Source organism: Janthinobacterium sp. GMG2 (assembly GCF_033949445.1).
In the GTDB taxonomy this organism is placed as follows: domain Bacteria; phylum Pseudomonadota; class Gammaproteobacteria; order Burkholderiales; family Burkholderiaceae_D; genus Janthinobacterium; species Janthinobacterium aestuarii.
In genome coordinates this window covers 57,164-167,347 of sequence record NZ_JAXAWA010000008.1, presented here as the reverse complement: position 1 = coordinate 167,347, position 110,184 = coordinate 57,164, and the positions used below count along the sequence as shown (strand labels likewise).

Genomic DNA, 110,184 nt, shown 5'->3' with positions numbered 1-110,184 from the left:
CTGCAGCGCATCCCCCTGTCCGTGCACGACCTGGTCGGCATCTGCATCACCCACGTGCATGGCGACCACAGCTACGGTCTGCCGGGCCTGCTGGCCAGCGCCTCGATGACGGGACGCAAGAGGCCCCTGCTGCTGATCGCCCCGGCCGCCATCAAGGCCTGGATCGATGCCACCTTGCTGCACACGGAACTGTTTTTGACGTACCCGCTGATCCATATCGACGTGGACAGCGCGCAAGTCGTGCATGAAGCAGCGGGCTTGACCATCGAGCGCCACGCGCTGTCGCACCGGGCGCCAAGCGTTGGCTACCGTTTTGCGCTGGAAACAAGCAGGTGGAAGCTGGACAAGCCGGCCCTGCTGGCGGCCGGCGTACCGCCCGGTCCCGCCTGGGGACTCTTGCAGGCGGGCCAGGATGCGACACTCGACGATGGTACGGTACTAGCGGCCGGCGCTTTCCGCCAGACGGAAACGCAGCGCGCCACGGTGGTGATCGGCGGCGACAACGACACGCCGTCGTTGCTGACGGACGCCTGCGCCGGCGCGCAACTGCTCGTGCATGAAGCCACCTACACGGAAGCGATGCTGCAGAAAGTGGGTCCCGGCCCCACGCACAGTTCCGTGCAGCGCGTGGCGCAGTTCGCCGAAGCGGTGCGCTTGCCAAACCTGATCCTCACCCACTTCAGCGCCCGCTATCACCATGCGGACGGCATGGCCGAGCTGGAAGCGGAAGCGCGGCTGCACTATTCAGGCAAGCTGTTCCTGGCGCGCGATTTCGACAGCTATGAGCTCGATGCGGCCGGCGAGCTGATCAAACTGCCGTTAAAACCAAATTAACAACGCCTGACAAAACCGTAGCGAGCGGAAGGAAGTTGTGGTCGAGAAGCGCAACTGTACGAAGGTACAGTGAGCATCGCAGACCGCAAATTACGACGCGCAGTAGGTTTTGTCAGGTGTTATTTTAGTGGGGATTGACGCCATATTGCGCCGCATACTCGGCCGCCAGCGCGCGCGCCGCCTGCTGCTGTGAGGGCGTAAGAATTTCCAGCAACTGGTCGCGGTTCTTGATCGATTGCGTGCTGCCCGCCTCGGCCGGCATGGCGATCCATGCATACGCTTGCACGTAATCGAGTTCCACGCCCTGCCCTTGCGCGTACAGCAAGCCGTATTCATTCTGCGCCGACAGGGAACCGGCTTCGGCCGCCTGCTTGTACCAGAACGCCGCCTCGGCAAAGTCTTGCGGTACGCCATCGCCCTTGCGGTACGCCTGCGCCAGGTTGAATTGCGACTGCCCATCGCCCGCCTCGGCCGCCTGGCGCCCGTAAGCCAGCGATTGCGCCATGTCTTGCGCGACGCCATCGCCGCTCGCATACATCAGGGCCAGGTTGGCCAGCGACGGCGGAAAGCCCGCCTGCGCTGCCGCCGTGAACAGTTCCACCGCTTTCGGCAAGTCTTGCGCCACACCATGGCCCTGGTAATACAGGCTGGCCAATAAATGCTGGCCGGCCGGATCGCCGGTGCGCGCGGCCGCGTCGAATTGCCTGAACGCCTCGGCGTGGTTATCGTCGTTATAAGCGAGGATGCCCGCTTCATTCAAAGATTCGGGAGAGGATGTCATCAGAATTCCTTATTCGGGGATTTTTTGGCATTGTACACAGCACTGTTCCGCGCAGAATGCACGATAGGGAATGGTGTGGCGCGTTGCCCAAATCATGCGTTATGATCATTCTCCGCATGATGCAATCTAGCCATTGCGCCCAATTGCCTGCCCAAGAATATCGCCATGAAACTGATTGCTCTGCTTTTATCCCTGATTTCCACCTCGGCTTATTGCGGCACCTTGCACCTGGACAAAGCCGCGACAGGCAAAGTACGGCAAGCCACGGATATCCGCTATGCGAATCACGATGAAAAACAGACTTACCAGCTGAAAATCGGCAAGCAGTGGATCAATGGCAGTTGCAGCAGCAGTGGCACGGGCAATTTGCACGCGCTGCTACTGGACATGAATTTCGACGGCCAGGCCGACCTGTGGGTCACCGGCTACACGGATAGCCAGGGGCGCATCCGATGTTCCGATGTGTGGCTGTGGGATGCGCCGGCGAAGCAATACCGTTTCAACAAACCACTATCAGCCATTCCGAATCTGGATATCAGCATGGCCGATCGAGCAATCAAAGGCGGCATCCCCAATTGCGGCTGCGCGGCACAATGTTTTTACGAAGACAGCTATAAGTGGCGGGCTGAAAAATTAATCGCCACCGCCCGGCGCGAACAGGATTGCGAACGCTACCGTGAATATCGCTTGAATGAAAAAAACGACTTGATCATCGTCAAGGATGAAATCATCGATAGCGGTAATCCTGGCCAGCAAGCCATCGAAAAGAAAAATATAGTTGACTGGCAACGCCATGCGCACATCATGCGCAAATCCTGGGAGTGATATTTACCCCCAATCCGACACCATCGAACAACACATATGACGACACATCCAGCATCGATTACTTTTCATGCCGCCAAAGCTGAAGACACGCCCGCGTTCATCGAATTGCGCGGCAAGACGCGGCAAAATGCCATCCCAAAAGAACGTCTGGCGGAAGTCGGTATCACGGCCGATTCCTGGGCGGAAATGATGCGTTCGGGCAGCCTGCCTGGCCAGGTCTGCCATCACGACGGCCAACTGGTCGGCTACTGCTTTGGCGAGCGCGACACGGGCGAAATCATCGTCCTGGCCCTGCTGCCGGAATTCGAAGGTTTAGGCATCGGCAAGACCTTGCTGGAACTGGTAATGGCGGAACTGCGGGCCCAAGGCCATCAGCGGCTGTTCCTCGGCTGCTCCAGCGATCCCGCCTCGCGCTCCTTCGGCTTTTACCGCTACCTGGGCTGGACGGCGACGGGCGAGACGGACAAGTATGGCGACGATGTGCTGGAGTTTCGCTTTACGGCCTAGGCGGTCAAGCGGTTGGCATCCCACACGCACATCAACTGCGTGATGGCAACGTCAAACACGGCGTAGCCAACGCCATCGCGGGCCTGAATCGACACGCCCGATAAAAAGCTGTCGAAGACGGATGCCAGCGCCGTTGCATCCGTATCTGCGGGCAATTCGCCGCTGGCCATGCCCCGCTCCACGCAGCGCACAAAGCCGGCGCGCGTGCGGGCGCGCGAAGCCGTCAGCGGTGCAGCCACGGCCGCATGCTCGGCCGTCGGCGCGCTCATGCAGCCAAGCGCCACCATGCAGCCGGGCGGATGTCCCGCATCGGACTGCATGCGGGACGACTGGCGCAAGGCCTGCTCGATGGCCGCGCGCGGCGCCAGGCCATCGTCCCACAGGCATTCCGTCACGCGGGCAAACGTGTCCAGATAGCATTGCGCCGCCTCGCGGAACAGCGCTTCCTTCGAACCGAACGCCGCATAAAAGCTGGGCGCGGAAATGCCGCCGCCCAGGCTCGCCTTGAGCTGGCTCAAGGACGTCGATTCATACCCCTGTTGCCAGAATAAAAACATGGCCTGTTCCACCGCTGCCTGCCGGTCGAACGTGCGCGGCCGTCCCATTTGCGCCATCCATCGCTCCTTCTCATCTGCTTATACGCTACTTACATACTACTCGATACAGAAGTCGTTGACAACGCGGCGCGCCATCGCCTATATTTATACTGATCGATACATATATACCGCTATAACGGTCGTGGGATTTCTGCGCCCGATTACTTTACAAGGATGTTTGCCGTGAATCACGCCACTATCACTACCGGAACCAGCCCAGTGCTGGCCGACCGCCTCCCCGTTGCCGGCCTGCTGGCCCTGGCCATGACGGGTTTTATCTGCATCGTTACTGAAACCTTGCCCGCCGGCTTGCTGCCGCAGATCAGCGCGGGGCTCGACATCAGCGCCGCGCTGGCCGGGCAAATGGTCACGGCCTACGCGCTCGGCTCCCTGCTGGCGGCCATTCCGCTCACCATCGCCACGCGCGGCTGGCGCCGCCGCAACGTGCTGCTGCTGACCATCATCGGCTTTCTCGTGTTCAATACCGTCACGGCCTTGTCGTCGCACTACTGGCTGACTCTGGCGGCCCGCTTCTTTGCCGGCATGGCGGCCGGGCTGGCGTGGAGCTTGCTCGCCGGCTACGCGCGTCGCATGGTGGCGCCGCATCAGCAAGGCCGTGCCCTGGCGCTGGCCATGGTGGGCGCCCCCGTCGCCCTGTCCCTGGGCGTGCCGCTGGGCACTTTGCTCGGCTCGCTCGTCGGCTGGCGCGCCGCGTTCTGGATCATTTCTGCACTGACATTGATCCTGATCGCCTGGGTGCTGGCGAAGGTGCCCGACTACCCGGGCCAGTCCGTCCATGAACGCCTGCCCCTGCGCCGCGTCTTCACGACGCCGGGCGTGCGCCCCGTGCTGGCCGTCGTCATCGCCTGGATGCTGGCCCACAACATTCTCTACACCTACATCGCCCCGTTCGTCGCGCCGGCCGGATTGACGCGGCGAATCGACCTGGTGCTGCTCGTCTTCGGCGCCGCCGCCATGGCCGGCATCTGGATCACGGGCAAGCTGGTCGAGCGCCACCTGCGCGCCACCGTGCTGGCCAGCCTGGCCGTGTTCGCCGCGACAGCCCTCGTGCTGGGTGTCGCGTCGCACATCCCCTTTGTAATCTACCTGGGCATGGCCGTCTGGGGCCTGAGCTTTGGCGGCGCGGCCACCCTGCTGCAAACGGCACTGGCCGACACGGCCGGCAGCGGTGCCGACGTGGCCTTGTCGATGAATGTCGTGGCGTGGAATGGCGCGATTGCGGCCGCGGGCGTGGTGGGCGGCGCCCTGCTGGAAACCTGGGGCGCGGACGCTTTCCCATGGGCGATGGTAAGCTTGCTGCTGCTGGCATTCGTGATCGCCTGGTCGGCCCGCGCGCACGGCTTCCGGCCGGGACGGCGCAGCGGCGGCGCGCCCGTGACCGGGCATTGAAAGACCCTATTTAAATAGCTGCCGGTACGTTCAGAATGCGGGGCACGTGGCCTGTATGCGCAAGGAAATCGACGAAGGCGGCATGCGACAGCGCCACCGTGGCCGTGTTGCGCAGCGGGTGGGCTTGCACTGAATCAGCGTCCCACACGGCCTGGTCCAGCAGCAGTTCCACCGCCTGCGCGCTGTCGTGGATCAGCGCAAACAGACTGACGGCCCCAGGCGTGATGCCCAGGTGCTGCAGCAGGCGTTCGGGCGAAGCCATGCTCAGCTTGCTCGACGGCAGCAAACGTCCCAGCGCCGCCAGGCCGATGCGCTTGTCGAAAGGCACGATGACGAGAAAATGCCGGCGCCCTTTCTCGTCGCGCACGAACAGGTTCTTCACCATCAGGCCGGACATGGCCGGCACATGAATCAGTGCTTCATCGATGGTGTGCACGGCCGGGTGCTCGACGAATGGGCAATCGCCGGCATTGCTTTCCAGCCAGCGGGACAGGGTTTCTTGCATGGTGATTCCTCAGCTCGGATGCGATGAGGAATTGTAGCGGGTCAATGCGTGGCGGGGATTGCCATCACGGCTTATTCTCTTGCTCTTTGTCGGCCTTGTCGGCAGCCGCCAGCCCCCAGTCATTCCAGCCTTCCCCAAACAGTTCGATCGGGTGCTGCGTGCGCTCGGAACCATTGCCACAACGCATGGCGTCCGGCGGACAATACTTGTCGCAGCCCCAGCAGATGCGTTCGGGGTTCTTGGGGTTCAGGGGAAAGGGCTTGGCCATGGGGGGGACGCAGTCGGTTGAAGTCTCCTTGTTGACTCTAGACCTGGCGCGTGAGGCGGTCAAACGAATTCCAGTGAGGAATTTGTCCAAGGTCAATTCTATGCAGATGGCTCGTGTGGCTGAAAGACACAATACCCTTCCAGCACGATACGCGCCACATTGACACTGCCGTCAGCGGCCGGCTGCTCCTTGAGTTCGTCCAGCGCATACACCATCGTCACCATGGCGCCAGGCACGAACAGCTTGGTATCCTGCTTGCGGTGCGTGTAGATGCTCTCGTCGAATGTCGAGCCATCCGCCAGGCGCAAGGTAAAACTGTTGACTTGATCGCCACGCCGGCTATCCTGGCCCGCGAAATACGTGCGCTCGATCCTGCCCGTCACCGTTTGCGTCTGGATGCGCCCGGCTTTGATGCTTTCCCACCATTCGTCCGAAGCGAACAGGCCTTGGCTGCCTTTCAGGCCCATGCGGGGCCTGGAACTGTCGAGAGTGAGAGATCGGGTCTTGGCGATACGGGCCGGGTCTTGTGCCAGGGCTTCGGCGAGGGTGTAGACAGGTTTCATCAGGGCGCAGGAATGGCTTGAAGCGCTCACTCAATGTTTGCGCCGAATGACGAAAGCATTGCCGGCAGGCTCAAAACCAAGTGTCGGATAATAGGACATGGCATCGGGGGCGGACAGCAATATCAAGGACACTTCCTCGCCGATGATGGCCTGGGTGCGTTTGACAAGTTCTTTGCCGATACCGAGGCCCTGGTACTGCTTGTCTACGGCCAAGTCCGAGAGATAGCAGCAATACGCATGGTCGGTCAGCGAACGGGCCAGCCCCACAAGCTCGCCATCCACCCATGCCGACAGCACCAGGCAAGGCGCGGCAAACATGCGCGCGATTCGCGGAAGGTTGCTGGTGGGCCGCTTGATGCCGGATTGCTCGAACACACGAACAACGTCCAGCGGATCAAGGGGAAAGTTATGACGATATTCGATAGTGGTGTTTTTCATTGGTTCACGGGGGTAAGAAGATTGCGCATGGGAGACCTTTGCCATGGGGATAGTATCACCAGCGATGATTGAGGCATATGGACGCTAGGGCATCAGTGAACAGCCTGGGGGCCTCTTGGCCTTGCGCTGATGCTTGGCCGCCTGTACTGCGGGCGGAGGCGGCACCGCATCGCCGGGATGTCCATTCAGTTATTAGGGCGCCTCCAATCTGTTAAAATAGTTGAAAATTTTAATGATCAAATCATGAATAACCTGAACTTTTCAAATACAAAGAATGTGCTGAGCAAATGAAAGCCATTATATTCTGCACCAGCTTTATAAAAGATGCCCCATCATGGGGAAGTCGGTATCAGCGGTGGCTCGATTATTACAAAGATGTTCCTATCAATGCGGTAAAGAAGATAATGATCGATGACGGATCGCCATTTCTTCCACCTGCCGAAATCATCAATACAGTTTCCCATAGCGCTCCGCTGGCGTCGAATGGCGATAAAAATCTCATCATTCGCTTCGATAACAATCTGGGACGACAAAGCGGGGCCGACTACCCTGGCTGGTGGCGCAGCTTTCTCCACTCGGTCAAGGTGGCAAATGAATTAGGCGTGGATAAGATCATCCATATCGAGTCGGACGCCTATATCATGACGCCGCGCCTGGTGAATTTCATCAATGAAATCGAATCAGGCTGGAATGTCCTGTGGTCGCCGCGCTATCGCTTTCCGGAAACTGCCATTCAAGTTATCTGCAGAGATCAATTTGAAATTTTTGAGAAATTCAAGGAAAACCATCCCGATTATTCATTTCCGGATATTGCGGAAAGGTTGCTTCCTTTCACTACTGTGCACAAGCAGTTCAAAGGCGACCGCTACAGCGATTTCACGAAAAACAGATGGATATTCCGCTCGAAAAAATTCAACAAAATCCCCATTTTTAAACATGTGTTTTTCTGGGAAACCATACCGCCGGATGCGGACTTTGTTACGCAGGGTATTGACCGTCAGGAGTTTGTTTATAGACGCGGTGAAGTACCTTGATTTTGTGAGTGGGGCGAAGTTGCCGATTTTGATAGTAAATATGTTGCTACCGTTACGATTGAATAAACGCGTGTGCACCGCCCTTGTCGGCGTTCTTGCCGCCGGTGCCGCATCGGCATTCGCTGCTACGCTTGACGAGGATCGGACACGCGGTGACATACATGGATTGTTTGAAATCAGGGATGCAGCAGTAAAATTCATGGCTGCCGAGAATTCCAAAAATGGAACAAGCTGGCAGGTATTGGAGCCGAACCGGAAGATTCTGGTGGCAAAATGTGCAGTAGCTTTACGGGTGAGATGGGCTCCGAAGAGCCATGGCCTGTCTGGACCGAATGTTGCTGTGAATTGCGGCAAGACCGTAAAGCCCACGATACAACATAAATGGGAAGTGTTTGTGCCGGTCGATAAGGGGCCGGTCGCGCGTAAATGATCAGGTGAGGATTGAAGAAACGAACTGATGCGTTGGGTGCTGTGAAAGCTGGCTCAATCGAAATCTGATTAGATAATCGAACGCGCGCCCACAGCGCGCGGAGCTGCCGCGCGGCGGCAACGGCTTGGCCACGTTCAGCATTACCAGAGCGAAGCTCCGCCAAGGACGAGGCTACAGTACTTGGGCGGCACTACTCCGCCGTAGTCGGATCAATGACCGAGATGACCTCCGACACGCGGCTTGCAGGGAAGCCGCCTAGCTGGGCATGTTCGCGAACCAGCTCTTCATTTGCAGCAATGTAAACACAGTAGATTTTATCGCCGGTCACATAACTTTGGAGCCATTGAATTTGTGGTCCCATCTTGTTTAGTACACCGCATGACTTCTGCGAAATGGCTTGAAGCTCTTGCTCTGATAACTTTCCAGCCCCGGGAATATCACGCTCAATAACATACTTTGGCATAGCGCTCTCCTTATGAGGTTTCCTGGCGAGTACAGCACTCGCCGGTGCCATGCGTCACACATGCCGTGACGTCTATTCGTTATACACCACGCTGGCTGGTTAGTATTATTTGAATTACCACAAAATGCCGATACGCGTCCATGCGGCGCGCGGGGCTAGCCACTAGCGCATCGGGGAATGGCTGCCGCATCACTCGATATCGGCCGCCTATTCTTTGCCATCATGGGAGGGTCATGTCCAAACCGACCATCCTGACAACGACGAAGGTGACGAGTCCCAGGCCCATGAGCAATAGCACGAAACCTGCGACCACCTTCCCACTCGCGCGCAGCACAGCGCGATTCTGCTTCGCCTTGTCCTTATCCTTCTTCCCTTGATCGTAATGCCACTTGATGGCGAAGAACATGCCCGTGCCGAGCACGAGAGCCTTGAAGGTAACGAAAACTATAGGGGTCCAATCCAGCATTTTAAGTATTTCCAGTCTATTACTTGACACTATCTATCGTGAGGAGCACTGCCTCAAAACGCTGCTTCAGCAGCTTCTGCTCCAACCATCCCCCAGGCATCCTGTTTGACTCTTTCATTATAGCTAGCTATGAAATAACCATGGCATCAAGCGCAGCGACGTGCCGAATGCAGATGAGAGAGGAGAAACGTCAGCGACTGCCATGCAAGATTGGTGTTGCTGCACGTTATGATGCATACTACCTTAAAACAATCTCCATACATTGAGACAAAATGTCCCAGTTGAAAACCATACAAGATGAGCATTTGACTACCTGGTTGCCGCGATTGCTGGCGCACGGGGGGCCACGTTTTTTGCAGATTGCCGACGCCTTGCAGGCGGCGGTGGCAGATGGATCGTTGACACCGGGCGACCGTCTGCCTCCACAGCGCCACCTGGCAGCACAGCTGGACGTCGACCTGACGACGATCACGCGTGCCTACGACGAAGCCAGGCGACGTAACTTGCTGGAGGGCCGCGGCGCTCGCGGCACGTATGTCGCGGCGCCGAAAGTCGAATTGACCGCTATCCTCGACCTCTCCATGAATACCCCGCCACCGCCCGATGGCGTGGACTTCGACGACATGCTGAAACAAGGTTTGTCGCAAGTATTGATGCGAGCAGACAATGAGTTACTGATGACTTACCACTTGGGCGGAGGAAGCGACTCCGACCGTCAGGCTGGCGCCAAATGGCTGGCACCGATGTTTGGACATCTGGATTCTCGACAGGTTGTCGTCTGTCCCGGTGCGCAAGCGGCAATCGCCGCACTGATCCTTGCGCTGACGGAACCTGGCGATGTCATCCTGGCAGAACCGACGAGTTATCCCGGCTTGCGTGCCGCAGCGACCCAATTCGGCCGGTACGTCATTGCCGTGGAAGCGGACAAGCACGGGATGCTGCCCGAGATGCTTGAGCAAGCATGCAGCCAGCGCAAGCCCCGGCTGGTCTACCTCAATCCGACATTACAGAATCCGACCGCCATTACCATGCCGGAACGCCGGCGCAAGGAGCTCGCCAGCATCGCGCAGCGCTGCAATGTACGCATCGTCGAGGACGATCCCTATTGGCTGCTTGCCGATGCCCCGCCGCCGCCTGTCGCCACGTTTGCCCCGGAACAGGTGGTCTACATCTCCACCCTGTCAAAATGCCTGACGCCCGGCTTGCGTGTCGCCTTCGTGCTGATACGCGACCCATACGAACGCGAACGCTTCCTGGTCGCGCTCAGATCATTTGCGCTGATGGTCGCCCCTTTGACAGCCGCACTGGCCACGCAGTGGATACTCGACGGTTCGGCTGACGGATTGCTGGCAGGCGTACGCAAGGAGGCGCGCCTGCGCCACCGGATGGCCCGCGATATTCTGGCGGGGCGCTACAGCGGCGCTGGAGATGGCCTGCATGTATGGCTCGAGTTGCCGGCATATTGGAACTCATCACAACTTGCGCATGCAGCCGCCAGCTACGGCATCGCAGTCACGCCGGCGGAGGCATTCGCCACTGGCAGCGGATCCGTGAATGCCATTCGTATCTCTTTGGGCAGCATCAAGGACCGTGGACGCTTGCAGGCGGGTCTGCAACGGCTGTCTCATCTGCTTGCGCGGCGACCCGAGTCATTTAGTGCTGCTGTGGTTTAAGTGTTTGCGGGCAGGTGTCAGTTCTTGGTCAGTTTGAGCTAGTCCGGCTTTCAGACACGGACTAATGCATTGGGCGCTGTGGAAGCTGGCGCAGCCGAAAAGCTGATTAGAACCACGAACGCGCGCCCACGGCGCGCGGGGCTGCCGCGCAGCGGCAGCAGGTGGAGGATTCGGCGCGGGCTGGGCAGGTAGGCCCAGCCCTTCGAATCTCACACGCAGGGCGCGCAGGCGCCCTGCTCGCTTCCGCCAGGCAATAAAAAACCGCCCGAAGGCGGTTTCTTTATTCCTGGCGGAAGCGGTGTAATGCGAATATCTAGGTTTTATGCAGCTTTCAAGACGCCATACTCCAACCGTACCTACCATACTACCTACACATAAAGATCGCTACAAAAAGACGTGTATACCTGCACCAATCATCATCACCGGGGCGACATGCTGCAGCTCAACTACGGCGGCGTGGCCGCCGGCTGCCAGGTCACCGTGCTGATCGATCAATCACAGCTGGCTGACTGGGCATCATCAGGCACCCACTACTTCCGTACCAAGGCGGATGAAGAACCATCAGTAATAATCTCCCCAACCGCCGACTCGGAAAGAGACTGATATACATTAATCAACATTTCGCAATCTAGCATGCAATAAACCGAAACGGCATGCCATTGCATAATTTCTTTCCAAATAGCAATTAGGTACCTATGCAACAGTATTTTCAGTACAAAAAAATATTCTTTTTTTGTGCAATATTAATAATAAGTGTTTTTATTTTAGCAACCATTCGAAATTTATGCCCGTATAGTAGAAACGGGCTATCTAAGTGAAAGTAGCGATATAAAAATATAACATTGATAACTGTTAGTATTAGTGATAATTTGTCATCGCAACATGGTTTTTTGAAACATTAATCGCTTTTCAGGGGAGATCAAGATGAAACTAAAGTCACTCATCGCAGTGGCAGTACTGAGCGCTGCTTCCATCGGTAGCGCCAACGCTACCGCCTACACCGTCAACCTCGTTAACACCACCGGCAATCTGTGGACCAGCGGCTTCAGCGCCGTGCCCAGCCCGCTCGGCGACTTCACCGATACCTTCACGTTCACACCGAACGCGACCTTCGGTTCCACCGCGCAAGCCTTCCTGGCTAACCTCTCCGTCACGGGTTCGGACAGTTCCTCCATCCAGTTCACCAGCGCCGACCTGAACGGCATTGGACTGACCGGCTTTGGCGGCCCCACCGTCTTTGGCTATGCCCAGGGTGAGATACTCGCACCAACGAGCATCCTGTTCAATGGCCCGCTGGTCTTGACCGTGATGGGGAATACCAAGGGCGGCAGCTATGGCGGCGTCTTCAACCTGAACCTGGCTCCTGTTCCTGAACCGGAAACCTATGGCATGCTCTTGGCTGGCCTGGGCATACTGGGCTTCCTGGCACGGCGTCGGAAACAATCTTGAGTGCTCCTCCAAAAAGACGCCGCGGCGTCTTTTTTGTTCAGATCGACCAAATTGGTTTCCAAGTTGCTGGATTTACGTCCAACACCAATACAGAAAATAAAAAAAAGCCCCAAAGTTGGGGACTTTGGAGCTTTAACATAGTATTACGCACGAGCTATTATTACTTTATAGGTCACACGATGGATGATGTCAAGAAAGTCAGATGCCGGCTCACGGACTGATGCGTTGGGTCTATGGAAGCTGGATCAGTTGAAAAGCTGATTAGAACCACGACTACCAATCTAGTTACACACGATCATCGGTACATAAAAGTCTTTACGTACCCGTGCCCTCAGCACAACGCGTACAAGGAATAACGTTCGCCTTTCCTATCCGATATCATCGGTGCGGTGAAGTAAATTCATTCGCTGACGCTCCAAGATGACCCTCAACACAACTGTCAGCATGGCGCCGATGTGCGCAGGTGCATTTTCTCTTTGAAATTTGCTACCAATCAAAAGTAATCGGCTTTGTACCTCAACCAAGTCAACACTGGCAACGTTAGCGACAATCAGGTCACCCAACTCAAGGCCAAGCAAGTTGTAAAACTCACGCTCTTGGTCAAACTGTTCCGAGTGTCCGTCAGAGACAAGGATATCTGAATTCATTCTTACCTCCTGGAAAACCCCGGGGGAAATGCAAATTCAATAACAAAATGACGAGCCAATACTACAATGCTAACGTAAATGCCGACTTGCTCCGGTCGAGACATAGCCTTGTGGCATACAAAGCTATTGATCTAGATCAATACTATCGGGTATTTCTGACTTCTTGCAAGCTCGTCAGAACATACTGAGGCGGTCTTCTTAAGAAGGAAAATCTCATGCAGTTCTCGCATAAGCATTGTATGGGTGAGTATGAGTACTATTTAACAACAGAACTCTGCACGAATGACCTACATCGAGGAGTCATCGTGTTTATGAAAATTGGGGTGCCATGTGCTTTGCTGGATCAATCTGTGACGATCAGCACACCCAGCGCTTTCAGGTCGATCAGAACCGCTGAAATTGAAGCATCCGCCTACGCGCATGAACTGATCGCAAGTCAGGCGATTAAGGAATTTTTCCGCTCTAAGGCCATGCAACTGACACGTTTGCCGCTGTGACACCAGACTTCGTGGAACTTTGCGCAGCCAGAGGAATCTAATTTCTGACTACTCTGTGAGCTTGCAAAATGTATGAAGTCTACTTATCCGTTGCAGACAAGCATATTTATGAATGGGCCAAGACCAAGACACCCGACGAGAGTGTCGCAAAGGCTGCATTTCGAGAACTAGTCGACTACGAATTTCTCAACCAGCAGCCTTATCAGGTCACAATGTTTTGCAATGACAAGATAATCGCCCAGCACCGTTTTGACAGTCCAGCCGGCAGCTCTTTCGACTGGAGAGGGCAAACCCTCCCCATACATACTGAATGCCCTGAGAACGGCTAATGTAGAAATGTTTAAACCATTAGTGAGCAAAGAGTCAGTTCGTTGATACCAGGCCATACGATTCCGACACTCAGGCGCCGACACTCAACAGGCCGAGTATGTCGCCCAAGTCTGCCGGCTTGACCAAATGATGATCGAAGCCCACGGCCTTAGTCTGCATCCGAGTGGCGTTATCACTCCAGGCAGTGAGGGCAATCATTTTGATGTGCTGGAAGCGAGACGCCTGCCGGAGGGTGGAGGCAACCTCCAAGCCGTTCACGCCAGGCATTCCCAAATCAAGGAAGACCACATCAGGGACAAAGCTATCGGCCGTCTGCAGTGCCTCGGCCCCGCCATATACGGGGACAGCCTCATGACCACACATCACAAGAAATTCCGCGACAAGATCGGCGGCATCACGATTGTCATCAACAATCATGATTCGCAAGGGGGAAAGTTGGTTTGCCATACAGCACCTGCCGTTCATGAAATGCATCCACATGTAGGGACACATATTGAGCCGGCAAGTTCAAGGCGGCTGAAATTTTGAACAGTCAGGGGCGAGGACTGAAGTTAAGGTTGCTTGATGGGAATTATACATAACTTTCAGAAAAACATGCATAAAATGAAATAATGTCATTGGTTTCCACTGGATCAAAATGCACATTAGTTGCTGACTATACTGTGCTTTTCAATTTCTAAAAATGCTCTAAAATGTAAATCCGAAATTGAATACCTAACATCTTTCTTGACTGAGGCATCAATGGGAAATGACCAAAAATTGCAACATGGTGACTATGAATACCAGATAGTCACCTACAAGAAAGTGAACGGCATGTATCAAGCTATGGTTCTCCTTACCGCTCATTCAGGAATACAGTATTCCCCTATTATTGAAATCCCAACGCCAAGCGTATTTAAGTCAGAGCGTGCGGCACGGATCGAAGCTTCTGCGTTAGCATGTCAGCTCATAGAAACAGGCGGAGTGGTTGCACTTGTGCCACAAGATGGCAAATCCACTTCCTGGCCGAAGGAGTCTTAAACGACTCTTTAACGTCAGTTTCTAGTATGTTCAGTATCACATAGACATGACTCGTGAGGCTGCTATACAGCCCCATCAGTGCGAAAATTCTTCCTTCCCACGGGGAAGCATACAAGTCAGACGAAAACCGCTCAAAGTGCGTCAAAATGCGTCAAATCGCACCCCCCCCTCTTCGCCCCGCCGCGCCAGTCTTCATGCGCCTTCGGCCATGATGCAAATTTGAGTCAAATGAGCCCTATATAGCGGGCAGGTGTGGAGGGGGGACAACTGCGCGCGCCGGGCCGAAACAGGCCTTTTTCTTGCTTCTAGAGCAATATCATTCGTCAGGACGTGAAAAAGCCGCCTCATGGGCGGCTTGTGCGGTGGCTGAGGCGCACCGGCGCGACTGGGCTATCGCGGCCCTACCGGCTATCGCGGCGTGGCGGTCATCCTGTGCGCCCGGCGCGGGCCTTGGCCGCCAGCTCCTTGTCGTAATCGTCGCGGCAGTCCACGTCGCAGAACAGCAGCGCAGGCGCCAGCGCCTCGTCGCAATAGTGGCAGCCGCCGTGCGGCGCCAGGGCGGGACGGCCGCGCACGGCAGCCAGGCCGCGCGCCACCTCGGCGAAGATGATCTTGTCGGTGTTGTCTACGTGGTCGCTCATTGCGTTGTCTCCTTGCCCAGGCCCAGGTCATACGGCGCGAACTTCACCACTTCCACGTCGGCCCACTCGTTGATCGCTTCGAACTGCGCCTGCAGCGGCACCAGCTCGTTACGCGCGAAGACGCGCGCGGCAGGTTCCACGGCGCCGAAGCCGCCGGCATTGTTCGGCAGGATGCCCATCAGCTGCGGCGGCACGCGGTGCGCGGCCAGCTGGTCGTCGCGCGTGACGCTCTTGATGTTGAAAAACTCGTCCTTCGCGGCCACGTCCGACACGGGCAGGATCTGGATGCCGTCCTTCTTGCCGTTCGGCGCATACATGAACAGGTTGCGAAAGTTGCCCGGCCCCTTGCTGTCGCGCATGGCCTGGCGCAGGTTGTCCACGTCCTGGGTGTTGGCGGCCGCGTCCGTCATGTAGAAGACAAAGCCCGCGTGCGAGCCGTTCTTGTAGTACTTGCGGCGGAACAGGGTCGCCGCCTCGTTGAGCCAGGCCGATTGCAGCGCGCTCAGGTACTGCGGCACGCCATACAGCTCTTGGTTCACGTCCGGTTCCATCAGGTGGAAGACCCGGCCCTTGTCGAACTGGTGCACGGCCTGGTAGCCGTTCACGAAGAAATACGTGTCCAGGTCGACGCCGCGCCGCATGTACTTGGCCAGCGCATGCTGATAGCTTAGCGCCTTGCCGCTGCGGCTGGGCCGGTCTTCCAGGTAGGCATTGCCGAACGTCAGGAAGTCCAAGGCCATGCGTTTAAAAGCGTCGCGCGACAGGTACTTGCTGGGGATCAGGGTGGAGGCCAGCACGTTAGCCTTGAAGTGGATCGCGCTGCTGTGGTGCACGCCGGCATTGAAAGACTTGGCCAGGCCTGCCAAGTTGACGGGCGGCTCATACCAGTGCCCGTTCTTCCAGCATTCGAAGCAATCGAGAATATCGGCGTGCTCGAGCACGGGCGTGGGGTCGCCGAAGGAAAACGCCTCGATGCCGGCGGCGGCCGTGGCCGCTGTTGATGGTGCGCCCTGGGCCTGCCGGCCGCGCGCGCGCATGTGTCGTGCTTTGCTCAAGAATAAATCTCCATGAAAGAGTGGTGGTTGTCGGTTGTGCCTTCGAATGGCTCGTGATCGAGGGCGTGCATGCAGGCCCACGCCAGATCGGCGTGGCCGGTTTCATCGCTGCGGCCGGCGACATACGTCACGTGTCGCCCGCTTGGGGTGAGGGTCTTGTGGATGGCCATGAAGGACTGCGCGATGTCGGTCCAGCCGGCGTCAAACTCCAGCCGGCCCTTACTGATGATGTTTTTTGCCTTCAAGACCATGCGGGTTTTGACTTCGGGCGAGTAATTCAGGGCCGTCACAGCAGGGAAGAAGCCGCGCACGATGGGCAGCACGCCGATGCCCATGCCCGTGGTATCGATGCCGATGTATTCGACGTTGTAGCGCTGCGTCATCTGGCGGATGGCGTCGGCGTGGTCTTCGAAGCTCTGCCCGCGCCACTGGTGGCGCTCCAGGATGCGGAACTTGCCGCCGGCCGTCATGGGCGGCGCCAGCACGACGCAGCCGGCGCTGTCGCCGTTCAAGGCCGGGTCGTAGCCGATCCACACGGGCCGGTTGCCGAACGGGCGCAGGCCCAGCAACGGCTTGTAGTCGTCCCACTCGACCCAGGAATCGACCATGCAGCGCTGCAGCTCAGCCAGCGGGAAGACCGAGGCCGAGTCGTCGATAAAGTTGCACATCAGCAGGTTGTCGAACTGGTCGGGGCTGTATTCGAAGTTGCGCAGCTCGTCGATGTCGAACAGGTTGCAGCCGCCGCGCTCGGCATCCAGGATGGTGACGATCTGGCGCCAGATTTTGTCCTCGCCCGTGTAGCCTGACGACAGGCGGCCATGGCTGACGTCGATGTTGACTTGATCCGCCTTGGCGCGGCGCTTGTTGAACAGCTCGCCCGTCCAGAACGGATACGCCTGGTGTGTAGTCGAAGATGGCGTGGAAAAATACGTCTTGCGCCACTTCTTGTGGATGGCCATGCCCGAGGCCACCTTGTTCAGCTCCTGGAAGTTCTGTGTCCAAAAGAATTCATCGAAGTAGAAATTGCCGTGGTAGCCCTGCGCCGTGCGCGCATTGGTGCCCAGGAAGTACAGGTGTGCGCCGTTCGGCAGCACGATGGGGTCGCCCGTCAGCTCGATGCCGGCCGCCTCGCGCGCGAATTGCACGATGTATTGCTTGAAGACGTGGGCCTGCGACTTGGACGCGGACAGGAAGATTTGATTGCGGCCCGTTTCCATCGCATCGGCCAGCGCCTCGCGCGCAAAGTACCAGGTAGCGCCGATCTGGCGGGACTTGAGGATGGCGCGCGTACGCTGGTCGCCGTTGCGATACCAGACCTTTTGATAGTCGAACAGCGAATCCTGGAAGGCGTCGAGCAGCTGGATTTTCTGTTCTTCGCTGAAGTCGTTGCGCGTCGGCTTCTTCTTCGGCCCCGCATTGCGGTTCGCCAGCTTGGGGTTGAGATCGACCTCGTTGCCGCCCGGCTGCTCATAGCGGCGCACGCGCGCCATCTGCACGATGGTGCGGGCCAGTAAATCGATTTCCTTGTAGTCGCTGCCGCTCTTGACCTCTTTTTCGATCAGTTTCACCAGGCGCAGCTCGGCCGACGCTTCCACGTGCTCGATGGCCTGCGCCTTGTCCCACTCGTCGCGCAGCTTCCAGCTATTGATGGTGCTGCGCTTTATCCCTAAGTGTCGGGCGATGGACGAAATGCGCCAGCCCTTCCAGTACAGGGCGCGCGCGGCGCGGCGTGGCTCGGACTCGGGCACGGCCAGTTCGGCGATTTTTTCTTCAGGGGTTTGATGGATTCCTAACATGCCGCCAGCGTAGGCCGCGCGCGCGCGGAGCGGGGAAAGGCAAAAGTCGCTATGGCCCATAGCAACCCGCACCGCATTGAATCGCAGCGCCAAGACGTTGACCATGGCGTTATCCGATCAACCGAGACACGCCACCATGCCTAAATCCCAATTCTTCCGCGTCGCCACCGAAGGCGCCACCACCGACGGGCGCAACATCGACCGCGCCACCATCGAGCAGATCGCCGCCACCTACAATCCGAAAACCTACGGCGCGCGCATCTGGCTAGAGCACATTCGCGGCATCCTGCCCGACAGCCAGTTCAAAGCCTACGGCGACGTGATCGCGGTGAAAACCGAAGAGGTGGACACCGACAGCGGCAAGAAACTGGCCCTGTTCGCGCAGATCGAACCCACGCCGGAACTGGTGGCCATCAACAAGGCGAAACAAAAGCTGTACACCAGCCTGGAAATCCAGCCCGACTTCGCCGACTCGGCGCAACCCTACCTGGTCGGCCTGGGCGTCACCGACAGCCCGGCCAGCCTGGGCACGGATGCACTGAAATTTTCCGCCAGCCGCAAGCAGCAAAGCGCCAACCTGTTCACCTCCGCCATCGAGGTGACGCTGGAATTTGAAGAGCCGCAGGGCACCAAGCTGGCCGATGCCGTGAAAAACCTGCTGTCGCGCTTTTCCAATAAATCCGGCGCCGACGCCGCGCAGTTCGCAGACATCAGCGAAGCCGTGCAGGCGCTGGCCGGCCACGTCGTCACCGCCAACGACAACTACGCGGATGCCGTGACGCGCCTGGAGAAAGCCGAAACGGCATTGAAAGCCACGCAGGACGAACTGGCCGCTTTCAAGGCGCAAATGGACGCAGCGCCCGGCAACGGCCCGCGCCGCCCGGCCGCCACCGGCAACGACGGCGCCGTGCAGACCGAGTTTTAAGCGCACGCGCCTTTCCACCAACACCCCATTCAACAACGGAGCACTGATTTATGAAAAAGCAAACGCGCCAGGTCTTTGGCCAATATGAAACCCGCCTGGGTCAACTGAACGACACGGACAACGTGGCCAAGACCTTCAGCGTCACGCCCAGCGTGCAGCAAAAGCTGGAAAACAAGATGCAGGAATCGAGCGAGTTTCTGTCGAAAGTGAACATCATCGGCGTGGGCGAGCAGGAAGGCGAAAAACTGGGCCTGGGCGTCTCCGGCCCGATTGCCGGCCGCACCAACACGAAGGACAAGGAGCGCGAAACGCGCGACCTGTCCACCATGGACAGCACCAAGTACCGCTGCGAGCAAACCAACTTCGACACGCATTTGAGCTATGCCAAGCTCGACGCCTGGGCCAAGTTTCAGGACTTTCAATCCCGCGTGGCCAATGCCATCCTGACGCGCCAGGCGTTAGATCGCATCGTCATCGGTTTCAATGGCGTGAAAGTCATGGCCACCACCGATCTAGCCGCCAATCCGCTGCTGCAGGACGTCAATAAAGGCTGGCTGCAGCACCTGCGCGAGCAGGCGCCCGAGCGCGTGTTGGGCCTGGTGGCCGCTGGCATGCCGGGCAAGGTCATCATCGGCGACGTGGACGGCGCCGACTATGCCAACCTGGACGCGGCCGTCACCGATGCCGTCAACCTGCTGGACCCGTGGTATCAGGAAGACACCAACCTGGTGGCCATCGTCGGGCGCAAGCTGCTGAACGACAAGTACTTCCCGCTGGTCAACACCAAGCAAACGCCGACGGAAACCTTGGCGGCCGACATCATCATCAGCCAAAAACGCATCGGCGGCTTGCCGGCGGCGCGCGTGCCCTACTTCCCGGACAACGCGATCCTCATCACGCGCTTCGACAATCTGTCGATCTATTTCCAGGACGGCGCGCGCCGCCGCCGCGTGTTCGACGAACCCAAGCGCGACCGCATCGAAAATTACGAGTCGTCCAACGACGCCTACGTGATCGAGGACCTGGGCCTGGCCGCGCTGGTGGAAAACATCGAGCTGAAAGATAAATAATGGCGAACCAATCCCCCGCCCTGCGCCACCGCGCGCGCATGCTGGCCGAGCGCGCGGCCGGCACCGCCGCGCCGCAAGGCGTGACCACCGGCACGGCCTACGAGCTGATGCTCTACAAGCTGTCCGACGACCGGCGCCGACTGAAGGCTATCCAGTCGGTCGAGCGCAAGATCGAGGTCAAGGCCACCTTGCTGCCGGATTACGCGCAATGGATCGACGGCGTGCTGGCCGGCGGCAAGGGCGCGCAGGATGACGTATTTGCCACCCTGCTGGTGTGGCACATCGACACGGGCGAATATGACCGCGCCCTGGTCATGGCCGAATACGCGCTGGCGCACAAATTCACCCTGCCGGAGACCTACAGCCGCGACATCGCCACTCTGATGCTGGACGAGTTCGCGGAAGCCTATTTGCACGGCAAGCTGGCCAGCGATCCGCAGCACGCGGCCCAGGTGCTGGGCACCGTCGAGCAATTGACGGCCGCCAGCGACGCGCCAGACCAGGCGCGCGCCAAGCTGCACAAGGCCCTCGGCCTGGCCATGATCGCCGTGCTCGATCAGGCCGACGACACGGACATCGCCCCGGCGCTGGTCGCGCAGGCGGAAACGGCCATGGCCCAGCTGAAACGCGCCCGCGCCCTATCGGAGTCGTGCGGCGTCAAGAAAGATATGGAACGGCTGGAGCGGCGCCTCAAGCGCGCGACCGGTTCCACGTAAAGAGCATCCCCCGCAGCACGGCGGCACGGGGTGATTCTGGCTAATCCATCAGCCTGATGAACCCCGTCCACCGCCCACTTTTGAAAGCGCCCCGTATGTCCTTCATGGCCCTGCCCCCGTCCATCCCGCCCGGCACGACGCCCGCGCCGCCAGCGCAGGCCGCCGGCATCATCGAGAACGACGGCTGGTTTCCCGACATCCTGCTCACCGATATGCGCGACGCCATGCGCCTGGACGGCACCGTCACCGACGCCCGTCTGGTGCAAGCCGTGGTCGACGCCATCCTGCAGGTCAACCGCGAGCTGGCCGACTGGCAGGGCAAGCAGGCCGCTGCCGGTATCAGCGCCCTGGTGGACGTGCCGGCAACGCGCATCAACCGCGAGTCCCGCCTGCTGGCGCAGTACCGGCGCGCCGTCTACAGCATGGCAAAAGCCGACCTGATCGAGCGCTACCGCGATTACGACAGCACGGCCACGTCCGTCAGCGACAAGAAAAGCATGGAATGGCTGGACGAGGCACCAGGTGCGCAGCGGCGCAATGCGCAATGGGCCATCGCCGATATGGTCGGGCGCACGCATCTGACCGTGGAATTGATCTGATGCAGGTACGCACGCAGCAGCACGACACGGTGGACGCCCTGGTGTGGCGCTACCTGGGCGACGGCGCGGGATACGTCGAGCGCACCTTGGAAATGAATCCTGCGCTGGCGCGCCACGGCGCCGTGCTGCCGGCCGGCCTGGTCGTCACTCTGCCAGAGCCAGCGCCCAGCACTGGCCAGGTGGCCGCAGCCGATCTTGTGCAGCTATGGGATTGATCCTGGCATTCACCCTTTTATCCATCATGAAAAATCTATCACCCCTCTCACCGGAGAATCAAACAATGTCCGCAGAATCATTTGGTGGTTTCGCCACCCTGGTCAAACTGTACGGCTTCAAGGCGGCGCTGGGCATGGTCGGCGCCGCCATGCTGTATATCGTCCTGCCGCCCCTGAACAGCGACGGCACTTTCAACAAGGGCGAATTCGTCGCCCGCCTGGCCTGCGCGGGCGTGTTCTCGTGCCTGCTGGGCGGCACCGTGTACCAGCTGCTGTGCGCCCAGCTCCCCGCCATCGGCGCCATGGTCAACGCCTCCGCCATCGATCTGATCGTCGGCGCGCCCGGCTGGTGGGTATCGCGCGCCGTAGCCCTGTGGTTCCAGCGCCGCAGCGACAAAGACATCGCCGAGCTGGTTAAAGACGCAAAGGAACACTGATGGCCACCACCGACAACCCACTGATCGCGCGCGTCATCGACGCCATCCTGCGCGCCGAAGGCGGCTACGTGAACGACCCGCAAGACAAAGGCGGCGAAACCAACTTCGGCATCACCGTGGCCGTGGCGCGCGCCAACGGCTACACGGGGCCGATGCGCGATCTGCCCGAGTCCGTGGCGCGCGCCATCTACACGGCCCGCTACATCACGGAACCCAAGTTCGACCAGGTGCTGGCCCTGCATGCCAGCATCGGCGCCGAAGTGATCGACACGGGCGTGAACATGGGGCCGCACCGCGCGGCCGAGTTCCTGCAGCGCTGGCTGAACGGTTTCAACGACACGGGCGCGCGCTATCCCGCCCTGTTCGTCGACGGCCGCCTGGGCGCGCAGTCGCTGGGTGCGCTGGCCGATTTTCTCAAATGGCGCGGCCAGGATGGTGCCGCCGTGCTGCTGCGCGCCCTGAACGGTCTGCAGGCGGCGCGCTATCTGGAAATCACCGAGGCCAACAAGACCCAGCGCCGTTTTCTGTTCGGCTGGATCAAGGAACGGGTGGCCATGTGACCGCAACCACCTGGCGCCCGCTGGCCGCTGTTCTCCTGTGCGGCGCCCTGATCGGCTGGACGGCGCAGGGCTGGCGCAAGGACGCCAGTATCGCCGCCCTGCAGCGGGCGGCGGCAACCCAGGCGGCCACCGCCGCCACCGCACTGGCCCAGGCCACGGCCCGCGTGCTCACCTTGGAGCGCGCCGCCGGCGCCGCCCTAATGCTGCGCGCCGCCCACCTCACCCAGGAGCAAACCCATGCAAAAACTGAGCGTGACCGTTTTAACGATGACGTGCGCAGCGGCGCTGTGCGCCTGTCAATCCCCGTCGCCAGCGGCCAGTGCGCCGCACCTGCAGATACCGGCCCTGCCGCAGGCCATCGGCACCAAGCGCGCGCCGAACTTGACCCAGCGACTGCGGCAGCTCTTGACGCCATTGCCGGCGACGGCGACGACGCCACCCGCCAGCTGAACGCCTGCATCGACGCCTACAACCTGATCCGCGACACCTACCATGTACAAACCGAATAGCCTGCGCCAGCACCTGGCCGCCGCCATCCCCGACCTGCAGCGCGATCCCGACCGCCTGCTGGTATTCGCCGACGAGGGCAACGTAGTGGCCACCTCCACCGCCTCCCTCTCCTTCGAATACCGCTTCAAGCTCAACCTGATCGTCACCGATTACGCGGGCGACGCCGATGCCATCATGGTGGCCCTGATCGCCTGGCTGAAAGTCCACCAGCTCGACCTGATGGCCAACGAGGAAACGCGCAAGCACGGCATCGCCTTCGAGGTGGATTTTAATAACCATGAAACGGTCGACATTTCCATCAAGCTGGACCTGACCGAGCGTGTAGCCGTCAGGACCGGCGAAGCGGGCCGCCTCGACATCAAGCACCTGGCCGAGATACAGCACATGCCGGCTTACAAGGACGAGTTCTGGAAGCTGTATGACGGCGAGACATTGCTGGCCGAATGGCGCACGCCCGAAGCCGCGCCATGAGCGACAACCTGCACGCACTGGAAGCCTGGGCCGGCGCCCTGCTGGCCAAGCTGCAGCCGGCCCAGCGCCGCGCCATCAATCACAAGGTCGCCATCGACCTGCGCCGCAACCAGGCGCAGCGCATCAAGGCGCAGCAGGGGCCGGACGGCTCGGCCTACCCGGCGCGCAAGCGACGCAAGGAATTCAAGGGAAAGAACGGGCGCATCAAACGGCAGAAGGCGGCGATGTTTGCCAAGATCCGCATCGCCAAACACCTGAAAGTAAAGGCGACCGGCGACCAGATCGAGGTCGGCTTCTTTGGCTGGGTGGCGCGCGTCGCGCGTGTGCATCAGTTTGGCCAGCAAGACCGCCTTTCTAAGAAAGGAGCCATCTACAGGTATCAGGAACGTCCATTACTTGGACTTAGTCAAAACAACCGGACATTACTCCGCGAATCAATACTACGACATCTAGCGTCAAACCAAATCGAAAATTAAAAGACGCTTGACTGGCAAATACAACAACATTCCCGAAATTTTCAAATTAAAATTTTTCAAAATAAATCAACAAAATCTTTGCTTTTCATAACTTTCACATGTAAAAGAACGCGCCTGTATAATGATATAAATTGGGATATTATTCCAAGCTTTGGATTAGCGGGAGAGTTTGACAGCAAAATAGCAATACACCAAAGCAATGTTCTATACGTAGAATCGAAATTTTCTTTTAACAACCCAACAACGTCATCTCCGCCAGTAATAAATCCCCCATCTTCCGCATAAAGCAATTTATTACGAAATTCCGCACGCAGCGATACAAATTCTCTCAAAGATACACCATGCACTTCTTGAACCTTTTCAACAAGATCATTAAATAGCTCTTCAATAACATCAATATTTGAATCTCCCTCTCGTGTTAGGAAAATATCCAATGGATTCATTGAAATTAATTCCTTTTCGTTGCAGTCAAAAAAAACCATCTTTGCGCCATTTTGAGACATAGTTAATCTTGCATTGAACAGCTTATCACTAGAACGCGACATAACCCCTTCGCCGAATATCCAAGAAATATTGTAACGCATCAAAGAAATAATTGGATAGAACATTAATTTAGCATGATGATTTTTGTACATCCTTACGACATCACGATGTTCAGGCATTTTTGCCTCATTAATTTTCAGCCATTCGAAAATAGCAACTACCAATTCTTCCTCAGCAGCAATTAATCTAATAGTCCCCATCTCATCATCTAGGCCTGCCAGTTTTATCGCCTTTTCGGTGTGATCAATTGCTTTATAAATGCGAGATATAATTTTCGTAGGCGCATTTTCTTGTATGAATCCAAATACATCCTCCCCCACCAATCCATCGAAATACTTGCTATTAATTTCTCGAGTAACGAAATTCATATCACACTCCGAGCATAGTCAAAAAATATTTTTTACGCACCAAAATTTGCGACAGCAATAATCCAGGCTACCATATTTACTTCTGCGACCCAGTCTTTTCCGCCAACTCTCTTGCCTGTTAAATTCAAGATAGGAACCCTATAATCATGATTAAACTTCACCCCATTTAACTTATATATCTCAGAATACAGTGGATGATCTTTAGTTATCAAAAAATCCAAACCAGATGTCTCTGAGTGAATGATTTTATTACATGCATCACGAGCTTTTAATACTTTCTTATTTCCATCCTCAGTTAAAAATCCAACTCCCTTAGGATTTTGCTCATGATGAATGGCAAGCCCGTTTCTAGCATCATCATTTGCACGAGAAAGTGCAGCCAAAGCCATAATATTTTTACTAAGTTCTTTTTCCTCCATCTCCAAAAGCCCATTTATTGCATCTGGCGCCCCTGGATAATATGCAAGCTTCTCAAAATCATGCATTGACAAAAGTTGGCACATTAAAATATAGGCATGATGCCGAAGTGTCTCTTCCCATGCGTAAAAACCTTGCTCTTTCATAATTTAGTCTCCTTTTATAAAGTAGTGATTTCGTTTGCGGTTTACATCATGGCATATGAAAGTTTTATAGTCACTAAACCGCTTATCAACCCTCCTCCGCGTGCATCCGCACGCGGACTTCGGCAACATGCACTGCATGAACGCCGACCTGTCCGACCTCCTCCGCTTGCTGCAAAACCTGATCCGCCTGGGCACCATCGCCGAGGTCAACGGGGCCAAGGCGCGCGTGCGGCTCGGGCCGACACTCTCCACCGAATGGCTGAAATGGACGACGCCACGCGCCGGCAGCACGCGCACTTGGTCGGTGCCAACCGTGGGCGAACAGGTCATCGTCATTTCCCCGGGCGGCGACCTGACGCGTGGCATCATCCTGCCAGCACTGTACTCGCAGGCGTTTGACGCGCCCGAAGATAGCGACAGCATCCACACTACGCACTACCCCGACGGCGCCGTGGTGCAGTACGACCATGCGGCCCACGCCCTGACGGCACTTCTCCCCGGCGGCACCGCCACCATTACCGCGGACAAGGTCACGTCGAACGCGCCCAGCACCATCTGCACGGGCGACCTGACCGTCATGAAAAACCTGATCGTCATGCAATCGGCCACCGTCAACGGCGCCACCGCCCTGAACGGCGGCGTGAACGCCAAGGCCGGCGCCGCTGGCGGCGTGGCCATGGCCGTGCAAGGAACAATTAAAGCGACCGAGGACGTGCTGGCCGGCGCCATCAGCCTGGCCAAGCATTTGCACGGCGGCGTCAGGGCCGGCGGCGACCAGTCGGGCGGGCCGCAATCATGATGGGCATGCACGCCACCACGGGGCGCAGCCTGACGGGCCTGGGCCACCTGCGCCAGTCCGTGACCGACATTTTGACCACGCCGATGGGTTCGCGCATCCGGCGCCGCCGCTATGGCTCCGAGGTGCCCGAGCTGATCGACCAGCCCCTGAACAGCGCCACGCAGTTGCGCATCTACGCCGCCACCGCCTTTGCCCTGCGCCGCTGGGAACCGCGTTTGCAGCTCGCCAGCGTACAGCTCACGCGCGACACGGACGGCGCCATCGCCCTGCTGCTCGATGGCACGGCGAATGGCCAGGCCATCACCATGGCCGTGCCCGTCAAGCAAGGGGGCGCCGTATGAGCACGCCCATCGACCTGACCCAGTTGCCCGCGCCCAGCGTGGTCGAAGTGCTGGACTTCGAAGCCATCCTTGCCGGCCGCAAAGCCCACCTGGTGAGCCTGCTGCCGGAAGCCGAGCGCTCCGCCGTCACGGCCCTCTTGGCCCTGGAATCGGAACCGGCCACCAAGCTGCTGGAAGAGAACGCGTATCAGGAAACCATCCTGCGCAACCGCGTCAACGAAGCGGGCAAGGCCGTCATGCTGGCGTTTGCGCTCGATGGCGATCTGGACCAGCTGGGCGCCAACGTCAACGTGGCGCGCCTGGTCATCACGCCGGCCAATCCCAACGCCCTGCCACCCGTGGCCGCCGTCATGGAAGACAACGACGCCTACCGCCTGCGCATCCAGGAAGCGCCGGACGGCCTGTCCGTGGCCGGCCCGAAAGCGTCATACGAATTCCACGCCCGCAGCAGCGATGGCCGCGTCAAGGACGCAAGCGCCACCAGCCCGGCGCCGGCGCATGTCACCGTCACGGTGCTGGCCAACAACGCCACCGGCATCGCCAGCGCCGAACTCTTGGGCACCGTGGCGCGCGCGCTCAACGCCGAGGACGTGCGCCCCCTGGGCGACCGCTTGACGGTGCAGGCCGCCCAGGTCATCGATTATCAGATCGAGGCCACCTTGTTTATCGGCGTCGGCCCGGAAGTGCCGATTTTGCTGGACGCAGCGCGCGCCAACGCCGCGCGCGTCTCGCAGCCACGCCGCCCGCTGGGGCACAGCATCTACCGGTCCGCCTGCAGCGCCGCCGTCCACGTCGAAGGTGTGCGCAAGGTCGTCTTGACCAGCCCGGCGGCGGACATCGAATTGAATGCCACCCAGGCCGCGCGCTGCACGGCCATCCAGCTCAATGTCGTGGTGCTCGATGAATAAGACCGTGCCGACCCTGCCGCCCAACACCACGGCGCTGGAGCGCGCCATTGCCGTGGCTTGCGCCGAACTGGTCAACGTGCCCGTGCCGCTGCGCGACCTGTGGAACGCCGACCGCTGCCCCGTCAATCTGCTGCCGTTTCTGGCCTGGGCCTGTTCCGTGGACCGCTGGGATGATGCCTGGCCCGAGTCGACCAAGCGCGGCACCATCAAGGCGTCCTATTTCATCCACAAGCACAAGGGCACGATTGCCGCCGTGCGCCGCGTGGTGGAATCTTTGGGCTACCTGATCCGCATCACCGAGTGGTGGCAAACCACGCCGGCCGGCGTGCCGGGCACTTTCCGCCTCGATGTCGGCGTGCTGGACTCGGGCATCACGGACGCCATGTTTCAGGAAATGGAACGCCTGATCGCCGACGCCAAGCCCGTCAGCCGTCACATGACGGGCCTGGCCATTTATCTGGAAAGTCGCGGCAGCATCTACGCGGGCGCTTGCGCGTACCACGGCGACGCCATGACCGTGTATCCCTGGATCGCGGAAACCATCGAAGTGCGCGGCACGCTCTTGCAAGCCGGCGCATCCCATACCATCGACACCCTGACCATCTATCCATGAGCACATACTTTGCCATCCTGACTGAAGTGGGCGAGGCCAAGCTGGCCAACGCCATCGCCCTAGGTCAAACCCTGAAACTGAAAAACCTGGCCGTGGGCGACGGCAATGGCAATCTGCCCATGCCCGTGCGCACGCAAAAAGCGCTGGTGCGCGAAGTGCGCCGCGCGGGCCTGAACCAGCTGACCATCGACCCGGCCAACGCCAGCCAGATCATCGTCGAGCAAGTCTTGCCCGAGGATGTGGGCGGCTGGTGGATACGCGAAATCGGCATCTTTGACGAGGCCGGCGACCTGTGCGCCGTGGCCAACTGCCCGCCCAGCTACAAGCCCCTGATGGCCGAGGGCAGCGGGCGCACGCAAGTGGTGCGCATCGTGCTGATCGTCGCCAGCACGGCCGCCATCGAACTGAAAATCGATCCGTCCGTCATCCTGGCCACCCGTAAATATGTCGATGACCAGGACATCCTTGTCCGCGCCTACAGCGACGCGCAACTGGCCAAACACTTGGCCTCTCTTGATCCGCATCCGCTGCTGGCCAAGGTCGCCTATGTCGATCAGCAGGACGCCAGCGCACGGGCCTATGGCGACCAGCAACTGGGCAAGCACCAGGCAGCTCTTGACCCGCACCCGCTGCTGGCGAAGATCGCCTACGTCGATCAGCAAGACAGAAATGTCACTGCCGACGCGGCGCAACGTCTGGCCGGGCACATGGCCGCTCTTGATCCGCACCCGCTGCTGGCGAAGATCGCCTACGTCGATCAGCAGGACAAAAATGTGACCGCCAACGCGGAACAACGCCTGGCCGGTCACATGGCTGCGCTTGACCCGCATCCGCTCCTGGCAAAAGTCGCCTACGTCGATCAGCAAAACACCAGCGCGCGCGCCTATGGCGACCAGCAAGACGCCAAGCACTTGGCCGCTCTTGACCCGCATCCGCAATACAGCATGAAGGAAGTACAGGCGCTGCCGAAAGCTGACGCATCAAAAAAACTGGCCAGTGCCGGCTTTGTGCAGCAGGAACTGGGCAATCTCGCCGGCATTGCGGATTTTCCTGTTTCCCGTGCGCTCAGCGCCGCCGATTTTGGTAAGGCTTACTACTTCAGCAATGGCTCTGTGACGGCAACCCTGCCTCGTCCTGATAGTCTCGCCAGCGGCCAGATTATCGGGCGCCAGGTCAAGTTTTTTGGTTTCAATAAGATTGCCGGGACCATCACACCGGCTGCCAATGCCTTTCTTCGTTGCGACTCAGCCAATGTCGCAACGATGGTCGTCAAGGCCGGCCAGTCGCTATCGTTGGTGGCAGTCACGGCCGATACATGGCAAGTCATCGACTCGACCGCCGAAATGTGGCGCAACGCTGATTTTGCCGACTACTTCAACAACACGGCCCCGACGCAGCCCCAACGCGACAGCAGCAAGAAAATTGCCACCACCGAGTTTGTGCGACGCGCGCAGGGCAGCATGACGGGTTACACCCGCGTGGAGGCAGACCGTTCGTTGACCGCCGAGGACGCCGGGTCTGTGCTCTTGCTGGGCAATGCCACATCGGTCCTCACCCTCCCCCCTCCGTTATCGCTGGGTATTCCTATCAATATAGGCGTCTGCGTGCGCGTCCATTGCACCGGCCCCCAAAGCGGACGGCTTGTACCTGCGAAAGACGCCTTTCTCATGGCGCCCGATGAAACGACCAGCATCACGATCAAAAAAGGGCAATCGCTCACGTTGATGGCGACCACGGATCAGGTATGGCGCGTGATCGACTCCACCGCAGAACTGAGCCGCAATGCCGCGTTTACCGGCGTGCTCGCGGGTAGCGGCCACAAATGCCTGCCGGACGACTTCATCATGCAATGGCAAACCGTCGATGTGCCCGTCGCCACCACCGGCATCGCAACGAAGAATTTTTCCTTTCCGATTGCGTTCAAGGAATTTGTATTCGGCTGCACGGCCACCGTCCTGGGCATCGGTGCGGCACCCAATTCGAATGCGTTTGTCGCCGCCATGCCTTCGTCCATCAATGGCGGCGTGGCACAGAACAACTACGTCAACAGCAACGTTTCTGTTTTCATTATTTCCATAGGCAAATGACATGACCATTCGCTACTCTTACTCAACCGGCAATTTTTATCCCCACTACATTGAGTATCCACACCTGCCTGACGACTTGATCAAGGTGGATGAGGATGACTACGCGGCGGCAATGAGCCGCCCCGCAGGCCATACCTTTCAATTTGAAAACGGCCAGCTGGTCATTACCGCGCCGACGCCAACGCCGGTCCTTGTGCTGTGCGACACCTTCCTGGTCGGCGTCAGAAAAACGCGCGACGGCATCCTCAACCGTCTGGCCGGCATCGGCTTTGCCGCCGTGGCCAGCGGCGATGCGGATACCGTGCAAGCGATTATCCAGGCGCGCACCTACATGCTCGATATCACCATCTGCCCGACTGTCACCGCCGCGCGGGATTTGGACGAACTGCAGGCGGCCGTCAGCAGCGAATTCCAACGCATCGCCGACACCTTGCCGCAAGAGGCCCGACGCGCCTTTGAAGATGCCGGCATCACGCTTGCGCCAAGCACGACGCCACCCGGCACCCTGTAACACCCGACATTCACCATTTACCAGGAGAACAACATGGCCACCGACTACCACCATGGCGTGCGCGTCATTGAAATCAACGAGGGTTCGCGCCCCATCCGCACCGTGTCCACCGCCGTGCTGGGCCTGATCGCCACAGCTGACGATGCCGACCCGGCGGCCTTCCCGCTCGACACGCCCGTGCTCGTCACCAACGTGCTGGCCGCCATGGGCAAGGCCGGCAAGACCGGCACCTTGTATCGCTGCTTGGCGGCCATTGCCGCGCAGACCAAGCCCCTGACGGTCGTGGTGCGCGTGGCCGAAGGCGAAACGGAAGCGGAAACCACCACCAATGCCGTGGGCGGCGTGTCGCCGGACGGCAAATACCTGGGCGCCAAGGCGCTGCTGGCCGCGCAAAGCAAGCTGGGCGTGAAGCCGCGCATCCTGGGCGCGCCGGGGCTGGACACCCAGGCCGTCACCAATGCCCTGGCCAGCGTGGCGCAGCGCCTGCGCGGTTTCGTGTATGCGTCGGCCTATGGCTGCGCCACCGTCACGGCGGCCACCGCCTATCGCGGCCAGTTCGGCCAGCGCGAAGTCATGATGATCTGGCCGGATTTTATCAACTGGGATACCTCCACGGACGCCGAGGCCAGCATGTCGGCTGTCGCCTACGCCATGGGCCTGCGTGCCAAGATCGACGAGGAAACGGGCTGGCACAAGACGCTGTCCAACGTCGTCATCAACGGCCCGACCGGCATCACCAAGGACGTGTTTTTCGACCTGCAAGACCCGGCCACCGATGCCGGCGTGCTCAACGCCAAGGAAGTGACCACCCTGATTAACATGGGCGGCTACCGCTTCTGGGGTTCGCGCACTTGCGAGGAACCGGGCGGCTTCTTCTATTTCGAAAGCTACACGCGCACGGCCCAGGTGCTGGCCGACACCATCGCCGAGGCGCATTTCGCTTATGTCGATGTGCCTTTACACCCGTCGCTGGTGCGCGATCTGCTGGAAAGCATCAATGCCAAGTTCCGCGACTTGAAACTGCAGGGCTACATCATCGACGGCCACGCCTGGTATGACGAGCAATACAACGACAAGACGGCACTGAAAGACGGCAAGCTGGCCATCGATTACGACTACACGCCCGTGCCGCCGCTGGAAAACCTGAAATTCCAGCAGCGCATTACCGACCGCTACCTGGCCGACTTCGCCTCGCGCATCGCGGCGTAATCGCCATGACCACCCAGCCCGCGCCCGCGCGGGCGCATTGAACTACTGGAGAAATTATGGGCCTGCCCCGCAAACTGAAAAATTTTAACTTGTTCCAAGACGGTATGTCCTTCATGGGCATGGTGCCCGAAGTTACCTTGCCCAAGCTGAGCCGCAAGATGGAAGAATACCGCGCCGGCGGCATGAGCGGCCCCGTGTCCGTGGACTTCGGCAACGAGGCGCTGTCGCTGGAATGGAGCGCTGGTGGCCTGATCGTGGAAGCCTTGAAGCGATACGGCGTGCACGCGCACGGCGCCGTGCAACTGCGCTTTGCCGGCGCCTACCAGGAAGACGATGACGGCACGGTCGCCGCCGTCGAGGTCGTCGTGCGCGGCCGTTACAAGGAAATCGATATGGGCGGCGCCAAGATGGGCGACGACACCACGCACAAATACACCATGGCGTGCAGCTACTACAAGCTGATGATCGACGGCGCCACCGTCATCGAACTGGACTTCATGAGCGGCACCGAGAACTTCGGCGGCGGCGACACGAATGCGGCCATCCGCAAGGCCATCGGCCTGTAACCCCTTTTTATTCACCACTACCCTACAAGGACAACACCATGAACAACGATACCCAAAACAGCGCCGTCATCGAGCTGGACGACCCGATCAAACGCGGCGATACCTTCATCACCTCGCTGACGGTGCGCAAGCCCAAGGCCGGCGCCCTGCGCGGCATTTCCCTGATCGAGCTGGCCAACCTGAACGTGTCGGCCCTGCAGATCGTGCTGCCGCGCATTACCGAGCCGACCCTGACCGCGCACGACATCGCCAACATGGACCCGGCCGACCTGCTGGCCGTGGGCGCCGAGGTCGCCGGTTTTTTGGCGAGCAAAGCAGATCGCCTTTCGGTATCCCCGGCGAAGTAGAAGACGCCATGGCCGACATTGCCGGCGTCTTCCACTGGACGCCGGCAGCGATGGACGGTTTTACGATTGATGAACTGATGGCCTGGCGCGAACGTGCCAGGCAGCGAAGCGGAGCGGAATAGATGGCTGGTCGGGATTTGAAGTTACAGGTGGTATTTGCGGCGCTGGACAAAATCACCGGCCCGCTGAAAAAAATCATGGGCGGTTCCAGCGATACGGCCAAGGCACTGAAGGCCACCAGCGACCGCTTGCGCGACCTGAACGCGCAGCAAAAGAACATCAGCAAATTCCGCGAGCTGCACGGTGGCCTGGAGGCCACGCGCACCAAGCTGGAAGCGGCGCAGCAGAAGGTGGCCAGCCTGGCCGCCAAGATGAAACAGACGGAGGCACCCACGCGCGCCATGACGCGCGAGTTTAACGCCGCCGTCAAAGCAGCTGGCGCCTTGAAGACGGCCGGCCAGCAGCAGGCCCAGCAACTGCAGATCATGCGCGAGCGCCTGGCGGGCGCCGGCATCGGTACCAAAGACCTGGCCAACCACGAGCGCACCTTGCGCCGCGAAATCGAGGCCACCAACAAAACCATGACCTTGCAGCAGCAGAAGCTGGCCAATGCAAACGCCAAGCAACAGCGCGTCACCAACGCCACCCAGCACGCCGACAAGCTGCGCAACAAGGCGGGCAATATGGCCATGGCCGGCGCTGGCGCGACGGCGACCGGCGCGGTTATGGCCATGCCCGTGGCCAAGGGTCTGCACGAGGCGAAGCATTACCAGTTGGAAAAGGCCCGCGTCAATGCCTTGGGCCTTGGGCCGAAAACCAGCCAGCAGGCGATCCAGTTCGCCCAGAACATGAAGACCTACGGCACCAGCCAAAACGAAAACCTGGAACTAGTGCGCGACGCGATGTCGATCTTTGGCGATCTGCACCACGCGGAAATGGTCGCACCCACGTTGGCCAAGATGAAGTTTGCCAACAAGGCGTTCTTTGGCGCAGAGTCTGGCGAAGAGAACGAACGCGTCTTCATGGACTTGCTCAAAGTGATCGAGCAGCGCGGCGGCACGGCCAGTTCGGAGAAATTCCACGACCAGGCCAACATGATGCAAAAGGTCATCACGGCCACGGGCGGGCGCGTCGGGCCGACAGAGTGGCTGAACTTCATCAAGACGGGCGGCATCGCTGCCAAGATCATGGACGACAAGCAGTTCTATTACCAGATGGAACCACTGGTGCAGGAAGTCGGCGGCCACCGCGCCGGCACGGCCCTGATGTCCGGCTATTCGAACTTGTACCAGGGGCGCACCACCAAGCGCGCCGTCAGCAACATGGAAAAACTGGGGCTGATTAAAGATCGTCGTCAGGTCAAGCATGACAAAGTTGCGCAAAGCGCCACCCTTGGCCCAGGGGCCCTGCTGGGCAGTGACATTTTCCGACGCAGCCAATTTGAGTGGCTGGAAACCGTCTTGCTGCCACAACTGGAAAAGAAAGGCATCACGGATCCTAAGCAAATTGAGGACACCATCGGCAGTTTGTTTTCAAACCGCACGGCAGGTAATCAGTTTTTGGATATGTTCCGGCAGCGCATCCAGATGCACAAAAATGCCAAGCTGAACGAAGGTGCGTATGACATCGAGCAGATTTATGACTTGGGCAAGCAGCAGGCCGGCGGCGCCGAATTGGAAGCGACGGCCAGGCTGGCCAACTTGAAACTCACCATGGGCGAGAAAATCCTGCCGCTGTATGCGCAGGGACTGGAAATGGCCATCAGTGCCATCACGCGCCTAAACGGCTTCATGGAACGCAATCCGACCGTAGCCAAGGTCATGATTACCGCCTTTGCCGTGCTAGCCAGCCTGCTGCTGGTGCTCGGCCCGCTGATGCTGGGCATTGCCGCCATGATCGGCCCGTATGCCATGCTGCACGTCATGTTCGCCAAGATGGGTGTGACGGGCGGCGTGCTCACGCCGATCCTGCGCGGCCTGGGCGGCGCCTTCATGTGGGCGGGCCGCGCCGTGCTGTGGCTGGGCCGCGCGCTGATGCTCAACCCGATTGGTATTGCCATCACGGTCATTGCCGGTGCCGCCTTCCTGATTTACAAATACTGGGAGCCGATCAAGGCATTCTTTGGCGGCCTGTGGTCCAGCGTCAAGGCGGCGTTTGCCGGCGGATTCGTCGGCATCAATAGCCTGATCGCCGACTGGTCACCACTGGGCCTGTTCTATCGCGCCTTCGCGGGCGTGCTGGGCTGGTTCGGCGTTGCGCTGCCGGCCAGGTTCAGCGACTTTGCCGCCGGCATCCGAGGCCGCCTCGCCAAGGGGCTGGCGCCGCTGGCCGGCTTCTTTGCCGGCATCTGGTCGCAGATCAAGACCGCCTTTGTCGGCGGCATCGGCGGCGTCAGCGCCCTGGTCGCCAACTGGACACCGCTCGCCCTTTTCTATCGCGCCTTCGCGGGCGTGCTGGGCTGGTTCGGCATTGCGCTGCCGGCCAAGTTCACCGACTTCGGCGCCAACATCCTGCAGCGCATCAACGCATCCTGGCAACCTATCGGCGTCTTCTTCGCCGATATCTGGTCGCGCCTGCGCACCGTCTGCGCGGGCGGCATGGGCAGCATCACCGCCCTGATTATCAACTGGTCGCCGGTCGGCGTGTTCTATCAGGCGTTCGCGGGCGTATTGAACTGGTTCGGCATCAAGCTGCCGGCCCAGTTCACCGAGTTCGGCGCCAACATCCTGCGCGGCCTGGTCAACGGCATCACTGGTTCCATGGGCGCAGTCAAGGACGCCATCAGCAATGCCGGTTCCAGCACCATTGCCTGGTTTAAGGAAAAGCTGGGCATCCACAGCCCAAGCCGCGTGTTTGCCCAGCTGGGAGACTACACCATGCAAGGCCTGGCCGTGGGCCTGGACCGCAGCGAGGGCGCGCCGATTGCCAAGGTATCGGGCCTGGCGCAGCGCCTGACGCAATTGGGCGCAGGCATCGCCATCGGCACGGCCACGGCGTTACCCGCCAGCGCCTTCGACACGCGCGCCCCGCTATCGCAGGGCGGGTTCGGCGCCGGATTGAGCATCCAGGGCGACAAGATCGAAATCACGATCCAGGCGCAAGCCGGTTCCGATCCCCAGGCCATCGCCCGCGCCGTGTACGCGGCGATGGAACAGCGCGACCGCGAAAAGGCGGCACGCATCCGCTCGTCCCTGCGCGACCACGATTAAGAAGGAATAAGCAACATGATGATGATTTTAGGAATGTTCGTGTTCAGCCTGCCGACCTTGGCCTATCACGAGCTGCAGCGGCAAACGGAATGGAAGCACGCCAGCACGGCCCGCGTGGGCCTGCGCGATGCGCACCAGTATGTAGGGCCAGGTGACGACACGATTACCCTGTCGGGCTGGGTGGCGCCGGAACTAACCGGCTCCCTGTATTCGCTCGATGCGCTGCGCATGATGGCCGACACGGGTAAGTCTTGGATTCTGATCCAGGGCACGGGCCGCATTCTCGGCTCGTACCGCATCACCAGCATGACGGAGGGGCGCAGCATCCTCGACGGCAGCGGCGGCGCGCGCCGCGTCGAGTTCTCGATTGCGCTCAAGCGCGATGACGACGGCGTGCTGGCCATGCTTGGCCTGGGCGACATCGGCGACCTGAAAAACATGCTCAGCATCGACGGCATGACCAGCAGCATCGCGGGCGCGGCCAAGAATGCCGTGGGCAGCGTGGTCGGCAATGTGGTCGGCGGCATCACGTCGAAATACGGCGGCGTGGTCAGCGAGATGAAAGACAAGATCGGCGGCAGCATCAGCGGCGCCATCGGCAGCGCGGCGGACAAGTTCAAATGAGCGAGCATATCCCCGCCTTCAAGGTCAGCATCGAGGACAAGGATTTGACGGCCATCGTTTCACCGCGGCTCATCAATCTGACCTTGACCCTGTGCCGTGGCGACGAGAGCGACCAGCTCGATATTGCGCTCGATGACAGCGACGGCAAGCTGGCCCTGCCGCCGCGCGGCGCGCAGATCGCCCTGGCCCTGGGCTGGCAATCATCCGGCCTGGTGGACATGGGCAAGTTCACCGTCGACGAAGTGGAGCACAGCGGCGCGCCCGACACCATTACCCTGCGCGCCAGGTCGGCCAACCTGATCGACACGTTCAAGCAGCAACAGGAACACAGCTTTCACAAGACCACCCTGGGCGCCATCATCGAGGCGATTGCCTTCCGCAACGAGCTGGCGTCGGGCGTGTCGACGCGTCTGCGCGATACCGCCATCGAGCACGTCGACCAGACCCACGAAAGCGATGCAGCCTTCCTGCGCCGGCTGGGCAGGAAATACGACGCCGTGGCCACCGTCAAGAATGACACCCTGCTCTTCATCCCCATCAACCAGAGCCGCACGGCCAGCGGCAAGGCGCTGCCAGTCATCCCCATCACGCGCGCCCTGGGCGACGGCCACCGCTACCACAGCGCCGAAAGCGACGCCTACACGGGCGTACGCGCCTTCTGGCACGACGAACGCTACGCGCGGCGCCGCAGCGTCGTGGCCGGCGTGCCCGGCAACAGCAAGCGCCTGCGCACCACCTTTGCCAACGAAACCGACGCGCGCGCGGCGGCCGTGGCGGAATGGCAGCGCATCCTGCGCGGCCTGGCCACCTTTGAAATGAGCCTGGCCCTGGGCAACCCGGCCGTGTTCCCGCAATCGCCCGTCACCGTGACAGGCTTCAAGCCCGAGATCGACGCCACCGAATGGCTATCGGTCAAGGTCACGCACAGCCTTGGCGGCAACGGCTTTACCACGCGCGTGGAGTTCGAAACGAAGACGGAAGCGGTCGAGGCAGAACGCGAGGACGAGAAAGACCCGGACGAAGGCATCACGGGCGTGGTGGCCAGGTGGAAGGACGTGGCGGCGAAGAAGAAAAAGGCGGGGCAGGAGCAGGCAGGCGCCACAGGCATGCTCAAGACGCTGGAGCATCTTTACAAGAACAAGAGCAGCGCCAAGCGAGCGGCAAAAACAGCATGGAACAACATAAAGGAAGTGCGCGAGATCATTAATGAAAACAGCGAGGAACCTTGAAAACCGGAAGCGACGATTTCTAGTGTATAGATGCGGAGGCGCATTGCATGAACCAAACACTGGCCCCCACACACATTAGTGGAAATTCACAATCCTAGGAAATGAGCATTCTAGAGCGGTTAATGAGGCAGCAAGAGACTTATGCACGATGTGACTTCAGACCGTTGAAAAAGGCACTTCGAACAGCCCATCGCACAGCGTCATCAGTTCTGACGCTTTTCCAATGGTCGGGATGACGCATCACATCTCGCACTTCATATCGATCATCTTCTGGGTAGCGCACCTCTAAAAACCCAATTCGATATAAGAATCGTGCAAGAGCAATATCTGATTCGCCGTACGAGACACCCTTTTGAAGTCTGACTTGGCCATTCCCAATTAGACCTCTAAGATGTTTGTATAAATCCGAAGCAATCCATTCAAGAGATTTCCCGGTAAAGGACTGCAGACAAATATCCAATCCTATACATAGACCACCAAATTCCGTTTTCAAGAACTCAAGTTGATCAGTCGAATAGCTCCATTCTGCATCTTGGATCACTTCATCGGAAACAGGAAGCCTATCTGCACCATCGAGTGCAAACTTAATCATGGCGCGCAGGCTACGAGGCGTGTACATTGACCTTCTAACAAAATAACTAAAAGAATCACTCTTGGATTTATTCTTTAAAGTCACCTCTTTAGTGAAGAAAACATGCCACATGTCATCAAACGGCACTCTAATCATTTTATATTCAATGTTTAGCGCCATCGCAATTGCAAGTCGAAGTCTTTGAGCTGTCCAAAGCCTTAAATCATTGATATTCCAATTTAGATGCACCACTCCACTTACTTTGTCTGAATAATGCCAACCAGGATTAATATTGAGCCACAAATCTTGCCGCATAAATAAATGAACTTCGGCGTTTTTATTGTGATGTGTTATCCTATCAGCGGCTTCGATCGCGTCGCGAATTAAACGAATATTTGTCGCGCCGCCATCTTCTTGAATATTATCGAAATCATCAACATAAAGTGCAAAATTTGTGGCTTGCGAAACCCGAGCTATTCGCTCTACGCTACCTTTTTCTTGTTCTGCGTTTTCGGCGGCCATGGCTTTAGCCCAAGGTACGAGTGTCTTCAGAACGTCGACTATGCGTTCGCCAAAATCTCGCTCCGTAATTCCCTTAGTCTTTGCCCAAGCCCGAACTGCAATTTCATCGTCATTGGTGAGTAGATGGCCGCTCATCTCATGGGCGAGCCTTCTGCAAATCAGATCTGCGTAAATTTGCATCCAGTCGGAAACAGCGCCGTATCCACGCTCTGCGGCTTTCACTAAACGTTCCGCGTGCAGCGAGGCAAGTTCGTCCGCCGAAGCTTCCACTATTAGCGTTTTGGAATCTTGTTTGCGACGTTCAATGCTAGTCAATCTTACCGCTGACTTCCCGGCCCCCTTACGAGCTACAGCGACCGTCACCATTTTAGATATCGCGTTCAAAAACCAATCTGGTTGCACTAGAAGATTATCGAACCAACTGTCTTGAACTGTGTCACGCTCCGCATCAGGAAATCCCACGAAGCTAGAATCGTCTTGCCAACGCGTGCGAATGATTTGCACTTGTTCCACTGTTAATAATTTAACATGTTCAGATTTCATTTTTTCCTTAGCATAGTATTTCGATGCTCTTCAAATTTCGATCTTACAATAACAGCAATAACTATTCATAACGAAGACTCACAACCAATGACGTTATCTATTCTCAAATAAAATATACTGTCAAGATGTCGTCCGTGTTAGATCGCGTTGCTTGACAAGTGATTATCCTCCAACGATTTTATTGAAGTCGATTGCATACCCAGCTGCCTTCATTTCCTTTGCCACCTCGATCTGCCAATTAGCGTCATCCACATAAACCATACCGCTTATATCGCCTGGAAGTTCCATGTTCCCGCTAACCAATGGAACAACATGAGATCGAGTGAGCTTGGCCACAAGATAGCCGTGTTCAAACACAACATTCTGGCGAGCACGAGCGTTCAATTCACCTTTTCCTGCTGCTGCTTCAGTATTACCTCTGTCATCCCCAGTATATAAAACGATAGCAAAGCCAACATCTGTATTTGCCTCAATTTTCTCGATAATCGTCATGCCTTTGCTTGCCTGCTCGTGCAGGATCACGGCTTCAAATCCAAGCTTCTCGACAAATCGTGCAGTCTTTGTCTTTAAGAGGTCATCATGACCATGGACAATAAAAATTCGTTTATTTTTCAAGGATGGCTTCTTGCTGACAGAGGATTGAACTTCCTGAGGAGGCGAAGGGGGCGAAAAATCGAACTCATCATTCTCAATATCAAGCCTAAGTGAGTCGATAAAGGAAAAACATGACTCACCATCCTCACGCAAAAATACGCCTACATCTGACTCACCCCTTCCAATAACAAATACAGACCTCTGTAACTTTGCGTTTAGTTTTGACGAAGCACCGGGAAGGTTTTGATCCAAAAACTTAGAAAATTGATTTCTCCATGCTGCAAAGCGCTCTCTACCATAAGAAGAGCCGCGTTGCCCATATGCGTTTACAACGTCACTCTGCAGGCGATCTCGAAAATCCTGTAATTTTTGCAACACTTCGGTCTTATTCATAATTCTGTGGATCCAATCAGTACTTACATGGCTTGAGCGGAAGCTATTGGCCGTTATCGGCAACTGAGGATAACGATTTTCCAGGCAGAAATACTCACACATTGTCACACTACAGAGAATTTCTGCTTTTGCGGAATGCCTCTGTTCTCTTATAGACCACAGGACTTTTAGCAAGGAAAATAATTACGCTTGCCGTCTGCTTAGCGGTGTAAAAGTCGCTCATAGGACACGTTTCGGCTTATTTCTTGGACCATGCGAGTACCTAAAAATCACCTTTAACAGTCGAACTCATCTCTCAAATATCGGATGAAATATCCCAGCTCGTCAGACTGCACTGCCTGAAGTCGAGCCGTGCTGAACCTTGCTACGATCTTTTATTGCTGGATGCCTCGTAAGGCAGAGCGATATCACTCAAAACCCTCAAACACTCGTCTGCGATGATTTAGCCAATGAAAATTATGTAGAGCACGCATGCAGGAATTACAATCAACATAAGAAGATCAATCATTTGCAGACTATTTTTCCTTTTTTCGTCCGCTGCCGGCCACATTAAAAGTCTGCGGTCCAATGATATTCCCCACGAAGTTTTGCCCAATCTTGCCGTGGTTTTCAACGTGCGGGGCATTCCCTGCGGGAGATGCCGGGGGCGCTGGCAGGCGCATGCCGCCAATCATTCCAAGAACGCCAGCTCGTCCACGCGCATCCAGATTCCGGAAACCAGAAACTAGTTCACTTTCATCCGCGCTGAGCACCGCAGCTGAGACGCTGCCAGTCATCACATACCAAACGTCTACTCCAATTTCTAACAGCGCACATAGGTAGATAGCATCCGGAGATCGCTCATCTTTCTCGTACGAAATTTGGGCGCGTTTTTTGACCCCACCAACTGCGGCGAAATCATCTTGATTCATGCCCAAACGTTGACGCTCTTGCTTTAATCTTTCACCAAACATGCTCATACTCACATCTTTTTGTTGACTAGTGCGCTTTTGGACACTATAGTTACGCCATCCTGTAGCGATTACACATCATAACATTATGAAAAACGTATCCAATGCCAGACGTACTGCCAAGGGCGTCACGACTAAACCCCTCGGCGTTCGACTGGCTCCTGACGAAGTAAGAGAAATAGAAGCCTTCGCAGCCGAGCAAGAGCGTTCTCGCGCTTGGTTCCTCCGCTTCCTAATCCTGCGCGGCCTCGCCGACTATAAGCGCGAACTTGCATCCAAACCCACCCACTAAGGACCACGTCATGTACCCCGATGCAAAACGTATCCGCAGCCACCGCGTCATGCTGCGCCTCGATGACTATGAGCACCAGCTTGTTTCCTCGATCGCCAACTACCAGGGCGAAGAGCTTGCGGTGCTGGTGCGCCAGATCGTGATGCGTGAAGCCCTGGCCGTGATCGCCTTGGATGACGCCACCATCGACAGCGTACAGCGTCGCAGCGCTTAAACCGAGTCACTTTTGAGCAACTCTAAAGTTACAGAAAATGCCAGACCATCAAATTAACCTCAATGACGAAGAGCGCGCGTTGCTGGAACTCGTGCGTCAACGCCAGGGGCTGGCAAGTATCGATCAGGCGGCTGAATGGCTCGTCAAATCGCGCTTACGCAAGCAGTCAAAAAACATGACAGGTCGCGGTCGCGCCCTGTACCAAGTGGAAAGAACGCTGAAATGAGAGTCATCGGCCTGCCCTGCCCGCATTGCGAATACACCGTCCGCGCCGTCAAGAGCCGCACGATGTCCGCCATGTTCAAGGAAATCACCTACATGTGCCAGAACCCAGAATGCGGGCACTCCTTCGTGGCAGGCCTGGAAGTACTGCGCACCCTCTCGCTGTCCGCCATGCCCAAGCCGGATATCCGCATCCCGATGTCCCAGCATGCGCGCGCGGCAGCCACCAACCAGCTGGCCTTGGACCTGACGGCGGGCTGCTGATGACTATCACGATCCTCGCGCCGCCGTAGCCCGGCTACCGTAACTCCCCCTCTTTTGCTGTGCCCTGCTGCGCTCCCTTTTGAGCGTGCGGGATTCGTTCAACCTGAAATAAGGAAAACCGATGGAAAACACGCTGCACGCCACCCGTCATGCCGACCAATCCATGGCATCAAGCACGATTCGCCCGACCTTGCAAAATTGTATCGTCCCCGTGGCGCCAACGTGTTTTCTGCTGCAAGCTGGCGCGGGCATCGGCATCGCGGCGCTGACCGCCCATATCCATGAGATTGCCAAGACCTATCACGCCTACGGCGCTGCCAATCTGACCTTCATCGTCAGCGATGCGCAAGCACTGGAGCGTGAGGGCTTTTTCGCGCCAGCCAAGCAACGCGCCTTGGTCGGCAAGCTGTCCATCGAGGTGAACTACCTTTTCGCCACTGAAGCGGGTTCCCGGCACTGCTGCGGCGCATCGCACACGCTCCCATACTGGGCAGAACATTTTCTCAAGCCAGGGGCACGCTGATGCTGCGCCTGGCCAAAACCTGCGGCATCTGGCTGCTGTCACTCCTGATCCTGATTACCCCAGCGCTGCTGCGGGCCATCGGCGCCATCAAGGACTGAACCATGCCGGCGTCCCTTATCGACAACCACCTGTCCTTCCAGCCTGCCGCCGAAATTCTGGCCGCGCGCGACAAGGACATGCCGACGCCACCAGGCGCCGGGCATGCGCTGGCCGCCATCGCCGAAGCCAAGGCCCAGCTGCGCAGCATCAAGCCGCGCAACCTGGCTCCCTTCATGGCCCAGGCCTGGGGCTTGTCGCCGCGTGGCGCGCGCCGTTCCGTGCTGATCGCCGCCGGCCTGGACGCCGACCGCTGGGAATCGCCCATCCATTCATTTACCGAGGAAGAGCGCATCGCGCTGCGCGCCGCCACCTCCGCCGCTATCCGTGTGTACGAAAGACTGTTGAATGCAATCTAAACAAATCCTGCTGCCGGCCCCACAACGCCACGAAGCCTTTTTGCGCTCCGCCCAGTTCGCGCCCGAGCTGGCCCGCATCCCCTACAAGTGGCGCAACCGCGTCATCACGGCGGCCATGGCCAAGATGGCCTGGTCGTCCTGGTACAAAGTCTATGAATCCGTCGCCACCAGCTTTGTGCGCGAGTTTGCCGAACAGTACGTGCCGGCCGGCGTAGACCTGTCGCAAAGCGACGCCGACATCGTGGCCACCGCCGAGCGCGCTGCCGATGGCGTGACCAAAATGCTGTGGATGGCCGTGTCCGACACGCACGCCCTGCAAATCATGGAAGACGAATGCGCCTCGTATGGCATCGAGCTGCCGGAGTTCGACGCGCTGCCCGACACCATCGCCCGCCTGGTGGACGCCCGCTGGTGGCGCCGCCAGTTGCGCAAGCGCGTCAAGCGCGCCTTTGAAGCGGGCAATATTCGCCTGGGCTATGTGAAATACAGCGGCGAACCCTACGCCAGCAACGATGCAGTGCTGTCGCGCCTGGCGCAGAACCGCCGCAATGCGGCGGCGCTGGCCGCCACAATGGTGCAGAACGAGAACGGCCAGCAATTCAGCATCGCCGAGCTGGCCGAGAAAACCACCGCCAATAAGGCGATCCGGCGCGGCGAACTGATGCTGCGCATCAACGGCTTTGAACAGATCGCCCGCGAGTGCGGCGACCAGGGCATTTTCATCACCTGGACGTGCCCATCGCGCTTCCACGCCATGCAGCACAGCGGCAAGCCAAACGACAAGTTCGACGGCTCCACGCCGCGCGAGGCGAATGCCTATCTGGGCAAGATGACTTCCCTGTGCCGCTCCGCGCTGGCGCGCCGTGGCATCGGCCTGTACGGCTTTCGCATCGCCGAGCCGCACCACGACGGCTGCCCGCATTGGCATCTGCTGCTGTTCGTGCGCCCCACCGCGAAATACAAAACGGCCCACCTGCAGGATGTGGCCGGCCGCGCCATCCGCATCATGAAGCGCTACGCCTGGCGCGTGGACCGTGGCGAACCGGGTGCCTTTGCGCGCCGCCTGGACGTCAAGCGCATCGACTGGGCCAAAGGCAGCGCCGCCGGCTACATCGCCAAGTACGTGGCCAAGAACATCGACGGCGTGGCCGACCACAAGACGAAAGAAGGCTACGTCGTCACAGCCGACACCGACGGCGATGTCGAGCTGACGCCCTCGGCGCGCGTCGAGTCCTGGGCCGCGTGCTGGGGCATCCGCCAATTCCAGCAATGGGGCGGCGCGCCCGTCACCGTGTGGCGCGAACTGCGCCGCATCGAGGAAAGCATGGTCAATGAAGCGCCGGCCGCCATGCGCCGCGCCTGGAATGCCGTGCAGAAGATCGACGGCGAAAAGCGCGCCTGCTGGGCCGAATACCTGCGCGCCCAGGGCGGCGCCCTGGTGCCGCGCAAAGAGCTGGTCGTCACGCTGGCCAAGGACGAAAAGACCGTCATCGGCCGCTACGGAGAAACGCAACGCATCACGCCCTACGGCGTGCGCTGCAGCGATCTGATCGGCGTGGTCTTCAAGTCCGTGCGCCATACGTGGACGCCGGTACAGGCCACAGGCAGGCGCGGGGTGGCTGTTGGGGTTGCCGTTCCTCGGACTCGTGTAAATAACTGTACGCACCCCGACCGCCCTGCCCCGGCCACGCCGCCGGCGGCGCCCGTGCCTGACCTGTCCGACGAGGCCAAAACAGCACTGATTGCCGCCTGGGCAGCCGTCAACGCCTGCCCGTATCCCAGATTGATCGTTCCCGACAACCCACCGCAAGAAGGAAATGGCACATGAGCACCTATGCCGTGATCGTTCGCACGCAAACCGAACGCTTTGAATTTTTTGAGGTTGCCGCTTCCAGCGGCGACGTGATCGACGCCGCCATCGACCGCTACGGCGTGTGTGGCGTTACCGCCAAACTGAAAGGAGCACCGCAATGCTGACCACCCTGACCGATTCACCGCGGCAAATCGCCCTGGGCGACCGCGTAACGTTCGATACCGACGAAGGCTACCAGGCCGGCACCGTCAACGACCTGCGCCGCGACGTGGGCAATGGCGAGCTGCATGCCTGGGTGGAGCTGGACCACCAGTGGCCGGGCATGTTCCGGGCCGTGCCGCTGGGCGCGCTGCAGTCTGCAAGCGCCGCCGCGCCGGTTGCGGAACTCGCAAGCTGAGGCTAGCCAAGTGAACGCTTTTTACAACGAAATTGACCCATACGCAGCCGCATGGCTGCGCAACCTGATAGAGGCCGGCCACATAGCGCCGGGAATTGTGGATGAACGATCGATCGAAGATATTTGTCCCGATGAGCTCGTCGGCTACACGCAATGCCACTTTTTCGCTGGCGTTGGAGTTTGGTCCTATGCTCTTCGTCGCGCAGGATGGGACGACACGCGACCAGTCTGGACAGGTAGTTGCCCGTGCCAGCCTTTCAGCACGGCAGGCAAAGGAACTGGGTTTGATGACCAGCGGCACCTGTGGCCAGCGTTCCAGCACCTTATCAGCGAGTCGCGCCCTGCAGCAGTCTTTGGAGAGCAGGTTGCGGGCAAGGACGTCGATGCTTGGATCGACCTTGTACAAGATGACTTGGAAGCCTTGGGTTACACCTTCGGGGCGGTCGCGTTCCCGTCTGCGGGCATCGGCGCGCCGCACATCCGGGACCGCACCTACTGGATGGGTTACGCCAACGACACGGGATCACAAGGATACACCCGGCATGGTGGCCCAGCGCGATGGCAAGGACCGGGTCGACCAGCTGCCACGCCAAGCCTACCTTGCGGGCTGGCCGACGCCACAGGCCAGCGATTCGACGGGTGGAGGACAGATCTGCCGGGCGATGGGAGAGACACGGCACGGCTCCAATCTGAACGACTTTGCAATGCTGGCAGCGGACTCCCCGGCCCGGTTAACGGCCTCTGGCAATCTGCTGACTGGCTCACATGCCGGGATGGAAAGTGGCGGCCAGTTGAACCCGGCACATTCCCGCTGGCTCATGGGGCTCCCGCCCGAGTGGGACGCCTGCGCGCCTACGGCAACGCGATCAACGCGGAGCAGGCACGCATCTTTATCGAGTCGGTAATGGAGGTGACATGAACCACATGAGTGCCGGTAATGCGGATCGCACTAGCGGAGGAGTAATGCAATCAAGCGACTTACAAAGTACCCAAATGGATCAATACAAAGAATTCTGCCGGCTACGCGACTACCGCAAGCCTGGCGTCGAAGTACCGCACCACACCGAGGCCGAAGCATTCGCCTTGGCGGTGCAAAGCAAGGCCCGCCATACAGAACCAGCCCAGCGCAAGAAAAACCCCACCACGAAAGGAATCAAATAATGAACGAAGACCGAATTATTTACCGCCAGGACTTATACAAAATGCTGGGCGTCACTTCGGAGACGCTGCGCAGATGGGTGAAGGAGAACAAGCTGCCGCCGGCGGACGTTTCCATAACCCAGCGTACGCTGGGATGGCGCCTTTCAACGCTCCAAGCCGCTGGGATCAGGCTGCTTTAACAGCCAATCAGCGAATGCCTGAAGCATCACCCGGCGCTGCTTCAGGTATTCCGCCGAGTTGTACACTCCACGCACGCCGCCGTCCTTGTGCGCGAGCTGCACCTCGACATGATCCGAGTTGTACTCGTGCTCGTTGGCCCAGGTGGAACCGACCTTGCGCCAGCCGTGGCCCGTCATCTTGCCTTTGAAGCCGATTCGGTGAATGAGGTAAAGAATCGCGTTTTCACTCATGGGGCGGCTGCCGCCCCGGTCGTTCGGGAAAACATAGATGCTGCCCCGCGAACGCAGCTTCATTTCAGCCAGCAGTTCCAGCGCCTGGGAAGACAGCGGCACCAAGTGCTCGCGGCCCTTCTTCATGCGCTTGCCCGGTATCCGCCAGACATCGCCCTCCACTTCCGCCCAGGTCATGCGCCGCAGCTCGTCCGTGCGCGTCCACGTCAACGCCAGCAGCTTGCAGGCCAGCACAGACTGAATTTCATCTTCCAGGTCCAGGCGCTCCATGAATGGATGCACCTCGGCCAATGCCAGGGCGGCGAACCCTTCGCGCGGCTTGCGGGAAAAGGCGACCTTCGAATTGATGTTCGATGCAGGGTTCTCCTCGCAGTGGCCATGCTGGATGGCCCAGTCAAGAACCTGGCCCACCCACATGCGCACCCGCCGGACATACACGGAAAGGCCGGCGGCATCCATCGGGCGCAGCGCGGCCATCAAGTCTTCCTTGGTAATTTCACGAACCGTTTTCGCGCCCAGCGTCGGCGACACGTACATGGCCAGCGCGCGCAGTGCATTTGCCTTGTAGCCGGCGCTGATGTCCGTGCGCCCGGCCCAGTAGGTATCGATGGCGGCATCAAGCGCAATGGATGGGCTGCTTGTCTTGCGCTTGGGCTTGAGGTCTTCCCCGTCGATCAGTTTCAACCGCAAAACGTCCCGGCGCTCGCGGGCTTCCTTGAGGCCAATCAGGGGATACGGGCCAATCACGGCAGTTTGCTGCTTGCCCTCGTCGTTACGATAGGCCATGCGCCAAACCTTATTTCCGCTTGGCAGGACTGCCAGCATCAGGCCGTGGCCATCGAAGAGCTTGCGCAGCTTGCCATCGTTTGGCGTTGCGCGGCGGCAGTCTGCGTCGGTAAGGGTATTGATGGCCATGCGATATCCTGTAGGTACGGTTTTGAGAAAAACCGCATCATACCTACAATTTAGCCTACGCATCATTCTGCGAGAGCGTTTTTGGATATCACCGAATCTGTGACTCGGCGGGACAAAAATCAAGCTAAGTCGTTGATTTTCAATGAAATTCGGTGGAATATAGGTTGTGTATACTCACGAATTTTTTATGTACTTGGCGGAAGCGGTGAGATTCGAACTCACGAACAGTTTAACCCGTCGCTAGTTTTCAAGACTAGTGCCTTCAACCACTCGGCCACGCTTCCAGATGGCAGCATTATACATAAAGGTCCGTGGCTTACCAATGGCTAGCACAGTTTGCCTGACAGGAAAGAGCGGGCACGCTTGCCTTACACGCCCCAGTTTTCCCGCAGCGCCTTCTCGAACTCCCCTGCCGGCAACGGGCGCGAGAACAGGTAGCCCTGCACTTCGTCGCAACCTGAGCTCTTCAGGAAGGCCAGTTGCTCGGCCGTTTCCACGCCTTCGGCGATCACTTTATGGTGCAGTTGCTGGGCGATGCTGATGATGGTGCTGGCGATGGCGCAGTCGCTGGCGTCGGTGGGGATGCCGGTGGTGAAGGAACGGTCGATCTTTAACGTATCGATGGGGAAGCGTTTCAGATAGGACAGGCTTGAGTAGCCGGTACCGAAGTCGTCCAGGGACAGGGCCACACCCAAGGCCGTGATGCGGTCCATGATGCCGATGACTCTCTCGATGTTGTGCATCAGGGTGCTTTCCGTGATTTCCAGTTCCAGCCAGGCCGCTTCCAGGCCGTAGCGGGCCAGGGTCGCCGCCACTCTGGCGGGCAGCGCTGCCGTGAATTCGCGGGCGGAGACGTTGACGGCCAGGCGGATCGGCGGCAGGCCGGCAAGTTTCCACGCTTGCGCCTGGGCGCAGGCCGCCTCCAGTACCCATTCGCCCACTTGCACCACCAGGCCAGTCGATTCGGCCAAAGGAATAAACTCGGCGGGCGGGATCATGCCGTGCTGCGGGTGGTGCCAGCGCACCAGCGCTTCGGCGCCGATGATGCGGCCGCTGCCCAGGGCGTATTTCGGTTGGTAGTGCAGCAGCAGTTGCTGTTCCGACAGGGCCTGGCGCAAGCCTGTTTCCAGGCGCATGCGCGCCTGCATGCCCAGGTTCATGTCCTGGCTGTAGAACGCCACGCTTTCCGCTTCGCCGCCGCTGTCCTGCTTGGCGCGGTACATGGCGATGTCGGCCAGGCGCAGCAGGGTTTCCGCGTCCTGCGCGTCTTGCGGATACACGCTGATGCCGATGCTGGCACCCACGCGCAGGTCGTGGCCTTCGATCAGGAACGGCTCCACCAGCGAGGCCAGCAGCTTTTGCGCCACCATGCTCGCTTCGAAATGCTGGCCGATGTCGAACAGGCCGACGGCGAACTCGTCGCCGCCCAGGCGCGCCACCAGGTCCTGGTCGCGCAATACCTGGCGGAAACGCAGGGAGACCTGGCGCAGCAGTTCGTCGCCGATGCGCCGGCCCAGAGTGTCGTTGATCAGCTTAAAACGGTTCAGGTCGATGAACAGCACGCAGCCGAGCATCTTGCTGCGCTGCGCCACGGAGAGGGCCTGGTCGACCAGCTTGGCCAGCAAGGTGCGGTTGGGCAGGCTGGTCAGCGGGTCGTAATACGCCAGGTGGTGCAGCCGCTCTTCGGCCAGCTTGCGTTCCGTGATGTCCGTCAGATAGGCGATGAGTCCGATCGGCTTGTCATCCAGGTCTTGCAGCGGAGACAGGGACAGGCTGGCCCAGAAGACCTCGCCCGACTTCTTTCGGCGGCGCACCTCCATCAGGCGCCCCCCCTGCTCCAGGAAGGCATCGTGGAAACCCGTGTCTTCGTCATCGTACAGGAACAAAATGTTGCGCCCCACGGCTTCCACCGAGGTGTAGCCGAACAGGCGTTCGGCGCCCTTGTTCCAGCTGGTGATGTAGCCCGTCAAGTCCATCGTCAGCACGGATTCGTGCAACTGGTCGAGGATTTGCGTCTGCTGCGCCAGCAAGGCTTCGACTTGCGCGTAGGCATGGGTCGAGCGTTGCGCCAGCGAATGCACTTGCAGGACGCCGGCCGTCAACGATGCCAGGCTGGCCAGGTGGCGGCGGTCGGCGTCGTTATACAGCGGACGGCCGGCCACGCTGTAATGGCCGAAACAGTGGCCGTCGAAACTGACTTCCTGCAGCAAGGCGGGCGTATCGCGGGGAAACAGCACGGCCGGCACAGCGGCGTCCGTGCCGGCCGCAGGCAGGAATTGGCCATGCGGGCTGGCCATCACCGTACTGGCGATACGGCCCAGCTCAGCGACCAGCGCAGGGCCGCGCAAACGCACGACGGCGTCGCACAGGGCGGCGCTGTCACCGAGGAAATCCGACACCGGAAACAGGGCCATGCTAGAGGTTCCGGCTGACCTGGATGGCCCATTGGTAGGCCTGCAGCAGGCTGCGCCAATAGGTTTCTCCATCGATACCGGCGCGGCGCAAGCCGTCGGGCGGCGGCGTGGCGCTTTCGACCAGCGCCAGCAAAGTGCCCAGCTCCCCATTGCGTTCCAGCAAGGCGGCGCTGACTTCGGGCGCCAGGTTCAGGGTGGCGATGATCTCTGCCATCGGCATGCCCAGCAGGACGTCAAGCAGCGAAAATACGCCTGCCATGAAGGCTAGGTCTTGCGCGTCGCGGTCGCCGCCGCGCAACTGGCACAGCGCTTCCATCTGCGCCGCGCGCACGGCCGCCAGCGGCAGCAGCGCGTGGATCTTGCCATCGTCCTGTTGCCGCGCATACAGCAGCAGTTGCAGCCAGCGCTGCAGCTGGCGCCGGCCCAGCAGGGTGATGGCCTGGCTGAAGCTGGTAATCGGCGCCGTGAAACCGAAGGCGGCTGAATTGACCAGTTTCAATAAATGATAGCTGAGGGCCGGGTCTTGCTTGAGCGGCACTTCCAGCTCGTGCGCGTCGGCATCGCGGGCCAGCAGGCCCAGCAGCGACATCAGCCGGCGCCGCGATGTCGCGTCTTCCGGCTCGCCTTGCTGGCGCGCATGCTGCAAGGCGTAATCGCCGGCAAACCAGCTGACGCCAAGTTCTTGCAATGCGGCAATCTGCCCCGCGTCGGCGATGTTGTAGGCCAGGTGCGGCCCCGGCAAGGGCAGCAGCTGATGCAGGGCCGGTTGTGCGCCTGCCGCGTCAAAGCTCAGCGCGCGCGCGTCGACTTGCGCCGCCACCACGGGATTGGCGTCGGCGCCATCGAGAAGGATGCGGTAGCCGGCATCGCGCCATTGCCGGCATTTTTTCTGGAGTTGCTTGTCGCCGGCAAGCTGGGCCGGCAAACGGAAGATGGTGCGTTGCGGCGCCAGTTGCGCCAGCACGGCCTCGTCCACGCCATGCGGGTCGGTCAGGGGAATGATGCAATCGAGCGGCGCCAGGAAGGCATACGCATCGGCAGCGGCCAGCGCCGCCAGCAGCGGCGCCGTCGAGGCCTGCGGTACATGCAAGGTGACAGCGACCCACTCGTTATGAGCATTGGCCACTGCTTGTAATCCCACCAACGGAAACAGGTTTGATTCAGACGCTGACATCGGTATCTCAGTGTGGGTAGGGCGCCATAGTAAATAAACTGACCAGCATTGGCAACCCTGGCCCGACAGAGATGCCCTCGACAGCGAGAATCATTCTATCTGAATCTCACCCACGAAACAGTTTAATTTTGGCAATAGATGTTCAAAAAGAACATTCCCCCGCGAGACCCGCCTGCCATGCGGGTCAGCCAAAAACCCGGTACCGCGCACGCATGCTCAGGCGCTGCCGCCATGCGCGTGCTCGACCGCATATTTGATCAATTCAGCCTGCCCTTCGATGCCGAGCTTGCGCTTGATGTTCAGCCGGTGCGTCTCCACCGTGCGCACGCTCAGGTCGAGCGCGCGGGCGATCTGCTTGTTCGACTGGCCCGCCGCGATGTGCTGCAGCACCTGCTGCTCGCGCGTGGTGAGGAAGGAATCGTGGACTTGCGGCCGGGACAGTTGCCGCGCCAGCGCTGCGCTGTAATAAATGCCGCCGGACATCACCGTCTCGATGGCAAACACAATATCTTTACCAGGAGCATCTTTGAGCACATAACCGCGCGCCCCGGCGGCGATGGCTTGCGACACGTATTCGAGCTTGTCGTGCATGGACAGGATCAGCACGGCAATTTGCGGAAACGCCTGCTTGAACAGGGCCGTCGCTTCAATGCCATTCGTGCCGCGCATATTGATATCCATCAGCACGAGGTCCACCTGGTGCGTGCGCGCCTGACTCAACGCTTCGTCGGCGCCGCCCGCTTCGGCCACGACGTCGAAATGCGCGACCGCTTCCAGGCGCGCGCGCAAGCCGTCGCGCACGAGGGGGTGGTCGTCCACCAGCAGGATGTTGATCTTCTCGGTCATGGTTCTCTATTTTAATGTGGAGGAAAGCTCGAGCCGCGCCAGCACCACGGTGCCGGCCAGGGACGAGGTGATGTGCAGGCTGCCGCCGATGGCTTCCATGCGTTCCGTCATGTTGCGCAGGCCGATGCCGCGCTGCGGGTGCAAGGCGATGCCGTCGAAATCGAAGCCGCCGCCATTATCCCGGATGCGCAGTTCCACGGCCTTGCCCGTCTCGTGCAGGCTCACTTCCACGCCGCGGGCGTGGGCATGGCGCTCGCAATTGGTCAGCGCTTCCTGGGCGATGCGGAACAGCACGGTATTGACCATATCGGGCAAGCCCTCGCCCGCCGCCGCGGGGCTGGCCGTGAAACTGGCTTGCGCGCTGCTGCTGTCGTTGAATTCATGCACGAGGTGGTCGAGCGCGGCGGCCAGGCCCAGGTCATCCAGAATGGCCGGGCGCAGGTTGTGCGAAATGCGCCGCACCTCGCCCAGCACCTTGTTCAGCTGTTCGGCGGCCCGCTCGAACGTGGCGGGCGCCTTGTCTTTCTGTTCCGCATTGCCGCCCAGGCGCGCGATGCCCGCCTCGATCTGCAGCTTGATCGACACGAGCCACTGGCTGATGCCGTCATGCAAGTCACGCGACAGCCGCGCCCGCTCTTCCTCCTGCGATTCGACCACGCGCTGCGCCAGCACTTTCAGCTTGGCGTCGGCCACGCGCAATTCGCGCAAGTTCAGCACGAGGCCGCAGGCGGCCACCAGCAGGGAACCGAGGATGGCGATGGCGGCGATCAGCTCCATGGTCGAGCGGATATTGCGCGACTGCTGGGCGTCGACCTTGGCCAGCGCCTGGTCCACGTCATCCATATAAATACCGGTACCCATCATCCAGCCCCATTCCGGCATCAGGATCACATAGCCGAGCTTGGGCGCGGACTTGTTCGTCGACGGCTTGATCCAGTTGTAGCGCTCGAAACCGCCGCCGCTCTGGGCCCGCTGCATCAGGCGCTGGATGGTCAGATTGCCTTCGGCGTCGCGCAATTGCCACAGGTTCTGCCCCACCAGTTCAGGCTGGCGTGGATGCATCAGCGACTTGCCCTGCAAATCATAGATGAAGAAATAGCCATCGTCGCCATAGCTGAGGGCCGACAGGATGCGCTTGGCCTCCTCTTGCGTGGCGTCATCCTTGCGCCCCGACTGATACAGCGAGGCGATGGAATGGCTGGCCAGGGTCACGTAATGCTTGAGCTCGGCTTCCTTGCTGGCCAGATACGCTTGCTGAATGGTGGCGCGCTGCTGCTCGGCCAGGGTAATCGCCTGGTGCCGCACGGCAAATGCGATGGCGCACAGGGCGAGGATGAGCGGCGTGATGGCCAGGAAGATGACTTTCTGTCTGAGTTTCATGGCCTTGCGCGCTCCGGCGGCGTCGATGCTGGTGGGAATGCGTGATTTTACGTCGCGGCGTGGCGATCGGTCTGCGTAGTAATACTGAGCGTTACTGCGTAGTGCTGCGCTTGCGGCAATTATACGATTCCTGAATACTCGCCATAAGCTGCAGATACCACGAATTCACACCCAAACTGGCGACGACCAGGCTCGGCAGCACACATCATCGCACGGCACAGCGCCCGTCACATCTCTGGAGGAAGCATGAACCGCATTTTCAAACAGCTCGGCTGGGCAGCGCTTGCGCTGGCAGGCGCCGGGTCCCTGGGCGTCGTCGCCCTGCAACGCGGCGAATCGATCAGCGCGATCTGGATCGTCATCGCCGCCGTCTGCGTCTATCTGATCGCCTACCGTTTCTACAGCCTGTTCATCGCCGACAAGGTGCTGGGCCTGGACTCGCGTCGCATGACGCCGGCCTTCAAGCACAACGATGGCCTCGACCACGTGCCGACCAACAAATATGTGCTGTTCGGCCACCATTTCGCGGCGATCGCCGGCGCCGGTCCCCTCGTCGGTCCCGTGCTGGCCGCGCAGATGGGCTATCTGCCCGGCATGCTGTGGATTCTGGCTGGCGTCGTATTTGCCGGCGCCGTGCAGGATTTCATCGTGCTGTTCATTTCCATGCGCCGCGACGGCCGCTCGCTCGGCGACCTGATCAAGGCTGAACTGGGCGAGATTCCCGGCATGATCGCCTTGCTCGGCTGCTTCATGATCATGGTCATCATCCTGGCCGTGCTGGCATTGATCGTCGTCAAGGCGCTGACTGGCTCCCCATGGGGCAGCTTCACCGTGATGGCGACGATCCCCATCGCCCTGTTCATGGGCGTGTACTCGCGCTTCATCCGCGTGGGCCGCATTGGCGAAATTTCCATCATCGGCTTCGTCTTGCTGATGCTGGCCATCATCGGCGGCCAGTACGTGCAGGAACACGCGGTATTGGGCCCGATGTTCACGTTTACCGGCACGGAACTGACGTGGATGCTGATCGGCTACGGCTTCATCGCCTCGGTCCTGCCCGTGTGGCTGCTGCTGGCGCCGCGCGACTACCTGTCCACTTTCCTGAAGATCGGCACGATCCTGGGCCTGGCCATCGGCATCATCGTCGTCGCCCCTTACCTGAAAATGCCGGCCATGACCAAGTTCATCGATGGCTCCGGCCCTGTCTGGTCGGGCAATCTGTTCCCCTTCCTGTTCATCACCATCGCCTGCGGCGCGGTCTCCGGCTTCCACGCGCTGATTTCCTCGGGCACCACGCCGAAGATGATTGAAAACGAAAGCCACGCCCGCTTCATCGGCTATGGCGCCATGCTGATGGAATCGTTCGTCGCCATCATGGCCCTGGTGGCCGCCTCGACCATCGAACCAGGCATCTATTTCGCCATGAACAGCCCGGCCGCCCTGATCGGCACCACGGCAGAGTCCGCCGCACAGGCGATCTCGCAGTGGGGCTTTTATGTGACGCCGGAAATGCTGACGCAAACGGCCAAGGACGTGGGCGAGCACAGCATCATCTCGCGCGCCGGCGGCGCACCGACCCTGGCCGTCGGCATGGCCCAGATTCTCTCGGGTGCCATCGGCGGCAAGGCCATGATGGCCTTCTGGTACCACTTCGCGATTTTGTTCGAAGCGCTGTTCATCCTGACGGCCGTCGATGCGGGCACGCGTGCCGGCCGCTTCATGCTGCAAGATTTGCTGGGCAGCTTCGTGCCAGCGCTGAAACAGACGGAAAACGTCATCGCCAACCTGCTGGCCACGGGCCTGTGCGTGGCGGCCTGGGGCTACTTCCTGTACCAGGGCGTGGTCGATCCATTGGGCGGCATCAACACTTTGTGGCCGCTGTTCGGCATCGCCAACCAGATGCTGGCGGCCATCGCGCTGATCCTCGGTACCTGCGTGCTGTTCAAGATGAAACGTGGCCAGTATGCATGGGTCACCATCACGCCAACGATCTGGCTGCTGCTGTGCACCTTGACGGCGGGCTGGCAAAAGATTTTCGACGCCAATCCGCGCGTCGGCTTCCTCGCGCATGCCAAGAAATACTCGGCGGCACTCGATGAAGGCACCCTGCTGGCACCGGCCAAGTCGGTGGCGCAGATGCAGCAGATCATCTTCAACGATTACCTGGACGCGGGCCTGGCAGCCTTCTTCGTGGTGGTCGTCGTCAGCGTGCTGTTCTTCGGCATCCGCACCATCATGAAGGCGCGCGCCGACAGCAAGCCGAGCACCAAGGAAACGCCGTTCCAGGCCTTGCCCACGGTGCAATGATGATCGACGAAATCATCAAGGCTGGACGGTATCTGGGACAAAGCATGCGGCTCATGTGCGGCTTGCCCGAGTACGACACCTATGTGGCGCACCGGGAAGTCACCCATCCCGGCGAGCCGATGATGACGTATGAAGAGTTCTTCCGCGAACGGCAGGAAGCCCGCTACGGTGGCGCCGGCAAGCGTGGTGGTTGTTGTTAGCGGACACCTGCCCCAGCCTACTGCGCGTCGGTATAGGTGGCCTGCGATGCTCACCGTACTTTAGTACGGTTGCGCTTCTCGGCCACCTCTCCCTTCCGCTCGCTACGGCTGGATCAGGTGTTGTAGCTCAGCAATAATTTGAGGGCGGTCTTGCGAGACCGCCCTATTTGTTTCATCTCGTATAAGTTTCCCTCCCCTCTCCTTCCTTAGACCCACATCAATATCATGGTGTGTCTTCGCGTCTATATTTTTCCAATAGGAAATTAAAAAACAGTCAACAGGCCGACCGGAGAAGCGCCGCAACCATGTTCAATTTCCAACGCTCCAGCATCAGCCAGAAGCTGACCATGATTTCGGTATTGTCGTCGGGCTGCGCGCTGCTGCTGGTGTTCGTGGCGTTTGCGCTGACGTCCGTGCTCAGCCACAAGGACGATGAAGGCAAGCAGCTGCTGTCCCTGGCGGGCGTGATCGGCGCGGCCGGCGCGGGGCCCTTGCTGGCAGGCAAATCGGCGCAGCCGCAGGCGGAACAGGTGCTGGCCGCGCTGGCCGCGCGCGACGAGGTCGCCCAGGCGGCCCTGTTCGACCGGAACGGGCGCCTGTTCGCCCTGTACCGCGCGCAGCAGCATGCCGATGGCCTGGCCGCGCCGGAAGACCTGGACCCGGCCCTGCTGGCCGACATGGCCGTGCAGCCCGTCACGCAAGGCACGGGCACGGCGCTGGCGCCCGCCATGCGCCTGTACCGTCCCGTCTACCGGCCTGGCCAGCCGCAGCAGCTGATCGGTGCCGTGCTGATCGAGGCGGACCTGAACCACATGTGGCGCGACATCGGCCGCCACGTGGGCGCCATCGGCGGCGCCACCGTGCTGTCCTTCCTGATCGCCGTGTTCCTCGCGCGGCGTTTCAAAAGCGTGATCGCCGAACCGATTACCAAGCTGATCGATACTGCACAGAAAGTGTCGAGCAGCCAGACCTACAGCCACCGCATCGCGCACCAGCGCAGCGACGAGCTGGGCGTGCTGATCGACAGTTTCAACGACATGCTGGCGCAGATCGACAGCCGCGACAGCACCCTGGCCAATTACCGCGACCAGCTCGAGCGCCAGGTGGGCGTGCGCACGGCGCAGCTGGAAAAGGCCAAGGATGCGGCCGAGGCCGCCAGCCAGGCGAAGAGCGCGTTTCTTGCCACCATGAGCCATGAAATCCGCACGCCGATGAATGGCGTGCTGGGCATGACGGAGCTGCTGCTGGCCAGCCCTTTGAGCCCGCAGCAGCGCCACTACACGAGCATGGTGCAGCGCTCGGGGCAGAATTTGCTGGTCATCATCAACGACATACTCGACTTTTCCAAGATCGAGGCGGGCAAGCTGAGCGTGGAATACATCCGCTTCAATTTCCGCGAATTGCTCGACGATATAGAACACGTGTTCGCGCCGCAGGCGCAAGCGAAAAACATCAGCCTGGAATTCAACATCGCGTTTGACATTCCCATCGCCATCTGCGGCGACCCGAACCGTTTGCGCCAGATCATCGTCAATCTGCTGGGCAACGCCATCAAGTTTACGGAAACGGGCAAGGTCACCGTGAAAGTGACCGTCTGCAGCGAAGACGCGCCCAGCGTGGGCTTGCGTTTCGAGGTGCACGACACGGGCATCGGCGTGTCGAGCGAGGCGCAGACGCGCATCTTCGAATCGTTCTCGCAGGCGGACGGCTCGACCACGCGCAAGCACGGCGGCACGGGCCTGGGATTGACAATTTCGAAACAGCTGGTGGAGCTGATGGGCGGCACTATCGGCGTTGATAATGCTTTAACGCAAGGATCGATCTTCTGGTTCGAAGTAAATTTCGATAAGCGGCGAGTCGACAGCGACGACCCGTCCTTCAACCTGAAAACCACGCGAGGGTTACGCGCCTTGATCGTCGACCACACACCGGCCACGCGCGCCGTGCTGGAGCGGCAACTGGCCAGCTGGCACATCGTCAGCGACAGCGCCGGCACGGCCAGCGACTGCCTGGCCAAGCTGCACACGGCCGCGCAGGCGGGCACGCCGTATGGCGTGGCGCTGCTCGACATGGAATTGCCGCGCACCAGCGGCCTGGCCCTGGCCGCCACCATCAAGAGCGACCCGCTGCTGGCCGACCTCAAATTACTGCTGCTGAGTACCGAACAGGCGGCAGCCGACCCGGTGCAGCGGCGCGAGGCGGGCGTGGCCTTCCAGCTGATCAAGCCGGCCCGCGAATGCGACCTGTTCGACTGCATCGTCACGCCGCCGCGCGCCAGCGAGGGCATGCGCATCCATCCGCCGCATGCGGCGCGGCAAGTGGGCCGGCGCCAGCGCCGCCGCGTACTGCTGGCCGAGGACAATCCCGTCAACGTGGAAGTGGCGCTGGCCATGCTCGACAGCCTGGGCCTGGACGTGGTCTGCGCGCGCAACGGCGAACAGGCCTTGCAGGCGGCGCAGGCCGAGGATTTCGATTTGATCCTGATGGATTGCCAGATGCCCGTAATGGATGGCTTTGCCGCCACGGCGGAAATCCGCCGCCACGAACAGCAGTGCGGCCACGCGCGCGTGCTGCCCATCGTCGCCATCACGGCCAATGCGCTGCAGGGCGACCGCGAAGCGTGCCTGGCGGCCAGCATGGACGATTACCTGAGCAAGCCGTTCACGCAGCAGGACCTGGGCCACACGATCGCCCGCTGGATCACGCTGCCGCGCGCGGCCACCGTGCATCACAGCGAAGCGCCGGAGCCGCAAGCGCCTGTGGAGGTGCCGCCCGCGCCGCCGCCCGAGCAAACGCAGACATCGGCCCAGCCGCTGAACCGGCAGGCGCTGGAAAACATCCGCGCCCTGTCCGGCACGGATGGCGATGCGCTGCTCGAGCGGGTCATCCTCGCCTTTACCAGCGAAACGCCGCGCCAGTTGAGCGCCATGCGCGCAGCGATTGCCGGCGCCGATGCGGAAGCGCTGCGCAAGGTGGCGCACAGCCTCAAGTCGGGCAGCGCCAACGTGGGCGCCGATAGCCTGGCGCAACTGTGCAAGGAGATGGAAAAACTGGGCCGCGCCGGCAGCACCGAGGGCGCGGCTGCCCTGCTGCAGCAGATGCAGCAAGCCTTCCTGACCGTACGCGAATCGCTGAACGCCATCCTCGTGAAGGAACACTGACATGACAGCGCCCCTTTCCCCTCCCCGCGGCCTGGTGCTGGTGGCCGACGACGACCCCGTGATGCGTTTGCTGATGCGGCAAATGCTCACGCAGGTGGGCCTGGACGTGATCGAGGCCGAAGACGGCGTGCAGGCGCTGGCCAGCTACAAGCACAGCGGGCCGGACCTCGTCATGCTCGACGTCGACATGCCGGCCATGGACGGCTTTGCCGTGTGCCGCGAAATCCGCCACCAGGAAGTGGGCGGCACGGTGCCCATCATCATGGTCACGGGCGGCGACGAGCTGGAAGCCGTCACGCGCGCCTACGAGGTGGGCGCGACGGATTTCATTTCCAAGCCCATCAACTGGCCCATCCTCGGACACCGCGTGCTGTACGTGCTGCGCGCCAGCGACGCCATCGCCCGCCTGCGCATCGCCGATGCGCACAACCGCGCCGTGCTGGCCGCCATCCCGGACACCTTCTTTCGCCTCAACAGCGAAGGTTTTTATCTCGACTACGAACAGGGCCACGACGCCAGCGCCGGCTTTTCCATCACCGACTGCGTGGGCAGCCATATCCGCGACGTGCTGCCGCCCGAAATCGCCGCGCGCCTGCTCGACCAGGCGCACGCGGTGCTGGCCACGCAGCACATCGGCTCGGTCGACTACACGCTCACGCACGAAGACAGCACGCGCCATTTCGAGGCGCGCCTGGTGGCGACGGGGGCCGATGAAGTGCTGGGCCTGGTGCGCGACATCAGCGAGCGCAAGCGCACGGAAGAACAGATCCGCCGCCTCGCCTATTGCGACAGCCTGACGGGCATCCCCAACCGGCAGGCGTTCCTGGAAACACTGGAACGCGAACTGGTGCGCTCGAAAGAGCACGACAAGAAATTCGCCGTGCTGTTCATGGACCTCGATGCCTTCAAGCGCATCAACGATACCCTGGGCCACGACGTGGGCGACCATTTGCTCAAGGTGGTGTCCGAGCGCCTGCGCGAAACCATCCGCCCCAGCGACCTGGTGCTGCGCGCCGAATACGAGCTCGATGGCGTCTTTGGCGGCAGCAACCTGGCGCGCCTGGGCGGCGACGAATTCACGATATTGATACCCGACCTGGAACGGGTGGAAGACGCGCTGAACGTGGCGCACCGGGTGAAGGAAGCCATGCGCCGGCCGTTCATGATCGAGGCGCACGAGATTTTTGTGACGGCCAGCATCGGCATTTCGCTGTATCCGGAAGATGGCGAGGATTGCAATTCGCTGCTCAAATATGCGGACACGGCCATGTACCACGCAAAGAACTGCGGCAAGAACAACGCCAAGCTGTACAGTTCTTCGCTGACGATGGAAATCATGAGCCACGTCAAGATGGAAGTGGGCTTGAGGAAAGCCTTGCAGAACAACGAACTGTATTTGCTGTACCAGCCGCAGATCGACGTGCCCAGCACGCAGATCGTCGGCGTGGAAGCGCTGGTCCGGTGGCGCCATCCGGAACGGGGCATCATTTCGCCCACGGAATTCATCCCGCTGGCCGAAGAGACGGGGCTGATCGTGCCCATCGGCGAATGGGTGCTGCGCACGGCCTGCAACCAGGCCAAGGCGTGGCAAAACGGTAGCGGGCGCGCCATCCGCATGGCCGTCAACCTGTCGGCCAAGCAATTCAAAGATGAAAACCTGATGCAGATCGTGCTCTCGGCCCTGGCCGACACGGGCCTCGATGCGCGCCTGCTGGAACTGGAATTGACGGAAGGGACCTTGATGGACGATGCGCGCGCCACCATGGTGACCCTGGAGCAATTGCGCGGCATCGGCGTGTACCTGTCGATCGACGACTTCGGCACAGGCTATTCGTCAATGAATTACCTGAAACGCTTCGACGTGCGGGCCTTGAAGATCGACAAGAGCTTTATCGCCGGCTTGCCGCAGGATGCGGAAAACGCGGCCATCACGCGCGCCATCATCGCCATGGCGCATGGCTTGAAGATGGTGGTGGTGGCCGAGGGCGTGGAAACGGACGAGCAGCTGGTGATGCTGGAAGAATACGGCTGCGACATGGTGCAAGGCTATTTCCTGGGCCACCCGTCTCCGCACGACACGATCACGGCCATGCTGGCCAGGCAGACGAAGCAGCTGGCCAGCGTGGAAACTAGAGCACTTCGAAGGCAAGGATTTGCGTGACTTGCAGCGGATTAAAATTGTCGTCGGAAATCAAAACCAGACTGCGGCGGCCGTTTTCCAGGCGCGGCCCCCAGCTGATGCCTTCGATATTGTCGACCCGTGCCAGGCCGATCTTTTCCAGGTCCAGCAGCAAACGCTTGCGCGCCGGCACATAGGACGCGCCCGCCAAGGCCGGCAGCGCCTGCACATCGGTGGCGCCCTGCGTTTCCATTTCGTAGATGCGCACGTGGTTCGTATAGACGCCGTCCGCGTTGGCCACGCCGGCCCGCTCCACCACCAGCACCTGGTGATCGTTCACGGCGAGAATTTCCGACACGCCATTGTCCGCCTCGCGTCCGGGCCCGGGCCGCGACGCCACCGGCTCGACCGGATACGCATACTGGCCCAGGACCTTGCCGGCACGGTCCAGGCGCGTGATGCGCACGATGGAGCCGTTGTCGGGCGTGGCCAGCGGGCCATCCTGGTACAGGGCCGCTTCCATGCCCAGCCACAGGCTCTTGCCATCGCTGGCAAACGACAGCGCTTCAAATGTCATGTTGTTGCGCGAGCCGATTTCTTCCTTCGAGACATTGAACATCGCCGGTGTCGGCAAGGTGGCCAGGTAACGGCCGCCGCTGTCGGCATGACGCACGAACGGATGCAGGCCCACCTTGCGGTTGCCTTCGCTGCCGTACCACAGACTGCCATCCTGCGGATCGACGCGGATGGTTTCGATATCGGCCACCTGGTCGCCCTGCTCCAGCTTGGCATGCGCCAGGTTCGGATAGCGGCTGCCGTCGGGCTGCGTGAAGAAATGCACGCTGTTCAAGGTCACGCCCGTAAATGCCTTGCTGTCGTAGTGGAGCGCAGCGCGGTAGAAGCGGGCCGGATTGATTTCCGAGCGGTCATCGCTTTCCATCACCCAGCTCTTGTTGGCCGCATCGTAATCGATGCCGGACAAGCCGCCCACTGTGGTGCCCTCGAACGCCTGCCTGAGCGCGATACGCTGCTCGCCGATCAGGCGCAGGCCCGTAATCGGCGCATCATGCGGGAAGCTGGCGCAGGCGGAGAGGACAATGGCGGCGGATGCCAGGGCAAGCGCGGTACTGAGAAATCGATGCATGACAAGTATCAGTGAGTTGCGTAGGTCGGATTAGCGCGAAGCGCGTAATCCGACAACATTGTTGGCGGCACACGTCGGATCACACCACCCCATCGCCCTTGAGCCGCGCAATGGCCGCCGCATCGTAGCCGAGCGACGCCAGCACCTCGTCGTTGTGCTGGCCCAGGGTCGGCCCCAGCCACTGGGTCTTGCCCGGCGTGGCCGACAGTTTCGGGCTGATGGCGGGCAATTTGACGGGCGTGCCGTCGGCAAACTGGTGCTGTTCGAACATGTCGCGGGCAAGAAATTGCGGGTCGCTCATCATGTCGCGCACGGAGTAGATTTTGCCGGCCGGCACATCCGCCGCCTTGAGCACGGCCAGCGCGCTGTCTATCGTGTGCGTGGCGCACCAGGCGCCGATGGCGTCGTCGATTTCCTGCGTGCGCGCGACCCTGCCATCGTTGCGCGCCAGCTGCGGGTCGCCCGCCATGTCGATACGGCCCATGGCCAGCATCAAGCGCTTGAAGATGGCGTCGCCATTACCGGCAATCACGATGTTTTCGCCATCGCCCGTCGTGTAGGTATTCGAGGGCACGATGCCGGGCAGCGAGCCGCCCGTGCGCTCGCGTACCACGCCCGCCTGGTCGTATTCGGGCACCAGGGATTCCATCAGGTTGAACACGGATTCGTACAGGGCCACGTCGACCATCTGGCCTTCGCCAGCGGCCGCACCACCGGTCACGTCGCGGTGGCGCAAGGCCATCATGGCGCCGATCACGCCGTGCAGGGCCGCCACGGAGTCGCCGATCGATACGCCGACGCGCACGGGCGGGCGGTCGGCAAAGCCGGACACATAGCGCAAGCCGCCCATCGATTCGCCAATGGCGCCGAAACCCGGCAAGTCCTTCATCGGCCCCGTCTGGCCAAAGCCGGACAGGCGCACCATGATGAGGGAAGGCTTGATCTGCTTGAGCTGTTCGTAGCCGAGATCCCACTTTTCCAGCACGCCGGGGCGGTAGTTCTCGATGATGATGTCCGCTTCCAGGGCCAGCTGGCGCGCGATGGCGCGGCCCTCGGGCGACTTCAGGTTCAGGGTGACGCTTTTCTTGTTGCGCGCCTGCACCGACCACCACAGCGAGGTGCCATCCTTCAGTACGCGCCAGGTACGGATGGGGTCGCCGCCATCGGGCGACTCGATCTTGATCACGTCGGCGCCGAATTCAGCCAGCATGCGGGCACAGAACGGCCCCGCGATCAGGGTGCCCAGTTCCAGCACTTTAATGCCTTGCAATGGACCAGTGGTCGCGGAGGATTCTGTCATGTTGTAATCAGGTTGCCCTGCGGTCGAGCATCGCGCGGGCAATCGTGCCCGCGTCGACGTATTCCAGTTCGCCGCCCACGGGCACGCCGCGGGCCAGGCGGCTCACGCGCAAGCCCCGCGCCTTCAGCATTTCGCTGATGTAGTGGGCCGTCGCTTCGCCTTCATTCGTGAAGTTGGTGGCCAGCACCACTTCGCCGACCACGCCATCGTTGGCGCGGTTCAATAATTTTTCAAGGTGGATGTCTTTCGGGCCGATGCCGTCCAGCGGAGAGAGCCGTCCCATGAGGACGAAATACAGGCCCTTGTAGGTGAGCGTCTGCTCGATCATCAGCTGGTCGGCGGGCGTTTCCACCACGCACAGCAAGCGCTTGTCGCGGTCTTCGTCGAGACAGGTCTCGCACACTTCATGTTCGGTAAAGGTATTGCACAGGCCGCAGTGATGCACGGCATCGACGGCCTGGAACAGGGCGCGCGACAGCATGGCCGCGCCTTCCCTATCGTGCTGCAACAAATGAAACGCCATCCGCTGCGCCGACTTGGGGCCGACGCCGGGCAGGCGCCGCAGCGCCTCGGTCAAGAATTCAAGCGACTTGGACATGGATCAACCTTGCCCCGTGCCATAGATCGAGCGCATGCGGCAGTGCATCAGAATGGCATTTTGAAGCCAGCTGGCAAGTTCATGCCGCCAGTCAAGCCTGCCATTTTTTCAGCGGACGTCGCTTCCGCCTTGCGCACGGCGTCGTTGAAGGCGGCAGCGACCAGGTCTTCCAGCATGTCCTTGTCGTCGGCCAGCAGCGACGGGTCGATGGAGACGCGCTTGACGTCGTTCTTGCACGTCATGACGATTTTCACGAGGCCGGCGCCGGACTGGCCTTCCACTTCCACCAGCGCCAGTTGTTCCTGGGCTTTTTTCATGTTGTCTTGCATTGCTTGCGCCTGCTTCATCAGGCCAGCCAGTTGATTTTTCATCATGAGAATGCTCCGTTCAATTCAGTTTATGAGTTTTGTTAATCATTAATGCAGGGTCGGCGCGGCGGAGCCGGCCGGTGCAGGGGTAATCGTTCCCGGCACAACAAAAGCGTCGAATGCACGCTTCATGTCGAGCACGAAGGGATCGCTGGCGATGGTTTCTTCCGCTTGCAGCTGGCACGCCTCTCGGTGGGCCTGCGCCTCCGCGCTGGCCGTGTACCAGACGGCGCCCAGTTCCGTGTCGACATTGACCTTGCGGCCGAAGCGCTCGCTGAGCACGGCTGCCAGTTTTTCCACGTTGGCCGGACTGCGCCACGTGTCGATCGGCACGCGCAGGCGGAACGTGGTGCTGTGGCCGTCGTGCAGGCATTCGATGAGCTCGGCCTGCACGGCCAGCTGCTGGGCGATGCCACGCAGGGGCAGCACGGCGGCAACGGCTGGCCAGTTGCCGTCCCAGTCCAGGCCCGGCACGGGCGTGATCACATATGGCCCGCTCGGTGCAGCTTGCTTGGCGGCACGCTGCGGCATGATGACGGCCGGCTGCTCGCTGCTTTGCGCGGCGGGCGCCGACACGGCAGCCGACGCGCTGTCGTCGGAAAATTCGGTGACCCACGGCGGCAAGTCGTCGTCGGCGGGTGCCTGCTGTGGCGACGGCGCGGCAGGACGCGCCTGCTGCACGGGTGCCGTAGCGGCCACTGGCGCTTCCATCAAGGCGACCGGTGGCGCATCGTCCCACGGCGCAGGCGCTTTCGCGGCGGCGGGCGGTGGCGGTGCTGCCTGGACCGGTGCGGCCGGGGCTGGCGCCGCGGCGACAGCTTCCGCTGCCGGTGCGGGGGCAGCCGGCTTGGGCGCCGACGATGACGCCGATGGCGCGCTGCCCGGACGGCCTTTCGAGGCGGCACGGGCCGCTTCCAGCGCCGCATTGATGGCGGCGCGGGCGGAACTGATCGGGGCGCCCGATGCTGCCGGGGCGGCCGCAGCAGGAGCAGGAGCGGCAGGCGGCGGCGCCGCTGGTGCCGGCGCCGGTGCGGCTACAGCTACAGGTGCCGGTGCCGGAGCAGCCGCGCGTGGCGGCGGCGCTTCGCTGCGGGCCATGCTGGCGGCAGCGGCTGCGACCACGGCGGGCGGGGTCACGGCTGCATGGCTGGCCACGCTGTTCGTGGCGGCGCGGGCGGCCGATGCGGATGCGCCGGCAGCGGCGCGCGCGGCGGCCACGGCCGCGGGACGGTTGCCCGATACAGAAGCTGGCGCGGCAGCAGGCACACCTTCGGCGCCGCCTATGCCGGGCCGAAAGGCCAGCATGCGCAGCAAGGTCATGGTAAAGCCCGCGTATTCGTCGGGCGCCAGGCCCAGTTCATTGCGGCCATGCACGGCAATCTGGTAAAACAGCTGGACTTCTTCCGCGTCAAACGCGGTAGCCAAACGGACGATGTCCGCGTACTCAGGCAGATCCTGCGGCAAGGCGGCGGGCACGGTTTGCGCCAGCGCAATGCGGTGCAACAAGGTGCCCAGGTCTTGCAGGGCGCCGTTGTACGACAGGCTGCGCGACGCCATCTCGTCGGCCACGGCCAGTAGGTCCGCGCCATCCTGCTGCGCCAGCGCGTCGAGCAGGCGTACCAGATACGATTGGTCGAGCGCACCGAGCATGCCTTGCACGGCATCCAGGGTGACCGCGCCGGCCGCATACGCGATGGCCTGGTCCGTCAGGGACAGCGCATCGCGCATGGAACCGTGGGCGCCCTGGGCCAGCAGGCGCAAGGCCGGCTGTTCAAAGGTGATGCCCTCTTGTCCCAGGATATTGTCCAGGTGACTGATGATGTGGCCGGGCGGCATCTGCTTGAGGTTGAACTGCAGGCAGCGCGACAGCACGGTCACGGGTATCTTTTGCGGGTCCGTCGTGGCCAGGATGAACTTGACGTGCTCGGGCGGTTCTTCCAGGGTTTTGAGCATGGAGTTGAACGCGTGGTTCGTCAGCATGTGCACCTCATCGATCATATAGACCTTGAAGCGCGCATTGCTTGGCGCATACACGGCTTGCTCGAGCAGCTGCGCCATTTCATCGACGCCGCGGTTCGACGCCGCATCCATCTCTATATAGTCGACAAAGCGTCCCGCGTCGATCGCCGTGCACGCTTCGCACTGGCCGCACGGCTGGGCCGTGATGCCGCCCGTGCCGTCGGGGCCGATGCAATTGAGCGACTTGGCCAGGATGCGCGACAGGGTCGTCTTGCCGACGCCGCGCGTGCCTGTGAACAGATAGGCGTGATGCAATCGGCCGCTGTGCAAGGCATGCGTGAGCGCGCGCACGACGTGCTCCTGGCCGACGAGCGTCTCGAAATTCTTGGGGCGGTATTTACGGGCGAGGACTTGATAGGACATGCTGAGATTTTACCATGCGATTTTGCGGGTGATCCTGCGCGGCGGGCGCAAGCCTCATGGCCGGGCCAGGACAAATCTGGCAAACGCGGCAAAGCAGCAATTGTATAACATGGCCAGCTAGAAACAGTGAAAACACGGCAAGCCCGGCAATGCTGCGGGTCAGCAAGAAAACGGGGCCGTAAAAGCAAAAAAGCTGCCCATGGCAGCTTGATTGATCCTGATAAAACATTCCCGAAGGAGGCGAGCCTGATCTGCGGCACTCATGGTTAATAGCCGTGGCTGCTTCGTTCCCGACCTGACCAGGTTAGCCATGCCACGATGCGCAGGGGCCCGCCAGGGACAATTATAACCGACCTGCGCAAGATTGGGAAATTGCCGTGTCAATGCTGCGCAGGTCGGCTTAGGTCGGCTTAGGCGTAGGTCGGCTTAGGCCGCAGGCCGTAAGCCGACACTGCCAAGTATGCAGGCAATGGGTATCCAAGCGCTGCAGAACAAGCAAGCACCGCAACGTCGGCTTACGCGCTGCGCGCTAAGCCGACCTACGTCACTACCTATAAACCCAGCTCTTGCCAGATCCCATCCACCTTGGCCTTCACTTCCGGCGTCATGGCAATCGTCGTGCCCCACTCGCGCGTCGTTTCGCCCGGCCATTTATCGGTCGCATCGATACCCATCTTGCTGCCCAGGCCGCTGACCGGCGAGGCGAAGTCCAGGTAGTCGATGGGCGTGTTGTCGACCAGGGTCGTGTCGCGGATCGGATCGACACGCGTGGTGATGGCCCAGATGACTTCTTTCCAGTCGCGGATATTCACGTCTTCGTCGACGACGACAATGAACTTGGTATACATGAACTGGCGCAAGAAGCTCCACACGCCGAACATCACGCGCTTGGCGTGGCCCGCATACTGTTTCTTGATCTGCACCACGGCCATGCGGTAGCTGCAGCCTTCGGGCGGCAGATAGAAATCGGTGATTTCGCTGAACTGCTTTTGCAGCAGCGGCACGAACACTTCGTTCAGGGCCAGGCCCAGCACGGCCGGCTCGTCCGGCGGTTTGCCTGTATAGGTGGAGTGGTAGATCGGATCGCGGCGCATGGTGATGCGGTCGATGGTAAACACAGGGAAACTGTCCTGCTCATTATAGTAGCCCGTGTGGTCGCCATACGGCCCTTCCAGCGCATGCTCGTAGCCGCTCGGATGGTTTTCGTCCGGATAGATATGGCCTTCGAGCACGATTTCGGCCGATGCCGGCACGCGCAGCTCGCTGCCGATGGCTTTCACCAGCTCCGTGCGGCTGCCGCGCAGCAAGCCGGCGAACTGGTATTCGGACAGGCTGTCGGGCACCGGCGTGACGGCCCCTAATATAGTAGCGGGATCGGCACCGAGCGCGACGGCGATCGGATACGGCTTGCCCTTGCTTTGAATCGCGTGCTCGCGGAAGTCCAGCGCCCCGCCCCGGTGCGCCAGCCAGCGCATGATGACCTTATTGCGTCCCAGCACTTGCTGGCGGTAGATGCCGAGGTTTTGCCGCTTCTTGTTCGGCCCCTTGGTAATCACCAGGCCCCAGGTGATCAGGGGGGCGACGTCGCCGGGCCAGCAATGCTGGATCGGCAGGCGCGCGAGGTCGACGTCGTTGCCTTCCCAAACGATTTCCTGGCACTTCGCGCCGCGCAACTCCTTCGGCGACATGTCCCACACGGATTTCACCAGCGAGCCCAGGCCCAGCAGATCCTTGAAATCCTTCGGCGGTTCCGGTTCCTTCAAGCGCGCCAGCACATGGCCGATCTTGCGCAACTCGCTGACGTCTTCCGCGCCCATGCCCAAGGCCACGCGGCGCGTGGTGCCGAACAGGTTGCCCAGCACCGGCATGGTGTATCCCGTCGGATTATTGAACAGCAAGGCCGGTCCGCCCGCGCGCAAGGTGCGGTCGCACACTTCCGTCATCTCCAAAATCGGTGAAATGGGGGTCGAAATGGGCTTAAGTTCACCCATTTGTTGCAGTTGAGAAATAAAATCTCGTAAATCTGAATATTTCATGTGTTTTTAATTTTTTTTGACGTCGGACGCCGTTGCTGAAGGATCTATGCCAAGTAATTGATTTTATTGGCTTTTGGCACAATGCAAGTCAAAAAGTAAGACATAAAAGTAATAAAGAAACGATTCGTTAGTATTGACTTGATATAAAACGGCTTCTACAATTCGCCCAACTTGAAAGAGCACGCCGGCCCAGAGCTTGATTTTAGCGTTTCTCTTTCATTCACGGAGTCGGGGCTCCACATGACATTTTAAGGAGTGTTTTCAAAAGGCGTCTGCCTTACCCCCGGTAAAAGTTGTATTGCGACTGATCCAATACCAGCATGGGACCGATCAGCTCAAGCAAGCAATGACGGCGTTTCTCGCACGCATCCATACGCGGCGGAAACGATGATATTTCTGATGCACGGCATTGGCAGTACCCACAACACCGCGACACCGCGGAGGGACTGCCTGTTGACGCGACATTTCGGGGAACTCTATGACTCATCGTAGCACTGAAGCAGCATTACCTGCTTCAACCGTGGCTGGCCAGCCAGCGTTGGCGCGTTTGCGCGCCCGCGCACAAGCCATTTCGGCCCGTGGCGTTTTAACCACTGCGCAACACACACTGACAGTCTTCGGCATTTCCGCCCTGGCACTGATCGCCCTGCTGATGTTCCGCCCTGACCTGGGCAAGCAACTGACGCACAGCCTGTTCCCGCTGCCGATGGCAGAAGCGCAAGCCGTTGAAGCGCCGGCCCTGTCGGCACTGATGGAAGCGCCCGCTTCCGTGCAAACGGCCGCCTCCAGCGACGCGCCGCTGAGCAAGGAAGAAAAAGCCTTGCTGGGCACGCAAAAGCAGCAGCAATGGGTTACCAACTGGCTCTCCAAGCGCTACCGCGTGGCCAACGACGCGACCAATATGCTCGTCTCGACGGCGTACCTGACGGCCCGTGAAATCAAGCTGGACCCGCTGCTGATCCTGGCCGTGATGGCCATCGAATCGGGCTTGAACCCGTTCGCGGAAAGCCCCGTCGGCGCACAAGGCTTGATGCAAGTCATGTCGAAAGTGCACCATGAGCGCTTCCAGGAAATGGGCGGCGTGCAAGCAGCCCTGAACCCCGTCGCCAACATCCGCGTCGGCTCCCTGATCCTGAAAGACTACGTCACGCGTGGCGGTTCCGTCGAAGCGGGCTTGAAAACCTACGTGGGCGCCGCCAACTTCGCCACCGACTCGGGCTACGGCTCGCGCGTGCTGGCCGAATACCGCCGCCTGAAACAAGTGTCCGCCGGCCAGCGCGTGCCGACCACGACACCGGTGATGGCATCGAACACGCCAGCGCCAGCCAAGGCACCGGCAGCGGTAGCGGAAAGCGGCATCACCATCAAAGTATTACCCCACAACGAGATCGCCGGCCTGTGACCCTTTAAAAGCCCTCACAGGGGCATCCAAAAAGCAGCACCCAGTAAAAAAGCCACCGCACGCAAGTGCCGGTGGCTTTTTTATTGCCCTGCGGCAGCAGCCGCAGGGATTACGCTATATTACTTGCGCTTATTGGCGTTGACTTCTTCCTCGCGGAATTTCACTGCCAGCTTGTCGAGCACGCCGTTCACATACTTGTGACCGTCGATACCGCCAAACGACTTGGCCAGCTCGACCGCTTCGTTGATGACGACGCGGTACGGGATTTCCATGTTGTTCTTCAGCTCGAAAGCGCCGATCAGCAGGATGCCATGTTCGATCGGCGACAGTTCAGCGATATTGCGGTCGATCAATGGTGCCATGCTTTCGCGCAGCGCCAGCGAATCCTTGATGGCGCCGTACAGCAGCACCGTGAAATGATCGCCATCGGCCTTGTCGAAACCGTGGGCCGCGCGAATATTGTTCACGACGGTGGTCGCGTCTTCATTGTTCAGCAGCCACTGGTACAAGCCCTGCAGCGCAAACTCGCGCGCGCGGTGACGCGGCGTGCGGTTTTTGCTGGGATTGGCGAGCAAATTTTTCTCAGTCATGATTGTTACCTGTTCTTAAATACGTATTTACTGCAGATAGTGACGAATACCGCGGTGCGCTGCCTGGCAGCACACTGCGGCGCAAGCACGATTAATCCTCGTCTGTGTCTTGCAACTCTTCCAGCGCTTGCGCCAGATTGGCCATTTCCACTGCCACGCGTGCCGCTTCGGCTCCCTTGACCAGCATGCGCACTTCCGCCTGCTCGTCGTTTTCGGTCGTCAACACTGCGTTGGCGATCGGGATGCCGTAATCGAGACCGACGCGCGTGATGCCCGCGCCCGATTCGTTCGATACCAGCTCGAAGTGGTAGGTTTCACCGCGAATCACGGCGCCCAGTGCGATCAGGGCGTCGAATTGCTCGGTTTCTGCCATTTTTTGCAGAATCAGTGGGATTTCCAGGGCGCCCGGCACGGTCACGTGCAGGATATCTTCATCGGCCACGCCCAGCTTGCTCAACTCTTCCAGGCATGCCGACAGCAAGCCACCACCGACGATTTCATTGAATCGTGCCTGGACGATACCGACGCGCAAACCTTCGCCGGCAAAATTGGTTTCATATGCTCCTACTGTCATCATAAGCCTCTTTAATCTGGTGGTTCAGGGCGACACACACATGCCGCCATCGTTTACTCTCACATTGACGCCTGACAAAATCGTAGCGAGCGGCAGCGAGTTGTGCTCGAGAAGCGCAACTGTACGAAGGTACAGTGAGCATCGCAGGCCGCAAATCGCGACGCGCAGTAGATTTAGTTAGGCGTCTGGCCAGGATGGCACTGAAAACCTGTTACTTCCAGGTCGAAACCGACCATCGACGGCATCTTGCGGGGGCTGGCCAGCAATTGCATCTTGCTCACGCCCAGGTCGCGCAGGATTTGCGCGCCGATGCCATAGCTGCGCAAGTCCATGCTGGCGGCGCGGCCTTTTGGCTTGGCTTGCGGCGTGTCCAGGGCGGCGAACTGGGCAAACAGCTCGCTCGACGTCTCGCCGCAGTTCAGCAAGACCATCACACCACGCTCGGCCTGCTTGATGGCGGCCATCGAGGCGGCCACCGTCCACGAGTGGGTGGTCGCTTCGCTTTCCAGCACGTCCAGCAGGGAAACGGGCTGGTGCACGCGCACCAGCGCTTCCAGGCCTGGAGCCAGGTCGCCATGCACGAGGGCCAGATGGGCCGACGCGCTGGGCTTGTCGCGGAAGGCGATCAAACGGAATTCGCCATGCGCCGTGTGCAGGGTGCGCTCGGCAACGCGTTCGACCAGGGACTCGGTCTGGCTGCGGTAATGGATCAGGTCGGCAATCGTGCCGATTTTCAGGCCATGTTGCTCGGCAAACACCAGCAAGTCCGGCAGACGCGCCATGGTGCCGTCGTCCTTCATGATTTCGCAAATCACGGATGCGGGCGTCAAGCCGGCCATGGCCGTCAGGTCGCAACCGGCTTCCGTATGGCCTGCGCGCATCAGCACGCCGCCCTTTTGCGCTTTCAGCGGGAAGATATGGCCGGGCTGGACGATATCGCTGGGCTGCGTGCCCTTGGCAACAGCCACCTGGATGGTCTTGGCGCGGTCGGCGGCGGAAATGCCCGTCGTCACGCCTTCGGCCGCTTCGATGGAAACAGTAAAGTTGGTACCGTAGGCGGTGCCGTTGCGCGAGGTCATCATCGACAGGTTCAGCTCGTCGCAACGCTCTTCCGTCAGGGTCAGGCAGACCAGGCCACGCGCATGCGTGATCATGAAATTGATGGCTTCAGGCGTCACGAAATCGGCGGCAAGCACCAGATCGCCTTCATTTTCCCGGTCTTCTTCATCGACCAGTATCACCATGCGGCCGGCGCGCAATTCAGCGACGATCTCTTCGGTGCTGGATATAGACATTGTTCATCCTCTTATGACGCCTGCCAAAACCTGCTGCGCGTCGGTATAGGCGGCCTGCGATGCTCACCGTACCTTCGTACGGTTGCGCTTCTCGGCCACCTCTCCCTTCCGCTCGCGACGGTTTTGCCAGGCGTTGTTAATGTAACTAAAAACTGAACCTAAACCTGAAACATCAAGCGAGAATATTCCGCGAATTTCCGGGAATTTTCTTATAACCTGCTATTTTAAAGGATTTAGCGCTTGCAGACCTGAAATAAGACAGTCCAGCAACACCAATATGCAGGCCGCCTCCCTGCCTGCCCCACAAAGCGCCGATTCCCCGATCCGGCGCACACGGCGGCGGCAAAGCGCGCGCCGCCGGCCTTGCAAAGAGCATAAGATCAGCCAGTCACCGCCACGGCGCTGATACCCCACTCGCAGCGACACCCCACACAGGAGCGGCAATATGAAAACCAACGGATCGGCAATCTGGTCAGGCGGCATCAAGGATGGCAAGGGCGCCATCAGCACGCGCAGCGGCGCCTTGCAGGAATATCCCTATGGCTTTGCCAGCCGCTTCGAAGGCAAGCCGGGCACGAATCCCGAGGAATTGATCGGCGCCGCCCACGCGGGCTGTTTCACCATGGCCCTGTCGCTGATCCTCGGCGAAGCGGGCCTGACGGCGGAAAAGATGGAGACGACGGCCGAAGTGACCCTCGACAAGGTGGACGACGGCTTCGCCATCACGGCCGTCCACCTGATCCTCAAAGCGAAGATACCGGGCGCCGACCAGGCCAAATTCGAGGAATTGACGGGCAAGGCTAAGGCCGGCTGCCCCGTATCGAAGCTGCTGAAAGCCAACATCACCCTGGACGCCACCCTGCTGCCCTAGATTTTAGGCACGGGCTTGACAGGTTCCACGGCAGCGACGGGCGCCACCAGCGGCAGGCGCGAGTCGCTGGCCGGCACTGGCCGGTTCATCAAGCCGGGATTCAGGGCTGCATTGTTCAGGTTATAGGCGGCAATGGCCGCCGCCACGGATGGGTCTTGCGATGAGGGCAAGGGCACGGCCAGGCCCGCTGCTTGCGCGGCTTGCTGCTGCGCCTGGGCATTTTGCTGGGCCAGCTGGGCCTGGGCCGTCGCCTCCAGTCCTGCTTGCGCCTGTAACTGGGTATCGCGCGCCTGGGTCTGCGCACGCGCGGCCTCTGCCTGCGCACGCAGCTGGGCATCGCTGTCGGCCAGCTGTGCCGAGGTCAGCCGTGCACGCTCCATCGCATCGGCTGCCGCCTGTGCCTGCTCTTCGCGCTGCGTCTGTTGCAATTGATCCTGGCGCAATGCGTCCAGGCGCGCGTCTTCCTGCCGCAGGGCCTGGCGTTCGGCGTCCAGGCGCTGCGTGTCGATATCCTGGGCATCAAAACGCTGCTGGCCGGCCTTCTGCGCCTGCTGCAGATCCTGGCCGGCTGTCGCCGGTGGCGGCCGCAGTTCCTGCAAGTCCAGGTTCAGCTCTTCCGCTTCCAGTTGCTGCTGCAGTTCCAGCTGCCGCTGTGCGATGGCAGCCGTTTGCGGCGGCGCCACGTCGACGGCCTGCGGCTGCGTGGCTTGCGACGCCTGCACGGCGCCGGACGGCAATGTTTCGCCCGTTAAATCCGCTTCGACATTGGCCTCCAGCGGCGCGCCCTGCTGCCGGGCCAGCACGGCGCCCACCTGTGCCAGCACGTCCGTTCCCTGTTGCAAGGCGTCCAGGGTGGCATTGCTGTCCGCCGCATAGGCGGCTTGCAACGTTGGCGCATCGACATCTTCATTGCGCAAGTCGATGCCGATACGGGCCAGCTGCGCTTGCGTGAGCAAGCTGCCGTCCTGCGCCAGCGCGGCGGCCGCATCCGTCGTGCCGTCGCCCGACAATAAATCATAGCGCTGCGCCAGGCTGCCCGGCGTGTCGCCGGCCGTCGCCAGCTGGCTGGCGTCGATGCCGCTCGTTTGCAGCTGGGCGAACGATTCCGTCAACTGCCGCGCCAGCGCCAGCAAGTCTTCATTGACATTCACGGGGGTATTTGCCGCCCTGGTCTCTTCCGTGGCGCCCTGCAAGGCCAGCAGTTGCCGGCGCGACAAGGCCACACCGGACAGGAACTGGCCCAGCGGGGAAATGTCGACCTGGGTCGAGGACTGGATGGCAAGGGCCGCGGCCGCGCTGGACGGCGGCACGGGCAGTGCAGGCGCCAGCGGCGCCAGCGGTACCGTCTCGCCCACGCGGGACGTGGCCGGGATGGTATTGGGCACGGTTGCGCGCGAAATCGGGTCCATGGCTAGCCTCCACTGCGGAAAGCTTCATAGTATGCGCGTCTGAAAGAAAAGCAACACACGCTTGGCAAGGCCGCTGGTGTGCTGCTTCAAGCTGCGGTGTTAAGCGGCAGTCTTGTCCAAGGACAACATGCGCTCGACATAGCGGGCGATCAAATCGATTTCCAGGTTGACCTTGCCATCGACCGTCAAGTGTTTCAAGGTCGTCATGGCAATCGTGTGCGGGATCAGGTTGATCGAGAAACGGCAGCCGTTGATGGCGCCCGCACCCAGGTCTTCCACCCGGTTGACGGTCAGGGACACGCCATTGACGACGACGGAACCCTTGAAGGCCAGGTATTTCGCCAGCTCGTGCGGCGCCTCAATGACCAGTTCCCACGATTCGCCCACGGCTTCGAACTTGCGCACGATGCCCAGGCCGTCAACGTGGCCGGAGACCAGGTGCCCCCCCAAGCGCTCGGCCAGGGTCAGGGCTTTTTCCAGGTTCACTTCCGTGGTGGTATCGAGGCCCACGGTGCAATTGAGGCTTTCGCGCGAGACATCGACGGCGAAACCCGTGTCCGATTTTTCCACCACCGTCATGCAGGCGCCATTGATGGCGATCGAATCGCCTAGGGCCACATCGGCCAGCGGCAAGCCGCCCGCGTGGATGTTCAGGCGCACGCCTGCATCGAGGCCGCCGTCGAGCGGCTGCACGGTTTCAATCTTGCCGATGGCGGCAACAATTCCTGTAAACATGAACTAACCCTATAAAGTGTAAAAGTATTAATTGCGCTGGGCGAATCTTGCAAGGATACGCACATCTTCGCCCACTTGCTGAACCTGGTGAAATTGCAAAGTGCGCTGTTGCTTGATATCCGTCAATGCGGGCAAGTCAAACATGCCTTGCGCATCGCCCAGCAAGGTGGGCGCCAGGTAGACCAGCAACTCGTCGACGCAGCCTTCGCGTATCAGCGAACCATTCAGCTTGGCGCCGGCCTCGACGTGGACTTCATTGATTTGCCGCCGTCCCAGTTCCAGCATCAGCGCGGGCAGGTCGACCTTGCCGTCCCCGTTCGGCAGCACGATGACTTCCGCACCGAGCGCCTGCAGCTGCGCTTCCTTTTCCGGGTTGGCGACGGCCGCCACGATCCACGTGCCGCCACCTTGCAGGATGCGCGCGTCGAGGCTGATGTCGAGCCGGCTGTCGACGACGATGCGGCGCGGCTGGCGCGGCGTCTCCACGGCGCGCACGTTCAGTTGCGGGTCGTCCGCCTTGACCGTGCCGATGCCCGTCAGGATGGCGCAGGCGCGCGCGCGCCACGCGTGGCCGTCGGCGCGCGCCTGCGGCCCCGTGATCCACTGGCTTTGCCCATTGTGCAAGGCCGTCATGCCGTCCAGGCTGGCCGCCGTTTTCATGCGCACCCACGGCTTGCCACGCTGCATGCGCGAAAAGAAGCCGATATTCATTTCATAGGCTTCGTCGGCCAGCACATCCGTGGTGACGGCGATGCCGGCCGCTTGCAGCTTGGCCAGCCCCTGCCCCGCCACCAGCGGGTTCGGGTCCGTCATGGCGGCCACGACGCGGCCCAGCCCCGCGCGCACGAGCGCATCGGAGCATGGCGGCGTGCGGCCATGGTGGTTGCACGGCTCCAGGGTGACATAGGCGGTGGCGCCGCGCACGTCGTTGCCGCGCGCCGCCGCATTGGCCAGCGCTTGCACCTCGGCATGATCCTGCCCGGCCGCCTGCGTCACGCCAGCGCCGATCACCTGGCCATCCCTGACGATCACGCAGCCGATGCGGGGATTGGGCGAGGTCGTGTACAGACCGCGCGCCGCCCATTCCAGCGCCAGGCGCATGCCATCGATATCGTTGAGTATTTCCACGGGCTTCTTTGCTTGAAGGTGAGTAATTGGTCAATCTTGCTACGAACTGTCGGCCACGCCGCTGCAATTGACCGTCTGCTGCTGCGGATCGCACACGCGCACCCTGCCCAGCATATTGATTTTAATATGGCGCACCTGCTTTCCCAAAGCCAGGGACAAGGTACCCCAGCGCGCCGCCAGGCTATTGGTCGCGCTGCAACTGCGTCCTGCGCCATTGTAGGCGATATAAAACGGCGCCGTGGCCGACGAGAACACGAACTGGGCCGTGATGCCCTCCGGCAGCGGCCCCTGGCGGAACAGCAATTCGTCATCGCCATCGAACGCCAGGCTGGCATTGCGGTCGATGAAGATCAGCCAGCCCGTGCGCCAGTCCGTGCCACCTGGCCCGGCCGGCATCAGCAGCACGCGCTGTCCCCGCGCCATCGCCTGTGCCCGCGTCAATTCGATGGCCGAGAACAAGTCCGTGGCCGCCGCGCGCACTTGCTGTCGCGCCAGCACCTGCTGCAAACTGGGCAAGGCAGCGGCCGCCAGCAGCGCGGCAATCGCCAGCACGGCCAGCAATTCGAGCATGGTATGCCCGAGGGTGCGTACAGTCCACGGTGGCCGCTTGCGCGTCATGGCCTAGGGCCAGCAATGACTGGCGGGCCCGCTGCTGCCGCGCTGGCCCGTGCTGCTGAACGACAGGACACCGCAATCGGCATCCTGGAATTGCGCATCGACCTTGGACGTGCCCGGCATGGCGCGCAACAGCACGCATTGCCCGATCGCCAGGCCGGGACAAGCCAGCGCCTCGATTTCATATGCGCTGCCGGCCGCACCTCCTTCGCCCGACCACCACGGGAATTGCTGCGCCTGCGAAGCCGGCGACGCCGACGAAAACGCCAGATAATGATTGTTTTGCGAGTAATAGCGCTCCTGCTGTTGCATCAGGCGTAGCAGGGCCGCCTGCCCCTGCACCCGCTTGGCACGCACGACGTGACCGTGATAAGCGGGCACGGCCAGCGCCAGCAGCAGGCTCATGATCGCCAGCGCGGACAGCAGTTCGATCAGGCTGAAGCCCAAGGCGGCAGACGGGGCGCCACCGTTTGCTGCGGCCCGGTTCCGGCTTGCCAGCGCTCCCATGCGACCTCCCTTCTTCCCAAAAAAGCGCCAGCCGATACGCAGCACCCGCCTTGCCGAGCCTATTTTTTCTTGGCCGCCTCGTGCAATTCGCGCCAGTTCGCCACTTCGCGCCAGCTCAGGCGCCGGGCCGGCAGCGGCGCGCTGACAACCTTGAGCACCGCCCCGCTGGCAGCGCCGGGCAAGCCCGGTTGCAGCACGGCCAGTTCCTTGCGCCCCTCGGCCCGCCCTGCCGCCGTCGCGGCACCCACCGTGCTGTTCAGTTCCAGCGCCAGCGGCGGCGCACGCGCCAGGCCATCGTACAAGCGTCCCGTCTGCGCGCCCGCCTGCACGACCCCGGCGCCATCGGCGGCAAAACCGCTCAGCACGTCGAGCACGTACAGGCGGGTGACTGGCGTGGCGCAAGGATCGCGCCCGGGGAGGACGGTATTGAACAGCACCTTGCCAGCGGTCAGCACGGCACTGTTGATGCTGCGTTCGCCCGTTTGCGCGGTATCGAGAAAATCGAGGTACCAGCCGCGCATGGCATCGCTGCCTGTGTAGCGCAGTTCGGCGCCGTCCACGCGCACGCCGCCCGCCGTCTCGCCCAGGCTGCGCTGTTCCAGGTCGGACCGGCTGCGCGTTGGGGACGACTCGCGCACATCGTCGTGCACGGCGTAAAACGACTGCGACAGAAAGGCGGCGGGCCAGGTATCGGCCGCTTCTACCAGCTTGCCCGTGCCGAACAGCAGCAGATAGCCGCCACCGGGCGCGTAGGCCACGTTCAGCTGCTGCGTCACGGGCTGGCGCCGGCCCAGCGCATCGCGCGCGACAAAGACGAGCTTGCGCCCCTGCCCATCCTTCGACGGCGGCCCGCCAGTCAAGTCGAAACGCCAGATATTGCCCTGCAAATCGCCCGCATACAGGAAAGCCAGCGCGCCGTCGCCACCCGGCACCACGGCGGGCGGGCCCAGCGCGTGGGGGGCGGCATTGGCGCCCGTATCCGCCTCGCTGTCATGGCCACCATCACCGCCACCGCTGGCCACAGGCACCTTGAGCCGGAAGTAATTACTTCCCAACGTCCATGGCGTGCCGGGCGCCTTGTCCAGCGCCAGCAGGAAGATGGCGGCGGCCGATGCGGGCGCCGTCGTGTCCTTGCCGTCATTGACATGGTTGTTATAGCCGCTGGCGACGACAGCAAAATCGCGGTAGGCAGGCGCGCCCTCCTTGCCGCCCATGTTGATGCGGGCGAAGGCGGGCGGCGCACGCACGTTGCCCATCAGCCTGTCGTCGCGGTCCGTGAATTCCCACAGCGCCCCGTCGTGCGCGAAGCGGGCCGGGTCGGTAATGTCGAGTGCAAACACGCCTTGCGCCCCGCCGCCCATACCCGACACCAGCACCGTCTTCCAATGTCCGAGCGCCATTACTTCCGCCGTGGCCGCCGCACCGTCGAGCAGCGGGCCAGGGCTGTAGTGAGTGCTCGCAACGGCTGACGCAGCGCGCAGCAGCGCTTGCGGCAGATAGGCAAACACTTCGCTGCCCGTACGCGCATCGAACGCATGCAGCAAGCCATCGTTGGCGCCCAGGTACAGCATTTTGCGCCGCTGCAGCAGCGCCTTGCGGTGCACGCCATAGCTGGCGCCCGGCATGCCCAGCCCCGGCGCGCCCACGTACAGCAGATTGCCATGCGGCGCGGCACCCAGGCTGCCTGAGCGGCGCCGCAGGAAGCCACCCGGCTGGCCCACCTCGTGCGTGCGCTGGCCCAGCAGATACGCCAGGCGCTCCTCGCCCCGGCCATCGCCGCCGTCGAATGCGCCGCGCTGCTCCGTATCGAGCCCCTTCCAGGACAACGGCATCAAGGTACCCTTGGCGTCGAGCGTGTAGACGGGACGCAAGGCCGGCGGCGGTCCATCCGGCACGGGCTTATCCAATCCGCCGGCGCGCCACACTGATTTACCGGGGAGCAGTGCGCCATCGCTGCCCACGGCAAACGCAGAGCGTGACACAGTCATGCCGCCATCGGCCAGGCGCAGCTGCGTCTGGAACCAGTATGCCTCTTCCGTACCGCTGGCCAGCGCCATCAGGGACGGCCCCGCGAGCGTCGCCGGCAAGGTAGCCTTGTCGGCGGCCGCAAAGGCTGCGCGCAGTCCCGCGATCAGGGCGGCCGGATCGCTGCCGGACAAATAATGGGCGGGCCAGCGGCCGTCCAGGCTCCACTCGTCCAGCGCGTTGCCCGTCGCGCTCTTGAACGGGTTGGCGTCGCCGTTCGCATCGAGAAAGCCGCCATATTTGGCTGCCAGCAGCAAGGGCGTAGAAGCGGGAGTGGCGGCAGGCTCGCCCTGGCGCAAGTCGCCCGCGTAGTGCTCGACCTTGGCAACGCCGTCGTTCTTGCCACCGGGACGCAAAGCCTGCACGTGCGACCAGTAAGCCAAGCCAGCCGCATGGTAGCTGGCACCGCCCGCCCCGTCGGCCAGCAATTCCAGTGCCGCCAGGTCGGGCCGTGGCGCGGGATTGCCCTGCACACCGCCGCTTTCCAGACTGCCCACCGCATGCGTCCAGGCCATCGCGTCGAACGCCGGCGGCGCGAATCCATCGGCAGCGCGTGCGCGGTCGCCGTTGGATGCGGGAGCCACAGGGACATTTCCGGGCACGTAACGGTCACCAGCCATGCCAGCATCGCCGAGACTGACGACGATGTGGCGCTGGCAACTGGCCATTTGCGGGTCGCTCCACGCAATCACGACCGGCAAGCCATCGTCGATGGCAGGCGGGGCCGTGGCGGGAGGCACGACAGGGCTTGCCTGCCGTCCCTGCAGGTAGCGCAGCGATTCGTACAGCAATTCAGCCAGCGGCGCCGCCTTCGCGTACGCGCCGGGATGCCCGGCATTGCCGCGGCCCAGGCCATTGATGTAAGCGGTCACCCCGCCGCCAAAGCCCGCAGCCTGAGACGTAGATTGAGCCGCATACACGCCGTTGGCGGGATTCCACTCGGCGTCGGCATTGTCTTGCGGCATAAAATCGGGCGCCGCCCAGCGCTGCCTGCCCACGTGGGCCAGCGGCGCGCGCAGCACGCCGCCATACACGGGGCCGGCGCTGGCGGGCTGGCCGTTCAAGTGGCCGAACACGCCTACGCGCACCCTGCCGCCATGGCGCTGCACGGCGCCCACCGGCTTGTAGTTCTTGCCATAGGCGAGGCACAAGTCGTCGCGCAACGGCCCCTCTTCCGTGTCGCAAACGCGCACGCGCGCGAGGAACACGCCGTGCGAGGCCGCAGCGCCGAGCGCGTCGCAACTGCCGCCCGGGGGCAAGCTGGCGTCGCCGAACAGCAAGCGGTTGCGGCAAGAAACGATGGCCAGTTGCGCCAGCGCAAACGGTGTCGCGGCCGCCACGCCGGTCTGCAGGACCTTGCGCGGGAAAAAGACAGGGTGGGCAAAGAAGTCGATGGGCTTGTCCGCATCGGGCAGGAAGGCGCGCTGCAGCACCGTCTTGCGCACTTCGTCGATGACGCGGTCGCCGCCCGTCAGCGCATAGCGGACGATGTCGAGCATGCTGGCACTGGCCCAGTTGAGAAAATTGCCGCTGAAACTGTCACCGCCGCAGCCGTGCAAGGCATCGGCCGGTTTCAGCACGGAGAAGTAAGCGGTCGCTACGCGCAAGTCCGGCAGCATGACGCCATCCTTGCTGCGGTACGGATAGCTGTAGCACATGCGCGCATGGAAGTAGCCTGCATACTCGCGCTGCGGCGCATAGTCGCCCCCATGCGCGGCAGCGGCGGCAGCATGCGTGAGGGACAGGTTGAGCAGGAGATTCGGCGGCACCCTGGCGCCGTGCAAACCCGCGTCGGCCCGCGCCAGCACCACCGGGAGCGGAGCAGCGACGGCGGCGCCGCAAGCCAGGACAATCCAGCCGAACAGCAGCCAGGCAAACGTCAAAGCCCTCATGGCCCCGCTCCCGCCGCCTGCTTGCGGTAATAACTTTGCAGCACGACTTGCGTGCTTTCCTGCGCACCAAAACCGATAGCCGTGATGCGGTACACATAGCTTTCCACGGCCATACCGCCGGCCGCTGCCGTGGCCTGCGCGCCGGGCGGGTGAAACGGCAGCAATTCGATCAGGTAGCGGGGCCGGCGCGACGGCAGAAAACCCTGCCCCGTCTGCATGACGGCGCCCGTAAACTGGCCGTATGGCACCGTGCGGCTGCCAGCTTCGGCGCCATCGAGGTCCGTGCTCAGCCACAGCGCCGCTGCGTCCGGGGCGGCGGGCAGGCACAGGCCCAGTGCGCCGCCCTCGCCGCAGCCGTCCGCGAACCCTGCCGCACTACCTGGCGCGAAGAGGCTGCTGCGTCCCGGCGCGCCAGGCAAGCCTTCGATATCGTTCTGCGCATCCACCAATGCCTCCTCCGCCGCCTGAAACGCGATCTGCCGGTCGCGCTCGCCGCGCGCCGCCTTCTCGCCCTGTAATGCCATCTGCGCCGCCGATATGCCCAGCAACAAGATGATCACCAGCAGGCACAGCACATACACGAGGGTCGCGCCACTGTGGCGTACGCAAGATGGACACCAAGGTTCGCACCGGCGGACGCCCCTGCCTGCCATCGCGCCGCCCGCCTAGGCCGGCCCGTTGCGCAGCATGATGCTCGTCTGCACCAGCTGCCGCAGCCGCGAGCGCGTCGCGGCGGGCAAGGATGTGCGCGCAATGCGCACGCCCGTGTCGCCGGCCGCGTGCGCCTCGGCATACACCTTGCCGAACAGGTCGAACTGCGCCGGCCCCAGTTCCGCCATCTTGTCCGCCTGGCCCGCCTCGCCATGCAGCAACAGCGCCACGCGCACGCTGGCCACGCGCTTCCAGTGCGTGCGCCGGTACAGATCGCGCTGGCGCGCGGCCGCATCCGCGCCCTCCAGTACCAATGCCGCATCGTAGGCGTCGAGCGCGCTGGCGTTGACATAGCGGTTCGCCACGCCGTCGGGCGGCGTATCCGTGTCGAGGCCATACAGCACCTGGAAACCGTCGACGCCACGGATGATGGCGTCCGCTCCCCAGCCGTTCGCGCCACGGTATTTACAACGCAGTTCGCCCTCGCCATCGGCGCCCTGCGCTACATAGAAAATGCTCCAGCCCCGCTGCGCCTGCGTTTGCGCGGCGCCCACGCCGAAACCCGCGCAATTGAGCACGGAACCGTCGCCGCCCTCTTCCTTGCCGGTGCCGTAATAGCGCAGGGCCAGCACGTCGCTGCCATGCAGGGCGCCGGGCAGCGCGCCGCTGATGCCCTCGCTGTTCTTGCCCAGGCTGCGCGCGTCGAGCCCGGCCACATTGGCGCTGTCGTAATCGGCATGGGCGACGGGCGCGGCGTTGCTGTCCCAGTTTACGTACGCCGTCTGACGCACGGCGCGGGCGATGGTGTCGAGTGCATAGCGGCCGTTATCGTCCAAGCGCGCGCTGGCGGACTGGTCGCCATAGCTGCCGCTGGCCGCCAGCAGCACGCTACTGGCCGCCAGCATCAGCAGCGCGCCCAGCGACAGGGCCACCAGCAATTCGACGAGGCTCATGCCGCGATGCCGATACAGGACTTCGTTCATGCGCCGCCTCCGCCCAGCTGGAATGCCAGCCTGGGCAACGACTCGCCTGCCGCATTCACGGCAGGCGAGCCATCGGGCAGGCGGCCGCGCCAGCCCAGCTTGATAACGATGGGCGCGCCCTTGCCGCCGCTGCACGCCCACTGCAAGCCTTGGGCGGCGGCATCCCACGCGGAAGTGTCGCGGCAGATATGCAGGCGCGCGCCGGGCAAGGCCGCATGCAGCCGCTGCTTCCATTCGGCGATATCGAATTGCGCCAGTTCGGCCGCGCTGCAGACAGTGGCGCCGAAGCAGTCAGGCGCACCGCCGCCCGCTTCAGCGTCGTCCGCCGCCGCGTAGGCCACGTTCAGGTAGGGATTGCCAGCATCGGGGCCATTCATGAGCACGCTGTTCGCGCGCATGCGTTCGGCCATGCCGGCAGCCAGTTGCACGCCCGCCGACAATAGCCCCGACTCATGGCGCGCGCGCAGCGAGTGCAGTTGCAGGATGCTGGCGCCCAGCAGACCCAGCGCCAACAGCAGCAGCGACACCAGCACCTCGACGAGGCTGCTGCCCCCCACAGGAAACATAGTGCGACCGCTATTGCGCATGCGCTACTCCCTTCCGCAGCAAGAGTCGCAGGAACAGGCGGCCCAGCTACAAGATAGGCGTGCGCAAAAAACCGGGTCTGCGCTGGCGCAAACAGCACGGCGATAAGTCGAGAAGAACAGCGTTGGGATTGATCAGACCGCTTGCCAGGCAAACCTTGGCGTGGTGAAAACGGAGCGCATAAGCAGCCCCGCCTTCACTAAGGTGAACAAGAAGCCGAAGGTCAGGGCTTGCGCGCCTGCCCCACTTCGGCAATCGCATCCTGGAACTCGGCCAGGTCCTCGAAATTCTTGTAGACGGAGGCGAAACGGATGTAGGCGATCTTGTCCAGGCGCTTGAGTTCCTGCATGACGAGTTCGCCGATATAGCCGGAATCGACTTCGCGCAGGCCGCTGGTCAGCAGTTTTTCCTGGATGGACGCGATGGCCGTATCCACGGAGGCGGCCGCAACGGGACGCTTGCGCAAGGCCAGCATCAAACTGCCGCGCAACTTATCCGCAGCGAACTCCGTCCGGCTGCCATTCTTTTTGACGACGGCCGGCATGATAAGTTCAATGCGCTCGTACGTGGTAAAACGCTTGTCGCATTTGCCGCAGCGGCGGCGGCGCCGAATGGCATCCCCTTCCTCCGATACGCGCGTATCGAGAACCTGGGTGTCGCCGTGCTGGCAAAATGGACATTTCATGGGCTGGTTACAACTTTATAGTAATAATTACGGGAAATCGCCGTCCTTGTGCAAAGGGCGCCCGAATCACTCCGGGCGCCCTTGGGCACGAAGGAATGTGTCATACAGAATCTTACTCCGTATGACACATTCTGGACAAATTATTATGCGGCGTACACAGGGTGCGCGTCGGCCAGGACTTTCACGGCCGCTTTCACGCGCTCGATGGTGGCGGCGTCATGCGGATTGTCCAGCACGTCGGCGATCAGGTTGCCCACTTCTTCCGCTTGCGCTTCCTTGAAACCGCGCGTCGTCATCGCCGGGCTGCCCAGGCGGATGCCCGAGGTGACGAATGGTTTTTGCGGGTCGTTCGGGATGCCGTTCTTGTTGCAGGTGATGTGCGCGGAACCGAGGATGGCTTCGGCTTCCTTGCCCGTCAGGTTCTTGGCGCGCAGGTCGACCAGCATGACGTGCGATTCGGTGCCACCGGAAACGATGCGCAGGCCGCGCTTGATCAGGGTTTTCGCCAGCACGTCGGCGTTCTTGATCACTTGCTTCTGGTATTCGACGAATTCAGGGCTCAGCGCTTCCTTGAAAGCGACGGCCTTGCCGGCGATCACGTGCATCAGCGGGCCGCCCTGGATGCCAGGGAAGATGGCCGAGTTGATGGCTTTTTCGTGTTCGGCCTTCATCAGGATGATGCCGCCGCGCGGGCCGCGCAACGATTTGTGCGTGGTCGAGGTGACGAAGTCGGCGAACGGCACCGGGTTCGGGTACAGGCCGGCGGCGATCAGGCCGGCGTAGTGGGCCATGTCGACCATGAAGTAGGCGCCAACTTCCTTGGCGATCTTGCTGAAGCGTTCGAAGTCGATCTTTTTCGAGAACGCGGACGCGCCGGCGATGATCAGCTTCGGCTTGCGTTCGCGGGCCAGGCGCTCCATTGCCTCGTAGTCGATGTCTTCTTCCGCCGTCAAACCGTAGGAGACGACGTCAAACCATTTGCCGGACATGTTCAGCGGCATGCCGTGGGTCAGGTGGCCGCCTTCGGCCAGCGACATACCCATGATCAGGTCGCCTGGTTTCAACATGGCAAAGAACACGCCCTGGTTCGCTTGCGAGCCGGAGTTCGGCTGCACGTTCGCGCATTCGGCGCCGAACAGCTGTTTGACACGGTCGATGGCCAGTTGCTCGGCCACGTCGACGTATTCGCAGCCGCCGTAGTAGCGCTTGCCTGGATAGCCTTCGGCGTACTTATTCGTCAGCTGCGAGCCTTGCGCTTCCATTACGGCTGGCGACGTGTAGTTCTCCGACGCGATCAGTTCGATATGATCGTGCTGGCGCGTGTTCTCTTTTTGAATGACGGCGAACAATTCAGGATCGACGTTGGCGAGGGTGTGATCTTTTGCAAACATGTAAAAACTCCAAGTATGAGGGTGCTTGTACTGGCAGATTGGATCGAATGAGGGGAGCCGGCGTTAAGTGAATAACAACATTGGACAGGCAGCCTCTTCGTGCTTTTCCATAGTGGCTACCCAGGCGAACGGCTGATGAAAAATCTCACGTTTCCCGGTGGGTGCCCACCTTTCGCCGGATTGCCGATCGCCACTCATGGAGATCGCCCGACTTTTCGCCAGTCACGTGAGACGTAATGGAATGCAAATTGTAAGTTAAGTGCCCAAATTGAGCAAGGAATGCAAGCGTGCGGCTATAATCGCCGCCCGGGCAGCGCCGGCCCATCGTCTTAAGCTGGATGTAAACTTTGCTCAGGCATGTAAGCGTATGTTACGGGGCTTGCCATTGCAGCCCTCCGTTTTACAATGCTGCGGTGCAACTTATATGCAGCTTTTGCATGGCTTTCCAGCAAGCGCCCACAGTCACAAGAAGAAAAATCGCGTAAAATGTTGCTCAATCTCACTACTGGCGCAATAAACATGCCTTCAGTCTTTACCTGGAACGTACGTGTCTACTATGAAGACACCGACGCCGGCGGCATCGTCTATTACGCTAACTACCTGAAATTCTTCGAGCGAGCGCGCACCGAATGGCTGCGCGCCATCGACGTGGGCCAGCAGGAATTGCTGGAACAGCACGACGCAATGTTCGTTGTCAAAAGCGTCAACGCCGACTATCATGCGCCAGCCAGGCTCGATGACACGGTAAGATTAACCTTAAACATAGAAAAAATGGGGCGCGCCTCCATCGTTTTCCTGCAACAAGCCTGGTGCGGCGACCGCCTGCTCAACACGGCCCGCGTCAAGATCGGCTGCGTCGATTCGGCACTGCGTCCGCGCGCCGTGCCTGATGCAGTCGCGGCCCGCATGCGCGCCGCCTGAGCCCTACCCGCCACCCCCGGACAATTCACCCAACAGACTGCCAGCCAATGAACGTTACACAAGATCTTTCTTTCCTCGCGCTCATCTCCAATGCCCATTTGATCGTGCAACTGATCATGGCCCTGCTGCTGCTGATTTCCCTGACCAGCTGGACCTACATTTTCCGCAAGATGTTTGCCGTGCGTCAGGCGCGCAAGCAAACCATCGAATTCGAACGCAGCTTCTGGGCCGGCGGCAACCTGCATGCGCTGCACCAGAACGCCAGCGGCAACCGCGACCAGAGCGGCGCGCTGGCCCGCATCTTCGACGCCGGCATGGGCGAATTCATCAAGGGCAAGGCTTCCTACGGTTCGCGTGAAGCGCTGGACGTCGGCGCCGTGCTCGACGGCGCACGCCGCGCCATGCGCGCCGCCTTCCAGCGCGAAATGGACGTGCTCGAATCGCACCTGGCCTTCCTCGCTTCCGTCGGTTCCGTCTCGCCATACATCGGCCTGCTCGGTACCGTCTGGGGCATCATGAACGCCTTCCGCGGCCTGGCCAACGTGCAGCAAGCCACCCTGGCCGCCGTCGCGCCCGGCATTGCCGAAGCGCTGATCGCCACCGCCATCGGCCTGTTCGCCGCGATTCCCGCCGTCGTCGCCTACAACCGTTTTTCGCATGACATCGACCGCCTGGCGATCCGCTTCGAGAGCTTCGTCGAGGAATTCTCCAACATCTTGCAGCGCCAGTCGCGCTAAGAGGGAGCAGCGTCCATGGGTTCCTCATTCAATAGCGGCGGCATGCGCGGCGGCCGTGGCCGCAAGTTCAAGTCCGAGATCAACGTCGTGCCGTACATCGACGTGATGCTGGTGCTGCTGATCATTTTCATGGTGATGCCGTCGTCGAACAATCCCAGCGTGGTGAACTTGCCCAACGCGGAAAAGTCGGCCAAACCGCCCGATGACTATATTCAGATCGTGCTGAAACCGAATGGTTCACTGTCGATCGGCGTCATCGGCAAGGAACAGCTGTCGCCGGAAACGGAACCGAACCGCGACGCCCTGCTGCGCAAGCTGCGCGGTTTGCACGAGAGCAATCCCGACTATCCCGTGATGATCGCGGGCGACAAGGAAAGCAAGTACGACGATGTGATCCAGCTCATTTCGGAAGCGAAAAAGATGGGCATTACCCGCGTTGGCCTGGCCACCAAGTAAGCGCAGCATCTTGTTTCCAGACTTGACCGTTTTTAGATAGACTAGACTTTGCAGAACAAACAAATCGACCATGTACTCGGCAAGCCCTACAGCGTGCCGCGCGAACGCAGCCGCTGGCCCTCGCTGGGCCTGGCGCTGGCGATGCACCTTGGGCTGCTGTTTTTCCTGTGGGTGGGCGTACACTGGCAAAATACGGAACCTGTCGCCGTCGAAGCGGAAGTGTGGGACATGAAGGTGCAGACGGCCGCGCCGCCGCCCGAAGTGGCGACGGAACCGGAGCCGACACCGGCGCCGCCGCCGGAACCGGAAGTGGAACAGCCGGCCCCGCCGCCACCGCCGCCGGTGGCCGCGCCCGAGCCGAAGGTCGACCTGCGCGAGGCGGAGATCGCCCTTGAGCGCAAGAAGGCCAAGCTGAAGGAAGAAAAAGAGAAAGCGGCAGCGGAAGAACGCCGCAAGCAGGAACAGAAGGAACGCGAGGAAGAAAAGCGCGAACTGGAAAAACAGAAGCAGAAAGAAAAAGACAAGGCTGAAAAGCTGGAAAAAGAAAAGGCCGACAAGCTGGAGAAAGCCAAGCAGGCCAAAGAGAAAGAAAAAGCGGCGGAAGAAAAAGCCGAGAAGGAACTGTCCGATAAAAAAGCGGCGGCGGAAAAAGCTGCCAAGGCGAAAAAAGCGGCAGAAGAGAAAAAAGCCGCCGACAAGGCACGCGCTGCGGAAATGAGCCGCATCACGGGTGCGGCGGGCGCCGGCACGACGGGCACGGCCGAGAAATCGACCGCGCCACGCAAGGACAGCGGCTATGTCGCTGCCCTGACGAGCAAGATCAAGAGCAATATCGCGTACAGCGGTAGCACGGACGTGCCGGGCAACCCGCGCGCCGTGTTCAAGATCGAGCAACTGCCAACTGGGGAAATTATTTCGGTCCGAAAGATTAAAAGTAGCGGCCTGCCGGCGTATGACAGCTCGGTGGAAAACGCCATTAATAAATCGTCGCCACTGCCGAAGAAAAAAGACGGCACCGTGGAACGCGAGATTGAACTCATATTCGAGATGAAGGATTTGCCTAAATGATGACCATGAAAAAAATGAGCTATGTCGTGCTCTGCGCCAGCCTGGTGCTGGGAGCGTCCAGCGCCCAGGCGCAGTTGCGCGTGGAGATTACGGGGATCGGCAGCAACCAGATTCCGGTGGCTGTCGCCAGCTTCGTCAATGAATCGGCGGCGCCGCAATCGCTGTCGGGCATTATCAAGGCCGACCTGGCGCGCAGCGGCGTGTTCAAGCTGATCGATGCCGATGCGCCCGTATCGGAAACGGCGCCCGTCAGCTACGAGCAATGGAAGTCGCGCGGCGCCGACGCGCTGGCGGCCGGCACCGTGCAAAGCATGGCCGATGGCCGCCTGGACGTGCGCTACAAGCTGTTCGACACCATCAAGGGCGCGCAGATTTCCAGCATGAACAATGCGGCCGCGCCGCAGTTCAACCGCTTGCTGGCGCACAAGATCGCCGACGACATCTATGAAAAGCTGACGGGCGTCAAGGGCGCGTTCGCCACGCGCATCGCCTACGTCACGCAATCGGGCCGCGAATACCGGCTGGAAGTGGCCGACGCCGATGGCGAAGGCATCCAGGTCGCGCTGCGCTCGAACGAGCCGATCATTTCGCCTGCCTGGTCGCCGGACGGCACCAAGGTCGCGTATGTGTCGTTTGAAAAGAAAAAGCCCATCGTCTACGTGCAAAACCTGGTGACGCGCCAGCGCACCATCGTGTCGAATGAAAAAGGCAGCAATTCCGCGCCGAGCTGGAGCCCGGACGGCTCGCGCCTGGCCGTGGCCCTGTCGCGCGACGGCCATACCCAGATCTACACCGTCAATGCCGACGGCAGCGGCTTGCGCCGCACCAGCACCAGCAGCGGCATCGATACGGAACCTCAATTCTCGGCCGATGGCCAAAGCATTTACTTCACCAGCGATCGCAGCGGCGGACCACAAATCTACCGTATGTCGGCCAGCGGTGGCGAAGCCAAGCGCGTGACGTTTGGCGGCTCCTACAACATCAGCCCGCGGATCTCGTCCGACGGGAAGACACTTGCTTATATTTCCCGTCGCGACGGCAATTTCCAGCTCTACGCGCTCGACCTGGCTAGTGGCCAGGAACTGCGCCTGTCGGACACCGCCAACGACGAATCACCGAGCTTTTCGCCCAACGGGAAATATATCATGTACGCGACCGAATCCGGACGACGCAAGTCGCTGGCAGTGGTATCGGTGGATGGCCGCGTCAAACAGCGTTTGACTACGCAAGCTGGCAATATCAAGGAGCCCACCTGGGGTCCTTTTATGAAGTAAATGCTGTACAGTTTCACCTTTAACCATGACCCGGAGAATAAAAATGAGTAACTTTAAAAGTTTGGCTTTCATCGCCGCTACCGCAGCTCTGCTGTCCGCCTGCAGCACCCCAGTCAAAGTAGCAGAAACCCCAGTGGTTGAGCGCGCTCCTGAAAAAGTCGCAGCTCCAGTTGACACCCGTCAAGTTCAGCCAGTGACGACCGCATCGGTCGATCCACTGGACGATCCAAAAGGCGTGCTGGCTAACCGCAGCATCTACTTCGACTTCGACAAATACGTCGTGCGCGAAGCGGACACCCCAGTCGTGCAAAACCACGCTGCTTACTTGGTGAAAACGCCTAGCCGCAAGATCCTGATCCAAGGTAACACCGATGAACGCGGTGGCGCTGAGTACAATCTGGCCCTGGGCCAGAAACGTGCTGAAGCCGTGCGCAAGTCGATGGCAGCCCTGGGCGTGCCAGAAGGCCAAATGGAAGCCGTGTCGCTGGGCAAAGAAAAGCCTAAAGCACAAGGCAGCAACGAAGCAGCATGGGCAGAAAACCGCCGCGCTGACATCGTTTATTGATGTTGACAGGTGAGCGCGGCAGCATTGGCGCTTACCTAACTGGCCAGTCATAGGCATAATAATGGGGCGCAGCGCGGTGATTCACCGCCCGGCGCCCCGTTTGCATGTTTGCGTAACCTTAGAAAGCCCGACCCATGATGACATTCTCGAAAGCCGGCGTCGCCGCCGCCTTGATGGCCGCGTTTGCCTACCTGCCCCTGCACGCCAACGCCGCCCTGTTCGATGACGACGAAGCGCGCAAGGCCATCCTCGAGCTGCGCGCCAAGGTCGACGCCATGGCGCGCGACCTGAACAGCCGCGTCGACACCAAGGCGGACAAGACCAGCACCCTGAGCCTGATCAACCAGCACGACCAGACCATGCAAGAGATCGCCCGCCTGCGCGGCCAGATCGAAGTGCTGGGCAACGACCTGGCGAATGTGCAAAAGCGCCAGAAGGATTTCTACACCGACATCGATGCGCGCCTGCGCAAGCTCGAGCCGCGCCAGGTCACCATCGACGGCCAGGAAGCGGCCGTGGGCGTATCCGAGCAAAGCGCGTACGAATCCGCGTTCGGCCTGTTCAAGTCGGGCGATTACAAGGGCGCCGTCACGGCCCTGGACGGCTTCGTGAAACGCTATCCCGAATCGGCCTACGCGGCCAACGCGCAATACTGGCTGGGCAACGCCTATTACGCCCAGCGCGACTGCAAGAGCGCCATCACGGCCCAGCAGGCAGTGCTGAAGAACTACCCGGACAGCCCGAAGGCGCCCGACGCCATGCTCAACATCGCCAGCTGCTACACGGAGCTGAAAGACAAGGCGAACGCGACCAAGACCCTGAACGCCCTGATCTCGCGCTACCCGGACTCCAGCGCGGCCCAGGCTGCCAAGGAACGGGGCGGCAAAAAGTAAAAGCGGGGAAAAAGTTGCCCGTTAGGTTTGACAGAATCCCGGGCACCCCCTATAATCTTTCTTCTTCGGGTCGTTAGCTCAGCTGGTAGAGCAGCGGACTTTTAATCCGTTGGTCGCAGGTTCGAATCCCGCACGGCCTACCACGAATACGCAGTACTGATCTGCTTGCGAGTTGTTATAGCAAGCATTTTTTTACGGCACAGTGTTACCGAAGTTGTTGTAAAAAGTTTTTGGGTCGTTAGCTCAGCTGGTAGAGCAGCGGACTTTTAATCCGTTGGTCGCAGGTTCGAATCCCGCACGGCCTACCAAATACTTCAGAGAAGCCAACCGTTCGCGGTTGGCTTTTTTGTTTTCAGCAGCATCACTTGCACGCGATGCCATCGCTGACACAAATCAAACGCCTTGCCACCTGCGATACAGCTTTATCGGACTGTCGTATAATCAGACAATCAGAACGCCACACCATCCTCGACCATGTCCGAATTTGCTACAACGGAAGCAGCCGAAACCTATGAACAATGGTTTCGCGCAAAGGTGCTGGCGTCGCTCAATGATGACCGCGCTACCGCCTCGCACGAGACAGTCATGGCGCAACTGAGGAAAATCGTCACGCCACAGACTGACGGCCATGCTGCCGATTCAATGGAAGGTTGAAGCTCAAGAAGGCCACCCCGAGTTTCTAACGCGACACCAGCGCCTGCCTCCCGGCCAGATGCGCCACCACGCTCCCCATCACCAGCCCCAGCGGCACCTCCACCCAGCGATAAAACGCCGCACCGGCCGCCAGGCTGGCGCCCCACGCCGTCAGCATGCCCAGCGCCTGCCACTCGGGATCGAGTGGGACATACGTGATAAACAGTGCATTCACCAGCAGGCTGACGGGAAAGTGCACGAGGAAGACAGCATACGAGATGCGGCCCAGCGCGTTGATGATGTTCCAGGCGCCGCCCTGTGCAGGCGTGCGGGCGCGGCCGAACAGGAACAGGGCGCAGGCGACGATCAGGGCCAAGGCGATGCGGCTGCGGTAGTCGACGGCCAGGGCCAGCAGGACGGGCACGGCGGCCATGGCCATGAGCGCGGTCATGGCGCCGGGTTTACGGGCCGGATCGCTGGCCCACCAGGCCAGCATGCCGAGACCATAGCTGCCGAAGAAATACGGCGCCCAGTTATCCCAGTCCGCGTCGAGATTGAAATACAGCAGGAAAAAGGTGATACCGACGGTGACGGCCAGCGGCATCAGCCAGTGCCGGCGCCGCTGTCCCGCCACGCGGCCGCTCAGCCACAACAGCGATACGGTCAGCAGGTACAGCTGAAAATCGATGGCCACGTACCAAGCGCCGGCCGACAGCGACTCATAGCCCAGCACGCCGTGCAGCAGCAAGGCATGGGCACTCAGCTGGCCCAGGGTGACGGCGGCCGACATGGAGTCGTGCCGCATCCAGATGCCGGCCACAGGCGTGATGATGGCGGCGAGCAAGGTGGCAGCCAGGAAAGGCGGCGCCAGCTTGGCATAGCGGCGCCAGACCGCTTGCAGAGGGTTGGCAATGCCGGGGCGGCCTGCGGGCGAGAGCGATTTGGCGACGAGAAAGCCGCCGATGACGAGGAACACTTGCACGGCGATGCGCGCGCTGCCGCCGAGCCAGTCCAGCAGCTCGGGCCACAGCGGCTGCACGTAGTCGGACATGGGCCCGTAAAACGCCAGATGGTGCAACACGATCAACTGCGCCGCGCCTGCCTTCAAACCATTGATCCAGCCAAACTGCGGACGATGTGCCAGGTCCGCCTGTGATATCACTGCTGCTGCCGTCATTCCCTATCCTTGCCGTGCCAGGTAGTCTCGCCAGCCATGCGCGCAACGGGCGCGCGGCCGAGGATTTACCGAAAGGCCGACATCATAGCCGAGCCTGGCATTTCGGTGACGCGCGGCAGACGACCGATATCAATCCTTGCGCGAAAAATCGGCACGCAACAGGGTCTGGATCACGCTGCCGCCCTGCTCGTTCGCGCGCACGGCGACCGCCATGGACGGCGTGACGAACAGCACGCCATCGTGCTCTTCCCAGGCATCAACCAGTTGCTCCAGTTCGCGTCCCAGCGACTGCGCCCGCCCGATCTGCCGGGCCAGCTGCGCCTCGCACTTGCCGTCATAGCCGACGCGGCGCGGGCACTCATCGATGCGCACAAACGGCGTCTTGCTGTCGCGCAAGCGCGCGGACAATTGCGCGGCCACCGCCGCCGGCGCGCCATCGAGATACAAATGGTAAGACGGCACACGGCAGCATCTCCCGGACAACAACAGCACGCCGACCCTGGCGCCGAATGCGGCCGTGGTGGCTACCGGCACATAGGCAAACGGCGGCGTGTTGCCGTCCCATACAAAAGTCTCGCGCTGCTCGGCGGCGTTCGCCCCGCGCCAGCCGGACAGGCAGGCGGCATTGTCGGCGGCAAAACAGGTTCGGTAGCCCGTCTGATCGCTGATAAACAATTGCTCGACCGCATTACGCGCGCCGGCAGCCTCGGGCGCGGTGCCGTCCGGCCGCACTTCCCAGCTGCCCGCGCCGTTCTTGTGCCATGGCAGCGCCGTGCGCGACCAGGCCCATAGCCGCTCGTAAGGATGGAATTGGTAGGTGGGCGCGTCCGCCAGGTAAATTCTCGGCAGCGGGATCGGGTCGCGCCGCTTGCCGTCGGCATCGACGACGAGCACCACGGACGGCGCATATTCGCTGTCGACATATGCAAACGATCTTCCATCGGGCGAGATGGCCGCCAGGACTTGGGCGTGCAGGTCGCCATCGCCTTCTGGCGGACTGGGCAGTACAGTGGTTTTCAGGGGCAAGCCACGCAACAGGAAACCGGGGCGCTGGTCGCCGGGAAAATAGCGCACGCCGGGAGAGAGGGGAAAGCCATGCGGATACGCCTCGGTGCCCCTGTAGCCGTATCTCGACGCCGCGACCTTCTCGACCACGGCCTTGCCCGCTTGCTCGTGGACCAGCGCCAGCACGCTGTCATCGTCAGGCAATCTGACGAAATAGACGGGCTGGGCGAAGTCGGTCCAGCGTTCGATGCCATCGGTGGTCTTGACGACGACTTTATCGCTATGGATCAGCCGCATGGAATTGTTGTGCGTGGACATCAGGGAGCCGCCACCCTGGCGGTACTCGACCGACAAGGCGGCAAACCGCCCGTACGTGTCGGCCTTGGTCACCTTTTCGCCGCGCCGCAACACAGCGGCATATTCGCCCGTGGCCGGCTCCGTGTAAGGCCAGCAGCCAGTGAGCAGTACGAAAGCGGTGGCGCAGCACCAGCGATACCGTGCAGGAATTCTCATGCGTGATCAACCTTTCAGCTTGAGACTGCACTCCAGCGCTGCAAATTCGGCAATCTTGCAGGCATTCTACGACAGATTCAGGGCTGATTCGCTGGCGGCTGCGCCAGGATGGCGTCGAGCAAGCCGGGAAAACGGCTCTCGATATCGGCGCGGCGCAGGGTGTTCATGTGCGTCGTGCCCGCGTTTTCCGTGTAGACGAGGCCCGCTTCGCGCAAGACCTTGAAATGGTGGGAGACGGTCGATTTCGGCCGCCCGCCGTCCAGATCGCCGCAAGCGGCCGCGTCGACTCTGGCCAGGTGGCGCACGATGTCGAGGCGAATGGAATCGCTCAAGGCGTACAGCACTCTTTCGAGGACGAATTCGCTGGCGGGAGGATGTTTGTGTGGACGCATGTGCAGAATCATACAGCATGCGCTATACTAATTCCATTCTTCGAATATTTGCGAACTACCGAATCAGCATTCACCCACATTTCCACCAACAAACACAAAGGCCACCATGTCCGCCCTCTTCCAGCCCTACACCCTCAAAGACATCACCCTGCGCAACCGCATCGCCGTGCCGCCCATGTGCCAGTACATGGCCGTCGATGGCCAGGCCAACGACTGGCATCTGTCGCACTACGCGGGCATGGCCCGTGGCGGCGCCGGCCTGGTGATCGTCGAAGCGACGGCCGTGGCTCCGGAAGGCCGCATTACGCCCGGCTGCACCGGCATCTGGAACGATGACCTGGCGCAAGCCTTCGTGCCTGTCGTGAAAGCCATCAAGGCGGCCGGCTCCGTGCCCGGCATCCAGATCGCCCACGCGGGCCGCAAGGCCAGCGCCAACCGCCCATGGGAAGGCGACGACCACATTCCTGAAGGCGACGCGCGCGGCTGGCAAACCATCGCCCCGTCCGCCATCGCCTTTGGCGGCGGCCTGCCGAAAGTGCCGCGCGCCATGGACCTCGACGATATCGCCCGCGTGAAACAGAACTTCGTCGACGCGGCCGTGCGCGCCCGCGAAGTGGGCTTTGAATGGCTGGAACTGCACTTCGCCCACGGCTACCTGGCGCAAAGCTTCTTTTCCGCCCACTCGAACCAGCGCGACGATATCTATGGCGGCAGCCTGGAAAACCGCAGCCGCTTCCTGCTGGAAACATTGAAAGCCGTGCGCGAAGTGTGGCCCGAACACCTGCCGTTGACGATCCGCTTCGGCGTGCTGGAATTTGACGGCCGCGACGAGCAAACCCTGCTCGAATCGATCGGCCTCGTGCGCCAGTTCAAGGACGCGGGCATGGACATGATCAGTGTCAGCATGGGCTTCACCATTCCCGACGTGTCGATTCCATGGGGCCCGGCCTTCATGGGCCCGATTGCCGAACGCGTGCGCCGCGAAGCGGGCGTGCCCGTCTCGTCCGCCTGGGGCTTCGGCACGCCGGCGATTGCCGAGCGCGTCGTCAAGGACGAGCAGCTCGACGTGGTGATGGTGGGCAAGGCGCACCTGGCCAATCCGCACTGGGCATACTTTGCCGCCAAGGAACTCGGCGTGGAACGCGCCTCGTGGACCCTGCCGGCGCCGTACGCGCACTGGCTCGAGCGCTATTGATCGTCCTTGACCGTTGCCGGATGCCCCTCCAGAGGCAGTTCCGGCAGGAACAGCAGGAAGACCAGTCCCAATAGCAGCAGCACGGCGCCGGCGCCAAACACGCTGGCGATCGCATGGCGGTACACGTCCACCGTCTGCGCCGCCGCCTGCGCACCCAGCGCCGAGACGGCTTCCACGCCGTGCTTGTGCAGCTGATGCGCGAGGATGGCGCCCGACGCCGTCACGCCCAGCAAGCCGCCCAGCGAGCGGAAAAATGCCAGCATGGCCGTGCCAACGCCGCGGCGCGCCAGCGGCAAGGCATTTTGCACGGCGATCGTCATGTTCGGCATCACCAGTCCCAGCCCAGTGCCGAGGAAGAAGATGGCCGGCTCGATGATCCAGTAGCCGCGCGACGTTTCCATGCCCCAGGCCAGCACGGCAAACGCCAGCAGCGCCACGGCCAATCCCGCCACCTGCACCATCTTGTACTTGCCCGAGCGCGACAGCACCCGGCCGTTGAAGATCGACGAGGCCACCAGCCCCACCATCATCGGCACCGTCATCACGCCGGATTCCGCGGGACTCGTACCCATCACCAGCTGGAAGAACAGGGGAAAGAAGACGCTGGCACCCATCAGGCCCATGAAGGTCACGGCCATGACCAGGCTGGCGATATTGAAGGTGCGGTTTTCGAACAGGTCGGGCGGCAGCACGGGTTCATCCACCCGCCCCACGTGCACCGCCAGCCAGAGCCCCAGCAGCACGGCAATGCCGCCGCACACCTTGATGGCCAGCCCATCCCACGGCCACTCGGTGCCGCCCAGCGCCAGCACCAGCAGCGCCGCCGTGATGGCGCCCGTCAGCAAGGCCGAGCCCAGATAGTCGATCTTGTGCGCATGCGTGCGCGCCGGTTTGCGCATGGCGCGCGCGATGATGACAAAGGCAGCCGCGCCGATGGGCAGATTGACATAGAAGATCCAGTGCCACGACAAGGCATCCGTGATCACGCCGCCCAGCACGGGACCGAGCACGCTGGTGACGGCATACACGATGGGCACCATGCCTTGCCGCTTGCCCCGCTCGGCCGGCGGCACGATGTCGCCGATGATGATTTGCGCCAGCGGCATGAAGCCGCCCGCACCGAGGCCCTGGATGGCGCGGAAAATGATCAGCTCCGTCATGTTCTGCGCCAGCCCGCACAGCACGGAACCGAGCAAGAAGGTCAGCAGGGCCGTGAAGATCATGGGGCGGCGGCCGTACTGGTCGGCCAGCTTTCCGTACAGGGGCATGGTGGCCGTCGAGGCCAGCACGTAGGCCGTCACCACCCACGACAGATGCGCCATGCCGCCCAGGTCATCGACGATGCGCGGCAAGGCTGTGGCGACGATGCTCTGGTCCAGCGCACCGAGTCCCAGCACGGCCATCAGGCCCAGGTAGATGGCGCGCACTTCGCGCTCGGTGACGGGTTTGGCAGCGCCCTTTTCTGCGCTTGTGGCTTGATCGTGGCGGCTCATGCTTGTCCGATCTCAAGCAGCGGCTGCATGGCCGCTTCCAGTGCATCGATCTGCTGCGGCGTCAGACGGGCAATGCGCTGCGCCAGCACATCGCGGCGGCGCGCACGCAGGGTTTCGAGGATGGCCAGGCCTTGCGCGGACACCTGCAGCCCCGAGCGCCGCCGGTCTTGCGGATCGGGCGCGCCGCGCTCGACCAGTCCCGCTTCTTCCAGCGACTTGACCTGCGCGCTGACGGTCGGCCCGCGCACGTTCTGCAGCCGCGCCAGCGCGGCCACGCCGATGCCGGGCTGCTCGTGGATCAGGGCCAGCAGCATGTATTGCATCATCGACACGCTGCCCTCCAGCTCGCCCCCTTCACGCTGCATGGAGCGCAGCAAACGCTTGAACGCCGTGCGCAATTCATCGGACAGCGCCAGCGCGCGTTCGGGGATGGGGAGGTCTTCGGTAGTGGACATGGGGACATAAGTAGGTAGGCTATCTATCCATATTAGTCCGACTCCGAGTGCCACGCAAGGCTTTTTTCCATCCCTGCCCTTCCCAAAACCCGCTTTGGCCGTCATAATAGCCGCCCTTGGGTCGTTAGCTCAGCTGGTAGAGCAGCGGACTTTTAATCCGTTGGTCGCAGGTTCGAATCCCGCACGGCCTACCAAGATACTAAAAAGCCCGCGAACTTGCGTTCGCGGGCTTTTGCATTCTGCAGCCCAACACGCTAGCGTGTCGTCGGCTGCAATTACCAATCCTGCTTTTTTTCCTCCGCCGCGATACAGGCCGATACCTTACCCATGGCCAAGCGCAGTGCCTCAATGGCTTGCTCACCTCCTGTACCGGTCGCCACAACCAGCTCGGAAGCATCAGAAGATTTCCCGCTATACAAAATCGCTGGCGAAGTCGCACTCATTCTGAATTTATCAGTTTTCGTCTCAACTATAACTTTCGCCCTGACAATACGTCCCGTCAACATATAAGAAAATGGAATTTGAACATTCAGGATTAACTGGCCACCGGCAGGATCGGCTAATTCAATCAGATTTCCGGAAGCATTCGCAGTATTTGCTTTGCCTGTAAAAGCATTCAAAGCCCCGGATGAAGAAACCGCACCGCTAGGAAAATTTCTCACCGCACATGATTGAGCCTTATTAACAAGGCTTGCCGTGTCCCCAGCCACATCCACACCCTCACCGACAAGCTCCACGAGCGTACGGCCCGACATTTTTCGCTCATATTTAACCTGACTCGCAGGTGCCGAAAACACAGTGCCGCATGCAACCGCAGCAAACAGACCAACGACGAGCCGGGTACAACGATTTTGAATATTTTTCATTATTTGAGTGGAGAATTTATGGGAAATAAAACAGCGTTATTCATAATAATTCAACGCGCGAGCAAACGCAAAATACTCTGGAATAAATTGCCTCCCCTCGAAAGTTAACACCGAGCATACAGGATGTGAAATTACTTCAAACACCCCAACTAACCTCGCATATATATTCGCTTGGCAGTAAGGCATTGTGATGTTTTCTTTTACCGCAAAATATCATCACCCAGGCAGAGAAAACGCCTGCAAGACCTTGCCAAATCACCCTGCGGCGGTCATAATAGCCGCCCTTGGGTCGTTAGCTCAGCTGGTAGAGCAGCGGACTTTTAATCCGTTGGTCGCAGGTTCGAATCCCGCACGGCCTACCAAGATTTTCAAGCGAAAACGCCAACCTTCACCGGTTGGCGTTTTTGTTTTCCGCACCAGCTATTCCATCCCCTTCCCCATACCTCCCCGGCGTCCCCCCCATCACGCGCTTGAACATGGCGATGAAGGCGCTGACGTTGTCGTAGCCCAGGTCCAGCGCAATCGTCGTGACGGGCCGGCCGGCGGCCAATAATTCCAGGGCGCGCAGGATGCGGGCGCGTTGGCGCCAGGCGGAAGGCGTAAAACCGGTCTCGAGCGTGAAACGGCGGGCCAGGGTGCGCGGTGATATGCCGGCCCAGGCGGCCAGCGCTTCCACGCCCCGCTCGTCGGCCAGGTCATCGAGGATGGCGCGCGCCACGCGCAGCAGGCGCGGGTCCGTGGGCAGGGGCAAGCCGAAGGGCTCGTGCGGCGCGGCGGCGATTTCGTCGAGGATGACGCCCGCGACCCGTTCCTGCCGTGCGTCCAGCGCGCCATCCTCCCAGGTGCTGGCGCGGCCCACCGCTTCGCGCAGCAGGCCCGAGACACGCATCACGCAAGGCGCGGCGGGCAAGCTGGCGCAACTGGCCTCGTCCACATACACGCTCCAACCCGCAAACGGTCCATGCGAACGCAGCGCATGGACGTGATGGGGCGGCATCCACACGCAGTGGCTGGCCGGCACCACCCACTGCCCGCTGTCGGCAGCGATGGAAAGCAAACCCCGCATGGCGCCGAACAGCTGGCCGCTGGCATGGTGGTGCGCCGCCGTCACGCGCCCCTGCGGCTGGGTAATGCGCATGGCGCGCAGCGGCAGTGATGGCGACAAGATTGGCGGATTTGACGTATCGAATGACATAAACAACGCAGGCAAGACAATCCGGCCATCATACAGTGAAGTCTTTCCAACATTCAGGAGTGCATCATGCGTGCAGAAGACGTATTGCCGGATCAACAAAACCAGGGCCAGTTCAATGGCGTGACCGTACGCAAGGGCACGGTGGGCGCCTTCCTGGCCAACGCCCGGCTATGGCTGGACGAGTCCAGCGGCATCGCCGAACGGACCATCGCAGAGCGCGACATTGTCGACGCCCTGCCCGCCCTGCACGCGCTGGGACTGTTCGATATTGTGCAAGTGCGCGATGCGGCGCTGCGCGAACTGGTGGCCGGCTCCGCAGCGGCGTGAGCAGGCTGACTCGTCCACGGCGCGCATTTCCTCTATCATGCTGCTTTGCCCGCCTTCGCACCCGCCATGCCGTTTACCATTGCCACCCCCGTCCACAGCGAACTGATCATCAAGAAAAGCCGTTTCATCGGTTGCGTGCAGCCGATGACGGACCGCGCCAGCGCGCAGCAGGTGGTCAATGACTTGAAGGCGCAGCATCCTGGCGCCTGCCATGTGTGCTGGGCGCTGCTGGCGGGCGGGCAGTCGGCGGCCGTTGATGATGGCGAACCGAGCGGCACGGCCGGGCGACCCATGCTCGACGTGCTGCGCCACCAGGACTTGGAAGGCGTGCTGGCGACGGTCGTGCGCTACTTTGGCGGGATCAAGCTCGGTGCGGGCGGCCTCGTGCGCGCCTACACGGATAGCGTGGCGCAAGCGTTGTTGCAAGCGGAAAAGACGGCCATCGTGCGCCAGCGAACCCTGCGCTGCACGGTGCCGTATGCGATGGAAGGCATGCTGCGCCGCGAACTCGATGGCGCCGGCGCTACCTTGCTGAACGTGGAACACGGCGAGCACGTGCTGTTCGACTTCAGCCTGCCTGAAACGGCGGCCACCGCCCTGCTGGCCCATCTGCATGAGGCGGGCAATGGGCGGATAGCCTGGCTGAAAGTGGAAGCCGAAGAGGAAGACTAAAACTTACAAGTTGGGCGGGCGCTTGATCTGCAGCAAGATGAAATGCGTCCACGCCAGCGCTGGCAGCACCATCAACAGTAGCATCAGTCCGGCCGGCATGTCCGGCACGAAACGCACGAAACAACCAAGAAAGCCGGCGATGGCCAGCCAGAAACGCCAGTTGAATGCGTATGCCTTGCGCGCCACGGTCGCCAGCGCGATGCGCCAGAATTCCAGCAAGGCCCACACCCCGCCCGTCAGCAGCAGCGCGGCCAGCGCATTGGTGCCGGGGGCGTCGGCCCAGGTGCGCACCAGGTTGTACAACAGCACGGGATAGCCGGCCGTGATGGCCAGGGTGGCAGGTCCGGCGGCGATGACAGCTTCAAACAGCTGCCCTTTGGAACGATGATCCACTGATACTCCTCAAGCCACGACGCCGGAATGGGCGGCGATCACTTGCAGCGCACCGGCCGCGTCCTGCGCCCAGACGCGCGTAAAACGGAAGTCGCCATGCGTTTCCACGTCGTGATAGGTGCCCGTCAGCTGCATGCGCACGGAGACGACGGCCACGTTGCCGTTGATGCGCACATGGCGCTCGGACGCGCGCAAGTCGGTGATGGCCAGCAGGCGCTGCTCGTGCGCGGCCAGGTCCGCATGCTTGCTCAGCAAGTGGCCCAGGTGATTCGTAAACAGCAATTCGTCGGCCAGCAAGACATTCAACTCGGCCACGTCGGAGGCCATCATGGCCAGGCGCAAGCGCTCTTCCGCATCGAGCACTTGTACTTCAGTTAATGCATTCATCTTCTTCCTATCAAATAGTCTGGCGCATCTTAGCAAACGGGAAAAGCATGCTTGCACGAAATAGCCAAATTCACAATCAGCCACAAGGCTTATACCTGTGAAGCATATTTATATAGCGTAATATTCGCAGCGGTATTGCGCAAAACGCCACCATAGTACTGTACAGTGCTTGCCCTTCCGCCCCGGGCTGGGGCAGCTGTCAGTTGTAGTACTGTTTTATGTGCTCCGTGCAGTCTCGAATAAAACCAAGATAAGGCCCCTTCATGGCAATTAACATCATCCTGAACCTGCTCGTTGCGTTGCTCGTCTTCGCTTTCATGTTCCACCAGCAACGCAAACACGCGACGTTTACCGTGCGCGTCTTCACGGGCCTGGGCCTGGGCGTACTGCTCGGCGCGGCCGTGCAGTGGCTGTACGGCGCCGGCTCGCCCATCATCGCAGGCACCAATGAATACATCGACATCGTCGGCAGCGGCTACGTCAAACTGCTGCAGATGATCATCATGCCGCTGATCATGGTGTCCATCATTTCCGCCATCCTGAAACTCAAGGACGCGAGCTCGCTGGGCAAGATCAGCGCGCTGACCATCGGCACCCTGCTCATCACCACGACCATCGCCGCCGCGCTGGGCATCCTGATGGCCAAGCTGTTCGGCCTGACGGCTGTCGGCCTGACGTCGAGCGCCGCCGAAGTGGCGCGGGGCGTGCAGCTGCAAGGCTCGCTGGAAACGGCGAAAGCCCTGTCCCTGCCGAAACTGCTGGTCAGCTTCGTGCCGACCAACCCCTTCCTCGACATGACGGGCGCGCGCAAGACGTCGACCATCGCCGTGGTCGTGTTCTCGATCTTCATCGGCATTTCGGCCACGGGCATCGCGGCGAAAAAGCCGGAGATTTTCGCCTCGTTCGAGAACTTCATGAAAGTGGCGCACGCCATCGTCATGCGCATGGTCACCCTGGTGCTGCGCCTGACCCCGTACGGCGTGTTCGCGCTGATGTTTGAAGTGGTCGCGTCGTCGAGCTACACGGACATCTTGAAACTGATCAACTTCGTCGTCGCCTCGTACAGCGCGCTGATATTGATGTTCCTCGTGCACCTGGCCATCATCGCCGGCGTGGGCCTGAACCCGCTGCGCTTCGTGAAAAAAGTCTTCCCCGTGCTGGCATTCGCGTTCACGTCACGCACCAGCGCCGGTTCCATCCCGATGAGCGTGCAGACGCAAACCCAGCGCCTGGGCACGCCGGAAGGCATCGCCAACTTCGCCGCCTCGTTCGGCTCGACCATCGGCCAGAACGGCTGCGCCGGCATCTATCCCGCCATGCTGGCTGTGATGATCGCCCCGACCGTCGGCGTCGATCCCTTCACGGTCAGTTTCCTGCTGCCCTTGCTGGCCATCATCACCATCGGTTCCGTCGGCGTGGCCGGCGTGGGCGGCGGCGCCACGTTTGCCGCGCTGATCGTGCTGTCGGCGATGGACTTGCCCGTCGCGCTGGCCGGCTTGCTGATCTCGGTCGAACCGCTGATCGACATGGGCCGCACGGCTCTGAACGTGAGCGGCTCGATCACGGCCGGCACCGTCACCAGCCGGGTCATGGGACAGACCGACCTGGCCGTCTACAACAGCGACGATGCGCCGGACTTGGACGAAGCGGAACACGCCGCCTAAGCAGCTCTCCAGCGGCGCGCCGCGCCTTGCCGCTTTCCTCTATATTTATCAACAATAAATACGGAGGAAGGCGCAAGGCGATGGAACAGAAATGGCCGCAGCAAATCTGGATCGTGCGTCACGGCCAAAGTGCCGGCAACGTGGCGCGCGATGCCGCCGAAGCGGAAAAACAGTTGTTGATCGCCATCGCCGAGCGCGATGTCGACGTCCCCCTCTCCGAGCTTGGCACGCGCCAGGCGCAAGCCCTGGGCGACTGGTTCGCCACCCTTCCCCCTGAACAACAACCGACCGTCGTGCTGTATTCGCCGTACGTGCGGGCGCAGCAGACGGCGCAAGCCGTGCTGGCGCGCATCGGCGCGGACGGCTTGAACTCCGTGGTGGCCGACGAGCGCCTGCGCGAAAAGGAATTCGGCATCCTCGACCGCCTGACCGTACACGGCATCGCCAGCAAGTACCCGGAACTGCACGAGCAGCGCCAGCACGTCGGCAAGTTTTACTTCCGTCCGCCGGGCGGCGAAAGCTGGTGCGACGTCATCCTGCGCCTGCGCAGCGTGCTCGACACCATCACCCGCGAATACCGGGGCGAACGGGTGCTGATCGTCGGCCATCAGGTCATCGTCAATTGCTTCCGCTATCTGCTTGAGCGCTGCGACGAGCAAGCCATCCTGGCCATCGACAAGGCGGCCGACGTGCCCAACTGCGGCGTCACTTCCTATGCTTTCAACCCGGCTTTGGGCAAGCACGGCAAGCTGCAGCTGGACCTGTGCAACTTCGTCGCGCCACTGGAAGAATCGGGTACACCTGTCACGGCCCAGCCCGACATGCCGGCCGCGCCCAAGTCCTAGTTTTCCGGAGACCATGCATGGACACCACCGACATCACCGCTACCCTGCTGCGCTCCTGGCCCCTGCCCATGCCGCAGCCCGACGGCGACAAGGAAGTGCGCGGCCATCTGCTGATCGTCGCCGGCTCGGCCGAGATGCCGGGCGCCATCGTGCTGGCCGCTACGGCAGCGCTGCGCGCGGGTGCAGGCAAGCTGACCCTGGCGACGGGTGCATCGGTGGCGGCGCAGGTAGCCATCGCCATGCCTGAGGCGCGGGTCATCGGCCTGGACGAAACGGCGCAAGGCGGCTTCCGGCATGAGGCGCAACACCAGCTGGCGCCGCTGGCCGGCAAGGTCGATGCCGTGCTCGTCGGGCCAGGCATGTGCGACACGGCTGCAAGCTGCGAGCTGATGCGACATTTGCTGCCCCTGTTTGCGAATAGCCGTCTGATCCTTGACGCCTGCGCCATGCAGGTCGTGCGCAAGCCCGCGCACTTCCGCTTCGACCAGCCCGTCCTGCTGACGCCGCACGCGGGCGAGCTGGCCCAGCTGATGGGCCTGTCAAAGGACGCCGTGCTGGCCGACCCGCATGCCTGCGCCACGGACGCGGCGCGGCGCTGGAACGCCATCGTTGCCCTGAAAGGCGCGCTGACCGTCATCGCCATGCCCGATGGCACCAGCTGGGCACATGCGGGCGGCAATATCGGCCTGGCCATTTCCGGTTCCGGCGACACCCTGGCCGGCATCATCACGGGCCTGGCCGCGCGCGGCGCACCGTTGGAGCAGGCGTGCGCCTGGGGCATCGCCCTGCATGCGCTGGCGGGCGAACAGCTGGCCCTGCGCTTCGGCATCCTCGGCTACCTGGCGCGCGAAATCCCGGCCGAGATTCCAGCGCTGCTGCGCAATCTGGCGGCATAAAAACAACAGCATAAGCATATCCAGAAAGAATCGTTAGCGCCGGCGGGCGCCTCCCTTAAGCTCATTGCAACTGTTTCCATACGAACACTAATCGAGCCCAAAGGACACCGCCTTGTATCCGCGCCATTCAACCGCCTCCCCATCCCTTCCCGCCACGCCGCTGCGCGCCATCGTGCTGGCCTGCGCCATGCTGGGCACCGCGCCCGCCTGGGCACAGGACGCGCAAACCAGCACCAGCACAGGCAACGCCGCTGAAACGGCCAGCGCCAGCATCGACCAGGTCACCGTCGTCGGTTCGCGCGCGCGCAACCGCACCGTGTTCGACAGCAGCGTGCCCATCGACCGATTCGGCGCGCGCGAAGTGAGCAATGCGCTGTCGACGGGCGACGTGGGCGCGGCCCTGCAAAACCTGTCGCCGTCGATCAACTTCCCCCGCATCGAGTCGAGCGGCGCGTCGGACTCCGTGCGCGGCATCCAGTTGCGGGGACTGGCGCCCGACCAGGTGCTGGTGCTGATCAACGGCAAGCGCCGCCACACGAGCGCCGTGCTCGACACGGAAAGCAGCTTTGCCGGCACCGTGCCGGTGGACATCAATGCGATTCCGCCCAACGCCATCGACCATATCGAAATCCTGCGCGACGGCGCCGGCGCCCAGTACGGCAGCGATGCCGTCGCGGGCGTCATCAACATCGTGCTGAAAAAGGCGCGCACGGGCGGCTCCGCTTCCGTCAGCTACGGCGCCAACCACACGCATTTCGAGCCGACCGACCAAACCCTGACGGATGGCCAGACCGTCATCGTCAACGCCGACTATGGCGTGCCGCTGGGCGAGGCGGGATTCTTCCGCTTCGGCGCGGAAACGCGGCACCGCTCGCCCACGGAACGGGCCGGCCCCAGCGACGCGGGCTGGACGTCCTACAACTTTACGCCGGCCGACCAGGCGCTCGACGGCAAGGTCGTGTTCAAGTCCGGCGACTCGCGCCAACGCAACAACTATTTGTTCTACAACACCCAGCTCACCCTGGCCAACGGCCTCGATCTGTACTCATTTGCCACCCTCAACGAGCGCAAATCCGACGGCAGCGCCTACTTCCGCTATCCGGGCGACCCGTCGAACGTACTGGCCCTGTATCCGAACGGCTACCGCCCCGTCACCAATGGCGACAAACGCGACCTCAGCATCGTGGCCGGCGTGCGCGGCAGCGCGGGCGAGTGGAACTGGGACGCCAGCGCGCGCCACGGCAGCGACCGCTTTGACTACGGCGTAAGCCATTCCGTCAACGCTTCGCTGGGCGCGGCCAGCCCCACGCGCTTCAGCCTGGCCGGCTTCGATTTCCGCCAGAATGCCTTAAACGTCGATGCCACGCGGACCATCGACATCGGCTTGCCCGCCCCCTTGAGCGTGGCCGTGGGCGCCGAATGGATGCGCGAAACCTACACCAGCTCGGCCGGCGACCCTGCCTCGTCTGCGGCCGGCAGCTTCACGGACGCGCCACCGGGCGCGCAGGCGGGACCGGGCTTGCGCCCATCGGACGCCTACGACGGCAGCCGCCAGATCAGCTCCGTGTATGCGGACGTGGAAAGCGATCTCACGCCGCGCCTGCTGGTGGGCGTCGCCGCCCGCTACTCGCACTACAGCGACTTCGGCAGCGCCAGCACGGGCAAGCTGTCGACGCGCTATAAAGTGACGGACAATTTTCTCGTGCGCGGCTCGCTGTCGAACAGCTTCCGCGCGCCTGCTCTCGTGCAGACGGGTTTCCGCTTCGCCACACTGAACTTCAACGCCGATGGCACGGCCCTGCAAACGGCGGCCCTGCTGCCGGCCAGCGACCCGCTGGCGCGCAGCTTCGGCGCGCAACAGCTGAAACCTGAAAAATCGACCAACGTCTCGCTGGGCCTGGCCTGGAAACCGGCCGCCACCACCAGCGTGACGGTGGACGCCTACGTGATCCGCATCCGCGACCGCATCACGCGCTCGAGCGACTTGCAAAGCGACGCCGTCACGGCCTACCTGGGCGCAAATGGCCGCAGCGACATCCAGTCCGTGGCCTACCTGGCCAATTTGCTCGACACCGCTACCCGCGGCCTGGACGTGGTGCTGAACCACGAACGGGCGTTCACGTCAGGCAAACTGAACCTGAACGCGGCGCTGAACCTGAATAAGACCAGCCTCGACAAGGTGCGCCAGAGCTCCGCTGCGCTGGCCAATATCGATTCGAGTCTGACCCTGCTGACGGAGACGAGTTTGTTCCGCATCAAACATGCGTCCCCCAACAGCAAATTGATACTCGGCGCCGACTGGCAGGCGGCCGGCTGGGGCGTGCAGGCGCGCGCCACGCGCTTTGGCGAGCTGAAAGATTTTTCGTACGACAGCGATGCGCCCCTGATCGACGGCATCCCCGCACAGCGCTTCGGCGCCGTCTGGTCGCTGGACCTGGAAGGCCAGCTGAAACTGAGCAAACAGCTGACCTTGAGCGTGGGCGGCAACAACATCCTCGACCGCTATCCGCAGCGCGTGCGGGAAACGAATAACGCCACGTATGGCGGCGCCCTGCCCTACAATTTCATCAACCCCATCGGCGTCAATGGCGCGTACTTTTACGCCAAGCTGAACTACACCTTCTAACGCCACGGAAAGAACCCATGATCATCAAGAAAATATCCCACCTCGTCGCTGGCGCCTGCCTGAGCGCCCTCATGCTGTCCGCCGCCCAGGCCGCCACGCCGCTGGTGCTGATGACGGACTTCGGCACGGCCGATGGCGCCGTGTCCGCCATGCATGGCGTGGCCTATGGCGTCGATCCCCAGCTGACCATCTCGGACCTGACGCACCAGATTCCCGATTACGACATCTGGCTGGGCGCCTACCGTTTGTACCAGACGGCCAATTACTGGCCGCAAGGCACGGTGTTCGTGTCCGTCATCGACCCGGGCGTGGGTACGGCGCGCAAGTCGGTGGTGCTGAAAACCAAGGGCGGCCGCTATTTCGTGGGGCCGGACAACGGCCTGTTCACCCTGATTGCAGAGCGCGA

Annotated in this window: 118 protein-coding genes, 5 tRNA genes, 1 other RNA gene and 1 riboswitch (2 of these 125 only partly in view); of the genes, 70 read left to right on the top strand and 54 right to left on the bottom strand. The window is 61.2% G+C overall.

Annotation, left to right across the window (positions count from 1 at the left end; genetic code table 11):
* Nucleotides 1–834: the 3' portion of a ribonuclease Z gene (locus tag SKZ59_RS24675; protein ID WP_319993249.1), read on the top strand. 135 nt of this gene lie to the left of the window's left edge; the window shows 834 of its 969 coding nt (coding positions 136–969); its start codon lies beyond the left edge, outside the window; the stop codon is at nt 832–834.
* 124 nt (nt 835–958) lie between these two features.
* On the opposite strand, the gene SKZ59_RS24670 is transcribed toward SKZ59_RS24675, so the two are convergent.
* Nucleotides 959–1,615 (bottom strand): tetratricopeptide repeat protein, encoded by a 657-nt coding sequence (locus tag SKZ59_RS24670; protein ID WP_319993248.1) that lies wholly within the window; start codon nt 1,613–1,615, stop codon nt 959–961.
* Between the two features lie 165 nt (nt 1,616–1,780).
* On the opposite strand from SKZ59_RS24670, the gene SKZ59_RS24665 reads away from it, so the two are divergent.
* Nucleotides 1,781–2,440 carry an XAC2610-related protein gene (locus SKZ59_RS24665; RefSeq protein WP_319993247.1) on the top strand — a complete coding sequence of 220 codons (660 nt, stop codon included), beginning with the start codon at nt 1,781–1,783 and terminating at the stop codon, nt 2,438–2,440.
* A gap of 36 nt (nt 2,441–2,476) precedes the next feature.
* A complete protein-coding gene (locus tag SKZ59_RS24660) occupies nt 2,477–2,947 on the top strand; it encodes a GNAT family N-acetyltransferase (RefSeq protein WP_319993246.1) in 471 nt (156 codons plus the stop codon).
* Here the strand turns inward: SKZ59_RS24660 and SKZ59_RS24655 are convergent.
* On the bottom strand, nt 2,944–3,561 hold the full coding sequence (locus SKZ59_RS24655; protein ID WP_319993245.1) for a TetR/AcrR family transcriptional regulator: 618 nt from the start codon (nt 3,559–3,561) through the stop codon (nt 2,944–2,946). The genes SKZ59_RS24660 and SKZ59_RS24655 overlap by 4 nt on opposite strands.
* A gap of 156 nt (nt 3,562–3,717) precedes the next feature.
* Between SKZ59_RS24655 and SKZ59_RS24650 the strand changes: the two genes are divergently transcribed.
* Nucleotides 3,718–4,953 (top strand): MFS transporter, encoded by a 1,236-nt coding sequence (locus SKZ59_RS24650; RefSeq protein ID WP_413774595.1) that lies wholly within the window; start codon nt 3,718–3,720, stop codon nt 4,951–4,953.
* Between the two features lie 10 nt (nt 4,954–4,963).
* Here the strand turns inward: SKZ59_RS24650 and SKZ59_RS24645 are convergent, their stop codons facing one another.
* The 4 genes from SKZ59_RS24645 to SKZ59_RS24630 form a co-directional block, all read right to left on the bottom strand.
* On the bottom strand, nt 4,964–5,458 hold the full coding sequence (locus SKZ59_RS24645) for a prolyl-tRNA synthetase associated domain-containing protein (RefSeq protein ID WP_319993244.1): 495 nt from the start codon (nt 5,456–5,458) through the stop codon (nt 4,964–4,966).
* Between the two features lie 64 nt (nt 5,459–5,522).
* On the bottom strand, nt 5,523–5,726 hold the full coding sequence (locus tag SKZ59_RS24640) for a DUF3079 domain-containing protein (RefSeq protein WP_034759072.1): 204 nt from the start codon (nt 5,724–5,726) through the stop codon (nt 5,523–5,525).
* Nucleotides 5,727–5,824: 98 nt separating this feature from the next.
* Nucleotides 5,825–6,289 carry a hypothetical protein gene (locus SKZ59_RS24635; RefSeq protein WP_051992027.1) on the bottom strand — a complete coding sequence of 155 codons (465 nt, stop codon included), beginning with the start codon at nt 6,287–6,289 and terminating at the stop codon, nt 5,825–5,827.
* 30 nt (nt 6,290–6,319) lie between these two features.
* Complete coding sequence (locus tag SKZ59_RS24630) at nt 6,320–6,727, bottom strand: GNAT family N-acetyltransferase (protein WP_034759076.1); 408 nt, start codon at nt 6,725–6,727, stop codon at nt 6,320–6,322.
* 287 nt (nt 6,728–7,014) lie between these two features.
* On the opposite strand from SKZ59_RS24630, the gene SKZ59_RS24625 reads away from it, so the two are divergent.
* On the top strand, nt 7,015–7,761 hold the full coding sequence (locus tag SKZ59_RS24625; RefSeq protein ID WP_319993243.1) for a hypothetical protein: 747 nt from the start codon (nt 7,015–7,017) through the stop codon (nt 7,759–7,761).
* Nucleotides 7,748–8,191 (top strand): hypothetical protein, encoded by a 444-nt coding sequence (locus SKZ59_RS24620; protein WP_319993242.1) that lies wholly within the window; start codon nt 7,748–7,750, stop codon nt 8,189–8,191. The genes SKZ59_RS24625 and SKZ59_RS24620 overlap by 14 nt, the downstream gene beginning before the upstream one ends.
* 190 nt (nt 8,192–8,381) lie before the next feature.
* Here SKZ59_RS24620 and SKZ59_RS24615 read toward each other — a convergent pair whose 3' ends face one another.
* Together SKZ59_RS24615 and SKZ59_RS24610 are read right to left on the bottom strand one after the other, a co-directional pair.
* Nucleotides 8,382–8,654, bottom strand: a complete 273-nt coding sequence (locus tag SKZ59_RS24615; RefSeq protein ID WP_319993241.1) for a DUF4242 domain-containing protein — start codon at nt 8,652–8,654, stop codon at nt 8,382–8,384.
* Between the two features lie 220 nt (nt 8,655–8,874).
* Nucleotides 8,875–9,120, bottom strand: coding sequence for a hypothetical protein (locus SKZ59_RS24610; RefSeq protein ID WP_034759085.1), 246 nt, complete (start codon nt 9,118–9,120; stop codon nt 8,875–8,877).
* 272 nt (nt 9,121–9,392) lie between these two features.
* On the opposite strand from SKZ59_RS24610, the gene SKZ59_RS24605 reads away from it, so the two are divergent.
* The 3 genes from SKZ59_RS24605 (at nt 9,393) to SKZ59_RS24595 (ending at nt 12,242) form a co-directional block, all read left to right on the top strand.
* Complete coding sequence (locus SKZ59_RS24605) at nt 9,393–10,793, top strand: PLP-dependent aminotransferase family protein (protein ID WP_319993240.1); 1,401 nt, start codon at nt 9,393–9,395, stop codon at nt 10,791–10,793.
* Between the two features lie 432 nt (nt 10,794–11,225).
* Entirely contained in the window at nt 11,226–11,396 is a 171-nt protein-coding gene (locus tag SKZ59_RS24600; protein WP_319993239.1) for a hypothetical protein, read from the top strand.
* 321 nt (nt 11,397–11,717) lie between these two features.
* Nucleotides 11,718–12,242: an FxDxF family PEP-CTERM protein gene (locus tag SKZ59_RS24595; protein WP_070304142.1), complete on the top strand. Its 525-nt coding sequence runs from the start codon at nt 11,718–11,720 to the stop codon at nt 12,240–12,242.
* Nucleotides 12,243–12,610: 368 nt separating this feature from the next.
* Here the strand turns inward: SKZ59_RS24595 and SKZ59_RS24590 are convergent, their stop codons facing one another.
* The gene (locus tag SKZ59_RS24590; RefSeq protein WP_319993238.1) at nt 12,611–12,889 is read right to left on the bottom strand and encodes a hypothetical protein; all 279 of its coding nucleotides are present in this window, start codon (nt 12,887–12,889) and stop codon (nt 12,611–12,613) included.
* Nucleotides 12,890–13,104: 215 nt separating this feature from the next.
* Between SKZ59_RS24590 and SKZ59_RS24585 the strand changes: the two genes are divergently transcribed.
* Nucleotides 13,105–13,386 carry a hypothetical protein gene (locus tag SKZ59_RS24585; RefSeq protein WP_319993237.1) on the top strand — a complete coding sequence of 94 codons (282 nt, stop codon included), beginning with the start codon at nt 13,105–13,107 and terminating at the stop codon, nt 13,384–13,386.
* A 399-nt stretch (nt 13,387–13,785) separates the two neighbouring features.
* On the opposite strand, the gene SKZ59_RS24580 is transcribed toward SKZ59_RS24585, so the two are convergent.
* Nucleotides 13,786–14,163: a response regulator gene (locus tag SKZ59_RS24580; RefSeq protein ID WP_070304166.1), complete on the bottom strand. Its 378-nt coding sequence runs from the start codon at nt 14,161–14,163 to the stop codon at nt 13,786–13,788.
* A gap of 294 nt (nt 14,164–14,457) precedes the next feature.
* On the opposite strand from SKZ59_RS24580, the gene SKZ59_RS24575 reads away from it, so the two are divergent.
* The gene (locus SKZ59_RS24575; RefSeq protein WP_319993236.1) at nt 14,458–14,736 is read left to right on the top strand and encodes a hypothetical protein; all 279 of its coding nucleotides are present in this window, start codon (nt 14,458–14,460) and stop codon (nt 14,734–14,736) included.
* A 425-nt stretch (nt 14,737–15,161) separates the two neighbouring features.
* Here SKZ59_RS24575 and SKZ59_RS24570 read toward each other — a convergent pair whose 3' ends face one another.
* Genes SKZ59_RS24570 through SKZ59_RS24560 form a run of 3 tightly spaced genes read right to left on the bottom strand, consistent with a single transcriptional unit; the run spans nt 15,162 to nt 18,228 of the window.
* Nucleotides 15,162–15,377, bottom strand: a complete 216-nt coding sequence (locus SKZ59_RS24570) for a hypothetical protein (RefSeq protein WP_319993235.1) — start codon at nt 15,375–15,377, stop codon at nt 15,162–15,164.
* Nucleotides 15,374–16,432, bottom strand: a complete 1,059-nt coding sequence (locus SKZ59_RS24565) for a phage portal protein (RefSeq protein WP_413774594.1) — start codon at nt 16,430–16,432, stop codon at nt 15,374–15,376. Before SKZ59_RS24565 ends, SKZ59_RS24570 begins: the two co-directional genes overlap by 4 nt.
* Nucleotides 16,429–18,228 (bottom strand): terminase ATPase subunit family protein, encoded by a 1,800-nt coding sequence (locus SKZ59_RS24560; RefSeq protein WP_319993234.1) that lies wholly within the window; start codon nt 18,226–18,228, stop codon nt 16,429–16,431. Before SKZ59_RS24560 ends, SKZ59_RS24565 begins: the two co-directional genes overlap by 4 nt.
* Before the next feature lie 136 nt (nt 18,229–18,364).
* Here SKZ59_RS24560 and SKZ59_RS24555 point away from each other — a divergent pair, with 136 nt between their 5' ends.
* The 10 genes from SKZ59_RS24555 to SKZ59_RS24510 all read left to right on the top strand — a co-directional run bounded on the left by SKZ59_RS24555 (nt 18,365) and on the right by SKZ59_RS24510 (nt 24,207).
* Entirely contained in the window at nt 18,365–19,153 is a 789-nt protein-coding gene (locus tag SKZ59_RS24555; protein WP_319993233.1) for a GPO family capsid scaffolding protein, read from the top strand.
* Between the two features lie 50 nt (nt 19,154–19,203).
* The gene (locus tag SKZ59_RS24550) at nt 19,204–20,223 is read left to right on the top strand and encodes a phage major capsid protein, P2 family (protein ID WP_319993232.1); all 1,020 of its coding nucleotides are present in this window, start codon (nt 19,204–19,206) and stop codon (nt 20,221–20,223) included.
* Nucleotides 20,223–20,939, top strand: a complete 717-nt coding sequence (gene gpM, locus SKZ59_RS24545) for a phage terminase small subunit (RefSeq protein WP_319993231.1) — start codon at nt 20,223–20,225, stop codon at nt 20,937–20,939. The genes SKZ59_RS24550 and gpM overlap by 1 nt, the downstream gene beginning before the upstream one ends.
* A gap of 95 nt (nt 20,940–21,034) precedes the next feature.
* On the top strand, nt 21,035–21,538 hold the full coding sequence (locus tag SKZ59_RS24540; protein ID WP_319993230.1) for a head completion/stabilization protein: 504 nt from the start codon (nt 21,035–21,037) through the stop codon (nt 21,536–21,538).
* Nucleotides 21,538–21,753 (top strand): tail protein X, encoded by a 216-nt coding sequence (locus tag SKZ59_RS24535; protein ID WP_319993229.1) that lies wholly within the window; start codon nt 21,538–21,540, stop codon nt 21,751–21,753. Before SKZ59_RS24540 ends, SKZ59_RS24535 begins: the two co-directional genes overlap by 1 nt.
* Before the next feature lie 65 nt (nt 21,754–21,818).
* A complete protein-coding gene (locus tag SKZ59_RS24530; protein ID WP_035820867.1) occupies nt 21,819–22,190 on the top strand; it encodes a hypothetical protein in 372 nt (123 codons plus the stop codon).
* Nucleotides 22,190–22,750 (top strand): glycoside hydrolase family 108 protein, encoded by a 561-nt coding sequence (locus SKZ59_RS24525; protein ID WP_319993228.1) that lies wholly within the window; start codon nt 22,190–22,192, stop codon nt 22,748–22,750. The genes SKZ59_RS24530 and SKZ59_RS24525 overlap by 1 nt, the downstream gene beginning before the upstream one ends.
* Nucleotides 22,747–23,259: a lysis system i-spanin subunit Rz gene (locus SKZ59_RS24520; protein ID WP_319993227.1), complete on the top strand. Its 513-nt coding sequence runs from the start codon at nt 22,747–22,749 to the stop codon at nt 23,257–23,259. Before SKZ59_RS24525 ends, SKZ59_RS24520 begins: the two co-directional genes overlap by 4 nt.
* Nucleotides 23,243–23,731, top strand: a complete 489-nt coding sequence (locus tag SKZ59_RS24515; protein ID WP_319993226.1) for a phage tail protein — start codon at nt 23,243–23,245, stop codon at nt 23,729–23,731. Before SKZ59_RS24520 ends, SKZ59_RS24515 begins: the two co-directional genes overlap by 17 nt.
* Entirely contained in the window at nt 23,728–24,207 is a 480-nt protein-coding gene (locus SKZ59_RS24510; RefSeq protein ID WP_319993225.1) for a phage virion morphogenesis protein, read from the top strand. Before SKZ59_RS24515 ends, SKZ59_RS24510 begins: the two co-directional genes overlap by 4 nt.
* Before the next feature lie 56 nt (nt 24,208–24,263).
* Here the strand turns inward: SKZ59_RS24510 and SKZ59_RS24505 are convergent, their stop codons facing one another.
* Both SKZ59_RS24505 and SKZ59_RS24500 read right to left on the bottom strand, forming a co-directional pair.
* Entirely contained in the window at nt 24,264–25,118 is an 855-nt protein-coding gene (locus tag SKZ59_RS24505; RefSeq protein ID WP_319993224.1) for a hypothetical protein, read from the bottom strand.
* A 32-nt stretch (nt 25,119–25,150) separates the two neighbouring features.
* Entirely contained in the window at nt 25,151–25,681 is a 531-nt protein-coding gene (locus tag SKZ59_RS24500; protein WP_319993223.1) for a hypothetical protein, read from the bottom strand.
* A 136-nt stretch (nt 25,682–25,817) separates the two neighbouring features.
* Here SKZ59_RS24500 and SKZ59_RS24495 point away from each other — a divergent pair, with 136 nt between their 5' ends.
* Genes SKZ59_RS24495 through SKZ59_RS24435 form a run of 13 tightly spaced genes read left to right on the top strand, consistent with a single transcriptional unit; the run spans nt 25,818 to nt 38,124 of the window.
* On the top strand, nt 25,818–26,480 hold the full coding sequence (locus SKZ59_RS24495) for a phage baseplate assembly protein V (protein ID WP_319993222.1): 663 nt from the start codon (nt 25,818–25,820) through the stop codon (nt 26,478–26,480).
* Nucleotides 26,477–26,821: a GPW/gp25 family protein gene (locus SKZ59_RS24490; protein WP_319993221.1), complete on the top strand. Its 345-nt coding sequence runs from the start codon at nt 26,477–26,479 to the stop codon at nt 26,819–26,821. Before SKZ59_RS24495 ends, SKZ59_RS24490 begins: the two co-directional genes overlap by 4 nt.
* Nucleotides 26,818–27,729, top strand: coding sequence for a baseplate J/gp47 family protein (locus tag SKZ59_RS24485; RefSeq protein WP_319993220.1), 912 nt, complete (start codon nt 26,818–26,820; stop codon nt 27,727–27,729). The genes SKZ59_RS24490 and SKZ59_RS24485 overlap by 4 nt, the downstream gene beginning before the upstream one ends.
* Nucleotides 27,722–28,342: a phage tail protein I gene (locus tag SKZ59_RS24480; protein ID WP_319993219.1), complete on the top strand. Its 621-nt coding sequence runs from the start codon at nt 27,722–27,724 to the stop codon at nt 28,340–28,342. Before SKZ59_RS24485 ends, SKZ59_RS24480 begins: the two co-directional genes overlap by 8 nt.
* 26 nt (nt 28,343–28,368) lie before the next feature.
* On the top strand, nt 28,369–30,429 hold the full coding sequence (locus SKZ59_RS24475) for a phage tail protein (RefSeq protein ID WP_319993218.1): 2,061 nt from the start codon (nt 28,369–28,371) through the stop codon (nt 30,427–30,429).
* A gap of 1 nt (nt 30,430) precedes the next feature.
* Nucleotides 30,431–30,940, top strand: coding sequence for a hypothetical protein (locus SKZ59_RS24470; RefSeq protein WP_319993217.1), 510 nt, complete (start codon nt 30,431–30,433; stop codon nt 30,938–30,940).
* Between the two features lie 33 nt (nt 30,941–30,973).
* Entirely contained in the window at nt 30,974–32,149 is a 1,176-nt protein-coding gene (locus tag SKZ59_RS24465) for a phage tail sheath protein (RefSeq protein ID WP_319993216.1), read from the top strand.
* Nucleotides 32,150–32,205: 56 nt separating this feature from the next.
* Nucleotides 32,206–32,715: a phage major tail tube protein gene (locus SKZ59_RS24460; RefSeq protein ID WP_319993215.1), complete on the top strand. Its 510-nt coding sequence runs from the start codon at nt 32,206–32,208 to the stop codon at nt 32,713–32,715.
* 38 nt (nt 32,716–32,753) lie between these two features.
* Nucleotides 32,754–33,062 carry a phage tail assembly protein gene (locus tag SKZ59_RS24455; RefSeq protein WP_100428402.1) on the top strand — a complete coding sequence of 103 codons (309 nt, stop codon included), beginning with the start codon at nt 32,754–32,756 and terminating at the stop codon, nt 33,060–33,062.
* 8 nt (nt 33,063–33,070) lie between these two features.
* Nucleotides 33,071–33,184 (top strand): GpE family phage tail protein, encoded by a 114-nt coding sequence (locus tag SKZ59_RS24450; protein ID WP_071650284.1) that lies wholly within the window; start codon nt 33,071–33,073, stop codon nt 33,182–33,184.
* Nucleotides 33,185–36,271, top strand: coding sequence for a phage tail protein (locus SKZ59_RS24445; protein WP_319993214.1), 3,087 nt, complete (start codon nt 33,185–33,187; stop codon nt 36,269–36,271).
* 15 nt (nt 36,272–36,286) lie between these two features.
* A complete protein-coding gene (locus SKZ59_RS24440; protein ID WP_319993213.1) occupies nt 36,287–36,895 on the top strand; it encodes a phage tail protein in 609 nt (202 codons plus the stop codon).
* Nucleotides 36,892–38,124 carry a phage late control D family protein gene (locus SKZ59_RS24435; RefSeq protein WP_319993212.1) on the top strand — a complete coding sequence of 411 codons (1,233 nt, stop codon included), beginning with the start codon at nt 36,892–36,894 and terminating at the stop codon, nt 38,122–38,124. Before SKZ59_RS24440 ends, SKZ59_RS24435 begins: the two co-directional genes overlap by 4 nt.
* A gap of 139 nt (nt 38,125–38,263) precedes the next feature.
* Here the strand turns inward: SKZ59_RS24435 and SKZ59_RS24430 are convergent, their stop codons facing one another.
* The 3 genes from SKZ59_RS24430 to SKZ59_RS24420 all read right to left on the bottom strand — a co-directional run bounded on the left by SKZ59_RS24430 (nt 38,264) and on the right by SKZ59_RS24420 (nt 41,706).
* Nucleotides 38,264–39,760 carry a P-loop ATPase, Sll1717 family gene (locus tag SKZ59_RS24430; RefSeq protein WP_319993211.1) on the bottom strand — a complete coding sequence of 499 codons (1,497 nt, stop codon included), beginning with the start codon at nt 39,758–39,760 and terminating at the stop codon, nt 38,264–38,266.
* Between the two features lie 162 nt (nt 39,761–39,922).
* Nucleotides 39,923–40,747 carry a nucleotide-binding protein gene (locus SKZ59_RS24425; protein ID WP_319993210.1) on the bottom strand — a complete coding sequence of 275 codons (825 nt, stop codon included), beginning with the start codon at nt 40,745–40,747 and terminating at the stop codon, nt 39,923–39,925.
* 515 nt (nt 40,748–41,262) lie between these two features.
* Complete coding sequence (locus tag SKZ59_RS24420) at nt 41,263–41,706, bottom strand: helix-turn-helix transcriptional regulator (RefSeq protein ID WP_319993209.1); 444 nt, start codon at nt 41,704–41,706, stop codon at nt 41,263–41,265.
* A 293-nt stretch (nt 41,707–41,999) separates the two neighbouring features.
* Here SKZ59_RS24420 and SKZ59_RS24415 point away from each other — a divergent pair, with 293 nt between their 5' ends.
* From SKZ59_RS24415 to SKZ59_RS24370, 10 genes are all read left to right on the top strand, one after another.
* Nucleotides 42,000–42,203 (top strand): hypothetical protein, encoded by a 204-nt coding sequence (locus SKZ59_RS24415; RefSeq protein WP_046682348.1) that lies wholly within the window; start codon nt 42,000–42,002, stop codon nt 42,201–42,203.
* Between the two features lie 37 nt (nt 42,204–42,240).
* The gene (locus SKZ59_RS24410; protein ID WP_319993208.1) at nt 42,241–42,429 is read left to right on the top strand and encodes a hypothetical protein; all 189 of its coding nucleotides are present in this window, start codon (nt 42,241–42,243) and stop codon (nt 42,427–42,429) included.
* Nucleotides 42,426–42,689 (top strand): ogr/Delta-like zinc finger family protein, encoded by a 264-nt coding sequence (locus SKZ59_RS24405; RefSeq protein WP_319993207.1) that lies wholly within the window; start codon nt 42,426–42,428, stop codon nt 42,687–42,689. The genes SKZ59_RS24410 and SKZ59_RS24405 overlap by 4 nt, the downstream gene beginning before the upstream one ends.
* 121 nt (nt 42,690–42,810) lie before the next feature.
* The gene (locus SKZ59_RS24400) at nt 42,811–43,212 is read left to right on the top strand and encodes a hypothetical protein (RefSeq protein WP_319993206.1); all 402 of its coding nucleotides are present in this window, start codon (nt 42,811–42,813) and stop codon (nt 43,210–43,212) included.
* A 101-nt stretch (nt 43,213–43,313) separates the two neighbouring features.
* Complete coding sequence (locus SKZ59_RS24395; protein ID WP_319993205.1) at nt 43,314–43,667, top strand: hypothetical protein; 354 nt, start codon at nt 43,314–43,316, stop codon at nt 43,665–43,667.
* Nucleotides 43,657–45,495: a replication endonuclease gene (locus SKZ59_RS24390; protein WP_319993204.1), complete on the top strand. Its 1,839-nt coding sequence runs from the start codon at nt 43,657–43,659 to the stop codon at nt 45,493–45,495. The genes SKZ59_RS24395 and SKZ59_RS24390 overlap by 11 nt, the downstream gene beginning before the upstream one ends.
* The gene (locus SKZ59_RS24385) at nt 45,492–45,644 is read left to right on the top strand and encodes a hypothetical protein (RefSeq protein ID WP_175539401.1); all 153 of its coding nucleotides are present in this window, start codon (nt 45,492–45,494) and stop codon (nt 45,642–45,644) included. Before SKZ59_RS24390 ends, SKZ59_RS24385 begins: the two co-directional genes overlap by 4 nt.
* A complete protein-coding gene (locus SKZ59_RS24380) occupies nt 45,638–45,877 on the top strand; it encodes a hypothetical protein (RefSeq protein WP_319993203.1) in 240 nt (79 codons plus the stop codon). Before SKZ59_RS24385 ends, SKZ59_RS24380 begins: the two co-directional genes overlap by 7 nt.
* Entirely contained in the window at nt 45,768–46,796 is a 1,029-nt protein-coding gene (locus tag SKZ59_RS24375; protein ID WP_319993202.1) for a DNA cytosine methyltransferase, read from the top strand. Before SKZ59_RS24380 ends, SKZ59_RS24375 begins: the two co-directional genes overlap by 110 nt.
* The gene (locus SKZ59_RS24370; protein ID WP_319993201.1) at nt 46,793–47,038 is read left to right on the top strand and encodes a hypothetical protein; all 246 of its coding nucleotides are present in this window, start codon (nt 46,793–46,795) and stop codon (nt 47,036–47,038) included. Before SKZ59_RS24375 ends, SKZ59_RS24370 begins: the two co-directional genes overlap by 4 nt.
* A 143-nt stretch (nt 47,039–47,181) precedes the next feature.
* On the opposite strand, the gene SKZ59_RS24365 is transcribed toward SKZ59_RS24370, so the two are convergent.
* The 6 genes from SKZ59_RS24365 to SKZ59_RS24340 form a co-directional block, all read right to left on the bottom strand.
* Entirely contained in the window at nt 47,182–48,363 is a 1,182-nt protein-coding gene (locus tag SKZ59_RS24365; RefSeq protein ID WP_319993200.1) for a tyrosine-type recombinase/integrase, read from the bottom strand.
* 194 nt (nt 48,364–48,557) lie between these two features.
* Nucleotides 48,558–48,647: transfer RNA gene (locus SKZ59_RS24360), tRNA-Ser, on the bottom strand.
* 84 nt (nt 48,648–48,731) lie between these two features.
* Complete coding sequence (locus tag SKZ59_RS24355) at nt 48,732–50,777, bottom strand: putative bifunctional diguanylate cyclase/phosphodiesterase (protein WP_319993199.1); 2,046 nt, start codon at nt 50,775–50,777, stop codon at nt 48,732–48,734.
* Between the two features lies 1 nt (nt 50,778).
* Nucleotides 50,779–51,903 carry an EAL and HDOD domain-containing protein gene (locus tag SKZ59_RS24350; RefSeq protein ID WP_319993198.1) on the bottom strand — a complete coding sequence of 375 codons (1,125 nt, stop codon included), beginning with the start codon at nt 51,901–51,903 and terminating at the stop codon, nt 50,779–50,781.
* A 264-nt stretch (nt 51,904–52,167) separates the two neighbouring features.
* Entirely contained in the window at nt 52,168–52,797 is a 630-nt protein-coding gene (locus tag SKZ59_RS24345) for a response regulator transcription factor (protein ID WP_070302435.1), read from the bottom strand.
* A 6-nt stretch (nt 52,798–52,803) separates the two neighbouring features.
* A complete protein-coding gene (locus tag SKZ59_RS24340; protein WP_319993197.1) occupies nt 52,804–54,177 on the bottom strand; it encodes a cache domain-containing protein in 1,374 nt (457 codons plus the stop codon).
* Between the two features lie 246 nt (nt 54,178–54,423).
* On the opposite strand from SKZ59_RS24340, the gene SKZ59_RS24335 reads away from it, so the two are divergent.
* The 4 genes from SKZ59_RS24335 (at nt 54,424) to SKZ59_RS24320 (ending at nt 62,006) form a co-directional block, all read left to right on the top strand.
* Nucleotides 54,424–56,484 carry a carbon starvation CstA family protein gene (locus SKZ59_RS24335; protein ID WP_070302432.1) on the top strand — a complete coding sequence of 687 codons (2,061 nt, stop codon included), beginning with the start codon at nt 54,424–54,426 and terminating at the stop codon, nt 56,482–56,484.
* Entirely contained in the window at nt 56,484–56,684 is a 201-nt protein-coding gene (locus tag SKZ59_RS24330; protein ID WP_010396213.1) for a YbdD/YjiX family protein, read from the top strand. The genes SKZ59_RS24335 and SKZ59_RS24330 overlap by 1 nt, the downstream gene beginning before the upstream one ends.
* Before the next feature lie 305 nt (nt 56,685–56,989).
* On the top strand, nt 56,990–59,845 hold the full coding sequence (locus SKZ59_RS24325) for a response regulator (RefSeq protein WP_319993196.1): 2,856 nt from the start codon (nt 56,990–56,992) through the stop codon (nt 59,843–59,845).
* 1 nt (nt 59,846) lies between these two features.
* Entirely contained in the window at nt 59,847–62,006 is a 2,160-nt protein-coding gene (locus SKZ59_RS24320) for a putative bifunctional diguanylate cyclase/phosphodiesterase (RefSeq protein WP_072456361.1), read from the top strand.
* Here the strand turns inward: SKZ59_RS24320 and SKZ59_RS24315 are convergent.
* The 7 genes from SKZ59_RS24315 to ubiD all read right to left on the bottom strand — a co-directional run bounded on the left by SKZ59_RS24315 (nt 61,975) and on the right by ubiD (nt 69,792).
* The gene (locus SKZ59_RS24315; protein WP_319993195.1) at nt 61,975–63,108 is read right to left on the bottom strand and encodes an esterase-like activity of phytase family protein; all 1,134 of its coding nucleotides are present in this window, start codon (nt 63,106–63,108) and stop codon (nt 61,975–61,977) included. The two genes, SKZ59_RS24320 and SKZ59_RS24315, sit on opposite strands and share 32 nt — an antisense overlap.
* Before the next feature lie 79 nt (nt 63,109–63,187).
* A complete protein-coding gene (locus tag SKZ59_RS24310) occupies nt 63,188–64,408 on the bottom strand; it encodes a CaiB/BaiF CoA-transferase family protein (RefSeq protein ID WP_319993194.1) in 1,221 nt (406 codons plus the stop codon).
* Between the two features lie 7 nt (nt 64,409–64,415).
* Entirely contained in the window at nt 64,416–65,006 is a 591-nt protein-coding gene (gene recR, locus SKZ59_RS24305) for a recombination mediator RecR (RefSeq protein ID WP_070302426.1), read from the bottom strand.
* A 47-nt stretch (nt 65,007–65,053) separates the two neighbouring features.
* Nucleotides 65,054–65,380, bottom strand: a complete 327-nt coding sequence (locus SKZ59_RS24300; RefSeq protein ID WP_034759121.1) for a YbaB/EbfC family nucleoid-associated protein — start codon at nt 65,378–65,380, stop codon at nt 65,054–65,056.
* Between the two features lie 42 nt (nt 65,381–65,422).
* Nucleotides 65,423–67,756 (bottom strand): DNA polymerase III subunit gamma/tau, encoded by a 2,334-nt coding sequence (gene dnaX, locus SKZ59_RS24295; protein WP_319993193.1) that lies wholly within the window; start codon nt 67,754–67,756, stop codon nt 65,423–65,425.
* A gap of 236 nt (nt 67,757–67,992) precedes the next feature.
* Nucleotides 67,993–68,091: signal recognition particle sRNA small type (gene ffs, locus SKZ59_RS24290), an RNA gene on the bottom strand.
* Nucleotides 68,092–68,307: 216 nt separating this feature from the next.
* Nucleotides 68,308–69,792 carry a 4-hydroxy-3-polyprenylbenzoate decarboxylase gene (gene ubiD, locus SKZ59_RS24285; protein ID WP_319993192.1) on the bottom strand — a complete coding sequence of 495 codons (1,485 nt, stop codon included), beginning with the start codon at nt 69,790–69,792 and terminating at the stop codon, nt 68,308–68,310.
* A gap of 478 nt (nt 69,793–70,270) precedes the next feature.
* Between ubiD and SKZ59_RS24280 the strand changes: the two genes are divergently transcribed.
* Nucleotides 70,271–71,194, top strand: a complete 924-nt coding sequence (locus SKZ59_RS24280) for a lytic transglycosylase domain-containing protein (RefSeq protein WP_070300916.1) — start codon at nt 70,271–70,273, stop codon at nt 71,192–71,194.
* A gap of 119 nt (nt 71,195–71,313) precedes the next feature.
* Here SKZ59_RS24280 and nusB read toward each other — a convergent pair whose 3' ends face one another.
* The 3 genes from nusB to ribBA all read right to left on the bottom strand — a co-directional run bounded on the left by nusB (nt 71,314) and on the right by ribBA (nt 73,653).
* Nucleotides 71,314–71,784, bottom strand: a complete 471-nt coding sequence (gene nusB / locus SKZ59_RS24275) for a transcription antitermination factor NusB (RefSeq protein WP_034759129.1) — start codon at nt 71,782–71,784, stop codon at nt 71,314–71,316.
* A gap of 91 nt (nt 71,785–71,875) precedes the next feature.
* The gene (gene ribH, locus SKZ59_RS24270) at nt 71,876–72,358 is read right to left on the bottom strand and encodes a 6,7-dimethyl-8-ribityllumazine synthase (protein ID WP_034759563.1); all 483 of its coding nucleotides are present in this window, start codon (nt 72,356–72,358) and stop codon (nt 71,876–71,878) included.
* 173 nt (nt 72,359–72,531) lie between these two features.
* Nucleotides 72,532–73,653, bottom strand: coding sequence for a bifunctional 3,4-dihydroxy-2-butanone-4-phosphate synthase/GTP cyclohydrolase II (gene ribBA / locus SKZ59_RS24265; protein WP_034759133.1), 1,122 nt, complete (start codon nt 73,651–73,653; stop codon nt 72,532–72,534).
* 445 nt (nt 73,654–74,098) lie between these two features.
* Here ribBA and SKZ59_RS24260 point away from each other — a divergent pair, with 445 nt between their 5' ends.
* Nucleotides 74,099–74,524: an OsmC family protein gene (locus SKZ59_RS24260; RefSeq protein ID WP_034759136.1), complete on the top strand. Its 426-nt coding sequence runs from the start codon at nt 74,099–74,101 to the stop codon at nt 74,522–74,524.
* On the opposite strand, the gene SKZ59_RS24255 is transcribed toward SKZ59_RS24260, so the two are convergent.
* The 11 genes from SKZ59_RS24255 to glyA all read right to left on the bottom strand — a co-directional run bounded on the left by SKZ59_RS24255 (nt 74,521) and on the right by glyA (nt 87,130).
* A complete protein-coding gene (locus tag SKZ59_RS24255; protein ID WP_319993191.1) occupies nt 74,521–75,933 on the bottom strand; it encodes a hypothetical protein in 1,413 nt (470 codons plus the stop codon). The two genes, SKZ59_RS24260 and SKZ59_RS24255, sit on opposite strands and share 4 nt — an antisense overlap.
* Nucleotides 75,934–76,032: 99 nt before the next feature.
* Nucleotides 76,033–76,668, bottom strand: coding sequence for a riboflavin synthase (locus tag SKZ59_RS24250; protein ID WP_319993190.1), 636 nt, complete (start codon nt 76,666–76,668; stop codon nt 76,033–76,035).
* A gap of 27 nt (nt 76,669–76,695) precedes the next feature.
* Entirely contained in the window at nt 76,696–77,796 is a 1,101-nt protein-coding gene (gene ribD, locus SKZ59_RS24245; protein ID WP_319993189.1) for a bifunctional diaminohydroxyphosphoribosylaminopyrimidine deaminase/5-amino-6-(5-phosphoribosylamino)uracil reductase RibD, read from the bottom strand.
* A 39-nt stretch (nt 77,797–77,835) separates the two neighbouring features.
* Entirely contained in the window at nt 77,836–78,414 is a 579-nt protein-coding gene (locus SKZ59_RS24240; protein ID WP_319993188.1) for a GspH/FimT family protein, read from the bottom strand.
* 3 nt (nt 78,415–78,417) lie between these two features.
* The gene (locus SKZ59_RS24235; RefSeq protein ID WP_319993187.1) at nt 78,418–78,918 is read right to left on the bottom strand and encodes a type IV pilin protein; all 501 of its coding nucleotides are present in this window, start codon (nt 78,916–78,918) and stop codon (nt 78,418–78,420) included.
* A 59-nt stretch (nt 78,919–78,977) separates the two neighbouring features.
* Nucleotides 78,978–82,835 (bottom strand): pilus assembly protein, encoded by a 3,858-nt coding sequence (locus SKZ59_RS24230; RefSeq protein ID WP_319993186.1) that lies wholly within the window; start codon nt 82,833–82,835, stop codon nt 78,978–78,980.
* On the bottom strand, nt 82,832–83,488 hold the full coding sequence (locus SKZ59_RS24225; protein ID WP_319993185.1) for a pilus assembly protein: 657 nt from the start codon (nt 83,486–83,488) through the stop codon (nt 82,832–82,834). The genes SKZ59_RS24230 and SKZ59_RS24225 overlap by 4 nt, the downstream gene beginning before the upstream one ends.
* 12 nt (nt 83,489–83,500) lie before the next feature.
* A complete protein-coding gene (locus tag SKZ59_RS24220) occupies nt 83,501–84,469 on the bottom strand; it encodes a PilW family protein (RefSeq protein ID WP_219330235.1) in 969 nt (322 codons plus the stop codon).
* Nucleotides 84,466–85,056: a type IV pilus modification protein PilV gene (gene pilV, locus SKZ59_RS24215; protein WP_319993184.1), complete on the bottom strand. Its 591-nt coding sequence runs from the start codon at nt 85,054–85,056 to the stop codon at nt 84,466–84,468. Before pilV ends, SKZ59_RS24220 begins: the two co-directional genes overlap by 4 nt.
* A 221-nt stretch (nt 85,057–85,277) precedes the next feature.
* Entirely contained in the window at nt 85,278–85,739 is a 462-nt protein-coding gene (nrdR, locus tag SKZ59_RS24210) for a transcriptional regulator NrdR (RefSeq protein WP_034759169.1), read from the bottom strand.
* A gap of 143 nt (nt 85,740–85,882) precedes the next feature.
* Nucleotides 85,883–87,130 (bottom strand): serine hydroxymethyltransferase, encoded by a 1,248-nt coding sequence (gene glyA, locus SKZ59_RS24205; RefSeq protein WP_034759173.1) that lies wholly within the window; start codon nt 87,128–87,130, stop codon nt 85,883–85,885.
* Between the two features lie 111 nt (nt 87,131–87,241).
* Nucleotides 87,242–87,366, bottom strand: a riboswitch (ZMP/ZTP riboswitch).
* A 283-nt stretch (nt 87,367–87,649) separates the two neighbouring features.
* On the opposite strand from glyA, the gene ybgC reads away from it, so the two are divergent.
* The 10 genes from ybgC (at nt 87,650) to SKZ59_RS24155 (ending at nt 93,698) form a co-directional block, all read left to right on the top strand.
* The gene (ybgC, locus tag SKZ59_RS24200) at nt 87,650–88,051 is read left to right on the top strand and encodes a tol-pal system-associated acyl-CoA thioesterase (RefSeq protein ID WP_070300900.1); all 402 of its coding nucleotides are present in this window, start codon (nt 87,650–87,652) and stop codon (nt 88,049–88,051) included.
* A gap of 47 nt (nt 88,052–88,098) precedes the next feature.
* The gene (tolQ, locus tag SKZ59_RS24195) at nt 88,099–88,788 is read left to right on the top strand and encodes a protein TolQ (protein WP_034759183.1); all 690 of its coding nucleotides are present in this window, start codon (nt 88,099–88,101) and stop codon (nt 88,786–88,788) included.
* 15 nt (nt 88,789–88,803) lie between these two features.
* Nucleotides 88,804–89,244: an ExbD/TolR family protein gene (locus SKZ59_RS24190; RefSeq protein WP_223278896.1), complete on the top strand. Its 441-nt coding sequence runs from the start codon at nt 88,804–88,806 to the stop codon at nt 89,242–89,244.
* 48 nt (nt 89,245–89,292) lie between these two features.
* Nucleotides 89,293–90,312 (top strand): cell envelope integrity protein TolA, encoded by a 1,020-nt coding sequence (gene tolA / locus SKZ59_RS24185; RefSeq protein ID WP_080698819.1) that lies wholly within the window; start codon nt 89,293–89,295, stop codon nt 90,310–90,312.
* Nucleotides 90,313–90,317: 5 nt separating this feature from the next.
* Nucleotides 90,318–91,586 (top strand): Tol-Pal system beta propeller repeat protein TolB, encoded by a 1,269-nt coding sequence (gene tolB / locus SKZ59_RS24180; RefSeq protein ID WP_034759574.1) that lies wholly within the window; start codon nt 90,318–90,320, stop codon nt 91,584–91,586.
* Nucleotides 91,587–91,629: 43 nt separating this feature from the next.
* The gene (pal, locus tag SKZ59_RS24175) at nt 91,630–92,151 is read left to right on the top strand and encodes a peptidoglycan-associated lipoprotein Pal (RefSeq protein ID WP_034759187.1); all 522 of its coding nucleotides are present in this window, start codon (nt 91,630–91,632) and stop codon (nt 92,149–92,151) included.
* A 134-nt stretch (nt 92,152–92,285) separates the two neighbouring features.
* Nucleotides 92,286–93,044: a tol-pal system protein YbgF gene (gene ybgF, locus SKZ59_RS24170; protein WP_034759191.1), complete on the top strand. Its 759-nt coding sequence runs from the start codon at nt 92,286–92,288 to the stop codon at nt 93,042–93,044.
* Between the two features lie 67 nt (nt 93,045–93,111).
* A tRNA-Lys gene (locus SKZ59_RS24165) sits at nt 93,112–93,187 on the top strand.
* 89 nt (nt 93,188–93,276) lie between these two features.
* Nucleotides 93,277–93,352: transfer RNA gene (locus tag SKZ59_RS24160), tRNA-Lys, on the top strand.
* Between the two features lie 166 nt (nt 93,353–93,518).
* Nucleotides 93,519–93,698: a hypothetical protein gene (locus tag SKZ59_RS24155; protein WP_083292440.1), complete on the top strand. Its 180-nt coding sequence runs from the start codon at nt 93,519–93,521 to the stop codon at nt 93,696–93,698.
* Nucleotides 93,699–93,723: 25 nt separating this feature from the next.
* Here SKZ59_RS24155 and SKZ59_RS24150 read toward each other — a convergent pair whose 3' ends face one another.
* From SKZ59_RS24150 to SKZ59_RS24140, 3 genes are all read right to left on the bottom strand, one after another.
* Nucleotides 93,724–94,854: an acyltransferase gene (locus SKZ59_RS24150; RefSeq protein ID WP_319993183.1), complete on the bottom strand. Its 1,131-nt coding sequence runs from the start codon at nt 94,852–94,854 to the stop codon at nt 93,724–93,726.
* Between the two features lie 129 nt (nt 94,855–94,983).
* A complete protein-coding gene (locus tag SKZ59_RS24145) occupies nt 94,984–96,372 on the bottom strand; it encodes a hypothetical protein (RefSeq protein WP_319993182.1) in 1,389 nt (462 codons plus the stop codon).
* Nucleotides 96,373–96,449: 77 nt separating this feature from the next.
* A complete protein-coding gene (locus tag SKZ59_RS24140) occupies nt 96,450–96,764 on the bottom strand; it encodes an ArsR/SmtB family transcription factor (protein WP_319993181.1) in 315 nt (104 codons plus the stop codon).
* Between the two features lie 106 nt (nt 96,765–96,870).
* Here SKZ59_RS24140 and SKZ59_RS24135 point away from each other — a divergent pair, with 106 nt between their 5' ends.
* Nucleotides 96,871–97,959: an NADH:flavin oxidoreductase/NADH oxidase gene (locus tag SKZ59_RS24135; protein ID WP_070300894.1), complete on the top strand. Its 1,089-nt coding sequence runs from the start codon at nt 96,871–96,873 to the stop codon at nt 97,957–97,959.
* Here the strand turns inward: SKZ59_RS24135 and SKZ59_RS24130 are convergent.
* Nucleotides 97,953–99,452 carry an MDR family MFS transporter gene (locus SKZ59_RS24130; RefSeq protein ID WP_319993180.1) on the bottom strand — a complete coding sequence of 500 codons (1,500 nt, stop codon included), beginning with the start codon at nt 99,450–99,452 and terminating at the stop codon, nt 97,953–97,955. The genes SKZ59_RS24135 and SKZ59_RS24130 overlap by 7 nt on opposite strands.
* Nucleotides 99,449–99,907 (bottom strand): MarR family winged helix-turn-helix transcriptional regulator, encoded by a 459-nt coding sequence (locus SKZ59_RS24125; RefSeq protein ID WP_128140089.1) that lies wholly within the window; start codon nt 99,905–99,907, stop codon nt 99,449–99,451. The genes SKZ59_RS24130 and SKZ59_RS24125 overlap by 4 nt, the downstream gene beginning before the upstream one ends.
* A gap of 118 nt (nt 99,908–100,025) precedes the next feature.
* Here SKZ59_RS24125 and SKZ59_RS24120 point away from each other — a divergent pair.
* Nucleotides 100,026–100,101 (top strand) — tRNA-Lys (locus tag SKZ59_RS24120).
* A gap of 81 nt (nt 100,102–100,182) precedes the next feature.
* Here the strand turns inward: SKZ59_RS24120 and SKZ59_RS24115 are convergent.
* A complete protein-coding gene (locus SKZ59_RS24115; RefSeq protein WP_152546566.1) occupies nt 100,183–100,773 on the bottom strand; it encodes a hypothetical protein in 591 nt (196 codons plus the stop codon).
* Between the two features lie 286 nt (nt 100,774–101,059).
* On the opposite strand from SKZ59_RS24115, the gene SKZ59_RS24110 reads away from it, so the two are divergent.
* Nucleotides 101,060–101,135 (top strand) — tRNA-Lys (locus tag SKZ59_RS24110).
* A gap of 26 nt (nt 101,136–101,161) precedes the next feature.
* On the opposite strand, the gene SKZ59_RS24105 is transcribed toward SKZ59_RS24110, so the two are convergent.
* Nucleotides 101,162–101,941 (bottom strand): AraC family transcriptional regulator, encoded by a 780-nt coding sequence (locus tag SKZ59_RS24105; RefSeq protein ID WP_413774602.1) that lies wholly within the window; start codon nt 101,939–101,941, stop codon nt 101,162–101,164.
* A 93-nt stretch (nt 101,942–102,034) separates the two neighbouring features.
* Here SKZ59_RS24105 and SKZ59_RS24100 point away from each other — a divergent pair, with 93 nt between their 5' ends.
* Together SKZ59_RS24100 and SKZ59_RS24095 are read left to right on the top strand one after the other, a co-directional pair.
* The gene (locus SKZ59_RS24100; RefSeq protein ID WP_319993179.1) at nt 102,035–102,295 is read left to right on the top strand and encodes a hypothetical protein; all 261 of its coding nucleotides are present in this window, start codon (nt 102,035–102,037) and stop codon (nt 102,293–102,295) included.
* A 66-nt stretch (nt 102,296–102,361) separates the two neighbouring features.
* Nucleotides 102,362–102,967, top strand: coding sequence for a YigZ family protein (locus SKZ59_RS24095; RefSeq protein WP_319993178.1), 606 nt, complete (start codon nt 102,362–102,364; stop codon nt 102,965–102,967).
* A gap of 3 nt (nt 102,968–102,970) precedes the next feature.
* Here SKZ59_RS24095 and SKZ59_RS24090 read toward each other — a convergent pair whose 3' ends face one another.
* The gene (locus tag SKZ59_RS24090) at nt 102,971–103,360 is read right to left on the bottom strand and encodes a hypothetical protein (RefSeq protein WP_070300882.1); all 390 of its coding nucleotides are present in this window, start codon (nt 103,358–103,360) and stop codon (nt 102,971–102,973) included.
* A gap of 9 nt (nt 103,361–103,369) precedes the next feature.
* Complete coding sequence (locus tag SKZ59_RS24085; RefSeq protein ID WP_319993177.1) at nt 103,370–103,747, bottom strand: nuclear transport factor 2 family protein; 378 nt, start codon at nt 103,745–103,747, stop codon at nt 103,370–103,372.
* A gap of 263 nt (nt 103,748–104,010) precedes the next feature.
* Between SKZ59_RS24085 and SKZ59_RS24080 the strand changes: the two genes are divergently transcribed.
* The 5 genes from SKZ59_RS24080 to SKZ59_RS24060 all read left to right on the top strand — a co-directional run.
* Nucleotides 104,011–105,411: an L-cystine transporter gene (locus tag SKZ59_RS24080; protein WP_319993176.1), complete on the top strand. Its 1,401-nt coding sequence runs from the start codon at nt 104,011–104,013 to the stop codon at nt 105,409–105,411.
* An 80-nt stretch (nt 105,412–105,491) separates the two neighbouring features.
* Nucleotides 105,492–106,256: a histidine phosphatase family protein gene (locus tag SKZ59_RS24075; protein ID WP_319993175.1), complete on the top strand. Its 765-nt coding sequence runs from the start codon at nt 105,492–105,494 to the stop codon at nt 106,254–106,256.
* A gap of 17 nt (nt 106,257–106,273) precedes the next feature.
* Nucleotides 106,274–107,152: an NAD(P)H-hydrate dehydratase gene (locus SKZ59_RS24070; protein ID WP_319993174.1), complete on the top strand. Its 879-nt coding sequence runs from the start codon at nt 106,274–106,276 to the stop codon at nt 107,150–107,152.
* 112 nt (nt 107,153–107,264) lie between these two features.
* Complete coding sequence (locus SKZ59_RS24065) at nt 107,265–109,778, top strand: TonB-dependent receptor (RefSeq protein WP_319993173.1); 2,514 nt, start codon at nt 107,265–107,267, stop codon at nt 109,776–109,778.
* A 17-nt stretch (nt 109,779–109,795) separates the two neighbouring features.
* Nucleotides 109,796–110,184, top strand: the beginning of a protein-coding gene (locus tag SKZ59_RS24060) for an S-adenosyl-l-methionine hydroxide adenosyltransferase family protein (protein ID WP_319993172.1). Its footprint extends 535 nt past the window's final position; 389 of the gene's 924 nt are visible here — the first part of the coding sequence; its start codon is at nt 109,796–109,798; its stop codon lies off the right edge, out of view.

Bases quoted from the DNA above. Each gene is read 5' to 3' on its own strand.
- SKZ59_RS24670 (WP_319993248.1), bottom strand. From the start codon at position 1,615: ATGACATCCTCTCCCGAATCTTTGAATGAAGCGGGCATCCTCGCTTAT.
- SKZ59_RS24665 (WP_319993247.1), top strand. From the start codon at position 1,781: ATGAAACTGATTGCTCTGCTTTTATCCCTGATTTCCACCTCGGCTTAT.
- SKZ59_RS24660 (WP_319993246.1), top strand. From the start codon at position 2,477: ATGACGACACATCCAGCATCGATTACTTTTCATGCCGCCAAAGCTGAA.
- SKZ59_RS24655 (WP_319993245.1), bottom strand. From the start codon at position 3,561: ATGGCGCAAATGGGACGGCCGCGCACGTTCGACCGGCAGGCAGCGGTG.
- SKZ59_RS24650 (WP_413774595.1), top strand. From the start codon at position 3,718: ATGTTTGCCGTGAATCACGCCACTATCACTACCGGAACCAGCCCAGTG.
- SKZ59_RS24645 (WP_319993244.1), bottom strand. From the start codon at position 5,458: ATGCAAGAAACCCTGTCCCGCTGGCTGGAAAGCAATGCCGGCGATTGC.
- SKZ59_RS24640 (WP_034759072.1), bottom strand. From the start codon at position 5,726: ATGGCCAAGCCCTTTCCCCTGAACCCCAAGAACCCCGAACGCATCTGC.
- SKZ59_RS24635 (WP_051992027.1), bottom strand. From the start codon at position 6,289: ATGAAACCTGTCTACACCCTCGCCGAAGCCCTGGCACAAGACCCGGCC.
- SKZ59_RS24630 (WP_034759076.1), bottom strand. From the start codon at position 6,727: ATGAAAAACACCACTATCGAATATCGTCATAACTTTCCCCTTGATCCG.
- SKZ59_RS24625 (WP_319993243.1), top strand. From the start codon at position 7,015: ATGAAAGCCATTATATTCTGCACCAGCTTTATAAAAGATGCCCCATCA.
- SKZ59_RS24615 (WP_319993241.1), bottom strand. From the start codon at position 8,654: ATGCCAAAGTATGTTATTGAGCGTGATATTCCCGGGGCTGGAAAGTTA.
- SKZ59_RS24610 (WP_034759085.1), bottom strand. From the start codon at position 9,120: ATGCTGGATTGGACCCCTATAGTTTTCGTTACCTTCAAGGCTCTCGTG.
- SKZ59_RS24605 (WP_319993240.1), top strand. From the start codon at position 9,393: ATGTCCCAGTTGAAAACCATACAAGATGAGCATTTGACTACCTGGTTG.
- SKZ59_RS24600 (WP_319993239.1), top strand. From the start codon at position 11,226: ATGCTGCAGCTCAACTACGGCGGCGTGGCCGCCGGCTGCCAGGTCACC.
- SKZ59_RS24595 (WP_070304142.1), top strand. From the start codon at position 11,718: ATGAAACTAAAGTCACTCATCGCAGTGGCAGTACTGAGCGCTGCTTCC.
- SKZ59_RS24590 (WP_319993238.1), bottom strand. From the start codon at position 12,889: ATGAATTCAGATATCCTTGTCTCTGACGGACACTCGGAACAGTTTGAC.
- SKZ59_RS24585 (WP_319993237.1), top strand. From the start codon at position 13,105: ATGCAGTTCTCGCATAAGCATTGTATGGGTGAGTATGAGTACTATTTA.
- SKZ59_RS24580 (WP_070304166.1), bottom strand. From the start codon at position 14,163: ATGGCAAACCAACTTTCCCCCTTGCGAATCATGATTGTTGATGACAAT.
- SKZ59_RS24575 (WP_319993236.1), top strand. From the start codon at position 14,458: ATGGGAAATGACCAAAAATTGCAACATGGTGACTATGAATACCAGATA.
- SKZ59_RS24570 (WP_319993235.1), bottom strand. From the start codon at position 15,377: ATGAGCGACCACGTAGACAACACCGACAAGATCATCTTCGCCGAGGTG.
- SKZ59_RS24560 (WP_319993234.1), bottom strand. From the start codon at position 18,228: ATGTTAGGAATCCATCAAACCCCTGAAGAAAAAATCGCCGAACTGGCC.
- SKZ59_RS24555 (WP_319993233.1), top strand. From the start codon at position 18,365: ATGCCTAAATCCCAATTCTTCCGCGTCGCCACCGAAGGCGCCACCACC.
- SKZ59_RS24550 (WP_319993232.1), top strand. From the start codon at position 19,204: ATGAAAAAGCAAACGCGCCAGGTCTTTGGCCAATATGAAACCCGCCTG.
- gpM (WP_319993231.1), top strand. From the start codon at position 20,223: ATGGCGAACCAATCCCCCGCCCTGCGCCACCGCGCGCGCATGCTGGCC.
- SKZ59_RS24540 (WP_319993230.1), top strand. From the start codon at position 21,035: ATGTCCTTCATGGCCCTGCCCCCGTCCATCCCGCCCGGCACGACGCCC.
- SKZ59_RS24535 (WP_319993229.1), top strand. From the start codon at position 21,538: ATGCAGGTACGCACGCAGCAGCACGACACGGTGGACGCCCTGGTGTGG.
- SKZ59_RS24530 (WP_035820867.1), top strand. From the start codon at position 21,819: ATGTCCGCAGAATCATTTGGTGGTTTCGCCACCCTGGTCAAACTGTAC.
- SKZ59_RS24525 (WP_319993228.1), top strand. From the start codon at position 22,190: ATGGCCACCACCGACAACCCACTGATCGCGCGCGTCATCGACGCCATC.
- SKZ59_RS24515 (WP_319993226.1), top strand. From the start codon at position 23,243: ATGTACAAACCGAATAGCCTGCGCCAGCACCTGGCCGCCGCCATCCCC.
- SKZ59_RS24510 (WP_319993225.1), top strand. From the start codon at position 23,728: ATGAGCGACAACCTGCACGCACTGGAAGCCTGGGCCGGCGCCCTGCTG.
- SKZ59_RS24505 (WP_319993224.1), bottom strand. From the start codon at position 25,118: ATGAATTTCGTTACTCGAGAAATTAATAGCAAGTATTTCGATGGATTG.
- SKZ59_RS24500 (WP_319993223.1), bottom strand. From the start codon at position 25,681: ATGAAAGAGCAAGGTTTTTACGCATGGGAAGAGACACTTCGGCATCAT.
- SKZ59_RS24495 (WP_319993222.1), top strand. From the start codon at position 25,818: ATGAACGCCGACCTGTCCGACCTCCTCCGCTTGCTGCAAAACCTGATC.
- SKZ59_RS24490 (WP_319993221.1), top strand. From the start codon at position 26,477: ATGATGGGCATGCACGCCACCACGGGGCGCAGCCTGACGGGCCTGGGC.
- SKZ59_RS24485 (WP_319993220.1), top strand. From the start codon at position 26,818: ATGAGCACGCCCATCGACCTGACCCAGTTGCCCGCGCCCAGCGTGGTC.
- SKZ59_RS24480 (WP_319993219.1), top strand. From the start codon at position 27,722: ATGAATAAGACCGTGCCGACCCTGCCGCCCAACACCACGGCGCTGGAG.
- SKZ59_RS24470 (WP_319993217.1), top strand. From the start codon at position 30,431: ATGACCATTCGCTACTCTTACTCAACCGGCAATTTTTATCCCCACTAC.
- SKZ59_RS24465 (WP_319993216.1), top strand. From the start codon at position 30,974: ATGGCCACCGACTACCACCATGGCGTGCGCGTCATTGAAATCAACGAG.
- SKZ59_RS24460 (WP_319993215.1), top strand. From the start codon at position 32,206: ATGGGCCTGCCCCGCAAACTGAAAAATTTTAACTTGTTCCAAGACGGT.
- SKZ59_RS24455 (WP_100428402.1), top strand. From the start codon at position 32,754: ATGAACAACGATACCCAAAACAGCGCCGTCATCGAGCTGGACGACCCG.
- SKZ59_RS24450 (WP_071650284.1), top strand. From the start codon at position 33,071: ATGGCCGACATTGCCGGCGTCTTCCACTGGACGCCGGCAGCGATGGAC.
- SKZ59_RS24445 (WP_319993214.1), top strand. From the start codon at position 33,185: ATGGCTGGTCGGGATTTGAAGTTACAGGTGGTATTTGCGGCGCTGGAC.
- SKZ59_RS24440 (WP_319993213.1), top strand. From the start codon at position 36,287: ATGATGATGATTTTAGGAATGTTCGTGTTCAGCCTGCCGACCTTGGCC.
- SKZ59_RS24435 (WP_319993212.1), top strand. From the start codon at position 36,892: ATGAGCGAGCATATCCCCGCCTTCAAGGTCAGCATCGAGGACAAGGAT.
- SKZ59_RS24430 (WP_319993211.1), bottom strand. From the start codon at position 39,760: ATGAAATCTGAACATGTTAAATTATTAACAGTGGAACAAGTGCAAATC.
- SKZ59_RS24425 (WP_319993210.1), bottom strand. From the start codon at position 40,747: ATGAATAAGACCGAAGTGTTGCAAAAATTACAGGATTTTCGAGATCGC.
- SKZ59_RS24420 (WP_319993209.1), bottom strand. From the start codon at position 41,706: ATGAGCATGTTTGGTGAAAGATTAAAGCAAGAGCGTCAACGTTTGGGC.
- SKZ59_RS24415 (WP_046682348.1), top strand. From the start codon at position 42,000: ATGTACCCCGATGCAAAACGTATCCGCAGCCACCGCGTCATGCTGCGC.
- SKZ59_RS24410 (WP_319993208.1), top strand. From the start codon at position 42,241: ATGCCAGACCATCAAATTAACCTCAATGACGAAGAGCGCGCGTTGCTG.
- SKZ59_RS24405 (WP_319993207.1), top strand. From the start codon at position 42,426: ATGAGAGTCATCGGCCTGCCCTGCCCGCATTGCGAATACACCGTCCGC.
- SKZ59_RS24400 (WP_319993206.1), top strand. From the start codon at position 42,811: ATGGAAAACACGCTGCACGCCACCCGTCATGCCGACCAATCCATGGCA.
- SKZ59_RS24395 (WP_319993205.1), top strand. From the start codon at position 43,314: ATGCCGGCGTCCCTTATCGACAACCACCTGTCCTTCCAGCCTGCCGCC.
- SKZ59_RS24390 (WP_319993204.1), top strand. From the start codon at position 43,657: ATGCAATCTAAACAAATCCTGCTGCCGGCCCCACAACGCCACGAAGCC.
- SKZ59_RS24385 (WP_175539401.1), top strand. From the start codon at position 45,492: ATGAGCACCTATGCCGTGATCGTTCGCACGCAAACCGAACGCTTTGAA.
- SKZ59_RS24380 (WP_319993203.1), top strand. From the start codon at position 45,638: ATGCTGACCACCCTGACCGATTCACCGCGGCAAATCGCCCTGGGCGAC.
- SKZ59_RS24375 (WP_319993202.1), top strand. From the start codon at position 45,768: ATGCCTGGGTGGAGCTGGACCACCAGTGGCCGGGCATGTTCCGGGCCG.
- SKZ59_RS24370 (WP_319993201.1), top strand. From the start codon at position 46,793: ATGAACCACATGAGTGCCGGTAATGCGGATCGCACTAGCGGAGGAGTA.
- SKZ59_RS24365 (WP_319993200.1), bottom strand. From the start codon at position 48,363: ATGGCCATCAATACCCTTACCGACGCAGACTGCCGCCGCGCAACGCCA.
- SKZ59_RS24355 (WP_319993199.1), bottom strand. From the start codon at position 50,777: ATGGCCCTGTTTCCGGTGTCGGATTTCCTCGGTGACAGCGCCGCCCTG.
- SKZ59_RS24345 (WP_070302435.1), bottom strand. From the start codon at position 52,797: ATGACCGAGAAGATCAACATCCTGCTGGTGGACGACCACCCCCTCGTG.
- SKZ59_RS24340 (WP_319993197.1), bottom strand. From the start codon at position 54,177: ATGAAACTCAGACAGAAAGTCATCTTCCTGGCCATCACGCCGCTCATC.
- SKZ59_RS24335 (WP_070302432.1), top strand. From the start codon at position 54,424: ATGAACCGCATTTTCAAACAGCTCGGCTGGGCAGCGCTTGCGCTGGCA.
- SKZ59_RS24330 (WP_010396213.1), top strand. From the start codon at position 56,484: ATGATCGACGAAATCATCAAGGCTGGACGGTATCTGGGACAAAGCATG.
- SKZ59_RS24325 (WP_319993196.1), top strand. From the start codon at position 56,990: ATGTTCAATTTCCAACGCTCCAGCATCAGCCAGAAGCTGACCATGATT.
- SKZ59_RS24320 (WP_072456361.1), top strand. From the start codon at position 59,847: ATGACAGCGCCCCTTTCCCCTCCCCGCGGCCTGGTGCTGGTGGCCGAC.
- SKZ59_RS24315 (WP_319993195.1), bottom strand. From the start codon at position 63,108: ATGCATCGATTTCTCAGTACCGCGCTTGCCCTGGCATCCGCCGCCATT.
- SKZ59_RS24310 (WP_319993194.1), bottom strand. From the start codon at position 64,408: ATGACAGAATCCTCCGCGACCACTGGTCCATTGCAAGGCATTAAAGTG.
- recR (WP_070302426.1), bottom strand. From the start codon at position 65,006: ATGTCCAAGTCGCTTGAATTCTTGACCGAGGCGCTGCGGCGCCTGCCC.
- SKZ59_RS24300 (WP_034759121.1), bottom strand. From the start codon at position 65,380: ATGATGAAAAATCAACTGGCTGGCCTGATGAAGCAGGCGCAAGCAATG.
- dnaX (WP_319993193.1), bottom strand. From the start codon at position 67,756: ATGTCCTATCAAGTCCTCGCCCGTAAATACCGCCCCAAGAATTTCGAG.
- ubiD (WP_319993192.1), bottom strand. From the start codon at position 69,792: ATGAAATATTCAGATTTACGAGATTTTATTTCTCAACTGCAACAAATG.
- SKZ59_RS24280 (WP_070300916.1), top strand. From the start codon at position 70,271: ATGACTCATCGTAGCACTGAAGCAGCATTACCTGCTTCAACCGTGGCT.
- nusB (WP_034759129.1), bottom strand. From the start codon at position 71,784: ATGACTGAGAAAAATTTGCTCGCCAATCCCAGCAAAAACCGCACGCCG.
- ribH (WP_034759563.1), bottom strand. From the start codon at position 72,358: ATGACAGTAGGAGCATATGAAACCAATTTTGCCGGCGAAGGTTTGCGC.
- ribBA (WP_034759133.1), bottom strand. From the start codon at position 73,653: ATGTCTATATCCAGCACCGAAGAGATCGTCGCTGAATTGCGCGCCGGC.
- SKZ59_RS24260 (WP_034759136.1), top strand. From the start codon at position 74,099: ATGAAAACCAACGGATCGGCAATCTGGTCAGGCGGCATCAAGGATGGC.
- SKZ59_RS24255 (WP_319993191.1), bottom strand. From the start codon at position 75,933: ATGGACCCGATTTCGCGCGCAACCGTGCCCAATACCATCCCGGCCACG.
- SKZ59_RS24250 (WP_319993190.1), bottom strand. From the start codon at position 76,668: ATGTTTACAGGAATTGTTGCCGCCATCGGCAAGATTGAAACCGTGCAG.
- SKZ59_RS24240 (WP_319993188.1), bottom strand. From the start codon at position 78,414: ATGACGCGCAAGCGGCCACCGTGGACTGTACGCACCCTCGGGCATACC.
- SKZ59_RS24235 (WP_319993187.1), bottom strand. From the start codon at position 78,918: ATGGGAGCGCTGGCAAGCCGGAACCGGGCCGCAGCAAACGGTGGCGCC.
- SKZ59_RS24230 (WP_319993186.1), bottom strand. From the start codon at position 82,835: ATGAGGGCTTTGACGTTTGCCTGGCTGCTGTTCGGCTGGATTGTCCTG.
- SKZ59_RS24225 (WP_319993185.1), bottom strand. From the start codon at position 83,488: ATGGCAGGCAGGGGCGTCCGCCGGTGCGAACCTTGGTGTCCATCTTGC.
- SKZ59_RS24220 (WP_219330235.1), bottom strand. From the start codon at position 84,469: ATGAACGAAGTCCTGTATCGGCATCGCGGCATGAGCCTCGTCGAATTG.
- pilV (WP_319993184.1), bottom strand. From the start codon at position 85,056: ATGCGCAATAGCGGTCGCACTATGTTTCCTGTGGGGGGCAGCAGCCTC.
- nrdR (WP_034759169.1), bottom strand. From the start codon at position 85,739: ATGAAATGTCCATTTTGCCAGCACGGCGACACCCAGGTTCTCGATACG.
- glyA (WP_034759173.1), bottom strand. From the start codon at position 87,130: ATGTTTGCAAAAGATCACACCCTCGCCAACGTCGATCCTGAATTGTTC.
- ybgC (WP_070300900.1), top strand. From the start codon at position 87,650: ATGCCTTCAGTCTTTACCTGGAACGTACGTGTCTACTATGAAGACACC.
- tolQ (WP_034759183.1), top strand. From the start codon at position 88,099: ATGAACGTTACACAAGATCTTTCTTTCCTCGCGCTCATCTCCAATGCC.
- SKZ59_RS24190 (WP_223278896.1), top strand. From the start codon at position 88,804: ATGGGTTCCTCATTCAATAGCGGCGGCATGCGCGGCGGCCGTGGCCGC.
- tolB (WP_034759574.1), top strand. From the start codon at position 90,318: ATGAAAAAAATGAGCTATGTCGTGCTCTGCGCCAGCCTGGTGCTGGGA.
- pal (WP_034759187.1), top strand. From the start codon at position 91,630: ATGAGTAACTTTAAAAGTTTGGCTTTCATCGCCGCTACCGCAGCTCTG.
- ybgF (WP_034759191.1), top strand. From the start codon at position 92,286: ATGATGACATTCTCGAAAGCCGGCGTCGCCGCCGCCTTGATGGCCGCG.
- SKZ59_RS24155 (WP_083292440.1), top strand. From the start codon at position 93,519: ATGTCCGAATTTGCTACAACGGAAGCAGCCGAAACCTATGAACAATGG.
- SKZ59_RS24150 (WP_319993183.1), bottom strand. From the start codon at position 94,854: ATGACGGCAGCAGCAGTGATATCACAGGCGGACCTGGCACATCGTCCG.
- SKZ59_RS24145 (WP_319993182.1), bottom strand. From the start codon at position 96,372: ATGAGAATTCCTGCACGGTATCGCTGGTGCTGCGCCACCGCTTTCGTA.
- SKZ59_RS24140 (WP_319993181.1), bottom strand. From the start codon at position 96,764: ATGCGTCCACACAAACATCCTCCCGCCAGCGAATTCGTCCTCGAAAGA.
- SKZ59_RS24135 (WP_070300894.1), top strand. From the start codon at position 96,871: ATGTCCGCCCTCTTCCAGCCCTACACCCTCAAAGACATCACCCTGCGC.
- SKZ59_RS24130 (WP_319993180.1), bottom strand. From the start codon at position 99,452: ATGAGCCGCCACGATCAAGCCACAAGCGCAGAAAAGGGCGCTGCCAAA.
- SKZ59_RS24125 (WP_128140089.1), bottom strand. From the start codon at position 99,907: ATGTCCACTACCGAAGACCTCCCCATCCCCGAACGCGCGCTGGCGCTG.
- SKZ59_RS24115 (WP_152546566.1), bottom strand. From the start codon at position 100,773: ATGAAAAATATTCAAAATCGTTGTACCCGGCTCGTCGTTGGTCTGTTT.
- SKZ59_RS24100 (WP_319993179.1), top strand. From the start codon at position 102,035: ATGCGTGCAGAAGACGTATTGCCGGATCAACAAAACCAGGGCCAGTTC.
- SKZ59_RS24095 (WP_319993178.1), top strand. From the start codon at position 102,362: ATGCCGTTTACCATTGCCACCCCCGTCCACAGCGAACTGATCATCAAG.
- SKZ59_RS24085 (WP_319993177.1), bottom strand. From the start codon at position 103,747: ATGAATGCATTAACTGAAGTACAAGTGCTCGATGCGGAAGAGCGCTTG.
- SKZ59_RS24080 (WP_319993176.1), top strand. From the start codon at position 104,011: ATGGCAATTAACATCATCCTGAACCTGCTCGTTGCGTTGCTCGTCTTC.
- SKZ59_RS24075 (WP_319993175.1), top strand. From the start codon at position 105,492: ATGGAACAGAAATGGCCGCAGCAAATCTGGATCGTGCGTCACGGCCAA.
- SKZ59_RS24070 (WP_319993174.1), top strand. From the start codon at position 106,274: ATGGACACCACCGACATCACCGCTACCCTGCTGCGCTCCTGGCCCCTG.